General features: G+C 39.7%; 89 protein-coding genes (1 of these 89 only partly in view). 46 read left to right on the forward strand and 43 right to left on the reverse strand.

Going from position 1 to position 113,120, the window contains the following annotated elements; translation table 11 throughout:
• The 3 genes from D7Z94_RS24500 to D7Z94_RS24510 all read right to left on the reverse strand — a co-directional run.
• Positions 1-797, reverse strand: partial view of a GNAT family N-acetyltransferase gene (locus tag D7Z94_RS24500; RefSeq protein ID WP_120714285.1) — the 5' portion only. 235 nt of this gene lie to the left of the window's left edge; the window shows 797 of its 1,032 coding nt (coding positions 1-797); the start codon lies at positions 795-797; its stop codon lies off the left edge, out of view.
• 49 nt (positions 798-846) lie between these two features.
• On the reverse strand, positions 847-1,455 hold the full coding sequence (locus tag D7Z94_RS24505) for a sugar transferase (RefSeq protein WP_120714286.1): 609 nt from the start codon (positions 1,453-1,455) through the stop codon (positions 847-849).
• A 344-nt stretch (positions 1,456-1,799) separates the two neighbouring features.
• Positions 1,800-3,797 (reverse strand): HAD hydrolase-like protein, encoded by a 1,998-nt coding sequence (locus tag D7Z94_RS24510; protein WP_394347467.1) that lies wholly within the window; start codon positions 3,795-3,797, stop codon positions 1,800-1,802.
• Between the two features lie 506 nt (positions 3,798-4,303).
• Here D7Z94_RS24510 and D7Z94_RS24520 point away from each other — a divergent pair.
• On the forward strand, positions 4,304-5,323 hold the full coding sequence (locus tag D7Z94_RS24520) for a GNAT family N-acetyltransferase (RefSeq protein WP_120714289.1): 1,020 nt from the start codon (positions 4,304-4,306) through the stop codon (positions 5,321-5,323).
• Positions 5,324-5,444: 121 nt separating this feature from the next.
• On the opposite strand, the gene D7Z94_RS24525 is transcribed toward D7Z94_RS24520, so the two are convergent.
• The 12 genes from D7Z94_RS24525 to D7Z94_RS24580 form a co-directional block, all read right to left on the reverse strand.
• A complete protein-coding gene (locus D7Z94_RS24525) occupies positions 5,445-6,656 on the reverse strand; it encodes a glycosyltransferase family 4 protein (protein WP_120714290.1) in 1,212 nt (403 codons plus the stop codon).
• A gap of 4 nt (positions 6,657-6,660) precedes the next feature.
• Positions 6,661-7,776: a glycosyltransferase family 4 protein gene (locus D7Z94_RS24530; RefSeq protein WP_120714291.1), complete on the reverse strand. Its 1,116-nt coding sequence runs from the start codon at positions 7,774-7,776 to the stop codon at positions 6,661-6,663.
• Positions 7,777-7,851: 75 nt separating this feature from the next.
• The gene (locus D7Z94_RS24535) at positions 7,852-9,051 is read right to left on the reverse strand and encodes an O-antigen ligase family protein (RefSeq protein ID WP_120714292.1); all 1,200 of its coding nucleotides are present in this window, start codon (positions 9,049-9,051) and stop codon (positions 7,852-7,854) included.
• A 93-nt stretch (positions 9,052-9,144) separates the two neighbouring features.
• Positions 9,145-10,311 (reverse strand): glycosyltransferase, encoded by a 1,167-nt coding sequence (locus D7Z94_RS24540; protein WP_120714293.1) that lies wholly within the window; start codon positions 10,309-10,311, stop codon positions 9,145-9,147.
• Positions 10,312-10,790: 479 nt separating this feature from the next.
• Positions 10,791-12,347, reverse strand: coding sequence for an MATE family efflux transporter (locus tag D7Z94_RS24545; protein ID WP_120714294.1), 1,557 nt, complete (start codon positions 12,345-12,347; stop codon positions 10,791-10,793).
• A gap of 54 nt (positions 12,348-12,401) precedes the next feature.
• Positions 12,402-13,499, reverse strand: coding sequence for a GDP-L-fucose synthase family protein (locus D7Z94_RS24550; protein WP_120714295.1), 1,098 nt, complete (start codon positions 13,497-13,499; stop codon positions 12,402-12,404).
• A gap of 7 nt (positions 13,500-13,506) precedes the next feature.
• Positions 13,507-14,619, reverse strand: coding sequence for a GDP-mannose 4,6-dehydratase (gmd, locus tag D7Z94_RS24555; protein ID WP_120714296.1), 1,113 nt, complete (start codon positions 14,617-14,619; stop codon positions 13,507-13,509).
• Positions 14,620-15,309: 690 nt separating this feature from the next.
• Positions 15,310-17,121 (reverse strand): right-handed parallel beta-helix repeat-containing protein, encoded by a 1,812-nt coding sequence (locus D7Z94_RS24560; protein ID WP_120714297.1) that lies wholly within the window; start codon positions 17,119-17,121, stop codon positions 15,310-15,312.
• 547 nt (positions 17,122-17,668) lie between these two features.
• A complete protein-coding gene (locus tag D7Z94_RS24565; RefSeq protein WP_120714298.1) occupies positions 17,669-18,946 on the reverse strand; it encodes a nucleotide sugar dehydrogenase in 1,278 nt (425 codons plus the stop codon).
• Position 18,947: 1 nt separating this feature from the next.
• On the reverse strand, positions 18,948-19,967 hold the full coding sequence (locus tag D7Z94_RS24570; RefSeq protein ID WP_120714299.1) for an SDR family oxidoreductase: 1,020 nt from the start codon (positions 19,965-19,967) through the stop codon (positions 18,948-18,950).
• 237 nt (positions 19,968-20,204) lie between these two features.
• Positions 20,205-21,230, reverse strand: a complete 1,026-nt coding sequence (locus D7Z94_RS24575) for an NAD-dependent epimerase (protein WP_120714300.1) — start codon at positions 21,228-21,230, stop codon at positions 20,205-20,207.
• A complete protein-coding gene (locus tag D7Z94_RS24580; RefSeq protein WP_120714301.1) occupies positions 21,227-22,624 on the reverse strand; it encodes a nucleotide sugar dehydrogenase in 1,398 nt (465 codons plus the stop codon). The genes D7Z94_RS24575 and D7Z94_RS24580 overlap by 4 nt, the downstream gene beginning before the upstream one ends.
• A 264-nt stretch (positions 22,625-22,888) precedes the next feature.
• Here D7Z94_RS24580 and D7Z94_RS24585 point away from each other — a divergent pair, with 264 nt between their 5' ends.
• Genes D7Z94_RS24585 through D7Z94_RS24600 form a run of 4 tightly spaced genes read left to right on the forward strand, consistent with a single transcriptional unit; the run spans position 22,889 to position 29,191 of the window.
• Positions 22,889-24,016 (forward strand): DegT/DnrJ/EryC1/StrS family aminotransferase, encoded by a 1,128-nt coding sequence (locus D7Z94_RS24585; RefSeq protein ID WP_120714302.1) that lies wholly within the window; start codon positions 22,889-22,891, stop codon positions 24,014-24,016.
• The gene (locus tag D7Z94_RS24590) at positions 24,013-25,956 is read left to right on the forward strand and encodes a polysaccharide biosynthesis protein (protein WP_120714303.1); all 1,944 of its coding nucleotides are present in this window, start codon (positions 24,013-24,015) and stop codon (positions 25,954-25,956) included. Before D7Z94_RS24585 ends, D7Z94_RS24590 begins: the two co-directional genes overlap by 4 nt.
• Positions 25,957-26,003: 47 nt before the next feature.
• The gene (locus tag D7Z94_RS24595; RefSeq protein ID WP_120714304.1) at positions 26,004-26,780 is read left to right on the forward strand and encodes a polysaccharide biosynthesis/export family protein; all 777 of its coding nucleotides are present in this window, start codon (positions 26,004-26,006) and stop codon (positions 26,778-26,780) included.
• A 26-nt stretch (positions 26,781-26,806) separates the two neighbouring features.
• On the forward strand, positions 26,807-29,191 hold the full coding sequence (locus D7Z94_RS24600) for a GumC family protein (protein ID WP_120714305.1): 2,385 nt from the start codon (positions 26,807-26,809) through the stop codon (positions 29,189-29,191).
• Here the strand turns inward: D7Z94_RS24600 and D7Z94_RS24605 are convergent.
• The gene (locus tag D7Z94_RS24605) at positions 29,188-29,928 is read right to left on the reverse strand and encodes a tyrosine-protein phosphatase (protein ID WP_120714306.1); all 741 of its coding nucleotides are present in this window, start codon (positions 29,926-29,928) and stop codon (positions 29,188-29,190) included. The genes D7Z94_RS24600 and D7Z94_RS24605 overlap by 4 nt on opposite strands.
• Before the next feature lie 504 nt (positions 29,929-30,432).
• Here D7Z94_RS24605 and D7Z94_RS24610 point away from each other — a divergent pair.
• Positions 30,433-31,086: an NAD(P)H-hydrate epimerase gene (locus tag D7Z94_RS24610; protein ID WP_120714307.1), complete on the forward strand. Its 654-nt coding sequence runs from the start codon at positions 30,433-30,435 to the stop codon at positions 31,084-31,086.
• Positions 31,087-31,170: 84 nt separating this feature from the next.
• Positions 31,171-32,049, forward strand: coding sequence for a DUF6268 family outer membrane beta-barrel protein (locus tag D7Z94_RS24615; protein ID WP_120714308.1), 879 nt, complete (start codon positions 31,171-31,173; stop codon positions 32,047-32,049).
• A gap of 26 nt (positions 32,050-32,075) precedes the next feature.
• Here the strand turns inward: D7Z94_RS24615 and D7Z94_RS24620 are convergent, their stop codons facing one another.
• Positions 32,076-32,684 carry an RNA polymerase sigma factor gene (locus tag D7Z94_RS24620; protein WP_120714309.1) on the reverse strand — a complete coding sequence of 203 codons (609 nt, stop codon included), beginning with the start codon at positions 32,682-32,684 and terminating at the stop codon, positions 32,076-32,078.
• Positions 32,685-32,802: 118 nt separating this feature from the next.
• Here D7Z94_RS24620 and D7Z94_RS24625 point away from each other — a divergent pair, with 118 nt between their 5' ends.
• From D7Z94_RS24625 to D7Z94_RS24655, 7 genes are all read left to right on the forward strand, one after another.
• Entirely contained in the window at positions 32,803-33,960 is a 1,158-nt protein-coding gene (locus tag D7Z94_RS24625) for a FecR family protein (RefSeq protein ID WP_120714310.1), read from the forward strand.
• A gap of 201 nt (positions 33,961-34,161) precedes the next feature.
• Entirely contained in the window at positions 34,162-37,467 is a 3,306-nt protein-coding gene (locus D7Z94_RS24630) for a TonB-dependent receptor (RefSeq protein WP_158594722.1), read from the forward strand.
• 26 nt (positions 37,468-37,493) lie between these two features.
• The gene (locus D7Z94_RS24635; RefSeq protein WP_120714312.1) at positions 37,494-38,945 is read left to right on the forward strand and encodes a RagB/SusD family nutrient uptake outer membrane protein; all 1,452 of its coding nucleotides are present in this window, start codon (positions 37,494-37,496) and stop codon (positions 38,943-38,945) included.
• A 153-nt stretch (positions 38,946-39,098) separates the two neighbouring features.
• Entirely contained in the window at positions 39,099-40,811 is a 1,713-nt protein-coding gene (locus tag D7Z94_RS24640) for an FAD-dependent oxidoreductase (RefSeq protein ID WP_120714389.1), read from the forward strand.
• Between the two features lie 67 nt (positions 40,812-40,878).
• Positions 40,879-42,426 carry a sulfatase family protein gene (locus tag D7Z94_RS24645; RefSeq protein WP_120714313.1) on the forward strand — a complete coding sequence of 516 codons (1,548 nt, stop codon included), beginning with the start codon at positions 40,879-40,881 and terminating at the stop codon, positions 42,424-42,426.
• Positions 42,427-42,481: 55 nt separating this feature from the next.
• On the forward strand, positions 42,482-44,152 hold the full coding sequence (locus tag D7Z94_RS24650; RefSeq protein WP_120714390.1) for an FAD-dependent oxidoreductase: 1,671 nt from the start codon (positions 42,482-42,484) through the stop codon (positions 44,150-44,152).
• Positions 44,153-44,241: 89 nt separating this feature from the next.
• Complete coding sequence (locus D7Z94_RS24655; RefSeq protein ID WP_120714314.1) at positions 44,242-45,696, forward strand: carbon starvation CstA family protein; 1,455 nt, start codon at positions 44,242-44,244, stop codon at positions 45,694-45,696.
• A gap of 269 nt (positions 45,697-45,965) precedes the next feature.
• Here the strand turns inward: D7Z94_RS24655 and D7Z94_RS24660 are convergent, their stop codons facing one another.
• Both D7Z94_RS24660 and D7Z94_RS24665 read right to left on the reverse strand, forming a co-directional pair.
• A complete protein-coding gene (locus D7Z94_RS24660; protein ID WP_120714315.1) occupies positions 45,966-47,057 on the reverse strand; it encodes a trypsin-like peptidase domain-containing protein in 1,092 nt (363 codons plus the stop codon).
• Between the two features lie 9 nt (positions 47,058-47,066).
• Positions 47,067-48,230, reverse strand: coding sequence for a type III secretion system chaperone family protein (locus D7Z94_RS24665; protein ID WP_147415997.1), 1,164 nt, complete (start codon positions 48,228-48,230; stop codon positions 47,067-47,069).
• Positions 48,231-48,625: 395 nt separating this feature from the next.
• Here D7Z94_RS24665 and D7Z94_RS24670 point away from each other — a divergent pair, with 395 nt between their 5' ends.
• The 3 genes from D7Z94_RS24670 (at position 48,626) to D7Z94_RS24680 (ending at position 52,809) form a co-directional block, all read left to right on the forward strand.
• Positions 48,626-50,383, forward strand: coding sequence for a serine hydrolase domain-containing protein (locus D7Z94_RS24670; RefSeq protein WP_120714317.1), 1,758 nt, complete (start codon positions 48,626-48,628; stop codon positions 50,381-50,383).
• A 5-nt stretch (positions 50,384-50,388) separates the two neighbouring features.
• On the forward strand, positions 50,389-51,228 hold the full coding sequence (locus tag D7Z94_RS24675; RefSeq protein ID WP_120714318.1) for a LytTR family DNA-binding domain-containing protein: 840 nt from the start codon (positions 50,389-50,391) through the stop codon (positions 51,226-51,228).
• A gap of 423 nt (positions 51,229-51,651) precedes the next feature.
• Entirely contained in the window at positions 51,652-52,809 is a 1,158-nt protein-coding gene (locus tag D7Z94_RS24680; RefSeq protein ID WP_120714319.1) for a serine hydrolase domain-containing protein, read from the forward strand.
• Positions 52,810-52,863: 54 nt separating this feature from the next.
• Here D7Z94_RS24680 and D7Z94_RS24685 read toward each other — a convergent pair whose 3' ends face one another.
• Positions 52,864-53,115 carry a hypothetical protein gene (locus D7Z94_RS24685; RefSeq protein WP_120714320.1) on the reverse strand — a complete coding sequence of 84 codons (252 nt, stop codon included), beginning with the start codon at positions 53,113-53,115 and terminating at the stop codon, positions 52,864-52,866.
• Between the two features lie 442 nt (positions 53,116-53,557).
• On the opposite strand from D7Z94_RS24685, the gene D7Z94_RS24690 reads away from it, so the two are divergent.
• The gene (locus D7Z94_RS24690; protein WP_120714321.1) at positions 53,558-54,595 is read left to right on the forward strand and encodes a glycosyltransferase family 2 protein; all 1,038 of its coding nucleotides are present in this window, start codon (positions 53,558-53,560) and stop codon (positions 54,593-54,595) included.
• Between the two features lie 473 nt (positions 54,596-55,068).
• Here the strand turns inward: D7Z94_RS24690 and D7Z94_RS24695 are convergent, their stop codons facing one another.
• Entirely contained in the window at positions 55,069-56,661 is a 1,593-nt protein-coding gene (locus tag D7Z94_RS24695; protein WP_120714322.1) for a vitamin K epoxide reductase family protein, read from the reverse strand.
• Between the two features lie 273 nt (positions 56,662-56,934).
• On the opposite strand from D7Z94_RS24695, the gene D7Z94_RS24700 reads away from it, so the two are divergent.
• From D7Z94_RS24700 to D7Z94_RS24760, 13 genes are all read left to right on the forward strand, one after another.
• Positions 56,935-57,237, forward strand: a complete 303-nt coding sequence (locus D7Z94_RS24700; RefSeq protein WP_147415999.1) for a hypothetical protein — start codon at positions 56,935-56,937, stop codon at positions 57,235-57,237.
• Between the two features lie 198 nt (positions 57,238-57,435).
• A complete protein-coding gene (locus D7Z94_RS24705; RefSeq protein ID WP_120714324.1) occupies positions 57,436-58,029 on the forward strand; it encodes a type 1 periplasmic binding fold superfamily protein in 594 nt (197 codons plus the stop codon).
• Positions 58,030-58,545: 516 nt separating this feature from the next.
• Positions 58,546-59,763, forward strand: coding sequence for a GTP-binding protein (locus tag D7Z94_RS24710; protein WP_120714325.1), 1,218 nt, complete (start codon positions 58,546-58,548; stop codon positions 59,761-59,763).
• Between the two features lie 10 nt (positions 59,764-59,773).
• The gene (locus D7Z94_RS24715; RefSeq protein ID WP_120714326.1) at positions 59,774-60,490 is read left to right on the forward strand and encodes an ABC transporter ATP-binding protein; all 717 of its coding nucleotides are present in this window, start codon (positions 59,774-59,776) and stop codon (positions 60,488-60,490) included.
• On the forward strand, positions 60,487-61,893 hold the full coding sequence (locus D7Z94_RS24720; RefSeq protein WP_120714327.1) for an ABC transporter permease: 1,407 nt from the start codon (positions 60,487-60,489) through the stop codon (positions 61,891-61,893). The genes D7Z94_RS24715 and D7Z94_RS24720 overlap by 4 nt, the downstream gene beginning before the upstream one ends.
• Position 61,894: 1 nt before the next feature.
• Positions 61,895-63,325: a DUF3526 domain-containing protein gene (locus D7Z94_RS24725; RefSeq protein ID WP_120714328.1), complete on the forward strand. Its 1,431-nt coding sequence runs from the start codon at positions 61,895-61,897 to the stop codon at positions 63,323-63,325.
• A 10-nt stretch (positions 63,326-63,335) separates the two neighbouring features.
• Positions 63,336-65,657, forward strand: coding sequence for a TonB-dependent receptor (locus D7Z94_RS24730; protein ID WP_211341857.1), 2,322 nt, complete (start codon positions 63,336-63,338; stop codon positions 65,655-65,657).
• A gap of 25 nt (positions 65,658-65,682) precedes the next feature.
• Positions 65,683-66,939, forward strand: a complete 1,257-nt coding sequence (locus tag D7Z94_RS24735; protein WP_211341858.1) for a DUF4374 domain-containing protein — start codon at positions 65,683-65,685, stop codon at positions 66,937-66,939.
• 94 nt (positions 66,940-67,033) lie between these two features.
• Complete coding sequence (locus D7Z94_RS24740; RefSeq protein ID WP_120714329.1) at positions 67,034-68,467, forward strand: ABC transporter permease; 1,434 nt, start codon at positions 67,034-67,036, stop codon at positions 68,465-68,467.
• Entirely contained in the window at positions 68,464-69,903 is a 1,440-nt protein-coding gene (locus D7Z94_RS24745) for an ABC transporter permease subunit (RefSeq protein ID WP_120714330.1), read from the forward strand. Before D7Z94_RS24740 ends, D7Z94_RS24745 begins: the two co-directional genes overlap by 4 nt.
• Positions 69,900-71,114 carry an alanine racemase gene (gene alr, locus D7Z94_RS24750; RefSeq protein WP_158594723.1) on the forward strand — a complete coding sequence of 405 codons (1,215 nt, stop codon included), beginning with the start codon at positions 69,900-69,902 and terminating at the stop codon, positions 71,112-71,114. Before D7Z94_RS24745 ends, alr begins: the two co-directional genes overlap by 4 nt.
• On the forward strand, positions 71,101-71,943 hold the full coding sequence (locus D7Z94_RS24755; protein ID WP_120714332.1) for an alpha/beta fold hydrolase: 843 nt from the start codon (positions 71,101-71,103) through the stop codon (positions 71,941-71,943). Before alr ends, D7Z94_RS24755 begins: the two co-directional genes overlap by 14 nt.
• A gap of 6 nt (positions 71,944-71,949) precedes the next feature.
• Positions 71,950-74,154 carry a DUF5916 domain-containing protein gene (locus tag D7Z94_RS24760; protein WP_120714333.1) on the forward strand — a complete coding sequence of 735 codons (2,205 nt, stop codon included), beginning with the start codon at positions 71,950-71,952 and terminating at the stop codon, positions 74,152-74,154.
• Between the two features lie 102 nt (positions 74,155-74,256).
• On the opposite strand, the gene D7Z94_RS24765 is transcribed toward D7Z94_RS24760, so the two are convergent.
• From D7Z94_RS24765 to D7Z94_RS24790, 6 genes are all read right to left on the reverse strand, one after another.
• Complete coding sequence (locus tag D7Z94_RS24765) at positions 74,257-75,315, reverse strand: succinylglutamate desuccinylase/aspartoacylase family protein (RefSeq protein ID WP_120714334.1); 1,059 nt, start codon at positions 75,313-75,315, stop codon at positions 74,257-74,259.
• A 191-nt stretch (positions 75,316-75,506) separates the two neighbouring features.
• Positions 75,507-75,911, reverse strand: coding sequence for a Fur family transcriptional regulator (locus D7Z94_RS24770; RefSeq protein ID WP_120714335.1), 405 nt, complete (start codon positions 75,909-75,911; stop codon positions 75,507-75,509).
• A 12-nt stretch (positions 75,912-75,923) separates the two neighbouring features.
• Complete coding sequence (locus D7Z94_RS24775) at positions 75,924-76,361, reverse strand: DUF3299 domain-containing protein (protein WP_120714336.1); 438 nt, start codon at positions 76,359-76,361, stop codon at positions 75,924-75,926.
• A 4-nt stretch (positions 76,362-76,365) separates the two neighbouring features.
• Positions 76,366-76,806, reverse strand: coding sequence for a hypothetical protein (locus tag D7Z94_RS24780; protein ID WP_120714337.1), 441 nt, complete (start codon positions 76,804-76,806; stop codon positions 76,366-76,368).
• Positions 76,799-78,034, reverse strand: a complete 1,236-nt coding sequence (locus tag D7Z94_RS24785) for an ABC transporter permease (RefSeq protein ID WP_120714338.1) — start codon at positions 78,032-78,034, stop codon at positions 76,799-76,801. Before D7Z94_RS24785 ends, D7Z94_RS24780 begins: the two co-directional genes overlap by 8 nt.
• The gene (locus tag D7Z94_RS24790; RefSeq protein WP_245967302.1) at positions 78,031-78,657 is read right to left on the reverse strand and encodes an ATP-binding cassette domain-containing protein; all 627 of its coding nucleotides are present in this window, start codon (positions 78,655-78,657) and stop codon (positions 78,031-78,033) included. Before D7Z94_RS24790 ends, D7Z94_RS24785 begins: the two co-directional genes overlap by 4 nt.
• A gap of 103 nt (positions 78,658-78,760) precedes the next feature.
• Here D7Z94_RS24790 and D7Z94_RS24795 point away from each other — a divergent pair, with 103 nt between their 5' ends.
• Positions 78,761-79,168 carry a MerC domain-containing protein gene (locus D7Z94_RS24795; RefSeq protein WP_120714340.1) on the forward strand — a complete coding sequence of 136 codons (408 nt, stop codon included), beginning with the start codon at positions 78,761-78,763 and terminating at the stop codon, positions 79,166-79,168.
• A 110-nt stretch (positions 79,169-79,278) separates the two neighbouring features.
• Here D7Z94_RS24795 and D7Z94_RS24800 read toward each other — a convergent pair whose 3' ends face one another.
• The 16 genes from D7Z94_RS24800 to D7Z94_RS24870 form a co-directional block, all read right to left on the reverse strand.
• Complete coding sequence (locus D7Z94_RS24800) at positions 79,279-79,806, reverse strand: VOC family protein (protein WP_120714341.1); 528 nt, start codon at positions 79,804-79,806, stop codon at positions 79,279-79,281.
• A 40-nt stretch (positions 79,807-79,846) separates the two neighbouring features.
• Positions 79,847-80,746, reverse strand: coding sequence for a 3-keto-disaccharide hydrolase (locus D7Z94_RS24805; protein ID WP_158594724.1), 900 nt, complete (start codon positions 80,744-80,746; stop codon positions 79,847-79,849).
• A 425-nt stretch (positions 80,747-81,171) separates the two neighbouring features.
• The gene (locus tag D7Z94_RS25725; protein ID WP_158594725.1) at positions 81,172-81,321 is read right to left on the reverse strand and encodes a hypothetical protein; all 150 of its coding nucleotides are present in this window, start codon (positions 81,319-81,321) and stop codon (positions 81,172-81,174) included.
• Between the two features lie 11 nt (positions 81,322-81,332).
• Positions 81,333-81,695 (reverse strand): helix-turn-helix domain-containing protein, encoded by a 363-nt coding sequence (locus D7Z94_RS24810; RefSeq protein ID WP_120714343.1) that lies wholly within the window; start codon positions 81,693-81,695, stop codon positions 81,333-81,335.
• 4 nt (positions 81,696-81,699) lie between these two features.
• Positions 81,700-81,996 carry a type II toxin-antitoxin system HigB family toxin gene (locus tag D7Z94_RS24815; protein WP_120714344.1) on the reverse strand — a complete coding sequence of 99 codons (297 nt, stop codon included), beginning with the start codon at positions 81,994-81,996 and terminating at the stop codon, positions 81,700-81,702.
• Positions 81,997-82,339: 343 nt separating this feature from the next.
• Positions 82,340-82,564, reverse strand: coding sequence for a hypothetical protein (locus tag D7Z94_RS25570; protein ID WP_147416001.1), 225 nt, complete (start codon positions 82,562-82,564; stop codon positions 82,340-82,342).
• An 11-nt stretch (positions 82,565-82,575) separates the two neighbouring features.
• The gene (locus tag D7Z94_RS24820; protein ID WP_120714345.1) at positions 82,576-82,887 is read right to left on the reverse strand and encodes a mannonate dehydratase; all 312 of its coding nucleotides are present in this window, start codon (positions 82,885-82,887) and stop codon (positions 82,576-82,578) included.
• A gap of 323 nt (positions 82,888-83,210) precedes the next feature.
• On the reverse strand, positions 83,211-85,439 hold the full coding sequence (locus D7Z94_RS24830; RefSeq protein WP_158594726.1) for a polysaccharide lyase family 8 super-sandwich domain-containing protein: 2,229 nt from the start codon (positions 85,437-85,439) through the stop codon (positions 83,211-83,213).
• A 462-nt stretch (positions 85,440-85,901) separates the two neighbouring features.
• Positions 85,902-86,867 carry a mannonate dehydratase gene (locus D7Z94_RS24835; protein ID WP_120714348.1) on the reverse strand — a complete coding sequence of 322 codons (966 nt, stop codon included), beginning with the start codon at positions 86,865-86,867 and terminating at the stop codon, positions 85,902-85,904.
• Between the two features lie 39 nt (positions 86,868-86,906).
• On the reverse strand, positions 86,907-87,650 hold the full coding sequence (locus D7Z94_RS24840) for an RraA family protein (protein ID WP_120714349.1): 744 nt from the start codon (positions 87,648-87,650) through the stop codon (positions 86,907-86,909).
• A 33-nt stretch (positions 87,651-87,683) separates the two neighbouring features.
• The gene (locus D7Z94_RS24845) at positions 87,684-88,490 is read right to left on the reverse strand and encodes an SMP-30/gluconolactonase/LRE family protein (protein ID WP_211341859.1); all 807 of its coding nucleotides are present in this window, start codon (positions 88,488-88,490) and stop codon (positions 87,684-87,686) included.
• A gap of 16 nt (positions 88,491-88,506) precedes the next feature.
• Positions 88,507-89,271 (reverse strand): SDR family NAD(P)-dependent oxidoreductase, encoded by a 765-nt coding sequence (locus D7Z94_RS24850; protein WP_120714351.1) that lies wholly within the window; start codon positions 89,269-89,271, stop codon positions 88,507-88,509.
• 178 nt (positions 89,272-89,449) lie between these two features.
• Complete coding sequence (locus D7Z94_RS24855; protein ID WP_158594727.1) at positions 89,450-90,910, reverse strand: RagB/SusD family nutrient uptake outer membrane protein; 1,461 nt, start codon at positions 90,908-90,910, stop codon at positions 89,450-89,452.
• Between the two features lie 44 nt (positions 90,911-90,954).
• Positions 90,955-93,969: a SusC/RagA family TonB-linked outer membrane protein gene (locus D7Z94_RS24860; RefSeq protein WP_120714353.1), complete on the reverse strand. Its 3,015-nt coding sequence runs from the start codon at positions 93,967-93,969 to the stop codon at positions 90,955-90,957.
• A gap of 338 nt (positions 93,970-94,307) precedes the next feature.
• Entirely contained in the window at positions 94,308-95,063 is a 756-nt protein-coding gene (locus D7Z94_RS24865; RefSeq protein ID WP_120714354.1) for an IclR family transcriptional regulator, read from the reverse strand.
• Positions 95,064-95,099: 36 nt separating this feature from the next.
• The gene (locus tag D7Z94_RS24870; protein ID WP_120714355.1) at positions 95,100-96,344 is read right to left on the reverse strand and encodes an MFS transporter; all 1,245 of its coding nucleotides are present in this window, start codon (positions 96,342-96,344) and stop codon (positions 95,100-95,102) included.
• Positions 96,345-96,600: 256 nt separating this feature from the next.
• Here D7Z94_RS24870 and D7Z94_RS24875 point away from each other — a divergent pair, with 256 nt between their 5' ends.
• From D7Z94_RS24875 to D7Z94_RS26255, 14 genes are all read left to right on the forward strand, one after another.
• Entirely contained in the window at positions 96,601-99,381 is a 2,781-nt protein-coding gene (locus D7Z94_RS24875) for an arylsulfatase (protein WP_158594728.1), read from the forward strand.
• A gap of 8 nt (positions 99,382-99,389) precedes the next feature.
• Entirely contained in the window at positions 99,390-102,182 is a 2,793-nt protein-coding gene (locus tag D7Z94_RS24880; RefSeq protein WP_120714357.1) for a glycoside hydrolase family 2 protein, read from the forward strand.
• On the forward strand, positions 102,154-103,140 hold the full coding sequence (locus D7Z94_RS24885; RefSeq protein WP_120714358.1) for an aldose 1-epimerase family protein: 987 nt from the start codon (positions 102,154-102,156) through the stop codon (positions 103,138-103,140). Before D7Z94_RS24880 ends, D7Z94_RS24885 begins: the two co-directional genes overlap by 29 nt.
• On the forward strand, positions 103,137-103,463 hold the full coding sequence (locus tag D7Z94_RS24890) for a hypothetical protein (protein WP_120714359.1): 327 nt from the start codon (positions 103,137-103,139) through the stop codon (positions 103,461-103,463). Before D7Z94_RS24885 ends, D7Z94_RS24890 begins: the two co-directional genes overlap by 4 nt.
• Before the next feature lie 10 nt (positions 103,464-103,473).
• On the forward strand, positions 103,474-104,934 hold the full coding sequence (locus D7Z94_RS24895; RefSeq protein WP_120714360.1) for a sulfatase: 1,461 nt from the start codon (positions 103,474-103,476) through the stop codon (positions 104,932-104,934).
• A gap of 345 nt (positions 104,935-105,279) precedes the next feature.
• Positions 105,280-105,900 (forward strand): hypothetical protein, encoded by a 621-nt coding sequence (locus D7Z94_RS24900; RefSeq protein ID WP_120714361.1) that lies wholly within the window; start codon positions 105,280-105,282, stop codon positions 105,898-105,900.
• 218 nt (positions 105,901-106,118) lie between these two features.
• On the forward strand, positions 106,119-106,532 hold the full coding sequence (locus D7Z94_RS24905; protein ID WP_120714362.1) for a transposase: 414 nt from the start codon (positions 106,119-106,121) through the stop codon (positions 106,530-106,532).
• Between the two features lie 236 nt (positions 106,533-106,768).
• Complete coding sequence (locus D7Z94_RS24910; protein ID WP_147416003.1) at positions 106,769-107,683, forward strand: helix-turn-helix domain-containing protein; 915 nt, start codon at positions 106,769-106,771, stop codon at positions 107,681-107,683.
• Between the two features lie 102 nt (positions 107,684-107,785).
• A complete protein-coding gene (locus D7Z94_RS24915; protein ID WP_120714364.1) occupies positions 107,786-108,700 on the forward strand; it encodes an aldo/keto reductase family protein in 915 nt (304 codons plus the stop codon).
• A gap of 56 nt (positions 108,701-108,756) precedes the next feature.
• Positions 108,757-108,990, forward strand: a complete 234-nt coding sequence (locus tag D7Z94_RS24920) for a hypothetical protein (protein WP_120714365.1) — start codon at positions 108,757-108,759, stop codon at positions 108,988-108,990.
• Positions 108,991-109,013: 23 nt separating this feature from the next.
• Positions 109,014-109,985 carry an SDR family NAD(P)-dependent oxidoreductase gene (locus D7Z94_RS24925; RefSeq protein ID WP_158594729.1) on the forward strand — a complete coding sequence of 324 codons (972 nt, stop codon included), beginning with the start codon at positions 109,014-109,016 and terminating at the stop codon, positions 109,983-109,985.
• A gap of 410 nt (positions 109,986-110,395) precedes the next feature.
• The gene (locus tag D7Z94_RS24930) at positions 110,396-111,220 is read left to right on the forward strand and encodes a helix-turn-helix domain-containing protein (RefSeq protein WP_120714367.1); all 825 of its coding nucleotides are present in this window, start codon (positions 110,396-110,398) and stop codon (positions 111,218-111,220) included.
• A gap of 151 nt (positions 111,221-111,371) precedes the next feature.
• On the forward strand, positions 111,372-111,788 hold the full coding sequence (locus tag D7Z94_RS24935; RefSeq protein ID WP_120714368.1) for a hypothetical protein: 417 nt from the start codon (positions 111,372-111,374) through the stop codon (positions 111,786-111,788).
• Between the two features lie 422 nt (positions 111,789-112,210).
• Complete coding sequence (locus tag D7Z94_RS26255) at positions 112,211-112,786, forward strand: amidohydrolase family protein (RefSeq protein ID WP_394347468.1); 576 nt, start codon at positions 112,211-112,213, stop codon at positions 112,784-112,786.
• The last annotated feature ends 334 nt before the right edge of the window (positions 112,787-113,120 follow it).

The raw sequence follows: 113,120 nt of genomic DNA on the forward strand, positions 1-113,120 counted from the left end.
CTTATCTCATCTATTAATAATTTAACAGGATTTAACCCCATATACTTTTCACTGGTTCCCGAAAGGTGGTACTGAACAATAGCATCTTTTTTTGTAAATATGGTCCCTCCAGCAATATCGCCTGTTTTGTTATCGATAGCCAATAGCAACTCAGTTTCGAAATCCGAGCAATTCATTAGGTCCATAAAATACTGTTTATCAAAGAAATACTCCTTCTTGGCATTTACACGCCTCATATTTTGATGGTATAATTTAACGAATGTCTTAAGATGGGAAGGTGTACTTGCTGTTTTAACGGTGTAAATAGCCCGGGATTTGTTGATATAGGTCCTTAGTCTTTTATGGTAAAGCATCCATTGTTCATCCAATGTTTTGGTTAAGTCTATATATACGACCCTTCCCGGTGAGGTCATCTGACCTAAACTTGATAGACAATTTTTTTGACCGGGAATGTAAGGGTTTAACCTTGAGAATACCGAAATTATTTTTTGAGAATGAAAGAATTGATGTAGCTCTTTTTGAAAGGGGCTATAGTCATAACCACTTCGAATATTTTTAGTTATCGGCCCAGGATACCCATATACCGATGTTGCATCTTTATAAGTAGAAAAATCAATATTTCTTAACAACATCGGAAATGCTATAATTTTATCTGTATCCTTATAACAAACGAGAATAGGTTCTTCATCATGTCTTTTTGCCAATTGATGATAGGAATATGTGTGATAAAAATCAACGAAGTCGCATTTTTCAATTATACTACTCCATTTTTCTTCTTTCCGAATAAGCTCAAGCATGGACTGAATTTTGTTTCTAGGGATACACTTGTATGTTCATCTTTTAACCTTAAGGCGTTCCTGTGAACATGGTCATTGTATCCTTTTCATTTGACGCAATACCTTCACGCATGAGGACTTTTTTAACCGTTTTAAATATGATATCCATATCAGTCATAAAACTGATATTTTCAACATACCAAACATCAAATTCAAATTTTTCTTCCCATGTTATGGAATTTCTTCCATTTATTTGAGCCCAACCCGTTATACCTGGCTTCACCTTATGTCTTTGCTTTTGAAAGGGGTTGTAAAGATCCAAATAATGCTCCCATAATGGCCTTGGGCCAACAATGGACATATCTCCAAAAAGTACATTGAACAACTGAGGTAATTCATCTAAAGAAGTGCTTCTTACAAACCCACCTACTTTTGTTATCCTTTGAACATCAGGCACAAAATTTCCATCTTTATCCTTAGGGCTTCCCTTCATGGTTCTAAACTTATAAAGGGTAAATATTTTTTCATTTTTCCCTGGTCTTCTATGTAAAAAGAAAGGTTTGCCACGATTGGCAAAGAACAGTAGAATGGTTATAATCAATATAACTGGTGACAATAACACTAGAAACGTAAGAGAAACCAATATATCAAATATCCTCTTAAAAACTTTTTTATACATTTTTGGGAATTTTATATGAATTAGATTTAGATGTCAAGTTTGTCGTAGAGACTTTTAAAATTCTAAACGAGGCGTAAGCGATGATAAAAAGTACATTTTGATAATGAAAATAGTCATTTTTTAAACCATTTATCTTCCACAAAAAAATAAAGCACAATAAAATCAGGGCAAAATTAATTTACTTTGAAAAAATTGCAAAATAAAATGGTTCTACTGTCCTTTTCCTTGGTCAAGCTTCTTTTTGGAACGTAAAACTTAAATATTAGAACTAAATTATATTTTTTAATAGGTCTCATTGCTCTAGTGGTGCCACAAAAATGAATTTATTTAAAGATTGAATTTTGTTAAATTAATTGCTTTTTAAAAAACCTGCTTTTAACATAACGGTTTAAACGTATATAATAATATACAAGGCCAAAGGGTATACCTAACCAATATTTCCCCTTGGCATATAACAAAGGTTTAACCTTGACTAAATATCTAAAAATTTTTTCGGGTGACCATAGAAATAACTTCAATAGCTTTTTTTTGGAAATGCCTATGGCATTGGGGTCATAGGCCAGCCCTACCTTGTTGTTCCCCACATTTTGATAAAAACCTTGGGATATGAGATGAATAAATTTGAGCTTTCTCCTTGTCGTTAATATACCGAGACGCAAAGCCATATCTGTAATATATGATTGAATCATATCCTGTGAGTAAACACTCGGCTCGAGATTTTCATTAAATGATTTGAACTCTGCGAACATGAAGTCCTGAATAGGGGCAATGAAATTCTCAAAAACTGTTTTTTCTTTTTCTTCATGATATTCATGAACAAAGCCTTCATTTCGTGAAACATAAAACACTGCACTGCCGTGGTGTGCTGCTAAAAGCTGTTCGTAAAGCTGACCATTTGCAGCAAGAATGTAGTCAGAAAAACCTCGACTTGGATAAACGGAAAAATTCATTCCAAATCGTTTGGTTTTTTCTTCGATGTTATAAATTTCCTTTAGACCAAGATAGTAACCTTGCACACTGACTTCACACTGCAAAAAATTATAGATTCCCTCTTGCATAGTGCCCCCCCAACCTACATCGACTAAATTTATACCCTCATTTGGATAATCCACATCAAAAGAGTCTAGATATTCCTTGAACAATTGTTTTTGCCGTAGTCTTTTAAGATCGTAATGCTCAATGAAGTGCTTACTTGATCTTAGATTGGCCATAACTTCAGAGGAAACGAATTCCGTAATAACTTCCTCCGCATCATACGGAACTTCGTCAAGAATTTTTTTGGTTACTTCTTCGGAAAACCGAAAAGGCTCCAAAAATTGTATCAAAGACATTTCATCATACTTGTTTTTGATGTACTCAAAAGGCTCTTCATATAGAGGTTTTAAAGACACAAGTAGAGCTGATTGTCTAGAAGCTTTAAAGTAATGGGTGGAGACAAAATTAGTTTTATCAAAACCGTTGACTTCTTGGTAGTAGTCAAAAAGTTTTTTTAGATATAAGCCTTCTCGTGCCAAAAAAAATAAGTTCTTAATGCCCTTCTTTTTGACCTCTGTATAGAGTCTTTCTACAAAAAAGTAGAAATAAATGATGTACTCGCTGAAAAGGTGCTCGCTTTTGCGACATTTTAGTTCTTTGTTTTTACATATAGTGTTAAAGGCTTTTTTTTCGTTACCAAAAAGGTTTAGTTTGTTCCTGATCTTATGTTTTAGTTGCCTTTGGTAGATAGTATGTAAACCGCTTTTTTGGGCCTTAAACAAATCACTATGTTTATTATCGCCTATCATTACAGTTTCCCCAGGATCGGAATCTGTTCCCTTCAGAGCTAATTCGTAAATATCACCTCTTTGCTTACTTTTACCTAAGGCAGATGAAACATAGATTCCATCAAATAATTTATTTAGTCCATGGAAACTTAAAATTCTTTGTATTAAGGATTCTGAGTGATGAATATCCGTTATAAGGTATTGATTATAACCCATCTTTCGCAGCTTGGTAAGTTCATCTACTATTTTTTTATTTAGGAATTGGGTCGAAATCTCAGATTTGTAGTCCGCCTCTATATAAGTACTTTTAAACAGGTCATAAGAAATTTTTAGAATTAATTCACTGTTATTCAATCTTTTATATACCTCATTAATAACTAATTCATTTGAAATTTCCGTGTTCAAAAGATTTTCTTTAGAACATAGATACTGGGAAGAGCTTGCCCGTATCTGATATAGTTCATCAACATTTATGGATAGGCCAAGTTCTCTGATCATTAATTTGGCCCATATTCTAAAAACGTAATTTGGGTGTACTTTTCTGTGGATTATAGTGTCAAAAAGGTCGCAGAATATCACTTTGATATCTGTGCTATTTTCAATTTTTTTTATGATGCTTTCCAATGTTTATAATATTAAATGCAAAGTAACTCTGAAGTTCGATTTAAAATCAATATCAAAATTTGTTGCGTTCATACACCCCTTTTTTTTCATAGTGTATGGAGAATAGACAACATTCAAACGAAGAAGGTGACAAAAAATTTTCAATTTAATCAAAACATTTTGTCTTTTTCATATAGTGTGGAAAACTATACTTCTGATAAGCCCTACCAAGTTTTGAAAACTGTTTTGAAATCTGGCAGTTTATTCCAAACCAAAAGTTTCCTTAAATATCAGTTTTTTTTTCTTGGACTGCCTAAATTAATAATGATTTTGTTTATTTTCGGGACCTAGAGAAGGTATTTATATTTAATGGTAACCTAAGGATTCAAATTTTCTTTGGAGATTGAAAAGTTGAATTTTAAATGTTCTCAAGTGAAATTTTGGTTTAAATTATACTAGAGATTACTAAAACCCCAGTCTTAATGTTAAAAATTGTTACTGAAAAAGAAGAATGGCAAAAAGTAGTTTATGAATGTTCCAACTATGACTTTTATCACACCTATGACTACCACCAAATAAGTAAAAAAAAAAGCGAGGTACCTATCCTGATCGTTTACAAAAACGGAGCTTCTGTTGTGGCAATTCCATTTTTAAAGAAGCCTATTGATAAATCGCAATATTTTGATTTGTCTTCTGTGTATGGATATGCTGGTCCAATATCCAACAATGTTGATGGAACATTTGATAATTCTGATTTTATTCAGCAGTTTAAAACTGCAATGCAAGAGCTAAAGGTTGTTACCATTTTTTCCAGATTACATCCCTTTATCGAGAATCAAAGGACTATAATTCAAGGCCTTGGTGACTTTCCTACGGTTGGAAAAGTAGTTAATATAGACTTGACAAAAACTGTCGAAGAGCAACGTGCCCAATATAGAAAGAGCACAAAGAACAGAACGAATAAATGTAGAAAGCTGTGCACAGTGATCAAGGCTTCATCCCAAAAGTTGATGGACGCCTTTATCGATATTTATTATGAGAGTATGGATCGCTTGTCTGCAGACAAGGACTATTATTTCCCGCGTGATTATTTTTATCGACTCATGGCTTCCGATGATTTTGAATCAGACCTATTGTTAGTTGTCGACAACGAAACTAATACCCCCATAGCGGGCTCCATATTTGTTAAGACTAATAATTTAGTACAGTTTCATTTATCTGGATCTAAAACTTCACATCTGAATATTGCCCCCGCAAACTTGTTTATAGATGAAATGCGTTTGATGGCAACAGAGGAGGGCTATAAAATTTTTAATCTTGGAGGAGGTCTAGGAGGAAAAAAGGATTCATTGTTCGAGTTTAAAGCATCATTTTCTAAAGATTTCAGAGATTTTGAAGTGTGGAAGTACGTCGTAAATAATGAAATATATCATTCTCTCTCCGAAAATAAGCAGGAAGAAATAAAGATAAAGAAAGATTTCTTCCCGGCCTATCGGGTGTAGGGACTCTTAATCTGGTAAAGCTACTTTTACTATGTAAGTTGGCAATTTATTTGTCTTTTTGGGCATGCCATCAAGATGGATTTTAACGGTTTTCGTTTTTGAAAGTAGATTATTTTAGCAATTAGCTGTTAGTGGAGATCTTTTGCTCTATGGAATTGACCACATCTGCGAACTCACTGCACAAAATAGATTTATCATATTTATTTTCGGCCAGTCTTCTGGCATTTTGGCCCATTTTCTCACAACTTTCCGGATTTTCTTTAAGGAACAAAACTTTAGAGCTTAAGTCTTGTGGATTTTTAGGATCTACATATAGACCACATTCATATTGTTCGACTAAGTCTTTGGTCCATCCTGGAGAATTAACAATTATTGGCTTGCCGGCTGATAGGGAATCGAACAATTTATTGGGTGAATTTGTCGCTAAAATCGGAAGGTCGGCAAAGGTAATCAATGATACATCGCATAGATTGACTATTTCGGAAAGCTCTACAAGCCCAAAACCCCCGAGAAAATGTACATTTTCAATGTTATGATTTTTACATTTTTCCTTTAGAACAGGCTCTGTGGCACCACCTCCCATAAAAACAAACTCAATATCCGCATTATTATTTAGATGTTTTATGCCATCAATTATATAATCCATACCATTGGCCAATCCCATGGCTCCAAAATAAACTACCTTAAAGGAATTTTGCTTAAGTCCTAATTTTTGCAAAAGAGTCAAATCTTTATCACGGGACCAAAAAATATCAATTTTGGACATATTTGGTATCATAGAAACTTTTTCTGAAGAAATGTCTCTTTTTATAACCCCTTCCTCCATTCCTGGAGATAATGCAACCACATGAATGGCATTCTTGTAAATGGTCTTTTCGAACCATAGCGCCAATTTAATTGCAAGTTTATTATTTAGACCTCCCATTTGAATAGGCACTTCGGGCCAAAGATCTCTTACTTCAAATAAAAATGGTGTTTTTTTGAACTTTTTTACTACTAGAGCTGGAAAACCAATGGTGAGCGGAGTGGAAGTGGCAATTACCAAGTCCACATCTTTTTCTTTCAGTGCCATTCTTGTAGATCTGATCATAAAATTTATAAAGGATGATAGACGTTTGAAAATGCTCATATATTGACTATAAGGAACTTTTAAATAGATGACATCTATTCCATCAATATTTACCTTTTTTATTTTTTGATCTATTTTACTGCTAGCGCTCAACATGGTCACCTCATGTCCATTTTTGATAAGTTCTTGACTTATCCAATATGATCTAGTTCCAGCGGGCTCACTAGGCGTGTGAAAGTATTGGTGTATATAAAGTATTTTCATTTTTCTATAAAATGGTTTTAAATAGTTTTAAATAAACCTTGGCAATATTTTCCCATGAAAATTCTGAAAAATCTATTTCATCAATTTTGTACCTTGAATAATTTTTAATCAACTTTTCTAAATTTGTAGAAATAGCTGAAATATCACTAGAACTGCACCTTTCTCCCACATTAAAATCAAAAAGACCGTCAATCCCTTCATTTTCTAGATAAAGAATAGGCAATCCTTGTGAAAGGGCTTCAAGATATACCAAACCAAATGTTTCGCCCTTTGAAGGTAACGCAAAAATATGATGACTATTATATATTTTTTTTAGGGTTGCTTTATCATGAATTGCTCCAATGTAGTTAATTGTTGGATGATTTGAACCTGCAAGTTGTTCAACTTTTTTTTGTAAGGCCCCGCTCTCACCAACAATAGTTAAATTACATTGGACACCAGAATGCTGTAAATCAAGAACGGAACGAATTAACTTAACAGCATTTTTTCTTTTTATTAATGTGCCTACATAAAGTATTTTGTTTGGATTTACATCTTTTATTACCGACCTGTTTTCAATCCAAAAGGAATCGATTCCATTGTTTATTACAAGACACTTTGGTTCCAATCTGGATTTGTTTTTTAATATGAGGGGATGATTCAGAAATTTTTCTTTTAGAGCATAACTTATGAAAATAACCTTGGAAGACTCCCTTAAAATTCGTTCAGCAAGAGTTATTAAATCTGGTCTATACTTTAAAAAAGTATCGATATCCGTTGATCTCACCGCTACGATGTAAGGCGTATTGTATTCCTTTTTTAATCTAAGTGCCAATGCCCCATCGCTGAATAAAGTTGTAGCATGGACAATGTCAAAATTGGCCCCATCCAATTTGGTTTTAAGGTTTTTGTAAAGAAATTTGATTTTCTGCCGAAAAAGAATTCTGTGATATTTTTTTAAGAGCTCCGAGGCTACTATCGTACAGTCAAAGCTTTTTTGGTAGTTTTTTAGTTTACCAATCTTGTTACTTCTGAGAGGATAAAAAATGGTCTGTTCAATATCCAGCTTATTTAAGTTTTTGTATAAATTTTCATGGACCTTACTTCCCATGAAGTCGTTACATATATGCAGACATCTCATGAATTTTGTTTTTGAGGGTATAATGTAAAGATGTTATCATTAGTGAACTTGGTAAAATCACCTAAAACAATTGTACTAATTAACAGTATTATTAAAACGTGAAAGCTCTGTTTGAAATAAAATCCCTAAAGGGAAAAAGAATAGAGTCGACATATACAGGGAAGCGGAAAATAAGTACTGGCAAACTCCCTGCAAAAGTAGAATTGATACCCAAATATAGTTTTTATCAACTTTGGGTAATGAAATAGTTTTTTTCAGCCCACTAAAAAGTAAGGGCAAGAAAATTAAAAGGCCCACCACACCCATGGCCATCATTACCTCAAGAATGAAGTTGTGAGGATAATACCCTATTTCAATTCTTCCTCCAACAAAGGGAAAGTTAGAAAACTCATTCCATGCATCCATCCAAAGCTTTTCCCTACCTGTACTTCCGGACTTTAGAGAACCCGCGGACCTTGAAAAAACTTCACTTCCTGTTTTGGCTACGCCCCATAGCAAAAAAGGCACCGAAAATGCTATCAATGCATAAGACTTCATTTTAATCTTACGAGGGGAGGAGTAGACTAAAAAAGCAATACTTATCAACAACGCCAAAACAGAACCTCGAGATGCTCCTAATAGAAACATTACAAAGGATAAGGAAATTGTTACATACATATAAACAGTATACAGTTTATTCTTACTTTGATTATAGAGCAATTCATAGACACATAACATTATTGTAAGCACACTGGCATAAGACAGAGACAAGGGATTTAGTGTTTCCAAACCGGGATTTGAATATCTGGCAAGACTAATCCTTCCTATACCAGACCCCAGAATATCTTTATATAAATATACCGTTGCAATTCCCATCAAAAATCCAGAAAAAATCATTGAACGAATTATGGTTTTTTTATATTTATCAAAAGGGATATATGAAAAAGCAAGGAACGGAAGAATGCAAAAGTTTAGAGCATAGAATATGTATTCCGCCCAACTTAGCCTTAAAGGATGGCCATTACTAAAATGCCAAAGTACTTTTATAAAGTAAAACATCCAAAAACATATAAAAAGGAGGTAAAATATATTACCCTTAAAAACTCTTTTCTTATGAAACCACCAGTAAGCAATGATTATTATCATACCTGCTGTAGTCAACAATCGAATAGGAATGGAAACAAGTCTGGATGCATCTGCGCCTAAAAAAGCTATAGTTAAGGCGATAATTGCGTGAAATCCACTATACATAAAAAAGGATACCAGCGCTAAGCAGTAACTAATAAATTTGTCCATAGTAGTATTGACTGATAAATTGGTATCTCCAATGGAAGTGGTTACAAAAAAAATTAAGAATAAGATTTCCCATATGAATTATCTTCTAGGGTATTACTGCTTTTCAAGTAATTTTTGAGAGAATTTAAAAGGTGTATGTTTTTCAAGGAATTCAGTGAAATTTGGTTGCTTCAATTTAGAATTTTTCGCTTTCAAAACCAGCTCCATTAAATCCTTTGCTGTCACTTTTGGGAGGAGCCATCCAAAATTATGCTTTAAGACTATTTCTTTCAATAAACCCTCTCCAGTTACTATTACGGGTTTACGTGCAGCTATTGCATGACCCAGTATTCCACTGGATGCCTCTGGATTTTTATAGGGTAGCAATACCACGTTGCACTGTTCAAAAAGACTTTTCATAGTTGATGTGGAAACAAACCTATTGTCCCATACTACCGTTACATTTTTATTTGATTTCTTAATCATTTGGATATTGTTATGAATCTCTAGTTCTGTTTTCTTGTCAGTTGCTTTCCCAACTAATAAAAAGACTATATTTTCTTCTGATTTGGGAATAAGCATAGCAGAATTAATAACTTCGAATGTGCCCTTTCGATTACCGAGAGAACCTATATGTAGATACACCTCACTATTTTTTTTAATGCCGTAGTGCTCAAAAATATTGAAGTCTTCATTGGGAACTAATTCAGGAACAGGATCCTGAAGATATTTAAAAATATCCGTTTTAAACTTTGTATTTAAGGACTCCACCGTTTTTTCATCATTAAGTATGAAAATTGAGTCTATCGTGGGATTTTTGACAAATAATTTTGTCGTATAAAATTTTCTAAGGTAAAGTATTTTTTCCCTAAGGGTCTTTTTGCGCATCCGGCTGAATTGTTTGAAAAGAATCCCATTAACCTTATAATTAGGTCTTTTGAAAATCATTGCAAACTGAAAAAAATTAAAGAATAATAGATATACTTGACTGGCCCCAAACCTTGATGAATAACGGTCCATTAGGGCAAACCGTTTTATCGAACCTCTCAAAATTCCGAGGTTGCCTACGTCGTTTAATTCTTTTTCCGAGACAGGACACCATTCAATATGCTTATAATCTTTGGCTTTCAGAAAAATATCATTAAACCTGTCCGCAAATTGGGGATGTACTACAAAAACATTATGAATGTCCGACTTTTCGTTTATAATATAATCTATTAAATGACTTATATATTCAGAATGATGGCCGGTTATTGATATGTCAAAAAAAAGTCTTGTCACTTTATATGTTTTTTGCCGTTAGATTTTGGTGGATCTTACCTTAAAATTTATCAAGATTTAATTATGATTTACTCTTAATCCTTTTACAGGAAATAGGTCCATATCCTAACACGGTCTACTTCCAATAAGTGATAAAATTAAAACTATTGCCATTTTACTACAACCGTTTTTAAAAACCCAGGAAAGATTCCACCTCTACCTAGATTTGGATCATGTTGTTATGAAGTAAACGAATTATATTGTTTAATGGTATGTAAACTTTAGTATTATCGAAGTTTGCAAATAGCCAAATTTTAGCTGGTTTGATGGCGATATACTGTTTTCTTACCGGATTTGAAAATGATTAGTTGGCAAGGCGCACTTTACAAAAGAGCTATTTCCTATTTATCTATGGGAAAAAGGCAAAATATTTCCTCTTTTGAAGATCTATTCGAAATCCTTATTCATAGATTCTACCTTTGTTACGTTTACAATTAACACTAATTAAATTTCATTTTTATTTTTTCGAATATTACAGATTTTAATTTTTTTAAACCATTTCTATCCTTTTCTTCCATTGAAAAATGATATACCATTACCAGAAAAATAATGATATTAACCAAACTAGCTACTAGTTTTGTAATAAACCCACTAATTAAAAAGGACATAACAAAAAAAGAAAGTATATACATCCCAACAGGAAATAAAGTTTTTAGTATAACTATTGACATGTAATCCTTAAAACTAATTACATTTTTGTTTTTAACATAGACAATTCTAAATAGGAAAGTTAGTACTTCAATTAAAATTAAAATAATCAAAACAAAATATATGGGTGACCCCATATTTAATTTGAAAACAATAATTGACAGGGGAATCGCTAAGATTTTTATTAAACTCAAAAAAATAGTATAGTTTTTAATTTTTCCGATAGCATAGACCATTGTTTCCAGTCCTCTGGTAAACTCATTCAAAACAACACAGACCAATAACGTTGAGGCCATGATATTTGTATACTGTGGTATTTCCTTTAACCAAATGGACAGTAAATCATCCATTAAAAAAATAGCCGGTATTGAACACAAGCAGATAACTAACGCCCCATATTTTGTGCCCAGCAAACCTAAACGGATCATAGACTCCCGGTTACTTTTCCCTTCACTCCCAATAATTTGTGGAGAAAGAGCCTGAAAAAGAGAATTTGTGAAGAACTGTGCTTGATTGGAAATCTGATTTCCTATCGAATACGAAGCATTAATTTTGGTTCCCATAAAAGAATTCAATACCAAAGCTATTCCATTGTTCCTAACAAATGAACCTAAAACCGATAACAAATTCCACCCAGCAAACAGGGCTTGTTCCAAAAGTCTTCTTCTATCGAAACCCTTAAGCACTCCAACACCCTTGTATTCGGGGTATTTTTTTCTAACATAGATTTGTAGAATGATTCTATTAAAGAGAAAGGCAAGCATTACGAAAAAACCGTAAGCAACTAATATATCCATGTTGATTTGATCCCCAAAATAGAGCAACCCAAGCACTATTAATAATCTAAGAATGGCTATAAGCAAATCCATTTGGGCAATAAAGAACATATTCTCTTTTGCGTACAATAATGCCATGTACGGAACTGACACAATATTAAACATGGATGCCAGTATGGCCAATTGCAAAAGAATATTGGCGGCTCTCATTCTGTCGTCTTCTACATTTAAAATATTGTTTACGTAGTAAACTCCAGCAGTCTCCAAAAGGATAAGTAAGAATAGGGCCAGACCTAAATGAATAATTATGCTGTTTGCGAATACTTTTCTAATTTCATTTAAATCACCAGAACCAATACAATAAGATAAAAATCGTTGTGTGGCCTGAGCCAAAGCAGTATTAAAAAAAGCGATCATCGCCACAATTCCACCAATAACACTATATAATCCGAAATCTTCAACACCAAGAACTTCGAGGGTTATCCTTGTCGTATAAAACGAAAGGAAAATCGTAATGAAAAAACGTAAATAAGTAATACTTGCATTAAAAATTATTCTATGGGATTTTTGCATTAGAATGTTTTTCAGAAGTAACTTGAACGTTCATTTTCGATTATTCCTGATAACTTAGGACGGCCCGGATTGGGAATTGTACCAGTCGTTTAATCTTTTTACACCCTCTTTCAAATGGATTTTATACTCCCAACCTAAACCACGAAGTTTACTTATATCGGTTAGTTTCTTTTTGGTGCCATCTGGCTTATTGGTATTGAAAAAGAAATCACCTTTAAAACCTACTTCTTCTTTGATCAAATTGGCTAAATCTCGAATAGAAATGTCTTCTCCAGTACCGATATTAATGTGAGTATTGCGTATTTCTTTCTCCCCATCTGGATAAAAATCCGCAAAGTTTCTATTCTCCATTAAGAATACACAAGCATCTGCCATGTCCTCTGACCATAAGAATTCTCGCCGTGGTGTTCCTGTACCCCAAACGCCAATAGATACCCCATTCGAATCCTTTTTTATTCCTAGGTCTTCAAAAATAGCCAGGATACTATCTTTGTCTTGGTTTCCGTTTACTCCTTTTATAGGCAAATTGTTTAAATCTTCTCTAATTATCTGCCAATTGTCATCTTCTAGTGCTTTTCCTAAATTAACCTTTCGCAATAAAGCAGGTAATACATGGGACTTTTCTAAATCAAAATTATCATTGGGACCATAAAGGTTAGTAGGCATCGCGGAAATAAAGTTGGTTCCATATTGCAAATTATAGCTCTCACACATCTTTATCCCGGTTATTTTCGCTAATGCATAGGGCTCATTAGTATACTCCAGAGTATTCGAAAGCAAGTGCTCTTCTTTCATAGGTTGGGGGCAATCTTTGGGATATATGCATGTGCTACCTAAGAACAACAATTTTTTCACACCATTTAAATAGCTTTGATGAATAACATTATTTTGAATCATTACGTTATCATAAATGAATTCTGCCCTATAAGTATTATTCGCCAAAATACCTCCAACCTTTGCAGCCGCCAAGAATACATAATCTGGTTTTTCTTGCATGAAAAAATCGGAAACAGCAATAGTGTCAACCAAGTCCAATTCCTTGTGGGTTCGGGTTAACAGATTATCGTATCCCTTTTCTTTAAGGTTTTTTAAAATAGCACTTCCTACCAGTCCTCTGTGACCTGCCACATAAATTTTTGAATGTTTATACATGGTCAAGTCATTCAAAATAGTTCATAATACGATACCCTCCATCCTTAACATGTTGTTCCTTCTGCATAAGCTTAATATCGCTTAACATCATGTCCTTGACTAGACTTTGCAAATCGTATTCTGGTCTCCATCCTAATTTGGAATTGGCCTTGCTGGGGTCACCAATTAACAGATCTACCTCTGTTGGTCTAAAATATCGTGGGTCCACAGAAACAATTTCCTTTCCTACCGGCACTTGATATTCAGCATTGGAACAGAATTTCACATAACCTTTCTCATCCGCCCCAGTACCCTTGAACTCCAATTCAATACCCACCTCGTTAAAGCTCATTCTAACAAAATCACGCACTGTGGTCGTTTTGCCTGTGGCAATAACCCAGTCTTCAGGTTCATCAGCTTGGAGTATCATCCACATCATTCGTACATAATCTTTTGCATGTCCCCAATCTCTTTGGGCATCTAAATTCCCCAAGTATACCTTGTCTTGTAGGCCTAAGGCAATTCTTGATGCAGCTCTTGTAATTTTGCGTGTAACAAAAGTTTCCCCACGTATAGGTGATTCATGATTGAATAAAATGCCATTACATGCAAACATATCATATGCTTCACGATAGTTAACGGTTATCCAATAGGCGTACATTTTTGCCACTGCGTAGGGGCTACGTGGATAAAAGGGCGTAGTTTCCGATTGGGGTACCTCCTGAACCTTTCCATAGAGTTCAGAAGTAGAGGCCTGATAGATTCGGGTCTTTTTTTCTAAACCTAAAAGTCTAACGGCGTCCAATACCCTAAGAGTACCTATACCATCTGCATTGGCAGTATATTCTGGTGTTTCGAAAGATACATGTACATGGCTCATAGCTGCCAAGTTATAAATTTCATCCGGCTGTATATCCTTAATTAATCTAATAAGGTTCGTACTGTCCGTCATATCTCCATAATGTAGGTGCAAATGCCTATTCTCTACATGAGGGTCCTCATATAGATGATCAATACGATCGGTGTTAAAAAGTGAGGACCTTCGTTTTAAGCCGTGTACTTGGTAACCTTTTTTTAATAGAAATTCAGTTAGGTAGGCTCCATCTTGTCCCGTTATTCCAGTTATTAGAGCTTTTTTCATGTTTTAGAGTTTACGCTTATCCGGCAAATATCATATTTTAAAGTTTAGAACCAACAAATTTGACTTCAAATAGTAATTTATTTCGATGATGGGAGTATTTTTTACCCAAATCAAATAATACCCAATTCAATTGGAAGAAAATTTTTGAAAGAAATCGTTTGATTTGAAAATGGAAATTTACCCAAGTATTAATGAACTCCCAGTAAAAAAAATATGACCTTTTTGATGTAAATAACAATAGAAATTTCTACCATCCCTGCCAATTATGAGGTGTGTATAATTAAGACAGATTTAGTAACAAAAAGATGGATATCCTAAATACTTATTTCTTACCTGCTTGGAAAGAGGAATAATGAACCCTTATGTGAGTCTTTTGATATCAATTAATCCTATCTGTATGACCTAGAGGTTTTTTCGCATGGGTAAAGGATTAAAAAACTAACAACATATGGTCGTCAAGCTTTAAAGATACTGTAGTACCTTAAACTTTTAATTTGCCAGCAGGTTTTCATTTTTACCAAGGAAGACTAAACTTACACAAATTGTTATTAACAAGAACATACTCTGTAGAATTTGAAAATCATAAATCTTCAAAATAGATTTTGCCTACTAATTAATTTTGTGTTTTTGACTATACATTGAAAGATGGTAATTCATTATTTCTGAGTAAGCTATTTAATCAAGTTTGCTTTAAAAAGAAAAGCCCGTATTATTTAGTTGTGACCCCTCTTCACTAAAATCCAAAGAAACACCGTTGTTTCCAGACGCATTGGTCCTCAATTCAGAAATATTTGTAAAGCCGCAATTAACTAGTTCTGTTCCTCTGTTAGGTCTATCAACCACAAATAAGCTTGGAATATTATTAAATGAGCACTCATCAAAGGTATTATCATATGCCCCGTAGGTATTTATAGAACTTTTGAACCAACCGAGGAAATGAATTCCCCCCCTCCCGTTTTTATCGGTTCCGCTGACCGTACATCTTTTAAAAAAATTGTCACGTCCAGCGTTCAAATCCGCCGTTTGTATATCACTTGGGGTGGGTAGACTGTAAAAAATAATTCCGGAAGAATCCACCACATCGCAGTCGTAAAAATTGTTGTGATGTGCGCCATCACGAACAAGGATGCCGCCATCTAAGTTCTTTCCATTTATGTCACAGTTATAGAAATTGTTATCTGTTGTGCCATTACGAGAGACCTCTAAAGTAGTATTTACGATGGTACAATCGTAGAAATTGTTGTTGTTTGCTTCATATTTAGCAATCAATCCGTGCCCTGGATGCGCTAGGTCACCCACTCGCTCTACATGTATATTACGTACTTCGTTATTATTAGAGCCTTTGAGCAATAGATAATAATAGTCACAAGGATTTATGTCGTTATCAATATAAATCCTGTTATAGGAATGAATGCCGTTACTGGCACCTTGAAACGTATAGCCCTGTGCTCCGACGTTTGCTACGTAACAGTTTTTAATTGTACAAAAATCCCCATTTGATCTTATACCATATCCTTCGTATGGGCTTTTGGTCACATCATGTCGTGCTGGATTTTGGTTTGGGTCAAAGTTTCCCATATCTACGGAAATAATGTTGTCAATAACACAATTATTTCCAGAAAAACTGAGTCCATATTCGTAATACCTGATTTGGATGTTGGATATTTCGATATAAGCTTTATTACTATTGATACCAGTTCCTAAATATTCACCACTCCCTCGATTTCCTTGAATTAGTGGCATAGCAGAGGAATCTATGGCATCCCCATATTCAAAAGTAGAGCCTTGGTTAGCCAGAATGTCACCTGGAGTGTTGGAATATCCAATAAACTTTATTGGACTTGAAGAAGTTCCAGAATTTCCAACGGACAGGTTTACACTTCCATAATTACCGGACTTGATATGAATAACATCTCCTGCTTTAGCCGATTTAAAGGCATGTACAATATTCCAAGATGAGGCCTCTGACTTCCCATTATTTCCACTGTTACCGTTTACGGTTACATAATATACATTTGCTCCACTGATAGGGGCACGATTTCCACTGCCAAGAGTAACATTTCCAGTTTCGGTGGTCACCGTACCGTCCTCTTCAACTACTTCCGTGGTATATGTAAATGTGTCGGAGATATTATTATCGGCTTCAGGGACATTCGTATCTTCGGTAGAGTCCGTTGTTTCATTGGTCTCATCAGGTGTATAGGTAATAGTGTTATCCTCATTCACGGCAACCTCACCATTTTCTGGATCAGAAGTCTCAATAATCTCTACAGAATCGTCTTCATCAAATTGATCGTTTTCCAGAACATCCAAAGTTATGCTATTACTGGATGAATAGGAATAAAAATCATCTACAACAAATCGTCGCAATTCTAATCCTTCACTGGCATCTGCCAAAACATAATCAGAAAGTAAATCGGAATCCTTGGAACAGGAAACTCCTAAAATTAAACAAATAATAAGTGCAAACACCTTAAGTGGGGAGTAAGTGTTTAAATTCATGATAAATGTAGGTTAAGTATTATTATGATTACCTATTTTGGATTTTAAAACTATTTAAAAATTTTATTGTATGGATGAAAACCACAATATTTTCGATGAACTGCAAAATTTTACATCTTTATCTTTACGCATCAAGATTGTGTTTGGATGTTTATCGACCATTTAATCGATGAACGGCGCATTTCTTTAACATACGCACAAATCCATTATCTTTTTCTTAACAATTATCTTGAACTACAAGGATGTTACGCTAATGGTTAAAGAATAGCTTATGTACTTACTTAACTGTTTCTGCATTTGTGAACTCTTTCTAATTTTTTAGAATTTTGGAAGGAGTATAGAGAGTAATTAGAAGCATTTTCAAACTCCAACAACTAACTTGATTTACAAGAAGAGTGCTGTATTTAGTAAGATGAAATGGATGAGTTAAGTTAATAGAATTTGGGTTCAGGTTTTCGTTTTCAATGGAGTGTTTTTAGTATTGGTTCAAGTGAAATATTGGGTTGATCTTGCAGGGGTAATTATTTTGATACTTTGAACTTAAAAACTATAACCTTGCATCCACGGGTTCTTCCAAAATCCCTTTTACATCATATATTACTCCATTTTCGTTTAATAAGCTCCTTAAGCCCATACCCAAAAATTCTTTATGGGCTACGGTTAAAACAATGGAATCAAATTTTTCGTTCGCCAGCTCTTTATACATTTCCAGTCCATATTCTTGTCTTACCTCCGCCGGTGAAGCCCAGGGATCACAAATTAATACATGCGCTCCGTAGCTTTCCAGGTTTCGAACAACGTCAACAGCCTTGCTATTTCGTACATCTGGACAGTTTTCTTTGAAGGTAATGCCCAAAACCAATATTTTTGAGCCCTTTACTTTAATATCATTTTGGACCATAAGCTTTACCACTTCCGTTGCTATATATTTGCCCATAGTATCATTCATTCTACGTCCGGCTAGGATTATTTCGGGGTGATAGCCGTACTCTTGCGCTTTTTGCGCCAAATAATAAGGGTCTACTCCAATGCAGTGCCCGCCAACCAAACCTGGTTTAAAAGGTAGGAAATTCCATTTTGTGCTAGCGGCTTCGAGGACGTCATGGGTGTCAATTTGCATAAGGTTAAAAATCTTGGCCAGTTCATTTACAAAGGCAATATTAATATCCCGTTGTGCATTCTCAATAACCTTGGCCGCTTCAGCTACCTTAATACTTGGTGCCCTATGAGTACCGGCCGTAATTATGGAGGCATAGAGTTCATCAATTTCTTGGGCCACTTTTGGGGTGGATCCAGAGGTAACTTTTACTATCTTCTCTACAGTATGCTTTTTGTCTCCAGGATTAATACGCTCTGGGGAATATCCAACAAAAAAATCCATATTAAATTTAAGCCCGCTGGCTTTTTGGATTACAGGTACACATTCCTCTTCGGTAACACCTGGGTATACCGTAGATTCATAAACGATAATATCACCTTTTTTTAGTATTTCTCCTATGGTTTTACTAGCCTTAAGTAACGCAGTCAGTACCGGTCTATTTGTTTCGTCAATTGGAGTTGGAACAGTAACTATATAGATTTTACAATTTGACAAGTCATTGATGCTATTGGTGCAATAAAGTCCTTTTTGATTGTCCAGTGTACTTTTCAGAACCGACTGAAGCCCATCATCGTTTACTTCAAATGTACTATCATGGCCAGACCTTAGTTCCAAAATCCTTTCTCTATCAATATCAAAGCCAACTACAGCGTACTTAGTGGCAAATAGTTGGGCTAATGGAAGTCCAACATATCCTAATCCTACTATTGCGATTTCTTTTTTCATTTTAATTGGTGTCGTCTTTGCTTGGTTTCAAGTTTTCCCAATACCAGGCTACGGCTTCTCTTAGCCCATCTTTAATGTCATATTTGGGGTTATACCCCAAAAGCCTTTTTGCTTTCTCTATAGAAGCTAAGGAATGGGGAACATCGCCTTGTCTGCCCGGACCATATTGAGCGTTTATGGTGCAAATCCTTGAATCAAATTCACTTAAATAATCTTTCAAAAGCCTTAGCAATTCATTTAAGTCCGTGCGCTTACCATAGGCCACGTTATAAACTGTACCGATAGCCGCAGGATTATTGATGACCATACTTCTCAGATTAGCTTCTATCACGTTATCAATATAGGTAAAATCCCTAGAATAACTTCCATCACCATTGATGACAGGAGATTCATATCGCATCAGTTGTATTACAAATTTCGGTATGACCGCAGCGTAGGCTCCATTGGGATTTTGTTTGCGCCCAAAGACATTGAAATAGCGAAGACCAATAGTCTCCAGTCCGTAGGTTTTCCCAAAAACATCCGCATAGAGTTCATTTACATATTTGGTAATAGCGTATGGAGATAGCGGCTTGCCAATCAGCTCTTCCCTTTTCGGTAGGGATTCCGAATCACCGTAAGTGGACGAACTTGCCGCATAGATAAAACGTTTGATTTTATTGTCCCTTGCTGCCACTAGCATATTTAAAAACCCGGATACATTCACTTCGTTGGTCGTTATTGGATCATGAATTGATCGTGGGACCGATCCAAGTGCGGCCTGGTGCAGAACATAGTCCATTCCTTTACATGCTTCATGACATTTTTTCAAATCGCGGATATCGCCTTCTAAAAATTGAAAATTGGGATGGGGTAGTAAATATTCAATATTTTTTCGCAGACCAGTGGCAAAATTGTCTAGACATCTTACCCGATTACCATTTTTGATGAGGACTTCACAAAGATTGGATCCTATAAAGCCGGCACCCCCGGTCACTAGTATACTAAGTTTAGATTCAAGATTTGAAGTGTCCACTTTCATTCGGGTAAATATTTGAGTTCATTTTGGAAAGCTAATTTTAAATTACCGTAAAGTAAAGCAAAAGGTCATTACAAAGAACAATATTGACCGTACGATCGACATAAAAGCAAAGCGTATTATGTGCACATCTCACATGTGCCGGCGAATTTCTTGATTAAAGAAAATATGAATTTTTAAAACGAAATGGATGCGAAATGAAATAGGGTTAAGATGGCAAAAATCAAAAAATGCCCCTTTTCAAATCTTGTAATACTGTCTGTACCAGTTCACAAAGTGTGCTATCCCTTTTTGTATAGAGGTATTGGGTCTATAGCCATAATCCTTGACCAGATCATCTACATTGGCCCATGTTTTAGGTACGTCCCCAGGTTGCATGGGCAACATTTCCTTTAGGGCCGTTTTTCCCAAACTTTGCTCAAGAGCTTGGATGAAATCCATCAATTTAACAGACTGGCTATTTCCTATGTTATAAACTTTATAAAGCTCGTTGGTTTGATTTCGACTTCCGATGGGCGATTCTATGATTCGTACTACCCCTTCCACTATATCATCTATATAAGTGAAATCCCGCTCCATTTTTCCTTGGTTGAAAACTTTTATGGGCTTGCCCTTCATTATGGCATCAGTAAAAAGAAATAACGCCATATCTGGTCTGCCCCAAGGCCCATAAACTGTGAAAAAACGAAGTCCTGTAGTTGAAAATCCAAATAAATGACTGTAAGTGTGGGCCATCAATTCATTACTTTTCTTTGTGGCTGCATAAAGACTTATCGGATTGTCAACAAAGTCTGTAGTTTTGAAGGGGACACGGTCACTAGTACCATAAACACTTGAACTACTGGCGTAAACCAGATGTTCTACGTGATGGTTCCTGCAATTTTCTAGAATATTAAGGAACCCTACAATATTACTATCCACATAAGCCTCGGGGTTTTCAAGACTATACCTCACTCCCGCCTGGGCAGCCAAGTTGCAAACCACATCAAATTTTTCAGATTCAAAAAGACGTGGCAGTAGTTTTCGATTTTCCAGTTCCAAGCGAATAAATGAAAATAAGGGATAGTTCTCACTTTCTAATAGTTGGACCCTTTGGTCTACCTTATTCGCGTCAATTCCCAATTGAAGCAATCTATCATACTTCAGGTGAACATCGTAGTAATCATTAATGTTATCCAGCCCTATAACCTCGTGGCCCATTTCCAAGAGCTTTTTGGATACGGAATAACCGATGAAGCCCGCGGCACCGGTTACCAAGACTTTCATGATTGCCCTATTTTATAGTATTTGAAGCCTATCTCCTTCATTTTTTTGGAATCTAACAATCTTCTTCCATCAAAAACAAAGGCGGGTTTTAACATAGCATCGAAAATCTTTTCCCAATCATAGTCCTTAAACTCATCCCACTCCGTCAGGATAGCAATGGCATGTGCATCTTTACTAGCTTCAATAGGATCTTTAATTACTTTTAACAAACGTCTATTTTCTGAAGGTTCACGCGTGTTCAGATAGTCGAGGTCACTGTAGATCTGCTTCTCGGAAACCTTGGGGTCGTACACAAAAATCTCGGCCTTTTCTTCCAATAAGGCATCTGCTACATATATGGCTGCGGACTCCCGGGTATCGTTGGTGTCCTTTTTAAAGGCCCAGCCATAAAATAAGATTTTTTTTCCAGAAACAGTATTATATAAGGTCGTTACAATATTATCGGCAAAGCGCCTTTTTTGATAATCATTTATCAAAATGACTTGATTCCAATAATCCGCCACCTCGTTTAGTCCATAGCTCCGGGCTATATAAACAAGGTTAAGGATATCTTTTTGAAAACATGAGCCGCCAAATCCTACTGAAGACTGCAAAAACTTAGGCCCAATCCTGCTATCAAAACCTATGGCTCTGGCCACCTCTTGAACGTTCGCATCAGTAGTTTCGCATAAGGCGGATACCGAATTAATAGAAGACACACGTTGCGCAAGGAACGCATTGGCCACGAGCTTGGATAACTCAGAGGACCAGACATTGGTCTGCAGAATTCTATCTTTTGGCAACCAATGCTCGTAAATGGCGCTTAAAGCGTCTTTGGCTATTTGACCGGAAGAGGTTTCATCTCCTCCTATAAGGACCCGGTCTGCATTCAGCAAATCATTGATCGCAGTACCTTCTGCTAGAAATTCTGGATTGGAAAGAATTTCAAAGTTTACTTCATTGCCGGTATTTTGAAGTATATTTTTAATTGCTTGGGCTGTTCGAACGGGTAAGGTTGATTTTTCAACAACGATTTTGTCATCTTTGGCTACCCGAGCAATATTTCTGGCGCAGAGCTCTATATATTTCAAATCGGCAGCTTGTCCTTTCCCTTTGCCATAGGTTTTTGTAGGAGTATTTACTGAAATAAATATCATTTGGGCCTTGTCTATAGCTTTGTCAATCTCTGTAGAAAAGAAGAGATTTTTACCCCTACTTTGAGCAACTATTTCCTTTAGGCCAGGTTCGTATATAGGTAGGTCGTCCAAATTAGCTTGGTTCCATTGATCAATTCGTTCTTGATTAATGTCCACCACGGTTACGTTAATCTCAGGGCATTTATGAGCAATGACGGACATTGTCGGCCCCCCAACGTATCCCGCTCCTATACAGCAAATTTCAGTAATTTTTTTCATGGATGTTTATAACTTTTGAGTGCAAAGATTAGTAAATAACTCTATATTCAATAATATATTATCGATGAATAGTATTTTTTATGGGTGCGATGAAAAAGTCTACGGATTAAGTTCTAAACTACTTGGCCTTTGATCATAAAAAAGTCGTTTAGCCGATGTTTTTCAATTTTTAAACGAATTAAACCCCATTTTTAATTGAATAAATGAAACTATAGTTACTTTTGATCTTGCAATTATTAGTGAACTTTAACCTATATCTATTCTGTGGAAACATTAACTAAAATTTGGCTTTCTTCTCCGCATATCGGAAGTGGAGAGCAATACTATGTCGATGAGGCCTTCAGAACCAATTGGATAGCCCCTCTAGGTCCAAACGTTTCTGGTTTTGAGAAAGACTTGGAATCTTACCTCCAGGAGGGAGTGCATGCTGCCGCCTTGAGTTCCGGAACCGCAGCAATTCATCTTGGTCTTAAACTATTAGGTGTTGGAAAGGGTGACGAAGTTTTATGTCAGAGCTTTACATTTTCGGCATCTGCCAATCCAATTACTTATTTGGGTGCCAAACCGATATTTGTTGACAGCGAGAAGGATACATGGAATATAAGCCCGGAACTTTTGGAAGAGGCAATTGTGGAAAGAATACAAAAAGGTACAAAACCTAAGGCCATAGTGGCGGTGCATTTATACGGAATGCCGTATAAAGTTGATGAAATAGAATCCTTGGCTAAAAAGTACCAGATTCCAGTTTTGGAAGATAGTGCAGAGGCTTTGGGAAGTAAGTACGGCAATAGCCGTTGCGGAACATTTGGTGATATATCCATTTTGTCTTTTAATGGTAATAAGATAATAACGACTTCAGGAGGAGGTGCCCTTATATCTAAAAATAAGAAGTTTAGGGATAAAGCGATTTTCTTGGCTACTCAAGCCAGAGATAATGCAGTACATTATCAACATTCCGAGATAGGGCATAACTATCGTATGAGTAATGTGTTGGCAGGAATCGGTCGAGGACAAATGCAGGTTTTGGAAGAAAGGGTACACGCACGCAGGCGAAATTTTGATTATTATTTCGAGGCACTAGAGGATTTGGACGAGATATCCTTTCTCAAAGAACCCAGTGGAATGTTCTCCAACAGATGGTTGAGTTGTGTACTTACCCCCTCATATAATGTCCGTGAAAAAATTCGTTTGGCCTTGGAAAATGAGAATATAGAATCCAGACCACTCTGGAAACCGATGCATTTGCAACCGGTTTTCAAAGCAGAACCTAGCTTTACCGATGGTACTTCCGAGAATCTTTTTCAAAAAGGCCTTTGCCTTCCTAGTGGTTCCAATCTGTCTTTTGAAGATTTGGAGCGAACGGTAGAAATAATAAAACTAGCCCTAAAATGATACAAAATTACCTTAGTAGTACGGTTGAAAGATATGCTTCCAAATGGTTGGTGCTGGGGATTGACATAGCCATTGTCGCTATTTCCTTTGTACTATCTTATTTGATTCGATTTAATCTCACCTTTGATTTTGATGTTGACCAATTGTTTTTACAGTTACCTTGGGTATCCCTAATTGCGTTATTTTCGTTTTTGACCGTCGGCTCCTATAAAGGAGTAGTTAGGCATACCGGAGTACGCGATGTTTACAACATTTTCAATGCAATTTGCTTGGCTAGTATTTTGTCTATTTTTTTGGTCCTGGCAAATAGGCAATTACAATTTGCGGAAAACTTTACTATTCCGTTATCCATCATTATCATAAATAGCTTGATTAGTTTTATAGCATTGGTTTCTTCTAGATACATCTTTAAAACTATGTATCAGAACTTAATTAGTCAAAGCAGCTTCAACTCTACAAAGAACATTTTAATATATGGTGCAGGTGAATCGGGAATTCTCACCCATGGTGCCATTACCAATCACTCTAAAAGCAATGTAAAGGTCATTGGTTACGTAGATAGGGATAAGAAAAAGATTGGTAAGTTAATTAATGGAGTCCATGTATATAGTCCTCAATCGCTTACGGAAGATTTTATTCGAAAGAAAGGAGTCTCTGAAGTTATTTTTTGTATTCAAAATATTGACCATAAGAGATTAAAAAAATTAGTAGAAGGATTGGTGGATTTTTCCGTGCTGGTCAAGATAGTTCCCCCGGTAGAAGATTGGATCAATGGAGAATTGAAAGCTTCTCAAATAAAAAAGGTCCAGATTGAAGATTTATTGAATAGGGCACCAATTGATATCACAAACTCCAAGATAAGGGAAGAAGTTGAGGGTAAAGTGATATTTGTTACTGGTGGAGCGGGGTCCATAGGTAGCGAAATAGTGAGACAAATATGTAACTACAATTGTAGGTCTCTGGTAATAATTGATCAGGCGGAATCCGCACTTTATGATTTACAACAGGAATTGATACAAAAAGGGTATCATAATTTTATTCCCTTAGTAGGAGATGTAAGGGATAAAAATAGGATGAATAGTATTTTTCAAGAACACCAGCCTGACATGGTTTTTCATGCTGCGGCCTATAAACATGTGCCTTTGATGGAATATAATTCCTATGAAGCTATAAAAATAAACATAGCGGGCACAAAAACCATTGCTGACCTTGCCATAAATCACAAAGTAGAAAAATTTGTTTTAATATCTACTGACAAAGCGGTAAACCCAACCAATGTTATGGGAGCAAGTAAGCGAATTGCTGAGATTTATTCCAGTTGTATGCAACAAGAAGGTAAGACCAAATTTATTACCACACGCTTTGGAAATGTTTTGGGTTCTAATGGTTCAGTAATCCCTTTGTTCAGAAAGCAAATTGAAAATGGAGGTCCGATAACCCTTACTCATAAAGAGATTACGCGATACTTTATGACTATTCCCGAAGCCTCACAGCTCGTTTTGGAAGCGGGGGCTATGGGTAAAGGTGGTGAAATCTTTATTTTTGATATGGGCGAATCCGTGAAAATTTACGATTTAGCGAAGAATATGATCAAATTATCAGGATTGAGTTATCCTGAGGATATTGATATAAAAGTAACGGGATTGAGGCCTGGTGAAAAGCTATATGAGGAATTATTGGCCAATGGTGAGAATACACTACCTACCTATCACAAGAAAATCAAAATAAGCAAAGTTCGGGAATTGGATTATGTAGATTTAAGGTCAAAAATCGATGAGCTTTGCATTACCAATATGTTCTTCAGTAAAAATACGGTTAAACTTATGAAAAGTATTGTTCCTGAATATATCTCTAAGAACTCTAAGCTTTGCGAATTGGATGATAATGAGATTTCGAAAACTGGGGATAAAACGGTTTTAAAGGTTGTACAATCGAGGTAATGTTCAGGAAAATCTTAAATTTGAATCTTCAAAACCAATAATTCAACATGTTAAAGACAGTAATTAGTTTTCCAAAGTCCTTATTTTTTATTTCACTTGTATTCTTAGTGTGTTCGTGTGCTTCCAGGAAGGATGTTGTGTATTTTCAAGATACAGGCGATTTTGAAACTTTGGTTAATAATACCAGCTTTGTTACAAAATTCAAGGTAGATGATTTGGTTTCCATACATGTATCTTCCCTAAACCCCGAAGCAAGTGCCCCCTTTAACCTTTTTAGGGGTGAAGCTGAAGGCGGTTTTCGTGCTGAACAAGTGGATTATTTGGTTGATCAGGCAGGTGAAATAGATTTTCCCGTAATCGGGAAACTTAAAATAGAAGGTCTCTCTCCAGATGAATTGAGAGTACTTTTACGTGATCGACTATCTGAATACTTAAAGGACCCAATTATAAATATTAGGCTACGTAACTTTACCGTTACTGTTTTAGGGGCGGTTAATGTGCCCGGAACATATCCCGTGAATGGTGAGCAAGTCACTATTTTGGAAGCTCTTGGTTTTGCAGGTGATCTAACCATTCGAGGGAGAAGAGACAATGTTTTGGTCATAAGAGACTTTAACGGCACCAAGGTTTATACACGGGTGGATCTTACTTCCAAGGACATGATAAAGTCCCCGGTATATTATTTAACGCAAAACGATGTGGTTTATGTAGAACTAAATAGTTCTGGTATAAAGGAGACCTCTCTAGATGCTCGCGCCAACTTGTATGTTTCCATTATATCTGTTTTGATAACCGCAACTGCAATTTTCCTTACTAGAAATTAGAATAAAACCAAGACATCTCTGAAAATATGGGTTCAACGGAATTCTCAAAAGGGGGTATAGACTTTAAATTGCTTTTTAGTCCCTATTTAAGAAATTGGAAATGGTTTGTAATTTGTGCAATTGCGGCAATTTTTTTGGCGTTTCTATACTTAAGGTATGCTACTCCCAAGTATGCGATAAGAGCCAAAATCCAAATTTTGGATGACGAGTCTACATCTTCCGAAATAGATGTCTTTCAAGACTTGCAAATGTTTACCGGAAAAGGTGGACAAATACTGGATGAAATCGAAGTTTTGGGCTCACGTTCCAATATGATTCGAATGGTCAAAGAATTGGGGTTGAATAAAAAAATCATTGCCCTTGGAAATGTACGTGACTCTGATGTTTACGTTGACCCTCCCTTTAAAATTAATTTTCTGGCCGCGGATTCCGTAGTACATGGCTCCAAAGAAGAATTTCAAATTACGTTGGCTTCAGATACTACTTTTGAATATGCCCTAGAAGCTGACAGTCCGGTAAAAGTGTTTTCTTTTGGTAAAAGATTTTCATCGCCTGTGGGCGATATTATTATTACCCCAAATGTTCTGAATTTGAAATCTTACAAAGGGAAAAAATATAAAGTGGCAATGGCCCCTTTAGCCGAGGTCGCAGAAATTTATCAAAAGGATATAATGATTTCTGTGGCAGATGAGAATTCAAACATTATTTCTATATCCCTGAATGAGGCCATTAAGGCTAGGGGTAGGGATATTATCAATACCCTAGTAGAAAATTATAATCAAAATGCAGTTGATGATAAAAAGGCAATTGCAGATAGGACTTCCAGTTTCATTAATGATCGGATTGCTGATATTTATGGAGATTTATCCACAGTTGACCAAAGCGCCGAGGATTTTAAGTCTGGCAGGGGAATTGCTGATATTACTACTCAAACAAATGTGAACGTAAACATTGGTGCCGCTAATCATCAGGAATTGCAAAATGCTTCCGTGCAATTGGATATTGCCTCTTCAATGAAGGATATTGTTGAGAACGAGCAGGGATATGAACTACTTCCGGCCAATGTCGGTCTGGCAGATGCCTCTATTGCTGCGACTACTGCAAGATATAATGAATTGGCCCTTGAGCGAAAACGACTTTTGGAAAGCTCTAACGAAAAAAATCCCATTATTGTAAATTTGGATCAGCAGCTTGATGGCCTCAAGCGTAGTATGCGATCCAGTCTCAATAGTATGACCAATAATCTTGGTCTCCAGGTCAATAGCTTGAGTGGTCAATTATCAAGAATAAATTCAAGAATATATTCGGCGCCAAAAAATGAACGCGCCTTAAGAGACATTACGCGACAGCAAGAAACAACAGAATCCCTTTATCTTTATTTATTACAAAAACGAGAAGAGTCTCAAATTACATTTGCATCAGCGTCTCCTAAATCCAAAATTATTGACAATGCCTATGCAGTAAGTGAAGAGCCGGTTTCCCCGAAGACGCCGGTAGTGTTAATGGCCTCACTTATTCTTGGGTTTCTGGTTCCATTTTCTGTTATTTATAGCAAGGATTTACTGGATAACAAGGTTCACAACAAAGTAAGTTTGGAAAAGTTGACAGGTAAGATTCCCGTTTTGGCGGAATTGCCTAAAATTTTAAAAAAGGAAAACACTCTGGTCAAAACCAACGAACGAACGGTGTTGGCAGAATCTCTACGAATTTTGAGGACCAATTTGGACTATGTATTAAAATCAAAAAAAAGTAGCGGTTTAGATACCAAAGGCAATACCATATTTGTAACTTCTAGTGTGCCCGGAGAGGGAAAAACATTGGTAGCGTCCAATTTGGCAATGATTTATGCCAATTCAAATAAGAGAGTATTGCTTATTGGCGCGGATATTCGTAACCCTAAGATTTATCAGTTTTATTCCGGCAAAAATGTTGACAAACTAGGTCGGTCTGTTCGGAATACTAAAAATCTTGGATTAACCGATTTTCTGGTTAACGAGAAATTGGAGCCCAAAGATATTATTTCTCCCATGTTGGCTCATGAACAGTCTGTAGATGTTGTCTATTCAGGTAGGATTCCACCCAATCCTGCGGAATTATTGATGAGTGAAAGAATAAAGGATTTATTTGCGTATGCCAAAGGCAACTACGATTATATAATCGTAGATACAGCACCGGTTATGGTTGTTTCGGATACCCTTTTAATTAGTACAAACGCCGATCAAACATTATACGTAACCAGAGCTGGAATGACCGAGCTCAGGGTGATTGAATTCCCATTAAAAATGGAGGAAGAGGGAAAGTTAAAAGGACTGTCCTTTATTGTAAACGGGGTTAAAGATTCCAATTTGGGCTATGGGGGGAAATATGGTTACGGCTATGGAAAAAGCGTTAAAAAATGGTGGAAATTCTAAAAAAAATATTGAATCGTTCTTTCCATTACGGGTAAAACCATTTCCAAGGTTTTTTTGGTAATCTTAATTTCTTTCAAAGCCTTGATATGATTCATATGATGCACATCCGAACCTAAGAAATCTACCTGTCCATTACCTAAAATTTTCAGGGCAGTTTTTTTTACTTCCAGGCCGTAAAAATCACCTAACGAAAGCAAATTTAACTGAAAGAGTACTCCTTCTTTTTTATAATCCGCGTATCGCTTGTTCTGGGAAAAAAGAAAAACATAACGTTCGGGATGTGCCAGAATTGGAAAAAAACCGCTAGACTTAACGCGATCAATGGCAGTTTCAAAATTAATGGAAGGCTGTAAATACGACATTTCTATCAATAAATACTCGCGTTTTAGGGGTATTACCTCTTTTTTCTCAAGCAACGCCTCAAAATTCGAATCGATCATGTGCTCGGCCGCGGCTTCTATTAAAATGTCATCAATACCTTGTTCTAGTAATTCCTCCTCTAACTTGGTTAGTGATTTAGAAATGGTCTCTGAATTATTAGGATAGTAATCCTGCATGATATGTGGAGTCGCGATGAAATGTTTCATTCCTAAATTGGAGAATTCCTTTATCAGTTCAATCGATTCTTCAGTAGTTTTCGCACCATCGTCAATTCCAGGTAAAATATGGTTGTGAATATCAACAAAACCTTCTAGATGGTCGACAAGAAAATTCTTTTTTGCAAAAAAAGTGAACATGGCATTGGGTTTGGGAAAATTGTACTTCTACTAGTTGGACACACTTTTAATAATTTCTTAACGAAACTTTATATAATATCAAAAATTAGGGTACGGGAATTCTGGATATTAAAATGAAATCCTTTGTTTTGGAAAACCCGAGCGAATGATTTTCATTTCGTGACCTAGTTGATACAATAAGTATTCACCAAAGTTACGCTAAAAACTCTATTAACCTCACTTCTTTTAAAAAGTTAAGATGTAGCTTTTAGACTACTTATTTCGATAAAAGTACCATCACCCAACGAAACTAATTTGGTCAGTGTTAAATGTTATGATTACATTTCGAAATAGTAAATGGCATATTCATACTTTATACAATTGGATGTATGCTTAAATTAATTACAAATTAAGTTATCGTAATGAATTCAAAATCATAGCTTTCGGAGGATATGAATTCTAAGATTGATTTTATTTCGGTAAACTTGACCCTTATGGTACCAAATAAACTGTATAAAAAGCTTTATGAAAACTGAAGCCTTGTCCCTAAAATCATTTAAGGAGATGGATTACTTAGCGGTGAATAAGTACAATCTACCCATTGAACTTATGATGGAAAATGCAGGATTGCAATTGGCGCGCCTTACTACAAAAAAGGCTTTAAAAAATGATAAGATTATAATTGGAATTGGGAACGGAAACAATGGAGGTGGAGGCCTGGTTGCTGCCAGAAGATTGGCTGCCTGGGGATATAACGTTTATCTTGATGTAGCCGTATCCATTACCAAGGAACTACCCAAGGCACAATTGAAACGGGCATTGTCATTTGGGGTAAAAGAAGGTTTGCCTACTCAAAAAGATATTTGGATAGATGCTTATCTTGGTTTTTCCCAGCGATCGCCTTTATCTCAGATATTCGTAGAAAAAATTAATATGGCAAATGCATCCGGTGCCCATAGGATTTCCTTGGATATTCCTTTAGGAATTTTAAGCGATGGCCCCCATCCAATGTTCATGGCCGACGAAGTATTGACCTTGGCCGCTCCTAAAAAAATTTTAAAGGTACTTTCACCTGAAACCGATATTTTTGTTGCGGATATTGGAATTCCGGAAGACATCTATAAAAAATTCAAAATAACAATGCCAGAGTTTTCTAAACAACCGATTCTAAAAATTTAAATTTAAACACCTTTTGAGTGAAAAAAGATAGTATAGCAAAAACAACCAACCACTATTTCGTTGACGGGAAGCTAAACCGATTTCATGAAGGATAAATTCCCGTTATTTCTTTTGCTTTTATACGGCGTGTTTTCTTATGGTCAGCTTTCCGATTTGGCTAGAATAGAGTATACTCTCCTTCCTAAAGGAACCACTAATGTAGACTATAGTAGAATTCGGGCATTATTTAGTTACCCAATAAAAATAAAAGAGGGGAATTACCTGTTGTTTGGTTTGGACTATAGCAATATTGATTTGTCTTTTGACCCAAGTATCGATGCTTTTGATACAGAGGTCATACAAAATTTCCAGTTACTAGATATTAATTTAGGTTATACTTTTAAGTTGAATCAGGATTGGAGGGTGGGAGCTAGGTTTACACCAGGATTCAGCTCAAATCTGGTAAAGAATATTTCTTTGGAAGATGTTGTTTATTCTGCTGATTTGGTTTTCATAAAGGACCGGACAAAGAACACGGGAACCAAAAAACCATCTCGACTCATTTTAGGTATTTCATATTCGGAAAACCGAGGATTTCCCTATCCTATTCCCTTTGTTAGTTATTATCGAAAATTTCATCCGAAATGGTCCTATAACCTTGGCATACCAAGAACTAACCTTCAATTTCACATTTCAAGGAAATCAAGGTTGAAACTGACGGCCGAGTTGGATGGCTTTACGGCAAACATACAAGAAGCTCTTTTGGTCAATGGGACTGAAAGTGCCGAAAAAGTCAACCTATCCCTGGTGGTAGCCGGCATGCGATACGAGTTTAAATTCGGTCGGAATTTAGAGCTCTTTTGTACTCTGGCCAATGTGTTTTTTAGCAATGCGGAACTGCTGGATGCTAAAAACAGAAGGGTAATCGGCATAGACAAAAATAGTACTGCTTATCTAAGGACAGGACTACGCTTTAAGATTTAATGACCAATCGATTTCTTTTTCCAAGGCTATTTTTGGAATAGTGTCGTAGTATTATCATAGTGCCCGAATCCCAATAAAAGAAGGAGAACAGTTTTTATTTTACCACCGACATTTTTACGGATTATTTTGAACGATTTGGTAATCTGTGCTTCTACGGTCTTGATGGAAATATTGAGATATTCGGCTATTTCCAAATTGGTGAGTCCCTCCTGTCTACTTAATAGGAACACTTCCCTACATTTTGGAGGGAGATTTTGGATTTCGACCTTTATCAATTGTAACGCTTTTTCCAAAGAAACTTCATCATATCCCTGAGTTACTTTTTCCAGCCCTTCAAAATATTTACTTTCCAGTACCATTGTAGACCTGTGCTTTTTGTATTGGGTTACAAACTCATTGTAGACAGACTTCAATAGATAGTTCTGTAATGAAGATTGGATAAACAAGCTTTTTCTCTTCTTCCAAGTAGCAAAGAATACATTCTGTATAATATCCTCGGCCATACCATAATCATTGGTTAGGGTCAAAGCATATCCGAACAATCTTTGATTAAAGCGATCCACCAAAAAAATAAAGGCCCTTTCCTCGCCATTTTTTAAATCCTCCAAAAGTATTTTTTCGTTATCGTACGTCATCTTCAAATTGTCTTAATCTTAAAAAAGGGGACTTTTTTGGACAAATATTAAAAAAAAACCACTAAAAAGTTAGGGTATTGTAAATTTCCTTTGTCATATAATAAAGTATAGAAGATCAATGTCATTCACCGAAATAGAAAGCTGTATCATAAAATATCTTTGTAATGAGGCCACCACTAAGGAATTGGATCATTTATCGAAATGGATTTCTATTGAAGGTAACGAAGGCGTTTTTGATGATTACATAAAGACCCATTACGAAATTACAACGGCGATGAGCAAACCCGACATTGAGAAAATCAAGAAGACGCTACTTCGAGATATTGAAAGGGATAAGAAACGGATGAAAACGCGTAACATCCAAAATTTTTTAAAATATGCAGCAATAGTTGTGTTTTTTATGGGTTCGGGCTATTTCTATTGGCAAAACAATTTAGAACCTAATACCGTACCTATTTTGATTCCCAAGGACGATCCCATAACCATAACCCTGGACGACGGTACTACAAAGGTTATCAAACCAGAAGAAAATGTACTTTTAAAGGATGCCAAAGGAAATATAATTGGACGGCAGGATACTACCCAACTTACCTACTCCCAAACTACCAAATTGGACAAATTAGTATACAACACCCTAAAAGTGCCTTTTGGGAAGCGATTTGATATAGCCCTCTCCGATGGCACTCATGTATATTTGAATGCAGGTACTACCTTGCGTTATCCCATAAACTTTGTGGAAGGTAAGGATAGAAACGTTTTTCTCAAGGGAGAGGCCTACTTTGAGGTAACAAAGGACAAGATCCGTCCTTTTGTTGTCTCTGTAGGAAATATGAACGTAGAAGTGTTGGGCACCACGTTCAATATATCGAGTTATCCTCAAGATTTAAGTACCAACACTGTTTTGGTCGAGGGGTCTGTTGCGGTATATAAAAAGATGGATGGGGAGGAGAAAGGTAATTCTACACTTTTGGAGCCAGGGTTTAAGGCGGAATGGAACAATAGCAACGGGAATATATCAATAGAAAATGTGGATACCAGGATTTATACAGCTTGGGTACAAGGAAAATTGGTTTTCCGTAATACTTCCTTTCTAAAAATAAGGCAATCTTTAGAGCGTAAATACAATGTAAAGATTCAAAATACGAATACCGATTTGGACAAACAATTGTTCGATGCAACCTTTGATATTGAAACCATTGATGAAGTTTTGGAGTCGTTCAATAGAAGTTATGCTATTGAATACTATATAGAGAACAACGAAGTAATTATTAAATAACCTAAAATTGATTGCCAATGATCAAATCTTTATGACCATCATAATAATTCACCGAACATAAAAAAATCGGAAAATGCGGACACATTTCCCGATTAGGTAAAGTGATTTAAACTAGTTAAACCAATTAAGAACACCAAAATTATGAAAAAACCCTTTAAAATGGGGAAGTTAGGACACTTCTTTCCCATAATTAGCTTGAAAATGAAACTTACATTTCTTCTAACCGTAGTTTCTTTGATTCAAATACAGGCCAATTCCTATGCACAGACTAAAAAAATTTCCTTAAATCTCGAAAATGTTGCCGTTCAACAGGTAATAAATGAGATAGAATCATTATCGGAATACAAGTTTTTGCTGAATCGAAGGGATGTAGATCTGGACAGAAGAATTTCCATTAAAGTCAAAAAAAAGCCCATAGCCACAATTTTGTTACAGCTTTTCAAGGGGACGGATGTCGGTTATGAGGTTTTGAACAAACAGATTATACTAAAAAAGATTTCAAAAGTAAACGCCCCGCCCGATAAAGCGGAAAGTACGGAACCACCAGCCAGTACTCCACAATTTCAGGTATCTGGAACTGTTACGGATACCAATGGGTCACCTTTGCCGGCCGCAAATATTGTTGAGAAAGGAACTACCAATGGGGTTACCGCTGATTTTGATGGAAATTTCTCCATACAGCTTGAAGATCCAAATGCCGTCTTGGTAGTATCCTATATCGGTTTTGCCACCAGGGAAGTAGTTGTAGGTGGCCAAACGACTTTGAATGTTTCATTACAAGAAAGTACGGCTGGGCTGGAAGAAGTAGTGGTGGTAGGATATGGAAGCGTAAGAAAAGCCGATTTAACAGGTTCTGTTTCTCAGGTAAAGACGGAAACTTTAGAAGCAGCCCCGGTATATAATATGGAGCAGGCTTTAAAAGTTGGGGCCGCTGGGGTACGGGTTTCTCAAAATTCTGGGACTCCCGGTGGAAGGATAGAGGTACGTATTCGTGGAGGTAATTCCCTGATAGGGGACAATCAACCCCTTTACGTAGTAGATGGATTTCCCGTTACTGGGGGTATCGATTTCTTGAACCCTTCCGATATTGAATCCGTGGATATCTTAAAAGATGCGTCGGCAACAGCAATTTACGGTTCACGTGGAGCAAATGGTGTGGTCATCATAACCTCCAAAAGAGGTGCAAAAGGACAGGACTCCAAAATTGAAGTAAACACATTTTTTGGCATGCAACAGGCCATAAACCGTTATGAATTGCTTAATGCAAAAGAATATGCGGTTATTGCCAATGAGTGGTTGAGAAATGAAGGCTTAGATCCATTTTTTAACGTTGATGAGGTTCAAAACCCTGGTACGGACTGGTGGGATGCCATATTTAGGGTTGCTCCGATACACAATCATACCGTTACATTTTCTGGAGGATCGGAAAAAGGTAGGTATTCCATTTCTGGAAACTACTATGATCAGGAAGGGATTATAGAGAACTCAGGGGTTACCAGAGGCTCTATTAGGGTAAACTTGGATCAGGAACTGAAAAGCTGGCTCAAAATGGGGGTCAATTTGCAACTCACAAGAAGTGAGCAAAATGCCGTACCAGTAGACAATGGAAACCGTGGAAATTCCATGCTTTCTGCAGCCGCTTCTGCTCCGCCCACCTTGCCACTTTATGATGAGGATGGCCTACCTACTCAAATTGAACAAGCCTATAATTTTGGTTCGGCAGATATGCGGAACCCTTTAATATATACGGCTAGAAAAGACCGTTTACTCGCCAATAGCATTTTGGCGAACACCACCTTTGATGTTTCCTTCTCCCAGAGTTTGACCTTTCGGACGCTGTTGGGTTTACAATATCGGCATTCGCTGGATGAAGAATTTATACCTATCATTTATGACAATGACAGAGGTCAGGCAACGGAGGAAAACATATATAGTAATACCTTTTTGACTGAGAATGTGCTTACCTATTCAAAACTGTTCAACGAGAAACATAATTTAAATGTTATCGGGGGTGTCACTTATCAAACCAATCTAAGTCGTGATTCAAGAGCACAGGTAGAGGGCTTTTCCAACAATATAACCGAGAATTTTGACTTAGCCGCGGCCGAAACAATCTTAAACCCTCGTTCTAACTATACGGATTGGACGCTCATTTCTTTCCTTTCAAGAGCAAACTATTCCTTTAAAGGCAAGTATTTTATAACGGCCAGTATACGGGCAGATGGTTCATCAAGATTCGGTGCGGATAACAAGTGGGGGTACTTTCCTTCCGGGGCATTGGCTTGGCGTGTTTCTGACGAACCCTTTCTTGAGAACAATAAGGTTATCAGTAATTTAAAACTAAGAGCCAGTTATGGTATTACTGGAAATACCGCTTTGAATCCTTACCAATCACTAGACCGCCTGGACTCTGAAAAATATATTTATGAAGGCCAGACCGATGTTATCGGTTTTGTACCATCGGGTATCTCCAATAGTGAATTAAAATGGGAAACCACGGGACAGCTGGATGTGGGTGTTGATCTGAACTTGTTTAAAGATCGGTTACGGTTTGTGTTTGACTATTATAAAAAGAACACCAAAGATTTATTGGCTTCTGTACCCTTACCACCGACCGTTGGTTTTGGATCTATTCTTAGAAATCTTGGCGAAATACAAAACGAAGGCGTAGAATTGGGTATCGATGCCGATATTCTTAGAGGTGATTTTAAATGGGACATCTCGGCACAAATATCCGCGAACAGAAATAAGGTCATTGAACTTGCAGGAGATAGCGACATTTTTGGATCAGGTCAAGGTGCCGTATGGCCAAGTGCCAATATCGCTAGGGTTGGCGAGCCAATTGGAGCATTTTATGGTTTGCTGGAAGATGGCCTTGATGATGAAGGTTTTATTAAATATCAAGATATTAGTGGCCCGGATGGCGTACCTGATGGTACTATAAATGCGCTGGATAGGGTTATTCTAGGTAGTTACCACCCTGATTTTATTTACGGTCTTGCTACTAACCTTAGCTATAAAGGCGTAGAGTTGAATGTTCAGATTGAGGGTGTTCAGGGAAATGAATTGTTCAATGCCACATTAGGTACGCATTTGAATTCCTTCCAAAGGGGCAACAACCAGTTCAAAGATATTATCGGAAATTATTGGACGGAAGAAAACCCCAATCCTGATGCCAAATATCCCAAAATAAGCAGTGCAACTCAAGTGACCGTATCCGAACGATTTATCGAGGATGCCAGTTACCTCAGAATTCGATCGTTACGATTGGCCTATAACTTTCCGGTAAAGCAGATGGGACTTAAGGGTTTTGATATGGCGCAATTGTATATCTCCGGTACAAATCTATTCACATTTACCAGTTACTCGGGTCTTGATCCCGAGGCCAATACTAGGGGAACGGATGACAGCGATAGCCCCGTTGGTGATCGTTTGAGATTTGGCCACGACCAAAGTAGTTATCCCAATGCCAAGATTTATGCCATGGGATTAAAATTTAGATTCTAATGATAAAGTATAAATAACAAAGTATCATGAAAAATATAATTTTAGTAATATTCACGTTTTTTTTATTTTCCGCTTGTGATGAGGCCTTGGAGGAGGTACCTAAGGACTTTGTTTCCAAGGCAAACTTTTACAACAACCAGTCAGATGCAGAAGCTGCTATAGCTGGTGCTTATTCGGGCATGCAATCTGATTTTTTTGGAATTACCAATTATCTCATGACCGAGTTGCATGGAGACTATTTGTTTGGTAGAGGTTCACAAGCCCCGATAACCATTTGGGATCAGATTTTAGACCAAAGAAATATTGGTAGGTGCGCCACTAACTGGCTATCTTTTTATGAAACTATCAATCGGGCCAATGCGGTATTGGATAATGTCCCCAATATTGAAAATATAGATCCGGAAGTACAGAATAGTATTTTGGCAGAAGCACATTTTCTAAGGGCATTATGTTATTTTGAATTGGTACGGGGTTGGGGCGCCGTGCCCATAAAAACAAGCGAAAGTGTGGATTTAAGTGCGGTTGAAGCACCAAGGGAACCTGAAAGTAAGGTATATGAGCTGATTATTCAGGATTGTTTGGCCGCTGAAAGTGGGCTGGGAGAAGTAGGGGAGGCAACAGGGCGCGCTTCTAAATGGGCAGCTAAAATGTTATTGGCGCATGTATATTTAACTACAGAAAATTGGCAAGGTGCTGCAGCAAAGGCAGAAGACGTTATAAGTAATGGACCCTTTGCCTTGGTTCCCGTGGAACAGCCCGATGATTTTTATAATATTTTTGCGGTAACTGCCAATTCAGAAGATATATTTTCAATTCACCACTCCGAAACTGCACAATCGTCCCTACCTGTTTACCTGCATAGAGCGAACAATATTCCATATAATTATGGTTCCGGTGGGGTATTCGCATGGCTACCGGATACCAATTCGTTTATTGGCGATAGCTGGGATGATAATGACCTACGCAAAAGCTTTAATCTCTATACCCAAATTCAGAATGCCAATGGAGAGTGGGTCGATTTACCTTCTACTACCCCAATCTTATTCAAAAAGTTCATAACCAATACTTCTGGAGTACGTTTGTACAGTGCACCTGTGTATCGTTTTACGGAGGCCTATTTGTTTTATGCCGAAGCAGCCGCCATGGCGGAGGGAGGTCCTTCAGGATTGGCATTGGAACGCTTGAATATAATCAAGAGAAGGGCCTATGGTTTTGATCCGAATTCAGTCTCCCCGGTGGACTATGCTGTAGGTTTAAGCCAAAATGATTTTAGGGATGCGGTTATTCAGGAAAGGGCTTATGAGTTTATAACCGAAAGAAGGCGATGGTTTGATCTTAAACGGACAGGTAAGGTAAAGGAAGCTTTCGCGGCCGCAGGTAAGCCCATTCTTGATGAACGTCTTTTATGGCCTATTCCAGAAGATGAAATAAACAATAACCCGGCAGTTAATCAAGAAGACCAAAACCCTGGTTATTAATTAATAATGTTAGTTTTAGTTAGTTGAATCTGAAAAGGCAGGTGACGCTTTATCTTTATACCTGCCTTTTTAAACTTTTTTCTTATTATTTATAACAATCCGATGGTTTCCAATGGAAGCAGAACTGTACTTTAAAACCTAATGAGAATGAAAATGAAACACAAAATAATACCGACCGTAGTGATCATTGCCACATTTTTGGTTTTTGGATGTATCCAATCATTGGATGCACAGAAAAATCAGAATAGTGCAGATGTCATAGTTTATGGTGGCACTTCAGCGGGAATAGCTGCTGCCATTCAAAGTAGCAGAATGGGAAAATCAGTAGTCTTGATCGAGCCAACAAATCGGATTGGGGGATTGACAACGGGTGGATTGGGTCAAACGGATATTGGTAATAAAATTGCGATTGGGGGCATTTCCCGTGAGTTCTACGAGAACATAAAAACGTATTATGATAATCCCAAGAATTGGAAATGGCAGAAAAAATCCGAATATCTAGATGGTGGGCAGACCCGGACCGAAAGAGGGGAAAACTCTATGTGGACCTTTGAACCTTCGGCGGCCCTCTCCGTGTACAAGAATATGATTGCCAAAGAGAATATTACATTGATCTATAACGAACGCTTAAACAGGAAGAATGGTGTAAAAAAGGCCGATGGAAAGATTCAATCCATAAAAATGGAAAGCGGGAAGGTTTTTTCCGGGGATGTATTCATAGATGCCACATACGAAGGAGATTTAATGGCCACCAGTGGTGTATCCTATACCTATGGCAGGGAAAGCAACGACCAGTATGGAGAAACCCTGAACGGAGTGCAGGCTAATATTAAGAATACATCCTTACGGGGCATAGTCTCTAGAAATGGTTATAACCATAACTTTATTCCCGGGGTGGATCCCTATGTAAAAAAAGGGGACCCTAAAAGTGGTCTATTGCCCAACGTAGTTGAAAAACCCGGACTTGAAGGTAGCGGTGACAAAAAAATACAGGCATATTGTTTTCGGATGTGTTTAACGGATCATCCGGAAAACCGTATCCCGTTTAAAAAACCAGAGGGTTATGACGAAATTAATTACGAATTGTTATTTCGAAATTACGAAGCTCGTACGGGGTCTATTAGGGATATGTATAGCTATGGAAATTCATTGCTCCCTTGGATCAATTCTGCCATGCCCAATAGGAAAACGGATACCAATAATAAATTCGGCTTTTCCACAGATTATATCGGTAAAAACTATGAGTATCCCGAAGCATCCTATGTAGAACGGGAAAGGATAGTGGAAGACCATAGAAAGTACCAAATGGGTCTCATGTGGACCTTGGCCAATCATCCTCGAATTCCTAAGGAAGTTCGTGATGAGGCTTCAAGGTGGGGAACTACAAAGGATGAATTTGAAAGACCGGATGGTTGGCAGCAGCAGCTTTATATTCGGGAGGCACGGCGTATGGTAAGTGATTATGTGATGACACAATACAACTGTGAAGGATTGCATATCCCCAATGACCCCATCGGTTTAGGGGCCTATGGCATGGATAGCCATAATATACAACGATATGTTGATGCCAATGGCTTTGTCCAAAACGAGGGCAATGTAGAAGCCCATGGCTTTAAACCTTATCCTATAAGCTATAAATCCATAGTGCCCAAAAAGGAAGAATGTGAAAATTTAATCGTTCCTGTTTGTCTGAGCGCAACGCACATTGCTTTTGGATCTATCCGAATGGAACCCGTATTTATGGTACTGGGGCAATCTGCCGCTACGGCCGCTTCCTTGGCCATTGATACAGGTTCAGCGGTTCAGGATGTTCACTATCTCACCTTGCGAAAATCATTATTGAAATATGGACAACGCATAAAATGAAAGGTACGCGGGATTTGATGGATAATGGGAATAAAAAGTTCACCCTACAATTAAACAAGCCTAAACAATGAACGAAAACTCAAAATATCGATTGACTTTATCAAGGTTGTTCTTTTTAATGGGGTTCTTTTTTATTTGCTCGTGCCAAGAAAAAGGAAAACAACAGGAAAAAAGGAAACAAACGGTCACACTTCCCAATGTAGTAATCATTTTAGCCGATGATCTTGGGTATGGGGACTTGGGCTCATATAACAAAAATTCCCTGGTTCCAACACCTAATCTGGACAAGCTGGCATCACAAGGTATACGGTTGACCGATGCCTATTGTCCGGTAGCAGCGTGTTCGCCATCCCGATATGCTTTGATGACCGGAAGTTATCCCTTCCGAAGCTGGAAAAAAACAGGGGTATTGGCCAACTATGAACCCTCTATGATGGCAAAAGGTCAACTTACCCTGCCCCAAATGTTGCAAAATGCAGGGTATACCACGGCCGGTTTCGGCAAATGGCATTTGGGGGCCTCGTTTCCAACCTTGGATGGGGAAAAACCGGCAAGCTATGGAAAACATAGGGCACCGAACAACGGTGCAAATCTGGATTTAAGCAAACCTATTACAGACGGCCCGGTACACCATGGGTTTGAGCACTGGTACGGATTCAGTTGTGCCAGTGAATGTTGGATTATGGACGAAAAGGAGATTGTTGCGGCCTTGCAGCATGACTTTTACAATATAGCTTCGGCTCAGAACAAAGATCATATTGAAATCGTTCCATCAGACGAATATCTCGATAGGATTACCACAAAAAGCACACAGTTTTTACAAAGACATACTCAAGCTGATAAAGACCAACCTTTTTTCCTGTACTTTGCGCCTTATGTGCCCCATGTTCCCTTAGCGGCAAGTAAAGAGTTTCAAGGTACTACCAAGGCGGGATTATATGGCGATTATGTATATGAGCTGGACACATATATCGGCAAACTATTGGATACCTTGGATAGTTTGCAACTGGCGGAGAATACTGTTGTTTTATTTGCCAGTGACAACGGGTCACATTTTGAAATTACACGATCAGATATTGACTTGACAACAACTACCAATAGCGCGGAAAGTATTCCAAAAAAAGACCAATATGATAGTGGACATTATCCAAACGGAGTGTTGCGAGGAACAAAAAGGACCGCTTGGGAAGGGGGGGTGAGGACTCCGTTCATTGCACGTTGGCCTGGCCATTTTCCAAAGAACACTAAATCTACCCAACTCTTTGCCCTAAACGATGTCATAGCGACCCTTGCCTCAATTATAGGTTATGACCTTCCTGTTGATATGGCAGTGGACAGTTATGATCAGCTTTCTGTTTTGGAGGGAAAAGATGAAAGCATACGAAAGTCGGTCGTTGTACAATCTTCAGGAAATCGGTATGGCGTGAGAAGAGGCGATTGGAAGTATATTGAACCTACGGGTGAAGATGACAATGGTGAACTGTATAACCTCAAAGATGATGTTTCGGAATCTAAAAATCGCTATAAGGAACATCCAGTGTTTGCCCAAGAGCTTAAGGAACACTTGAATGCTATCCAAAAAAGCGAGGCGTCAAATATGGACGCAAACCCTTAATTCTTGTGCTATGGCCATTACAGGAGTAAAAGTAAATTTGACAAAAATAGATATAATGAAAAAAAACGTAGTTAACCTCATTTCGCTTCCCATAATCTTAGTTTTAGCATTAGCCTTTCTATGGAACTGTAAACAAGAAACCGAAATAAAAGCTGATTCAAATACGGCCGATATCATTATTTATGGCGGCACTTCCGCAGCCGTAATTGCCGCTGTGGAAGCCAAAAAATCAGGGAAGTCAGTAATTGTGGTTTCCCCGGACAAGCATTTGGGCGGATTGTCATCGGGAGGGCTGGGCTTTACCGATACTGGGGATAAAAGTGTTATCGGTGGTCTTGCCAGGGAATTTTATCATCGGGTATGGCAACATTACAATACGGATGTGGCCTGGAAATGGCAGCCCAAGGAGGAATATGGCAACAAAGGGCAGGGGACACCTGCCATGGATGGAGAGAATCGCACTATGTGGATTTTTGAGCCACATGTGGCGGAGAAAGTATTTGAGAATTTGATTGAGGAATATGAAATCCGGGTAGATCGGGATGAGTGGTTGAATAGGGAGAATGGTGTAGAAATGGCCGATGGTAAAATCGTATCGATTACTACTTTGAGCGGCAAAACATATACAGGGAAAATGTTCCTGGACACAACGTATGAAGGAGATTTAATGGCAACGGCCGGGGTAAGTTATCACGTGGGTCGTGAAGGTCGTGATGTCTACGGGGAAGAATGGAACGGGGTACAGACGGGAGTATTGCATCATGGTCACTGGTTTGAATCCGATATCTCACCCTATATTACTCCTAACGACCCCTCTAGCGGACTTTTACCAAGGGTATCAGATGAACATCCGGGAGAAAAGTATAGTGGTGACGATAAAATACAGGCGTATTGCTTTCGAACATGTATGACCAATCACGACCCCAATAGAGTACCCTTCCCTAAACCTGAGGGTTATGACCCCATGCAATATGAACTTTTGGGCAGGGTTTTCGATACAGGTTGGGACGGTTGGTTCAACAAATTCGATATCATACCAAACCATAAAACCGATACCAACAATCACGGTCCCTTTAGTAGTGATAACATTGGGATGAACTATGAGTATCCGGAAGGTTCCTATAAACGTAGAAAGGAAATTATTAAAGAACACGAGCAGTACCAAAAAGGCCTTTTATGGTTTGTGGCCAACGACCCAAGGGTACCTGAAAATATACGGTTGGAAATGTCCAAATGGGGACTTTCAAAAGACGAGTTTATAGATAACGACAACTGGCCACACCAGATTTATGTTCGTGAGGCTAGGCGTATGATCGGGGAGTTTGTAATGACGGAAAATGAACTGTTAAAAAAACGGCCCACACCAAATTCTGTCGGCATGGGTTCCTATACAATGGATTCTCATAACATACAACGTTATATCAAAGAAGATGGTTTTGTACAAAACGAGGGGGACATTGGAGTAAGCACTAATGGACCCTACGCCATATCCTATGGTTCCTTGGTTCCGAAAAAGGACGAATGTACCAATTTGCTTGTTCCTGTATGCGTATCCTCCAGTCATATCGCCTTTGGGTCCATTCGCATGGAGCCGGTTTTTATGATTCTGGGGCAATCCGCAGCGGCTGCTGCAACAATGGCCATTGATGAGGGTATAGCCGTACAGGACGTGAAGTATGAAATGCTAAGCAAATCATTGTTGGAAAAAGGTCAAATCTTGAAATGAGGTACTTTGGATTTGATGGTAGCCCAATATTTTTTGGGAATTTTTCATTTCAACAAAAGTAAGGTAGTAGTAAAAAAATCATTTTATCAATGGTTTCATTTATCGTATCCATCATTGTATTAATTGCCGGTTACTTCATTTATGGGAAGATTATTGAAAGGATTTTCGGTATCGATACCGAGCGTAAAACTCCAGCGGTACTATTGCGGGATGATATTGATTTTGTTCCGCTGCCCCAGTGGAGGGTTTTTCTTATTCAATTTTTGAACATAGCAGGTTTGGGCCCTATTTTTGGAGCGATAGCAGGTGCAATGTTTGGGCCAGCTGCATTCCTATGGATTGTTCTAGGAAGTATTTTTGCCGGCGCCGTACACGATTACTTTTCTGGAATGCTTTCCCTCCGGCACAATGGATTAAGTATTAGTGAGGTTGTAGGCATCTATCTTGGCCCAAATGTAAAACAGATTATGCGGCTATTTACGGTAGCCTTGTTGATTTTTGTCGGGACGGTTTTTTTAGTAGGTCCTGCAAAGATAATTAACGGAATGACAGGTGATATGTGGAACCTTTGGATCTGGGTAGGCGTTATTTTAGCTTATTACATCTTATCCACTCTACTTCCCATAGACAAGCTGATTAGCAAATTGTATCCTATTTTTGGTATGGCCATGCTTTTAATGGCAATAGGTCTGCTTGTGGCCCTACTTTTTGGCGACTATAAAATTCCCGAACTGAATCCTGGAAACCTTAGGAACATGACCACCAATCCAGATGAGACTCCCTTGTTTCCTATTCTTTTTGTAACCATAGCTTGTGGGGCGATTTCCGGTTTTCATTCTACACAATCGCCCTTAATGGCACGTTGCATAAAAAATGAAAGGTGTGGAAGAGGAATCTTTTTTGGAACTATGATAACCGAAGGGATCGTAGCGCTTATTTGGGCCGCAGCGGCCATGACCTTTTTCGGAAATGTAAGTGAACTTAACAACGCCATGTTGGCCAATGATAATAATGCAGCTTGGGCCGCCAATGAAATATCATTGCACATGTTGGGAGGGATTGGAGGAATCTTAGCTTTATTGGGTATAGTCGCCGCTCCCATTACCTCTGGTGATACAGCCTTTCGTTCTGCACGATTGATATTGTCGGATGTTTTTAAATCCAATCAGAAAAAGATAAAGAACAGATTATACATAAGTATTCCTCTTTTTGTCCTTGCCTTTTCTCTGACCCAAATTGATTTTGGTATCATATGGCGCTATTTTGCATGGAGCAATCAGACCTTGGCCACGGTAGTGCTTTGGACAATTACCGCTTATTTGATATTTGAGAGCAAAGCCTATTGGGTTACGTTATTTCCGGCAATCTTCATGACGATGGTATGCAGCACATATATTTTGATCGCACCTGAAGGATTTGAATTGGCCAATGATATTGCTTACTGGGGCGGAGCCTTAATAACCCTTTGTACCATTATTTTGTTTTGGACTTATGTGATGAGAAAAAAAGCGGTTTCCCGAAGTATGAAAGAGACCTTTTCATGATAAGGAAAATCAATCTGAAGTTTATAATCCGAGTTGGTTTAGTTATTCGAGAAAAAGGGGTATGGAATTTCTCGTATCCCTTTTTAACAAAAATCCATTTGAAAGTTCACGATTTAAACAGAACTATCCTATAATTTTCGAACGGCCCTTTTAATCATATTACGTATTGATTCTCCATGTTTACCTCCGGCCGCTCTTTGTAGTTATAAAAATTGATAAGCCCTTTCGCAATGGTCTTAAGAAACCAACACGTTTATATTTATCCGCTTCTATACTACTTTTTTTGCATGGGTACTCATAGTGCATTGATATTGTTCTACAAAGAAATCATCCAATTCATCTGCTTTTATTGCTAGCTCTTTTATCTTTATTTTGACATTATTTTTAGTCGTTTCATCCTTAAACAAATCGGATATATGTAATCTATATGAAATAAATATTTGATTTTTGTAGACCCCCAAGGAGAACGCCCCTTGATCACTTGCTACAAGATATTCATATAATTCACCAAGGTTCTGTTTGGGTAAATTGTTAAGTGGTGAGGTCAAATACACATAATTTTTGTTCATCACAAAAATCCGTATTAACGAACTGCCTTGATGAAACTCCCAAAATTCAAATCCCGCACGAGTAATTACAGGATTAATGTCCAATTGCGTAAGGGCATCTTCAATAAACAAAGAAAATTCCCCTAGTTTTGTTTCCTCAAAAGCATTCTTATCCAAAGTTGCCCCACAATTGGAACAATACTCTTGTGCTTCATAAGATAACCCGGAACAAGAGGAGCACTGCAGCGAAAAATCAAAAGTCGTGTTTTCCTTAACACGCTCCACAACATCTTTAATTACGGAAATAGGAATGGCAAACCCTACATTATCCGCATCATTAAATTTTGAAGAATTGATACCGGCCAATTTTCCATCATGTGTCACCAAGGGACCTCCACTATTTCCAGGGTTGATAGCCGCATCGGTCTGTACAAAATACTTCCCGTTCATATGTTGTTCCGGATTGGACACAATACCGGAAGTGATAGTGAATGGCATTCCGAATGGATATCCTAGGGCATATACTTGCTGTTGTCTAGATAATACCAGATTGGGATCCAAAGTGATTGTATCCTTGATGTTTAATTTTGTTTCCGTTTTTAAAACCGCGATGTCCATGTCCGGGTTGGTTAAGATTACCTTGGCATGCATTCGGTTTTTTTTATCATCTTCTATAGCTACCTCTTTAAATCCTTCTATTACGTGATGATTCGTGACTATAACATCCTGATCATGAATGTAAAAACAACTTCCTGTCCCGCGGGAGGTCAGTACTTTAAAAGTCACATTTTTTAAATGTTCTAAGTTTTGCATTTTAAGTCTTTATTTAAACAATTTAGATAAAAAACCTTTTGTGGTTGAAGTAAGGTCTTGGGCTATGGTTTTATTTTTCATTATACCGTCCATACCCTTATATAAGACAGTTGCAGCCTCTTCCCATACTTTTTTATCCGCATTTCTCAGAACCTTAACTACTTGGTTATTGATGTCATCCTCTATAGTATTGTAATAGAATAGATCATAAAACGCTACCAATAAGGTTAAGGTAGCCGCAGTATATTGTTTATTCTGCATTTCCTTGGTAGCGGTTTCAAAAGGTTTCCCCCAGTTTCTTTTAAGACTTTCTATTTCGCTTCTGGATTTTATTGGGATAAATGTTTCCGCAACATACATATCCGCTACAAAATCTTCTTTACTTATTGATTTAAGTGTGTTAAGAAAATTTTTCCCTCTCTGAATCCTAATTTGCATATCTTCCTTATTGTAAAGGCAATTAACCTGATGTTCAATATCGGTACGTAGCTTACCACTTGGAGCGATAAGATATTCAATACGCTTCAGCGTAATATTAATGATATCCCAATTGAAGTACTCAATTCTTTTTTCATCAAAATAATTTATAAATTCTTCTGCTTCCGATAAGAGTGAGGTGAATTTTTGCCATGCACTATCAAGTAGATCTCGGTTATAAAAGTTTATTTTAGGCTCGTGCAATAGTTTAGCATCGAACAAGTTTATAAGTTCATCATCCAAGTTGTCTGCATTGTGACAAATTTCCTCCAGCACATAATAGATCTTATAGGGTTCACATAAATGCAAAGGAGTTGAATAATGGAAATTAAGGTGGTTATCCTTTAATTTTATCTGCGAAAGATTCAAGGGGTAGAAATTGACTTCTGCAATTTTTCTAAGTAAAGGAATTTTATTTTTTTCCCCTATTTCCAAGAATGGAACTTTGATATGCAATTCTGTATCCGTAATCTCAATTTCTACAACAATGGATCCGTGTGGAATTTTAAAATAGCTGTTGGTATCATTGCCGTATTTTTTTCTGAGGTCACTCCCTACATAATCGATAATAGAAAGAATGGTGTCCTTATAATAGTTTTCTTCATAGGCTTCTTTTGCATCGTCCCATTTTTCTATGGAAATCCGAGTGCGTAATGATGTCATTAGTGTTTCTTCAAAACTTAGCGCGTGTTTCATATTTTTTGGTTAAGCAACTTGGATTAATTCGTATTCTTGGTCATAGTATTGCCCCATAGGGTATTAGACCTCTTTTTTTCTTTAGGTAACTAAAAAATTCAAATATGATCTCTTTTGAGGTTATCGTGTGCTTAATTCAGTTCATAAGGAGTTTCACGAACATTCATATACGCTTTGAAAAGACTTTCAAAGATGGCGATGAAGTATACAAACAGAAAGTTGGAACATGAAACCGAAGAATAATAAGGTCTTTGCGAATTCATAGGTTTGTGCCTAAGGGTTCGATTCATGTTCCAATTTATATCGGTTCACTTTGTTTTGAATGGTTTTATGTAAATCCAGTCTTTTACAGGAACTACTTTTAGCGAGAATTAATCAAAAAACAAATTGGAATCATGAAACTACATCACAACATCTTTCTTATACTAGGATTACTGCTAACATGTGAAATTAATGCACAAAAACAATTTTCGCCTGCTGAATTGGAGCACTTCAAGCAAGACTTCAAGGAACTTGTAATCAAGAAAATGAAAAAACATAATGTTACAGGATTGAGCATTGCCATGGAAATTGAGGACCAACTGGTTCTCGAAGAAGGGTTTGGTCATGCAGATAAATCAAATGGTATTAAAACGACAAAAAACACTGAGTATCCCATTGGGTCCGTATCAAAGATCATTACATCTACCGCCATTTTAAAACTATGTACGGATGGACTTATTGATATAGATAAACCATATACCCACTATGTTCAGGATTTTTCCATGAAATCACACTTTAAGGACGAAAATGAGTTTACAATACGGCATATGCTTTCACATTATGCCGGCCTCCCCAGGTTGCGTGCAAAAGGGTTTATGAAGAAAGCGCCAGAACCCTTGGAAAATCTTTTATTGAACTCCAAAGATGAATACCTTATTTCACCTCCTGGAAGGGTGTATCAATATTCGGATTGGGGGGTTGATTTATTGTCCCTATTGGTAGAGCGCGTATCTGGAGTTTCTTATGAGGAATATGTTGAAAACAATATATTCAAACCACTAAAAATGGACCATTCGTATTTTGGTCCGGCCGAACGAACAAAAGGATATGACAATGGAACTGAAATCGACACGTATAGCTATAGCTTTTCCGGTTCGGATGGTGTCACATCCAGCGTTACGGACATGCTCAAAATAGTCCGATTGTATACCAAGAATGGTAGAAGGGCAAACAAGAAATTTCTGAGCGATGCGGTTGTTGAGGATGCCATCAAAAATCAGTTTGTTGACGCGCCATTGGCCTTTGATACGGGGATTGGACTCATGTGGGAGGTACTTAAATTGAAGAGCGGACATACCAGGGTTAAAAAGGCAGGTGTGCATGAACCTTTTTATTCTTACATCTTTTTTATTCCCGAGCTTGACACGTCAATTATTATTTGTAGTAACTCCAATTCCAGTAGCGCAATTCATTGGGACAGTTGGGGTAAGTTATATTCTTTTGTGGGTAAAAAGTATAAAGCTTCCAAAAATCATAACGCTAAAAAGGAGAAGGTCAATTATAAAAAAATCATATTGACCGATGATCAATTCAAAAAAATCGAGGGCACATATAGTACGTCTATCGGAATATTAAACCTTAAGAGAAATGGCAATAAATTTGATGTGGATCTTAAGGCAGAGGATAAAAAAGGGATAGGTGTTCCATATTCCAATGGTCTAATAAAATTATATGTCAAGGCTTTAGGAGTAAAAGTACATGCTATGGACGTTTTTTGGAAAGAATCAAACGATGAGGTTATAATTGGAGAACAATTTGAAAGTGGTACCAGACACGTTATCGGCTCTAAAATCAACGCTAAAAAGATACCAAATTCATGGAAGAATGCAGTTGGCACCTATAAAGTTGACAACTATAGTGAAAATGATTACCAAACTATTGATAATTTGCAGCTGTTGATCAATTCGGATAATGTTCTGGAAATAAGGGGAAGTGCGAAGTTTCCTAGAGAAATGGAGATACAGTTAGGTTTATCACCAATATCTGATGAATTGGCTATTATTCCGGGATATAATTTTGATTTTTTCGGGGGAGAAACTGTTAAACTGGAGAAAACGAACGGCATGGACTATTTGACCTTATCAGGATACAAGTTTAAAAGGTTAAAATAAGGCACATGGGGAGTAAAGAATCTATGGAAGGTTTAAAAAAAAGCCAAGACTTGTTATTCAAAAGGCCTTACTTATGGATTATAACGATTTCCATTACTTCCCTTAATTTTTTAATTACGTATGATTTTCAAAAAATTGATTCCCAATACTTTTATTACTACTTGGTAGATATCCTTACTACTTATTTGATCATCGAATTTTATGCCCTGGGAATTCGAGTTTTAAACAAGAAAATTCCATTGAATCAGGATTTTATAAAAAGGGTAGCCTACCAACTCACGCTGCATACTTTAAGTGTAATCCTTTTTAGTGTTATTTTAAACGAACTGTTCGATTACATCTTTTTTGAAGGGGAAAGACTTTCACTGTCCTTTGTTTTCTATACAAAGGACACCATTGTAGCATTAGTATTTGTTTTGTTTTTTCATGTCATATATTTTGCATTGTTCTTTATGTCCAATCAAGAGAATCTAGAATCTTTGAAGATTGTCCCCGAGGTTAAACTAAAGGTAACGGATGCATATGCCACTAAATTCTTGCACCCTAAAGAGGTAGTTGTTGTTTATTCGTTATTTGGAATCACTTACGTTGTTGGCAGCGATCAAAACAAATACACTTCTGAATTAACATTAAAGGAATTTGAAGAAAGGTTGGACGATAGTTTTTTTAGGGCAAACCGAAAATACATTATCTCCCAGGCTAGTATTGATTCATACAAAAGCTCAACAAACGGTAAGATAGAGGTAAAGTTAAAAATAATGGGTACTGTAGATTTATCGGAAATTATAATCGTTAGCAGGGATAAGGCTTCTTTTTTTAGGTCCTGGGTGAACAGTTCTTCCTGATTTAACTATAACCAGACGTACCAAATAGAGATTAAAACTCGTTTTCAAATCTCACAAAACTTGTGTTGGAACCCCGTTTTAAGTCGTGAATATCTTAGCTGGAATTACGTATTCGGTCACTTAACGTCTATACTACGATTCATCATTGAATATCTATCGCTTCAGCAAATGATGAACTGTATCTCATCATTCAAAACGGTTGTCTTATTTAGTTTTACACCCAGTATCAATTAATCAAAAAACAAAATAATGAAGAAAACATTGTTAATTATTCTTAGGTGCTTTACATCCATTTGTAGGGCACAATCGGATGGATGGTTTTCAAACCATCCAATATCAATAATGATTGGAAAACACTATACCGTGGCCGCACCCTAATGTAAAAAATCAATTCAATCTTATGCATCTTAAATTAAAAAACAAATGAAATCAATAAAATACATTCTGTTAATCGGTTTGGCACTTAACTTAAGTTGTGACAACGACAATGACAATGACAATGAATATTCTGAACCAATACATCCTAAGGCATCAAATTTTCAAGACGTATTGGATGAATTCACTTCCAGTGGAATACCAGGGCTTTCAGCTGTAGTGGTGACTCCTGATGGCATATGGAAAGGTGCTTCAGGTTATGCCAGAATAGAGGACAACACCCCTATGTCCATTGATAATGAAGTTTATTCCGCTAGCATCGGAAAGACCTTTTGTGCAGTAGCCACACTTTTACTAGTTCAAGATGGATTGATAGCATTGGACGATCCCATTTCCAATCATATTCCTAGTACTACACTTCTCGGATTTGAACATACAGATTCAATAACCGTAAGACAATTATTAAATCATACCGGAGGGTTAACTAATTTTGATTGGAACGAAGCGTTTGTATCCGATGTTTTAAATGACCCATTAAGCACAAAATCATCGGACTTATTGGATTACGAAAGAGGAAATGCTTTTTACGCTCCCCCAGGGACTGATTTTCACTACTCCTCAACGGGATATGAACTGTTGGCTGCATTAATAGAGGAGGTAACCGGCAATCATGCAAGGTTTTACAGCGAAAGAATTTTTAAACCCTTAAACCTTCAACACACTTTTTACAAAAACGAATTGGAATATCCCCTAACCGATAATTTGGTTAATTCCTATTTTGATCAATTTGATACGAAACAGGTTGAAAATGTGTCTGAAACCCAAAACCACCTTACCCATATTTTTACGGGATCTGATGGAATAATTTCAACACCTTTGGATTATTATCAATTTTTAAAAGAAATAATGACAGGTTCCATTTTATCCGACGAAATAAGGTCCGAAATGCTAGATTTTATATCGTTGGGGGGTGATGACTATATTGGATATGGTTTGGGAGTGTGGCAAAGAGATATCGGTTACGGCATTGCAATTGGACATGATGGGGATGCCATAGGAGCAGGTGCGGATATGTGGTATTTTCCAGATCATGATATCTATATTATTACCGCTACCAATGTTGGCACTGTTTTACAGGACACTGAACTAGGAAGGATGTACAATGAATCTTTTTTAATTGCATTGGTCACGGCAGTTTTTGAATGAGGTGTGCTTTTATACTTTGGATAAATCACCATGAATTAACAGAAAAGCAAAAAACTAAACTCTTTTGCTTTTCTGTTGTCGCTCCTTTGAAATCAGTGAGTCAGCTAAATTTTCTTTCAAGAGAATATTGATTTGGCAATTTGTTTCGGTAATACAAATGACAAAAACTAGAACGGTCAAAAATTGTTTTAAAAGAAAGCCAGGACCACTTGGATCGAGAGCATAGTTAACTACTAGGTCAACAATTAGGACCGGTACTATGGGTTCGATTATCCCCCATTTATCAATATTTTTTAAAAATTCCATACAAATTTTGGTAACCTAATCATTAAATATCCATCTCGGCAGTATAAATAACCAAGTCATAATTAAATGAAATGTCAAGAGCAATCAACCGATTACAAGTCTTTATTTTATTTAGGACTTCTTCCTTTGTGATTGGAGCAATCTCTTGGGCCGCCCCAAAATAAAAGACGAATATCAACAGCCATCCTCAATATGTACTTCATCCTAATAACTATTTTGAACGAAATTAGAGCAACAAAATGGCCTATACCATAACCAATGTTACTATAAGGGAATCGGTGATTCAAGAAGATGGCCTATAAACGGTTCTAATGATCCGGTTTTCAAACTTTAAACATTTGAATATCCATAACCATTAATTAATATATTTTTATAATCTAATACTTATAGTTTTGTAATATAATTCTTATATTTCCTTTTATTAATTTAAAGGACTTTTGTGATGCTTTTGAGTATTGTCATTCCTGTTCACAATGCATCTTCCTATTTAAAAAGGTGTTTAGATTCTATAATTCATCAAAGCTATCGGCAAATAGAGATAATCCTAGTGGATGATTTTTCTACAGATGATTCTTTAGCTATGATTCGCGAATATGAGGAAAAGGATAATCGTGTCAAGGTGTTTTGTAACCCAAGAAATTGTCGTGCTGGATATACCCGTAACAAGGGTTTGAGAGAAGCTACAGGGGCATATGTTTGGTTCGTTGATGCCGATGACTGGATACCCCAAGGAGCCATATCCGGATTGGTCCGGCATTTGAACAATTCCCCGAAGGATGTGGATCTATTGGTCATGGGGTATACGGACAACTTTGGAGATGCTTATGTGAAATTTGAGAAAAAAACACGACTCCCTCGAAATTTAGGGAGAAACGAGCAGGCCATGCTCAATTTTCTAAACCTTACCAAAGGTTTTTTTAGTTACCCCTTCCTGTACCTATATTCACAGCAGTTGCTCCTACGGCACCAAATACTATTTCCGGAGAATGTGTATTATGAGGACATTTCTTTTGTCGCAATGGCCGTTCATCATGCAAAAAACATCGAGATTTACTCACAGTCTTCCTATAATTATAATTGTGAGCCGCACAACTCCATAACAAGGACCTATTCCAAGGAAAAAATTAGGGATATTATTTCAGCCTACGATAGGTTGTATGAATTTTTGGCTTCCGAGGGACTTATTGAAAAATATAATGATCAATACCTAATGCGTTTTCTTTTACATGGTCTGGGGGCTTGTTTTCAAATGTATTATCAGCTCGATAAAGAGGATCAAAAGGACAATGCACTTAAGGAATTGTTACAATCTTATTTGGTTTCGGATATACTTTCTGACGAAAGCATAATTTATGTTTCTCGGTTAATTGAGGCAATCGATGTTAATGAGGCACTTACAAAGGCCTATCATAGATTAAAACTTGACTTTCTGTGTGATACAAAGAAAAATTGGGTCTATAGTCAGGTAAGTCTCAAGTAAATTCTTCAATTTGATTTTGGATTTGCTGCGGCGTGAAGAAAGGTCATAAAAGATTAGGCCTTTTACTGCGGTTGTGCGTATGAAAACTTATCGAAAATAAAAGCTGCATGAAAAATGTCATACTAACAGTATTTCATGCAGCCGTCGATTAAATATTAATAAGGACCTTGGCAACAAGTACTACAAAAAGTATTTGGAGAACCAAGAAAAACCTGTTGTCTACATCCTGTGGAACAAGTAGGGTCAACAGAGCAGCTACCTACCGGTGTACCGCCTACAACAGTTTTCAATTCTTCGGATTGAAGTAGATTGTCAACTTTTAGATCCAACCCCCTAAAACTTAAATTTTTCATTCGGTAAAACTTTAAAATTTATATTTGTCTTGAACAGTTAAGGACACTCAAGGTTTATGTCCATTCTTCGCGAAAGAATATTGTTCTTGGCCCAAAGTTCTTCTTTGGGCCTTTTTCTTTTTATCCCAGGATTTCCTTTAAATCTTTTGCATTATAGTATTCCATAGGCAATTCATAACCATTTATGAAAAGGGTAGGTGTATGGGCGATTTTCTCTTTTTTGCACCAACCGTACATAGCCTCTATTTTCGCGTCCTGTTGGGCAAGCTCTCCGTTCAATGGATATTTAAGGGCGAAGGCATTATAGTCCTTTTTTGGAGCACTGTACCAATTATCCAAGGCCTGTTGAGTTCTAAGTTCGTTGCCTTGATCATTTATGGCCAATAAATGCCTTACGGGTTTTGCCCTATTGTCCACATGGTTTGTGGATGCCGTAAACAATATCTGTAAATTAATTTTACCCCTGTTTACCAATTCCTCCAGATGGGGATGGGCGGTGGCACAAGGTCCACAATAGGGATTACATACTTTAATGATGTCATATTCGGCCGTATTTCTTTTTAATGAAATTCCCAATCCATTGGGAGCTGTTTCTATTTTCCGAGAAGCAGCAAGTAAACTTGATAGAACCTTGGGATTATTCTTGATTTTTTTGAACCCCCTTTTGTACAAATTCGTTTCCCTTTCCTTATCCAATAGGGGCTTAACAAATTTCCAGAGCAATATAGGTACAATGAGTAGGATGCCAAGTACAGGCAAAGTTTGTAGGACTATAGGATTTTCATAGAAACCGGCAGCATGTCCCAAAATGATCTCTGTGATAAGAATAACCTGTATACCTATACAAAATTTACACCACTGCCCTATAATCATTCCTTGGTAATATGCCGATATCAATAGTATGGGAAACGTTGAAAAACTAAAAAAAGTCAAAATGGCCAAGGACGACATCGAAAATTCCTGTATTGGAAGATACAGGAAAGTGGCGAAAAAATAGGAGAGGCCCAATACACCTAGGCTCAGGGATCCATTAAAAAGTCGGGCATGTTTTGAGTTCAATACCGCATGGCAATCCACCTTTTTACCTCCCGAACAAAGAGCTTGCAGTTTTGGGTTGTACTGGTCAACCTCAAACCATAATAACGCCGCCCCAACAAGCAATCCACCAACTTTAAGCAAGGTATAGACCAATGTGTAAACAATGTTTTCCGGTTTCGCTGTTATATCGGAATTGAAAAGGGTATTCGAGACCCAAATTATGAGAAGTAGAAGGAGCAATGCGCTAAGGGATTGTGCTAGTCTAATCGATGATAGTTTTTTATCTATTCCAGGCTCGCTTATAGTTTCGGTCTTATCTACCAACAAGCATATCCCGGTCCATTTTTTCAAAAAGCTTTCCTTTGATTCGTGCTTTAGCGTATTTGAATCATCATAAAAAGAAACGGAATCCTCCATACAGCGGTTCAATACCCAGAAAACCGGGCTCTCCTCCTTTTTAACCTGTACAATACAGGGTAGGGGAAGTTCCGGTAACCGGGTCTTATCTATCTTAGCGGACAAATTCTTCAGACTATACGTGTTTAATGCATCGGATACGGCCAATAGACTGGTATGATCAGGATGGGAAAGTATGGTATCCTCTATATGGGACTTGGTATTTCTAACCTGTAGTAAGTCCAGAATTTTGCGGGTAACGAATACTGTGTTGTTCATAAAAAATTATAGTCTAAATAGTATGATAAAAGAAAGTAATTTCTTGTTAAATATAGTGAATTGCAAAAACAACTTTTGTTAAATCCGAAAAAGATTTATCACATCAGAATATGCGTGAACTATTGGATACAATTGGGCCCTAGGTGATAGTGGATTTGGAATTGATGTAACGATTTTTAAGGGCGTTATTTGAAGGACAATTAACATGTCCACGCATACATTATGATTTTTTTAACACCGTAACTTAAATCGATTGTTTTAGATTTGTAAATTGTGAAAGGTTCGTTAAAGCATATAAGTGTATTCTTCCTTGTTGGCATGTTGTTTGCCAAGATAACCGCTTTTCACGTCTATGAGCATCATGATGTTGAAAATGATACGGTGGACCAATGCGAACTTTGTATTTTGGCCATCGACAATCAGCAGTCAGAAACCACCTCGTTTTCTTTTGTTGCACTTGATCAACCTTCTTTCTTATGGGATTATGAACCGAGGGTATTCTTCTCTAGTATTCAGATTCCCAAGACACAACTGGAATCCCATCATTGCTCCAGGCCCCCGCCTTCAGTCATTTAGTCAACTCTTTCCTTGTCTTTTTATCTTGATAAGATAAGACGTTGATTTCTTGGTGTTTCACTAAGATTTTATAGCAATACTACTTTCCAAATTCAAATCAAATTTTGATAGTTGGCATCCAAAGGTTAAAGTAGTTGTATTCTTAAATCCAAGATTTTACTAAAAACGATTAACTCTAATATCCTTATAATTATTACTATGAAAACAATTAAATTCTTATCGGCTTTGGCCTTAACGGGCTTTGTTTTAACCTCTTGTTCGGATGACGACGATGCTCCGGATCCTGTAAATGAAGAAGAGACCATTACAACTATGACGGTTACTATGGTTCCGCAAGGCGGCGGTACTACCGTAACTTTGATTTCTCGGGATTTGGATGGTGACGGCCCTGATGCACCGGATATTGACATTTCGGGAAGTCTTGCGGAAAACACCATTTATGACGGTGGGATAGTTTTATTGAACGAGACAGAAACACCGGCGGAAAACGTCAATGAAGAAATTGAGGGAGAGGCTGCCGAACATCAGTTCTTTTTCGTGGTGGGGGGAGCATTGAATGCCACAACCGCTTACGGCGATGACGAATCGGATTACGTATCCGAGGAGACGGGAGAAAATTTCACGACCACAAATCCAGTAGGAATTGTGTTTACCCTTACTACCACCGATGCAAGCTCGGGAACCTTGGCGGTAACATTGCGCCACGAGCCCAAAAAACCCAATGATGGTTCTTTGGCCGATGCCGGGGGAGAGACCGACATCACCCAGACGTTCAGTTTGACCATCGAATAAGGACGGGTTTTCCGTCTATATCTAATTAAAACTAGGGAGTGGATAAGCTCCACTCCCTTTTTCAATGGGAAGTACCAAGACAAAAAAATGGTTTGGGATACTATTGACAACCGTACTTTTACTTCAGTTGTCATACCATACCCTGCATGTCTTAACTTCTCATGTTTTTAGTTCATGTGATCATCACAGTGTACATGACACCCAAATTGAAGAACAATCCTTTTCCTGCGAACTGTGCGCAAAATTATTGGGTCAAACCGTTTACCTATGGTTTTGCACACTAATCCTTTTAGGGTTCGTAGCGGCCTTTGCAATTATAAGCGTACAAGACCCCTATTTTAGGCCCAGAACCCTGGCCATTCGCTCTTTGAGAGGCCCTCCCTCGCCCACATTCTAAAGATACTCCTGCTGTTCAAGACATCTCTCTTGAATACTGAAATTCAACGCTTTGCAATCTAAATATTTGTTGTAGAGTGGTTATGATATGATATCATTTTATTTTAAAAACCATTAATAATGGCAAAATTGCCCGTAACCGTATTGAGTGGTTTTTTGGGCGCGGGTAAGACCACGCTGCTCAACCACATCCTGCATAACAAAGAGGGCCTTAAAGTGGCCGTCATCGTCAATGATATGAGCGAGGTAAATATCGATGCCCAACTCGTACAGAACGAAAATACCCTTTCCCGTACCGAGGAAAGGCTTGTCGAAATGTCGAATGGCTGTATCTGCTGCACACTTCGGGAAGACCTGATGGTGGAGGTAGAAAAATTGGCAAAGGAGAACAGGTTTGACTATTTATTGATAGAAAGTACCGGTATCTCCGAACCCATTCCCGTGGCGCAGACCTTTAGTTTTGCCAGCGAGGACGGCAGTATTGACCTGAGCCGATTCAGTTATATCGACACCATGGTCACGGTAGTGGACACTTTTAATTTCCTAAAGGATTTTTCAAGCCCGGATTACCTCGCTTCCCGTAACTTGACTGATATGGAGGGCGACGATCGCACCATTGTGAACCTTTTGACGGATCAAGTAGAGTTCGCCAATGTAATCTTATTGAACAAGGTTGATTTAGTTACGGAGGAAGAACTACGGAACCTCTACGATATGTTACACAAGTTAAACCCTAGTGCACGAATTCTTCCTACTAAAAATTCAGAAGTACCCCTACGGGAAGTATTGAAGACGGGCCTGTTCGATTTCGAAGAGGCCGAAACCTCGGCCGGTTGGATACAAGAGCTTCAGAACGATCATGTTCCGGAGACCGAGGAATATGGAATCGGCTCGTTCGTGTTTCGCAATAAGCGGCCTTTCCACCCTAAACGTTTCCTGGACTATGTAAACAACCATTTCCCCCCGAACGTCATCCGCAGCAAGGGCTTGTTTTGGTTATCCTCACGGCCGGACCAAGCGTTGGTATGGAGTACGGCGGGTGGTTCTACAAAAGTAGATCCTGCCGGGGTCTGGTGGGCTTCCATGCCCTTTTCGGAACGCATTAACTATGCTTCTTTTGTTAACAACCAAAAACTGATCGAGTCGGAATGGGCCACTCCCTTCGGAGACCGGAAGATAGAACTTGTCTTGATTGGGCAACATCTTGATGTTCCCTCAATAACCAAACAACTTGAAGAATGTTTGCTTAGTGATAGGGAAGTCATCGATTGGAAAAGGGGAAATTTCCCTACTACGGATGATTGGCCCATAGAAAACTATCAACATACAAACGCATAAATTAAAAGATATGATTATCACGAACAATCTCACAAAGGAATATGGCGACCAAACTGCCCTTGACCATCTAAACCTTAACGTAAAGGAAGGCGAAATCTATTGCCTTCTCGGGGCCAATGGCGCTGGAAAAACTACCACTATCAACTTGTTGTTAGGCTTTATCGAGCCTACGTCGGGCAGTGCTTTCATCAACCAATTGAACGTTCAGGAAAACCTAAGGACCACTAAACGATTTTTGGCGTACATACCGGAAAATCTGATGCTTTATCCTAGTCTCACTGCGGTGGAAAACTTGGATTACTTTTCGGGAATCGCAGGAAAAAAATTGTCCGATTCTGATTTAAGGGGATTCTTAAAGGAAGCCGGGTTGCAGCTGGAAGCCTTTGATAAGCGTATTTCAACCTTTTCAAAAGGGATGCGCCAAAAAGTGGGTATTTCAATTGCCCTGGCCAAAGAGGCCAAAGTACTCCTATTGGATGAACCCACCTCGGGCTTGGACCCCAAGGCCAGTAACGAATTTGGTTTGTTACTCCAAAAGTTACGAGCTAGGGGCGTGGCCACCTTGATGGCCACACACGACCTATTTAGGGCCAAAGAGGTGGCCACACATATCGGTATCATGAAGGATGGCCAGTTAAAGGAGCAGTTTATGGCCGATGATATATCCCTATCGGAATTGGAGGATTCCTATCTACACGCCATGGCGTATAAAGAACTTGCCATATGATTTTAATGACATTTTTAAAGGAAACCAGGGAATTGCTTCGTGATGGACGTGTTCGTCTTGCCTTTTTCATTGTAATCTTACTGTTAGGCGTAGCTGTATGGATAAGTGCCCGGCAGTATGAAAATGTGAACGAACAATACGAGGCGGCCAAGACGGCCGAGCGCACCATATGGGACAGCCAAGGTGAAAAGAACCCACATTCTGCAGCTCACTATGGTACCTACGCCTTTAAACCCAAATATCCCTTGTCCTTAGTGGACCAGGGAGTGGATAAGTATGCGGGAACTTCTATTTTTTTGGAAGCCCATAAACGCAACGAGGCCCAATTCAGTGCTGCGGCAGACCAAACAGGTCTAGCCCGTTTTGGAGACTTGACCCCTGATTTTATTTTACTGTTCATCATTCCTTTGCTTATAATTCTTTTAGGGTACAATAGTTTTACCAAAGAGCGGGAAATGGGCACCTTGACCTTGTTAAAGAGTCAGGGAATTTCCACTTGGAAATGGATACTGGGAAAGTGGATGGCTCTATTCATTCCCATTCTTGTCATCACGGCCATCTTGTTTCTTGTGGCTGGCCTACTATTGAGCGGACTAAAGGATTTTGGCATATTCAATTGGAATGCTTTGTTTGTAATGTTTGCGGTATATGTAGGGTACTACGTTGTTTTCATCAATATAGTTCTATTAATATCCGCAAATACAAAAAAATCCGGTGTTTCCCTGGTAGTTTCACTTTGTGTATGGATTATTGCCTGTCTGGCGGCACCTAAGGCTGCAAGTAATGTAGCCGAGGCCAAGCATCCGTATCCCACCCGTCAGGAATTTGCGGCCAACGTTTTGAAGGATAAAAAAGAGGGGCTGGATGGTCATAATCCTTGGAGCAAGGAAGCCAAACGATTACAAGAGACAGTACTGGCAGAGTACGGCGTGGACAGCCTCCATCAACTTCCCTTTAACTTTGATGGGTATCGAATGCAGAAAGGTGAGGAGCATGAGGCAGAGGTATATTTTAAGCACTACAATTACCTTAAGGAGCAGTTTGTACAACAATCTGCCGTTTATAGAGGGTTGGCGGCCATTTCACCCTATCTGCCCGCGCGTTTTTTGAGTATGGCCATCGCCCAAACGGATTATGCGACGCACTGGGAATTTGCCGATGCCGCCGAAGAATACAGAATTGCTACCCAAAAATTTCTGAACGATAATTTTGCCGAGAATTCCGAGTATGGCAATTGGGGCTATCGGGCCGATGCCGATTTCTGGAAGAACCTGCCAGCCTTTGACTATGACCCGCCAGAACTTGGTTCCATTCTCTCCCGCAATACTTCCAATTTAGGAATTTTAGGTCTATGGCTACTGGGTTCCTTTAGTCTGCTATTGTTCACTACCAAAACCATTTGATATGTTAACGTATAATTTTAAGTATGAATTAAAGCTACTCTTACGCAGCCGTTGGATACAACTACTAAGTGTAATACTGTTAGTACTCTTCGGATTTTCGGCCTTTAATGGAAGGCAAAAGGTAGAGAAACGCCAAAGCGATATTACCGCTGCCCATTCCGAAATGCGGGAGAATGATGCCATGATGCTCATACTTCTAGACTCGGTTGAGCACGGTCTTGAAGTAAGCGTGCCCTATTGGACCGTTCCCTCTAGCCCCATGGCCTTAGGTAACTATTACCCCAGGGTAGCGGCCATGGAGCCTCAGCCCCTGGCATTTGTGTCTACCGGGCAGGCCGACCTTTTTACCCATTATATAAAACCAACGGCCACCGGGGATGACAATGCCCTTAACTTTACTGAAATGACCAGTCCCGTTCAATTGTTGTTCGGTAGTTTTGACCTGGCCTTTGTCATCATATACTTGCTGCCATTGCTCATTATTGCCTTTTCCTATAATGTGCTTTCGGCCGAAAAGGAGAGCGGCTCTATTCGGCTTTTGGCCGCTCAGCCCATAACCATTCAAAAATGGGTGATGCAAAAACTGGGGCTGCGTTTTTTTTGGATGGCGATATTGGTCATGGTTACATTGACTTTGGCATTCCTGCTCATTGGTATTAATATCATAGCACAGGCAACTTCTTTTCTAGGATTTTTGGCCCTGGTATTGGTTTATATGCTCTTCTGGTTTACCCTCGCATTTTTGGTTAATCTACAAGCCGGTAGCTCGGCAAAGAATGCAGTCGCCTTACTTGGGCTATGGGTGGTATTTGTACTTTTTGTTCCCTCGGTCCTAAACCAATTGGGAAACACAATTTATCCTATGCCATCGCGTACCTTAATGATCAATGAAATGCGCAACTTAAAAGCGGAAGTCGCCAAAAAACAAGATGAGATACTGGACAACTTTTTGCGGGATCATCCGGAATATGCCTTAAACGATACAAGCCAATCACGTGGATTTTACCATCGTTATATGGCTTCTCAAAAGCTGATAAAGGAAGAATTGTCCCCAGTCGTCCAAAAGTATGAAGAACAACTGCAGAAACAACAGGACTGGGTAGGGCGTTTTAAATGGATTTCCCCGGCTATCATTGCCCAGGAATCCTTGAACCAAATAGCGGGCACTTCTACTAAGGACTATGCGGACTTTAGAAAACAGGTCATTGCCTTTGCGGAGACCTGGCGAGAACATTTGACACCTTTTTTATACAACAATAGAGACTTTTCCCAAAAGGATTATCCCAATCTTCCAAAGTTTGAATACGCACCTATGGATTCCAATAAATGGGCGGCATTACCGTGGCTTGTATTCATTTCCATGGGTCTCCTAGGACTTGGATTTTTTGGTTCGACCATTTGGCAAAAAAGTTCAGTTTTATCCGATTACTAAAATGGTGCGAATGGTCATTGTTGTCTTTATGATTACGTCCAAAGGCTTATTGTCTCAAGAACTACTTGTTTCAGGACGGGTGGTAGACCAAAACGGTATTCCACTCCTTGGCGTTACGGTACAGTTACTCCCGGATGAAGACTATACCAGCACCGATACCTCTGGGTATTTCAGTGTTTCCGTGGATGCCGAAGGAGAGCATACGTTGCGATTTTCGTCTATCGGTTTTCAGACCATAAATAAGAGCATCGATATAAAAAGGAATCGCCCTGTTCATATAGAGGTGGTTCTTTCGGAAGAGACCGAAACACTGGATGGTGTTACGGTAACGGGCAAAACAAAAACTCAGGAACTTCGTGAAAGTACGGTCAATGTCTCGGTGATGCAGACAGAACAGTTTTTTACCCGAAATACAAACACCAGCGACATCATAAAACAGATTCCCGGCGTAGTGGTTCGACAGACTGGAGGTTTTGGAAGCAATGCCGAAGTATATCTCAATGGGATGACTGGCAAATCCGTGCCCTTTTTTCTTGATGGCATTCCTTTGTCCTACTATGGTTCCGGTCTCGGACTGAACGTACTTCCGGCCAGTCTCATGGATCAAATTGAAGTATATAAAGGAGTGGTGCCCGTGCATCTTGGAGCGGATGCATTGGGCGGAGGTATTAATGTCATTACCCGAAAATCCTATAAGAACTATTTGGACGCTTCTTACTCCGGAGGATCCTTCAACAGTCATAAAATCAATGTAAACGGGCAATGGGTACATCCGGAAAAGCAGTGGGTCATCGGAATCAATTCATTCTATAACCATTCCGATAATGATTACAAGGTGGATATTGAGATTCCAGATGAGTTCGGTAACCCCAACCCCGCTACCGTTAGACGTTTTCATGATGGGTTTTCCAATTATTTAGTGGGTCTGTATGGGGGTGTTTTTGATAAAACATATGCCGACCGTCTGATTTTAAGCGTCCGTTACTCGGGATTGGAAGATGATATTCAGCACAATGCCATTATGGCCCAACCCTATGGAGAGGTAACCTATGATGAAGCTACCATAGGAACTTCGCTTGAATATGAGAAAAAGGAAATCCTCAAGAAAACCGATGTAAAATGGTACGGGGCCTATAATAAGACCCGCGGACATTTTGTGGATACTACCCTGAACGTATACACCTGGGACGGAAGAGTCTTTGATCGCCGTACCGATGGCGGCGAAATCTCTACCTCTAGAAATCTATTGGAACTTAATAGCAAGAATGTACTCGGGAGGCTCAATATAATCCATTCCCCATGGAAGAAGGGAAGATTCACGTTTAACGTCTTTTCGGCTTGGTTCAGAAGAGTAGGCGAAGACCCGGTGGCCGCCGAATTTTATGGAGAGGATTTTTTTGCAAACCCCACCGTTCTCTTTAAAAATGCTACAGGTTTTGCTTACGAACACGACTTTTCCGAAAAGTTGACAAGTTATTCTGCGGTAAAACATTTTTGGCTGGATGCCGAGGGATATGCCATTCAAAACCTTGAATTTGTACCTAATGCACAGGAAGTTTCCAATTTTGGTTTTCTTCAGTCCCTTCGTTACTACATTACGAAGGATTTTTTGGTCAAGGCTTCTTATGAATATGCTACAAGACTTCCGGATGAATTTGAACTTTTTGGGGATTTTACAATCATCCGCCCCAATCCCTTCCTTGAACCGGAGCAAAGCCATAATCTAAATCTTGGACTACAATGGAACCATTCAAAAATAAACTGGGATGCTAACTTTTTTTATCGTGATACCGATAATATCATTTGGCTAAGGACTTCACAGTTTTTTGCCCAGTATCAGAATCTATTGAAGGCACGAACCTTCGGAGCAGATATGGAAGTTCGTCTGCGTCCTTTCGAATTTCTCCAGATTACGGCCAATGCTACCTATCAGGATTTGAGAAACCGTTCCCCGAGAAGTGTAACCGGGGCAGTGGATGATCGCTATTTCAATGCACGTTTGCCCAACATTCCATATCTGTTCGGAAATGGCGAAGTGCGCTTTAACAAGAAAGACCTGCTGGGCCCGGGTAATGTATTCTCTACCTGGTGGTCTGGTAGCTACGTGAACGAGTTTTTCCTTTTTTGGGAGGTCGATGGCAACAGGGATTTCAAAAATACCATCCCTTCACAGTTCGTACAGAATGTAGGGGTATCCTATACCGCATGGGCCAATAAAGCTACAGTATCCTTGGAATGTACCAACCTACTGGATGAAAAAGTATTTGACAACTTTAGCGTACAACGGCCTGGCAGGGCTTTTTACGTAACACTAAGAACATTTTTAAATTAAACCTATACACTTAAATCCAAGCAAAATGAAAAAAGTATTTTTTAAGAATTGGCAACTTCTTTTAATTCTGGCACTAATGGGAATCGTCTCGTCTAGTTGCAGTAGTGACGATAATGATCCCCCTGTAGTTGACAGTACGCCAACGCCAGATCCTACACCTGATCCAACCCCGGATCCTGTAGTGGTCAATTTTGGACTATCCACCGTCGGGGGGGCTTTCCCCAACCAAACTACTTATATCCAAGGACTTACCGATTTGGATTTCACTACTATAGGCAACGACATGGCCACAGAATTGGCGGCCAATGGCGGAGCGGGGACGGTATCGTATAACAAGGCACTTTATACCTCACCTTTTGGTGCACCCGCTACGCTGGTCAAGTATGTGTTTGATGATGAAGGGAACGCTGTGGAGGAAGAGCGCATAGTGGTTCCCGGTGCAAACGTTTTCTCTACCCTGTATTTTGAAAGTGAGACCGTTGCCTATGGCTCAGTGGCCGGAGGTATTTCAAAATTGATCGTATTTGATCCAAGTACTATGCGTATAACCGATGAGGTGTCCCTAAGTTCGGTGACCAGCAGATTTCCCGAAGCTACTCGCACGTATTATCTGGACATGATGGAGAGGGACGGTAAATTGTTTATGGGAGTGCACTATGAGAACAACTTTGTTCCTGTGAATGATTCCGCCTATGTGGCGGTTATTGATCTGGACTCAAGAGCGGTAGAAAAGGTAATTTCAGATGAAAGAACAGGAATGGTTTTTGGCGGACCATCTTCCAATTCGGGAATGGTTAAGGCAGACAACGGGGATATTTATGTACACGGCCTAGGAACTACAATGAGTGGAGGAAGTAGCCCCAGCGGTCTGTTAAGAATTGCAAACGCACAGACTTCTTTCGATCCTGATTACTTTCTTGACTTGAATACGGCCACAGGCAATGTATGTTATGGAATTAACTTGATGCCCAATGGCCGTGCCTTTACATCCAGGGTAGAGGATGAAAGCGACTTTTTTGAATTTCTTACCGGTGAACCCCAATTCAAATACGTGGAGCTTGATCTAGAGAACCGTACAAGTATTGGCGAGGTAGCGGACCTTCCTATCACATATGCATCAAGGAGTATGATCATACGTCCAAATTCAGGAGATGAACTGCTTTTCTCTACGGCCACCAATGATGAAAATGCGGTGTATAGTTTCGATGCGGCAACGGGCTCGGTAAGCAAAAAATTTGTATCGACCGGAGGATTCATCAACGGTCTGGAGCTATTGAATTAAGCAAGTGTTGCTAGAAAGCGATAAACTATCGAATAAGAAAACGCTTTGAATACCTAAGACTGGTTGATTGCTCTGTTAAAAAACCATTTGGAAAATGCGTAAACTGATACTTATTGCGCGGAAAGAAATCAAGATAGCCCTACGGGAAAAGCTTATCGTTTCCCTTGGGCTGCTGATTTCATTACTGTTGATGGTAGCATTATATGCGGGGTACCTTGCCTATAAGCAGCAAAAGGAAGCCATTATTCAAACACGTGCCGAGAAAAGACAGCAATGGCTTGAACAGGGCGATAAGCACCCACACATCGCCGCGCATTACGGAACCTTTGCCTTTAAGCCAAAGACCATTTTCAGTCTTTTCGATTTTGGATTGGACACATTCACGGGTACATCCGTATATCTAGAGGCACACCACCAACATGAGTTTATGTTCCGGCCCGCCCAAGACCATAGTAGCATGATTCGGTTTGGGGAATTGAGCGCGGCCATGGTATTGCAAGTACTGCTTCCTTTGCTTATTATCTTTCTTGCTTTCGCTTCTTTTACCCGGGAGCGCGAAAGTGGCACATTACGATTGTTGATTAGCCAAGGCGTTTCCTACCGAACGCTTATTTGGGGAAAGGTATTGGCTTATACCATCATGATTACGGCCCTTTTGTTGCCCTTTTTACTTGGAACAAGCCTACTCGCCACTTCCGGAGTCCGGTCAGAAACCATTTCGGACGTAACTGTTAGAGCGCTGTTGTTGTTTTTGCTTTATGGCATTTACCTATTCCTGTTTATTTCCTTTTCCGTATGGGTCTCTTTCCGTTCATCCACCGGAAAGAACGCTCTTTTAACATTACTTACGGTTTGGATTTTTTTCACCATGCTGATGCCCAAAACAGTGGCCAATATGAGTGAAAATTTTTACAAGTCGCCTTCCATGAGGGTTTTCAAGGCCCAAATACAGGATGACATTGCCAACGGAATGGATGGAAACACCCCGCGCTCGGCGCGAATGGCCAAATTGGAAAAGGAATACTTAGATAAATACGATATCGATTCCGTACAGCAATTACCGTTCAATTTTGAAGGGGTAAGTATGCAAGCCGGAGAAGAATTTAGTAACAGCGTCTATGACCATCATCTGGGGAATCTAAGGAATATTTTTTCCAAGCAGGACCGTCTAGCCAGTCTATCCAGTCTCTTGAATCCCTATTTGATCGTTCAGCACCTTTCCATGGGACTTGCCGGAACCGATATTCACACGAGTCTACATTTTGAGGATGAAGTAGAGCAGTATCGTAGAGGTTTGGTCAAGGAAATGAATAATGATATGGCCCAAAATTCCCGATATGGGGAGTTTTACGAGTATAAGGCAGGGTCCGATTTATGGCGGCGTATCAAAGATTTTTCCTATCGATCTCCCAAGGCCCTTGACATACTGAAGAATTATAAAACGGAGCTGACCTCTTTGTTGATTTGGCTGACCTTGGTATTGATACTATTAAGTTTCCCGGATAGAAAAACTACAAGGCTGTTATGAGTGTAACGTTCAAGACCATAGTCCAATATGAGTGGAGAACTTTTCTCCGCAATCGCCATCTGGTTCTTATGTTGATGGTTTTATTCCTATTTGGGGTTTATGCGATCTATTACGGCCAATCGGAAATTAATACCCAGCGGGAAACCATTGAAGCTATTGTTGACCTAGAGCAGGAAGAATTTGCCAACTACAAGGCCAGCTTTGCCAAAGAAAGGGAAACCCTTGAGCAGGAACGGACGCATGACATTGCCTCTAGGCCCTCTTTTGCATGGTACCGGCATGGTTATCACGCCATTTTGTCCCCACATGACTATGCTGCACTGTCCATTGGTCAACGCGACCTTTTTCGCTATTACTATCGCCTTACGGGAATGAGTCTTCATTACCAGCTCTTTGAAAATGAAATTGCCAACCCGGCCAATCTGATGGCGGGAAACTTTGACCTGTCTTTTGTACTCATTTATCTGTTTCCACTTTTAATTATCGTTTTCTGTTACGGATTGTTTTCGGCGGAACGAGAGAATGGCACGCTACCATTATTGCTGGTACAATCGGTTAGCATTCGAAATATTATTTTGATTCGATTGGCATTCTATTTTGTACTGATCGTTAGTCTTGCCCTTTGTATTTCGTGTATCGGTTTGGTGACATCGGGCAATCCGTTGGACAAGAAAAACCTAGGGCCCGCAATTATCTGGTTGTCCGGAGTATTCCTGTATTGCGCATTTTGGTTTGCCTTGATGTTCCTTATCATCAGTTGGCGTAGAAGTTCAGCTTTTAATGCCATGGTGGCCGCTGGCCTTTGGTTATTGTTCCTGATTGTTGCTCCAGGAATATTGAACATAGTCGTTACCTCAAAATATCCACTTAGCAGCGCAACTCTGGCCGGTCTGACTCGAAGGACAGGTCTTGAAAATGAAAATGATGAAAATGAGTCACGGGAAGTAATTATGGAATTCCTTGCACATCAGCCCAAACTTAAGGGCAGCGATAGCTTAATCCGTAATAATACCCTTGCCAAGGCGTACGCCGCTTTTACATCCTTAAAGGATATCAATAGTAAGGCTGAGGTCGATCGATACTCTCAACAGGTAATGAACAGAAATAAATGGTCGGGCGGTTATTATTGGCTCAGCCCGGCCGTGAATCTACAAAATATAATGGCACAGGTGGCCGAAACCGATTTGAGGACATTCCTGCGATTTCAGGAAGCCCTAACGCACTTTCATGAGAGTATCACGGATTTTTACTTTCAAAGACTCTTTTGGGACAAACCCATACACCTCAAAGACTATTCACACCTCCCTTCCTTCAAAATGCAGAGTGACCCTTTAAATAAGAATAATGATTGGACGGGACTGGTTACAATGGCTTTGTCCGCTGCAGTAGTATTTTTTATGGGATGGGTAATCATGAACAAAAAGATGCCTTTATGAAAAAGAATAGGAGACAGTTCATTTACGAATCCTTTACGGGATTGGTTACCATGACCATGGGTCCGTATGTATTAGGTCAAAATCACGTTTTCGCCAGTAGATCGTATGATAGTAAACCTTGGATAGAACTATCCAAGGCCGCTTATCTGCACAATGCTTTGCAAATAGGTAAAATGGTAGGGGGGAAGCCCATCATAGCAGTACTGAAAAATAACGCCTACGGTCTAGGTGATGTTGAAGTAGCGAAAATTTTGGAAGGCTCATCGTCCATCATAGCGGTTGCTTTGGTAAAGGATGAGCGGGCCATCGCTTTAAGAGCAGCTGGATTTTCAAAACCCATCTTGCTCATGGGAGATTTTGATAGCGTAAGCGCCAACACTCTTCTAGAACGGGAAATCACTTTAAGTATTTTTTCAAAAACTTCCTTCAAAAAAATAAATGAGCTTGCCCTAGGTACAAATAAGGCCATAAAGGTTGCACTCTATATAGATACCGGTTTGGGTAGAATGGGCATTCCCTTTAAGGAAGCGGTACATATAGGAGAAGAAGTTGCCAAAAATAATAGGTTATCGATTACCCATACCTTCTCCACATTGACTACGCCAAAAGACTTTGCGGAACAGCAAATTAAGCGTTTTGAGGAAATTATAAGGAAATTGAACGGAAAAGGAATAACAACCGGGATAAAGCATTTGGCTCCGTCGCTTTCGCTTTTAGACCTGCCAAAATCGCATCAAGAAGCAGTGCGACCCGGTATTTTGCTACATGGTTCCTTTCCCTTGGTCAATAGGCCCGAAGCCAAAAACTATCCACTTCAAGTACCGTATCGGCTCAAAGCCCCGATAATCCGTCTCGAAAAATTGAAGACAGGTGACACCATTGGTTTTTCCCGATTCTACAAAGTAGAACAAGACGAATGGATTGCCACACTCCCTTTGGGTTGGGCAGATGGTTATGATAGTGGAGCGGAAAATGGGGCCATGGTTTTATTGGCAGGTGAGCTCTATCCCGTCGTAAATGTAAATGCCAGCCATACCAATGTTTCGCTCGGATCTAAAACGAAAATTAGGGTAGGGGACGTAGCTACCTTGATTGGTCCAGAGCGACCGGAAATTACCCCGGAAGGCTTTGGCAAGCTGATAAAGGGGCACAACTATTTACAAATCAATTACAAGGAATCCATCCCTAAAAAGACATATGAAAGTTTTTAGCCTCCTAATTCTACTCTGTTTCACGCACCCAGCTCTTGGTCAAGGAAATTATTTTGGGCTTAAAGATGGCACCAACCTCTATGTTGAGGAAACAGGTAAAGGGGAAACACTTCTGTTCATTCCCGGTTGGACCATGACCCATCGATTTTTTGAAAAGCAAAAGGAGCACTTCTCTGAGCGATATCACGTGGTCCTATATGACCCCAGAGGGCAGGGGAGGTCGGATAAAACCACCTATAAGAATACGTATGCCCATCACGCGATGGACCTTAGGGAATTGATTTTACAGAAGGACTTGAATGAAATTGTCTTGATTGGCTGGTCCAGTGGCTGCCTTACCCTATACGAATATCTGCGGACATTTGGAGTAGATCGTGTCCGTAAGATGGTGTTTATCGATGAACCTCCCAAATGGATAGGAAATAGAGAGAAAGAATGGGTATATGGAACTTTTGATGATTACCGAAGTAGCCTAAAAGGAATAATTTCAGGGCCTTCGGAACCCAATGACATTATTGATTGGATGCTCAATGATTCCATTGATGACCCCACTAGAAATTGGATGCGAAAGGAAATACGGATGACACCCCCTCATATTGCCCTAAGCCTTTACATAGACGGACTGGTATCGGACTATACAAAAGAAGTGGACCAACTAGAAATACCTTCGGTTTTTATGGTAAGGGATTCCTGGTATGACCAAGCTAACACTTGGCTTAAAATCCATGTCCCCGAGGCAAAAATTAAGGCAATTACCAGTCATGCCATGTTTTGGGAAAGAGCTGAAGAATTCAACACATTATTAGAAGATTTTATCGATTCAAAATAGAAAAATATGAGATTTTTTTACCTCGTTCCATTAGTTTTTTGTTCTGTGGTGGCTTTATCACAAGAGAACCAGAACTTCCCACCGCCAGAAACACCTTTGACCATAAAGGCGGTTAAAGCAACGGGAGATATTAAATTGGATGGCAGACTCTCCGAGACCGATTGGGAAAAAGTAGAAGTTACTTCCGATTTCTTTAGAACGGAACCCAGACAGGGCGGAAAAGTCAAGTACAAAACGGAAGTTCGCTTTCTCTACGACGATAAAAACCTGTACATCGGCGCTTTTTGCAAGGATTCCGTGGGAGTACAAGGAGTGAGGATTCAGGACTTGCGTAGGGATTTCAGCTGGGGGGAAAATGATATTTTTGGCATAGCCCTTGATCCCCAAAATTTGAAACAGTACGCTCAAGGCTTTCAAACTACACCCTATGGAAACCAAAGGGATTTTCAGAATTTTAATGGTAATAATTTTGATACGGGATGGAATACCCTCTGGCGAGTAAGAACACAACGAACCGATACCGGGTATACCGTAGAAATGGCCATCCCCTTCAAAAGTCTACGATACAACCTTCCGGAATCGGGCAATACCGTTGAATTGGGGTTTACTTTGGTACGCTACGCCCGAAGGGATATTGAGGTTTCTACTTTTCCGGCCATTCCCCAGTCGTTTACGCCCTATCGGATGACCTATGCGGCCAAACTTACGGGTATTGAAGCCCCACCACCTTCTACCAATATAAGAGTGGAACCATATGCTTTGTATCAATATGATGAAAACAAAGAAGGGACTGAGCTGCTCGATAAATTGAACGAGCCAAAAATAGGTGCGGATGTTAAGTGGGCCATTGATCCAAAAACGGTACTGGACCTTACGGTAAATACCGATTTTGCCCAAGCTGATGTTGATTTGGCCGTGAATAACTTGGAGCGTTTCAATATATTTTTTCCTGAACGTAGACAGTTCTTTTTGGAAAATTCCGGTATTTGGGCCGGTGGTCTACAACAATCCATTCGCCCCTTTTTTAGTCGGCGAATTGGTCTTCAAGGGGAATTCAATGCCATACCGGCACCCATAGATGTAGGTGCCCGTTTTACCCAGCGAACCGAAAAAAGTGCGTTTGCGGGACTTTTTGTACGTCAACGGGAAACCGAGAACTCGGCCGGGGGCAACTTTGGGGTATTTAGATATCTAAAAAACTATGGCAGAGAAAACAATGTGGGTCTTATGGTTACGCACAGACTTGATGATAGCTATGCCGAACTGGACCTGGAGAGCAATAACAATACTACCATTACACTGGACGGACAAATACGCCCCAAGAGCCAATGGGATGTTCAGTACTTGTTATCCACCTCTATAGATGAGTTTACGGGTAATACCGGCTTTGCCGGACGTATCTTTGTCGGCAACGACTCCAACAAATATTACTATGGGTGGGTCACGGAATATACGGACGCCAACTATAACCCCAGAATGGGTTTTGTACGGCAAAATGATGTTATACGTCACAATCCCGGAGGGTATTATATTTGGAGGCCCAAAAAAATTGATTGGATCAGAAGATGGGATCCGGGGCTGTTTGCCAATTATAATCATGATGCCACCGATCCTAGTAGCTTTCAACAGGCCAATCTTTATATTTTCCCTGTATTCACTTGGTTTAAGGACAATAGTTTTTTGGAAATTTCCACCACCCCGACATGGCAGAATATCAATTTTGATTTTGCGCCCTTAGGTTTGGAGATTGCACAAGACAGATACTTCTATACCCGGTATTTAATCCAGTACAATACAGACCAGTCCAAAAAATGGTCCGGTGATGTTGGCGTAGACTTTGGGGATTTTTACAACGGTACCCGGACCACCATTAACGCTGCAGCCCGATTTGCGCCCATTCCCCATGCCACACTTACGCTCAATTATGAACACAATGATATTAATGGTGTTGGTATAGAACAAGCAGATTTGGATACGGACCTGTATACGGCAAGCCTTAGGCTGGCCTTAAATCCCAGGGTACAACTATCCACTTTTTATCAGTACAATAGTTTTAACGAACAAGGAAGATGGAACGTACGTTTTAGCTGGGAGTATATGCCCTTATCCTTTATTTACTTAGTATTTAACGATACCCAGACCGATATTTTCGATCCCGTTCAGCAGAGCACACAATTCATTAGCAAGATTACTTTTTTAAAACAGTTTTAGGGTTGGCCAGTGAATTTACAGATGTAAATTGTTAATAAACACCAATATTCAACCATTACCTAACCTTAAGGGATTGATGGTTTATAAGGGGAGTGATGAATGTTATTTCTTGTTCATCGCACTGGGGAAGGCTCCAATATTCATAATGGTTTCACCGGTGTTGATAGGTGGGGTGCCAATCATATATAATATCATTCCGTCCTGGGAGGCTGTGATGTCCTCTAATTTTTTGCCAAAAAAGTCCGTGATATAACCAATATGCTCACCAGTTGTGATAGTATCACCTGCTTTTTTATCCGTATAAAAAAATCCAGTAGACTTACTTTTGGTAGTAGAACGTTTGGCTATGATAACAGGCTTTTTTGCAGTTGTCCGTGTTATGGGCAGCATATCTAAGTGCCCCAAAAGAGAAAAAATCCCCTGGACGATTATATCTGCTTCCTCTTCACCTGGTATACCCAATCGGCCACACTCAATATCCACCGCCGGAATATTACGATGAAAAGCTTCTTGCGAACAATACAAACTTGGTTTTTCAAGTCTTTCTTTTGAAATATTGAAAACAATAGAATAGTCAAATCCCATGGCCAAGGCCATTTCCTGGCCTTTTATGGAAGCTTCTGGAAGTGCATCGGATTGGTACCAAGCGTTGTATGGCCTTAAATCCTCAGGAGCATCTCCTGCATGCATATCAACAAAAAAGTTGGATTTGGCAATAATCTCCCTGGTAAGAATGTGGGCCATTTTCTCCGTAATGGAACCCTCCTTTTTTCCTGGAAACGAGCGATTTAAATTCTTATTATCAATTGGATTAACAAAGGGACTTCTGTCCAAAAATGCCGGTACATTTGCTATTTGCACCAAAATAATTGTACCGCTTAAACTTTGCGGATCAACTTTTTGATTTAGGTGTTGCGCAGCAAGGATAGGTGGGTATTCATAACCATGTATCCCCGCAGTAATACCCAAAACCGGTCCTGGTTTTGAACCGTGGAACACCGTAATTGGAATAAATGTACTGTCTTTGCCATCAGTAACGGGAATCTTGAAATGTTTTTTAGTACTTGGTTCTACCTCGGTTTTATGGAAGGAAAAAGACTGCTGTCCAGTGGACTGCCAACAAATGGATAAAAAAATTAAAAGTATCGCAAGAAAACGCATGTTTTTATTTTTTGCGAAGATACCTCATTAAGTTTTTGAAATGCACTTGCCTAGGCCAAGCTTGTTATTTAAAAGTTTTGGTAAATCCTTTCTTTTCAATCCCATTTCAAATATGAGTGGCACTATCGCTTCTTGTAAAGAAGTAATTCCCATAAAGGAACAAATCTTCTTGTAACCGTTCATGTATACATTTAGCAATTGGCACAGATCCCCTTGACAATGGTCTGCACTTGGTTTGTCTGGAACCCCTTGGGAACAATAGGTTGTATGGGGATCGATTCCTCCATACAGTATACTGTTTCACAACATTCACATACGAAATGGGCGTGTCCATTGCCTTTCATAGGGGATTCTCCAAACGCATATTTGGCCATTCCGGAATGGTCGTCAATACGGTGGATAATACCCGCTTGCTCAAAGCTTGCCAAGTTTCGGTACAAGGTAGACTTATCTAGTTCTTCCACAAATGCCGCTTGTAAATCGTTATAGGATTGTGCGTGTTCCATATTTATGAAATGTTGGATCAATGCAATACGCACCTTGGTCTTTTTTAATCCTTTCTGTTTCAAGAGTCGTTCGTAGCCTTCTTTTTTCATCCCTAGGTAGCTTTATTTGAAACTTATGGCATCGGCATCTTCGATCCGATAGTAACAGGCGTTCGGATTATTCTCGTTCAAATACAATATCCCTTCTACCGAGAGCAATTCGTCCATCACAAAGGATGGTTTTTCGACAAACTTTAAATCCAATACCGTTTCTGGGCCTCCATTACCACAGAAAAAACAGGAAGCCATTGGATTTTTAGAGAGGAGATATATGGATTGTTGACTATCCAAGACCAACAGATACCCCGTGATTACAACTTTTTTTCCTTCCAAAGCCTTCATTTTAGGTGAGAAGTTTGCCTCTTGGAAAGCTGGAAAGATATTTTCCGGTGAGGGCACTTCCCAAGAAATTCCCTCAGAGAGGTCGGACCAACCTAAAACAGTCTGTGCATTGGTATCCAACCCTATCCAGCACCCTACTATGAAAAGAAATATTCGCATTTTTTTAGTTCACCAATTGGCCCTTGGCCTCTTTTAAGATGTAATTACAATGGTTCACATTATTGACATTCAATTCAAGTATCCCCATAACTTTAACTATTTGGTCAGTCTTAAATGACGGTTTTTCTTTAAAAGCGACTTCAACAATGGTCTCCGGTCCGGCTGCTCCACAGAAAAAACAAGAAGCCATAGGGTTTTGGGATACCAAAAACACTTCGCCGCTTCCGGAAATATCCAAAAAATAGCCTTTTATACCAACTTGTTTGCCCTGATAGGATTGTATCTTCTCGCCAAACTTGGGCATCAAAAAATTTACATCGTACTTCTTGTTATACACGGGTTCAAAACTGACATCGGCAAAATCCTCCCAAGTCAATTGCTCCTGTGCCTTGACTAAAAAGCATGAAAAAGTTACTAGTAAAATTACGAAAATCGAATTACGCATCTGACAGTGTTTTGGCAACGTTTAACTTGAATATAGAACAAGATGCAAATAAAGTGGCCATAAGAGCTATAGCAAGAGTAAGAGCCAACAACAATAATTCCACCATGTCCGGCCCAGGGACTTGTAAAGCATAACCATAAGAGTTTTGTGTATAGTGCGAAAGGCCCCAAATACCCAAACGCCCTACCAACCATCCCGATAAAAAGCCGATGATGGCCAAAAAACCTCCTTCCAAAAGGGCTAACCATAGTAGTTGCCCTGTTCGTAACCCATAAATCCTGAGTAATGCAAGCTCTTGCCTTCTTTCACGAATGGTCTTTAAAAGGCTTATAAATATGCTTAGTCCTGAAACCAATAAGATAACCAAAGCTATGCCATTTATGGTCTGCACTCCGGAACCTAAAAGACCTATTAGGCGTTGCACCTCAAAACCGGGTAAGGCAGCCTGCATAGAAGTATTTTCATTAATAAATCTGGGTAGTTGTACCATGCCCAAAGGACTTTTGAACTTGATCAGTAATGACGTTATCTCTTTTTCGACATCATGTTCCTTAAGAACTTCAGCTTCTTCTGTACGATCGTCATCCTCTTCATGATGTTCATCTTCTCCGTGATCATGGGCTTCCCAGATGCTTTCAAGAGGCGTAATCAGTAATTGATCCACCACCGTTCCCGTAGATTTCAATATCCCTTTTATGAGAAACGGGTGTTCTTCATGCGCTTCGTTACTTGAGGAGGCCAATCCATGGGAACTTATGAAATTGTCTCCCACTTTAAGACCCAGCTTCTGGGCAACAGTACTCCCTGCAACCACTTCAAAGGGTTTTTTATAGAGCTTTCCATCTACTAATTGAGCATTATATTGGTCAAGATACCCAACCTCCGTACCCAAAATCCGATAGCCTTTGTAATTATCTCCATATGAAACAGGAATTGCAGTTTGGATGAAAGGATGTTTTTGGAGTGTAGCGACTTCCTTCAACTTAATATTTCCCGTAGGCGCATCTACATGAAGTACGGATGATAAAACAAGTTGCAGGGGACTTCCCTTTGCGCCTACGACCATATCAAAAGGAGCTATGTTCTTGTTCAATTGTCCGCCCAGCTGTTTGCTTAATTGTAGGACAAAAGTGACCAATGATACGCTCAACAACAGCAACAGTAGGCTCAAAAGGAGGTTGAGTGGTTTAGAAACCATATTCCTATAGGCAAGATAGCTGAGTTTCATAACATCACTTGGTTTTGAAAATGTGACATGACCCGGAGGTCATGTGTAATGATCAAAAGGCTGCTTTTGCAAATTTCGGCCTCTTCCTTAAGCAAGTCAATGACCTTTACACAATTCACGTCGTCCAAATTGGAAGTAGGCTCATCGGCCAGGATAATCTTAGGTCTGTGAATCAAACCCAGTGCAATGGAAAGTCGCTGCTGTTGTCCCTGGCTCAATGTCGCGACCTTTTCATCAAGATAGTCCTTGAGCCCCAATCTTTCTGTAAGTTCATGTCTTCTTTGCGTATCATTTGTGTTTTTGGGGAAGCTCTGCCTTAGGCGAAGATTGTCAGAAACATTTAATGATTTAATAAAGTAATACTGTTGAAAAACTAAACCGATGTAATTACCTCTAAATTTGTCCATCTCCTTGCGGGTCAAGGAATTCAACTCCGTTCCGGCAACGGATATTATACCGCGCAATGGCGGCAAAAGCCCCGCTAAAAGATATAAAAGGGTCGTCTTTCCCACACCAGATGGTCCAATCACCAGCAAGTGTTTCCCTGGGGAGACCTCAATATTTGGAAATTTGAGTTCCTCCCCATTTTCGTAGGCGTACGCCAAATTGAGGGTTTTGACCATTTGAATGTTTTCACAAAAATACAAATAAAAATAAATGCAACTTAGTTGCATTTAAAAATTTAACCTACTTTTGCATTCCATTAAAGAAAAAATTAAAAAAGACATGGATACCCTGTGGTTACGTTCAAAATCTGATTTAATCGGCGCTTTTGCAAGTGGACTATGCCTAGTACACTGTTTGGCCACTCCAGTTTTTTTTATAGCACATGCTAACATGGGGCTTCATGCGAAGGTCCATCCGTCTTGGTGGGGTTTTATGGACATTGCCTTTCTACTACTCTCATTTCTTGCGGTTTACTGGTCGGCGAAGAAGACCTCAAAAAAGTGGATTGCCTATACCTTTTGGATTCTCTGGGGCTTGTTGACTATATTCATTGCAAATGAAAAACTGGTTCTTTGGCATCTGGCCGAGGAGATCGTTTATCTTCCTACTGTGGGCTTGATTTTACTTCACTTTTATAACCGACGCTATTGTCACTGTGAAGATTCAAATTGTTGTACAGAGCACTGACAATAATGGCAATTGCTTGATGGCGAGATTTCTTCAGGATGTACTTTTGACCATGATGAGTAGTTCTGCAACAGATGTTGATCCACATCTGAGAATGAAAAGCGGATACACTACTCGTATGACGAAAGACCAATGATCTCACCATTTGGCCCTACAAAAAAAGTGTATTTGTCACGAGCATAGTTCTCGTTTTCCAACTCATATCCTTCTGCTTTCAACTTGTCGCCGATTGTAACGATATCATTGACCTTAAGCATAAAGTGGTTGTGGTTGGTATTTCCAACAGGACCTATAGTATGTATAAATTCCGGTGCTGTGACGGACAGACCAATTGTTAGGTCGTTGGCCTTTAGTTTCATGACCAACATTCCTTCAAGACCTGGACCGTGTAGGACCTCGGCGTTGTCCAATTTAAAACCGAGAATCTCGCGGTATAACTTCAGGGTTTTCTCCAGTTCCAGTACATGCACGCTGATGTATCTTAAGCCTGTGACCCTTGCTTGAGTATTACTTTCTTCATCTGAGCTGGGCAAATCCGTATCTTGGGTATAACTGTAGTTTGTACATGAAAGGATAAATACTGCCAGGATGCAGTATCTCCAAATTGGGCTAGACTTCGTGTGGTTTTCAATATCCATGGTGTGATAGATTTAATTCATAATTTAAATTTTGGAAAAACTAGAATAAAGCCTTTTGTGCTGGATTAAGGGAATCTATTTTCCGTATTCGGATGTCCTTAAAAAATAGCTCTGCAGCCTCACTTTGCAATTGAATCTTACCCTTTGTCATAGGAACGTTTTTACCATTTTCTCCAACGTACCTGGAGTTCTTTAGTATCATTACGACTTTACCATTTACCATATGGAGGCTGTTCCCTTCGAAGCAAAACAGATCAAGTGTAGTCCATTCATCGTTAGGACTTTCATAATTACCGCTCCGCAAACAATAGTTTCTATAGGGACTACCCATGCCTATGGGAATATAATCTTGAGATTCATGGGCCATCGGATCTAAAACAGATTCAGGTTTATAGGCCCTAACATCCATTACCGAATTGGCTTGACTCCAAAAGTCCCCGGTATGTCCTTCCATTATCTGAAATTCTTGCGAAAGCATCCATGATCGCCAATATTCAACGGCCATAGGTCCAATGGAGTGATAAAGAATACCAGAATCCCTGAGTAAATTTTTTCTGTACGCCCACTTCTTATTTCCCCATTTATATTTTAGTTGGAAATGGTAATTTTCGTATTCCTCTTTGGTAATCAAACATCCGTAATATTCACCACTATTTCTAATTACCGTATCCTCACCATCTTGAAAGGTTGTGAAAACGTCATATGAAGGATTGTTCAATCCAATCGGCTGAATTAATTCACCGTCCATAGTTTTAGGTGGAGTTCCATCGTAACCTTCAGGGTGTTGGAAACTTAAATAAGTATCCCATTTTGATAAGTTATCGTCAATTAAATCTTCCCATTTATAGTTTTCATGCTTACCTAAACGTTGTCCATTTTTAACTTGGGAACAGGAAACAGTAAACAAAAGAATAGTGAAAACTATTTTATTGAAGTACATATGATTAGCATTCTTTTGGTCAAATTCTAATTTTCCTTTACTGTTTGGCGACATCAAATAATGGTATGGCGGCAATGCTGAATTGAAAAGGAGATAAAATTTCAATAACGCCTTTGAAAAACAGACGTTTATGAATCATAAAGCAATTGTACAAAATCTATCTACATTTAAAGATGTAGATGTAAAATTTAAGCGTATTGTTCAGTTTTTGTACAGTTCAATGGCACAATTTGGCCGGTAAGTAATTGGATTGGGATGCAAAATTTAAGGAAATTGTCAGGGCGGGAGTTAGAATGGTTTTTAACAACTTATTTATTTCCCGATACAGTATCTTCTTTTCCCCGTAAACATTGGGGTAGGGGCGTTGGAGGTGGAAAATAGGTGAACACTTTTGTTTTCTTTTGGTAGGATAATGGTTTCCATCATTATTTGATATTGTTTTGTGAACGATGTTTCGATGCTATTATATCTTTTACAGAACGTTTGCTAGTCCCACTAGTTAAGCCTTTTTGAATTTCTTCTCTTAGCTTTCGAAGTACCTCTTTTTCAGTATTTGTAGCATTTCTATCTTCCATTGCTTGATAATTTACTGTAATATAATATCACTATCAATATTCAATTTTTGATGTAAGGCCTTGGCAACATTTAAAGTAATCTCTCTTTTTCCGTTTAGATAATCGCTGATTCTTGAAGCACTTGTATCCAATAGTGCAGCTAAATCTTTTCGTTTTAGACCCATCTCGAACATCCGTAGCTCAATCATTTCCTGCAAGGTTGGTAAACCGATAGGGAAATGTATTTCTTCATACTGCTCAATAATATCGGTAATCTCAAGAAATTCTTTTGCTAAAGGGTCATCAGTTGGGGTATTATCATCCACGACATCTATCAACTCTTCTAAGCGAAGATTCGCTTTTACATATGCTGTATGTGTTATTAATTTTCCCATAATCTTATAACGTATCTATATTCTTTATTTTGTCGTAATCTCGATGATTGCCGACCCATCGTATTAATACCATTTTGAACTTAAATCGTACTATAGCAACAACCCTGTAATGGTTTCCCTTGACATTAAAAACGAACCTGCCATTTCCAACGCTGTCAGCTGAATTGAAAGTATTCTTTAAATCGGCAAAACTATCCCATTCAGCTTTATTTGCTTTTTTATACCAATCCTGTAAGGCCACTTTAGCATTGGTTTCTTTCGAAAAATACTCCTTTAGCTTTTTAAATGAAATGACATGCACTGAACTAACTATATTAAATTAGAATGTAAAGATACGAAAAAATTACATATTTGGTAATTTAATTACATTTTAGAAAACAGTTGTCGTAATTAGAAAGCAAAAAGTATCCCATAAAAGGTGAATATACAGGACAATTAAAAGAGACCACGATTAAGACACTCGGGGAATAAGTCTTTTGAATTAATAAAGTAGTCCTATAAATGGGCCTTTTTATGGGGCTCGAAAAGCTTATCATCAGTTTGTTTTATCTTATTCCATATTCGAATAATCCCAATCCACTATCTTGTTTTCATACATGGCATCCAGTCCCAATTGAACGCAAACAGCGGTCTGGGACCTACTTTCAATTCCTGAAATTGAATATTGTCTTTAAGGCATTGGTCTGTCCTTGAATGGTGTAGGTATTATAGATTAAATCTACCTGTCCATTCTGGGATACCAACTGGGCCTTCAATGAGGTACAAAATGTTAATGAGACCAATAGGATGAGAAGACCGTATAAGTAAAAGACCTTTCTGTCCTTATGGTTGCATTGATATTCAGAGTGTGTTGGGTAAACTGTCTGCATGACTTGGTTTTTTATTTTTGATAAATACTAAGGGAATCAAAGATTCCTTTGATATAGCCAATTCCAAATAGGTTACCATATATCCCATATCCAGGTCTACTATTGGATTCCCAGGCCATGGTGGGTACATGGTCGCTTCTTAACGGACCATCATAATGAATGCTTTGGTAGATTTTGAACACTTTTGGCATATCCGTAGGTCCATTGTCATGAAAGGTCTCTACAAACCTGTTTCGATTGCCTTTAACATCCCGAATATGGATGAAATGGATTTTATTTTGCCCTCCCCACTCCTTTATAAGTTCCTCAATATCTTCGCCCATGGTTGTTTAGGTGCCCTTGCAGAAGATGAGGCTCTTGGATTGGGATTTATCACGATAACGCGGAAGATAAATTGCGATTGCTGTATTCCTTTTCTAGTTTGCAAGCCAGCATGTTTCCTCCTTCAGTGACTTGGATCGGGTTTAATCGAGGAATGATATTTTCAAGCCATCGATTAATCCAGAAAGCTGTAAACCGCAATGTCGGCTATTCTTGGAAAGGTATCTTCTATCTAAATCCAGGCTGGATACTTTTTATCACTAAACTCATCGCAGATACGACTGAACGGCTTCAATATGCTAGACATATTTAAATTTATACTCGTTTATTTTCTATATTCCAAAACTTTGATCACCGTTTTTCCAGAATAAGGTTTTTCCGGCGTTTGTAGGCTGAAATACGTGCGCTTATTGGCCGGTGACCATTTACAATTGTCACAAGATACTTTTGCACTCAATGCAACATTGATCTTTTGAGCTTCATTTTCAGGGTTTGCCGTGGCTACTTTGAGAATGCCCTGATCATATTCCCGATAATCAAGCAACATCATCGACTTCCGGTCTACTTCAATACTTAGTGAATCATTCAGTGCCATTTTTCCAGGTTGGTAAAATATCAAATGGTATTGCTTTTGCGGTTTATGATGAACAGCCTGAATAGACTTCTTATTGGACAGCACGGCTATGTTATCAATTGATTTAGCATAGTGCTGCATTTTCGAAGATGAAATAGCTGGAACAATTATATAGCTTAGTGAACCGTTGTTTTTTTGATTATTGCCTAATTCAACTCCAATGGTAAACACGTTTTTTACTACCGATTTATCTGTCGATTTATTAATTGTATTCCAGTTGCCCATTTTATTTTCCCCGGACACTGTTATTTTGTGGCTACCACTAAAAAAATACCCGATGGAATCATGATGTACCCAATTCAATTTTCCACTAATGGGCCTTTTAAGAACGTTTATCTGGCTATTCGCAGACGTTAATATTTCGCCTTTTGACAAACACTGGTTAACGGTTTGTAATAATGGAAAAGTACCGGAATAATCAATCCCTGAAACCAAATGTACGATTTCGCGATCAAAGAAAAACCAGGCCCTTTTAGCCTTTAAATCGCCTTTGGTGTAGTCATAGGCTGCAAAACCCTGCGCTCCATTTGATACCCCTCCAACAAAGGAGGTAGTATTGATCGCTTCATACCACCAATTTAGTACAGGAAGGCCAGTTGTATCTTGCACACTTAAGAGCCCGGGAAGCTTTTTCCAATTCCAAATCGGGAAAATGCTATCATACTCGTCACCCCTCCTAAAAATGAAGTTCACCCCGTTTCCTAAGTAATAACCTTTAAGGTTTTCGCCGTTTCCTGCTTCGCTCCAGTTTATTCTTTCAGAGGCCATTTTCACTGAAGCATAATACCCTGGTTTTTTGTGCGTCATAAAATCGGAATGCCAGAAGTGCCTGTTTCCTGTACTTTTTACCAGCCGGGACCCGGAATTATAATCTTGAATAAACGTCAAAAACTCTTGCTTTCGCTCGGAAAGGTGTGCCATTAGCTCAGCTGCCAGCACAATTGCTTTACTACTATAGTAAGGTCTTGCTAATTCACGACCCATGGCGCTGTAATCCGGACGGTTCTTGTACATCATCCATTGCTGGCCATCCAAAATAAAGTTTGAAATAATTTGAATCTTCTCCTTTTCAAACTCGAATTGAGTGTCCTTTGCCAAAAACGCAAGTTGGGCAATAAATAGGGTAAAAACCCTACCGTATCCGTAACTGTAAAGCTGTTCACCATGCTGATGGAAACTATTGTCGTATTGAATTCCTTCTTTCTTGTTATAGGTTATTTCACTTTTTATTTCCTCAAAAGCACGTTCCAGGCCTTGCATATCATTAAGAAGGACAGAGAGGTGTATGTGTACATTGGCGAGCCAAAGTAAATTTTGCCCTGTCGCCGGTCCATGATAATCATAAAACTGGTCTTTTATGCCAACTCGCATCATATCCACAACAGCTCTCACCATATTTTCGGGTAATTCGCCCTGTCTAAACAGTACCAATACCCTTCCCATATAGGTAGGTATACCTATCGCATTCCACCAATAATTAGTGCTTTTTGGCTTGTTATCAATCCAGTATTCAATACCCGCCTTTATATAATGCAGGTATGTTTCTGCCGTTGATTTGTTCTCTATATTATTCGCATAGCATACCGAAAGCTTGTACAATCTTCGCCAATGCTCTGCTGGCGCCCACCACGATGCGGAGTTATTCTGATAATCAATGTCTTTCCATGTTCCGTTTTGTGGTGCAAAACGACCCATTATACTATCCAACGAAAGCGTTGTTTTCAGTTCCTGGCGGATAATCTCTTCTGCCGAAAACTTGTAAAGCCTTTCGCGTATTGTGTCTAAATCTACCGTATGTATCTTTTGAATTTGTTTAAGCTGGTCACCATGTCCTTGACCAATACAATTACAAAATACCAATGACAAGAGTAAAGACAAATGCCCAAGTATTCTCAGCTTATTATAACCATTCGTTTTCATATTTAAGGTTATCATCATCGTTTATGAAATATAAAACAGTAACTGAATGTGGATTAGTCGCTATTTTTATATTGTCTTTACCCCAATAAATTTGTGAAATATTCACGTTATGCTCTGCGTGAGTCGGATCGTTCTTTGCAAACACCTTCGCCATTGAGCTCCACTTTCGTAACAATATTTTCTAAATCGACCTTTCCAAAATCAGCGATGAATTCAATCTGATCGCTTAGGCTCCTGTTTATAGCGTGGATAAAAATCTTTTCCTCCCTTGCTCAGAATGACCATTATCGTATTGAGTAAAACCGGTGCCAACTGTAATCAAAAATATCAAGGAGAAAGTGAATGACTTTTTAGCTTTTTACGGAGTATATTCATTTCGATAGCAATTAATTTTAGAAGCCTGATGTATTTCATAAGTTGGTATACCCTAAAGTGAAACTTAAACAAGTTTTAAAAACAACTTCATGCTTTTAATGAATGTACAATTCCCTTTATATAGCCAATCCCGAATAGATTACCATAAATCCCATATCCTGGCCTTTCATTGGTTTCTCCTTCCATCGTAGGAACATGGTCGCTTCTCAAATAGCCATTAAATCCACTAGTACGATAAGCTTTCAATACTTTGGGCATATCAGTTGGGCCATTGTCGTGAAACGTTTCCACGAATCTGTTTCTATTTCCATTAACGTCACGTATATGAACAAAATGGATTTTATCTTCCGAACCCCATTCTTGAATAAGGTTTAGTATATCCTCACCCATTGTGACATAGGTTCCTTGGCAAAAAGTAAGACCATGTGATGGACTGGTTGATAAAGACAAGGCTTTTCTTATGGCATCACTATCTATAAAGATTCTCGCTACCCCTTGGATGGAACTTACCGGTGGATCGTCTGGGTGCAGCGCCATTTTGATACCTTCGGATTCCGCAACAGGTATAACCTTACTTATAAAGTATTCATAATTATCCCATAACTTGTCGGCAGAAATTTGGTTTTCCCTATCCAATGGTAGTCTATCAATATATTCTTTATCAAAGGCGGTTACAAGAGCATTACCTCTTCCCTTTTGGTCGGTATGGGTCCTGTACCATCCGGCGACCATAAAATTATAGCAAAGTAAGTTGATATTCAATTTGCCCATATTCACTAACATCTGACAATAATTGTCTATATCTTCGTTCCTACCATTTAACCCTAATTTGATTCTGCTCATATCAAATTGATCACCTTCCAAACCTATCAATTCCAGACCTTCATCCTTAAATATTTGAACAGATTTCTCTAGGGATGCATAATGATAAGGTGCCATTCTTCCAGTAAGATCCGGTGCCAATTTTGCAATAGCATGGTTAATGCCCATCTGTTTGACCAGATTCCACTTGTAGTCTGGGGTGCTTCCAAAAAATAAAAAGCCTAATTTCATTTACCTAAGCATTTTGGTGTGTGGTCATGCAACAATTAGTTAAAAATAACCTCCCTTGTCCGTAATATCCTTTACACTTTGGCCTTCCCTGACCCAGCCGAAGATCTTCTTCTCGTTCTCCTTGATTTCTTCGGCCCGGATCAAAACGTCATAGGCAACATCCCTGGGCACGACCAGAACACCATCCACATCTCCTAGCACGATATCCCCTGGTTTCACAATGGCGTTTCCAATTTCAATGGCTATTTGGTAGTGGGTAATCAGACACCTACCAAGACTGCCATTGGACGAACGATATTTGTAGAAAACCGGAAAATCGGCCTCCAGAATCTGATGGGTGTCCCTTATGCCTCCATCCAAACAGGCCGCTCTTATTCCCTTTCCCCTGGCCGTGGCCGTCATCACACCACCCCATGATGTGGAGTTCTCATCATTGCTGGTGTCCCAAACTACAAAGGCATTTTCGTGCATTTCATCAAGCATTTGGGTGCGGTATTCCATCTCACCGCTAACCTTGGTATTGGGCGCACTCTTTACCGTAAAGGCAAGACCGGCCACGGTCCTATATTCACGTAGGGGCACTATATGGTTGGGCAAAGCCTGATTCATCAAACAGAATTCACGGAGCACATCGTTAATGGCCCCAGTGTAGAGCTGTTCATAGCGCGACAAGAGCTCATCATCAGGAATCGGGAACTTCTTTTTTGATATGCCCTCCCGCATCTCAATCAGCTTGTCCAGCTTCATCATGCTCACTTCCTTTTTATATTGATCTGCACTCATTTTGTTTTGGTGTTATATTAAGTGTTTCTATTTTTATTTGGAAAACAATGGCAGTCCAAGGTAGGGTGTGGCCAATCGCATGATCTGGCCCACCTCTGCTTCGGTAACGAACAAACTTGTGCCTTGAAACGCACAATTGGTCGGGTTCTTCCCGGATAATGGTATTTCCTTGACTATCTCTCCCAAGGGGCTAATCTTTTTGATACATTGCTTGCCAAAGATGGCAACATAGAGGTTGCCCTCCACATCAAAGGCCATGCCGTCCGGGCCTGTGGGACCTCCCACCACCATCCAAGGTTCGAAGTTTCCCAATCGAAACCCTTGAACATCCCATGTTCCTTTCCACAGCCGGTGCATATAGGTCTCCGCAATGATCAGCGTTTTCCCTTCGGGGGCAAAGGCGAGGCCATTCGGAAAATAGAGGCTTTCGGCAATTTTGCGAACAGTTCCATCCATTTTCAGTGCGCAAACATATCCCGTGGGTTCCGTACGTGAATCACCGGGACACGTGAAGAGAAGATTGCCATTGACATCAAATGTCAGGTCATTGGGACGAAAGAGCGGTCTGTTTTCAATCTGATTTTCCACGGTTTCAAAAGAATCTGAATCGGGGCAATATGTTCGAATTGCATTTTGACCGGCATCGCAAAACCAAATATGGTCATTGCCATCAATTGCCACTCCATTCGGTTCGCCATCTGTTGGAAAACGTTTCAGCACACCATCTGCCCATTGACATAGATTCCCCCCTTTCAGTTCCACAAACCACAGGTTTCCTTTGGAATCAAAAGCGGGGCCTTCCGGAAAATCCAGCCCTTTAATCAATATATCAACACTCATTTCCATTGGACAGCGATCAGTATCCCCGCATCAAGGATAGGCCTCCATCAATGACAATATTGGACCCCGTAATGTAAAGGGCATTGTCAGAAGCCAAAAAAGCCACCATAGCGGCTATTTCATTGACTTTCCCAAACCGGCCCAAGGGAATGCCTTTCAGTGTTCGTTCATAGGAGCCGTTATCGGCCTTCATTTGTGAGGTCATGTCCGTATCTATCGCCCCTGGCGAAACGGCATTGACCAGAATTTTTCTATTGGAAAGCTCCAAGGCCAAATTTTTCATCAACATAATTTCAGCAGCCTTAGAGCTGCCATAATCGGTCCGCTTTGCTCCTGGCCGATTGGCATCCACGGAAGCAATAAATATGACCCGGGCATTCTCCGACATCAAACGGATCGCTTCCCTTGTACATCGAAAGCCTCCCATAAAGTTGACCTGCATAGTCCTTTCCAGTTCATAATCATTGATGTCATCAAAGGGTTTTGGTATTCTGTAACCCGCATTGTTGACCAAGATATCCAGTTTGCCATACGCTTGCCCAATAAAATCAAACATGGCATGGATATCCTTCGGTTTGCCCAAATCGGCCTGCACCATACCGTGATCCAGGTTGTTGTTTTTTGGTAAGACTTTTAGGAGAGCCTCGGTAGCATCGATGTTATTATGGTAATGCACAATCACAGTAGCTCCCAGACCTGCTAGATATTCGGCAATACTCTTACCTATGCCCCTTGAGGAACCGGTCACCAAGGCTATCTTATTCTTTAGATCTATTTCCACGAACTATATATTTGAATTCTGTTATTTCCCGTGGCCGGGTTTCTCTATACGCATTAATGGACGACAAAAAGTACATATTTACATATTCAATTTAAAAGGGAAACTAAACTTTCAAAAAGGCTTGACCGACCTGCCAAGCCTTTTCATCAAAATAACTAAACAAACTAACTCGACTTATTCAATATCCTGGATTTTGGTCTTCAACACCAATTTCAGGATTATTTTGTATTTCGGCTTCCGGAATGGGGGCCAATAAATGTATGGAACTAAAGGACTTTCCAGTGGCTTCAATGACATCTTGAACTCGTCCTGTCCGCTTTAGGTCGTACCAGCGTTTGGATTCCATAATAAATTCATGGGCCCGCTCCAAGAGTACCGCATCCTTAAAGGCTACGGCACTTAAACCGGCCAAGTCGACCCCTGCGTCCGGAGCCATGGGGTCTAGACCATAAGCCCTTCGACGTACCTGATTAATCGCCTCATAGGCTTCAGACGTTGGGCCATTATTGGCCTCGCTAGCGGCTTCTGCAAAGATTAAAAGCACATCTGGATAGCGCAATAAAGGGTAATCGTTGCCATGACCATCACTTGTTGGGGCCGCACCGTCACTGAATTTACGGAATAGTAAGGGCTCATTCTCAGGGAGTTCCACGACATTCCCATCACCATCGACATAACTTGTATAGGTATTGAAATCCTTTCTTAGGTCTTGGTTATCCCAGTTTTGGATGAAACTTGAATTGGGGTCTCCCAGGGTAACCCTAAAACCTGCTGCCGAAAACCCCGCCGCAGCATTATGCATAAAGGACACAAAGAATAAACCTTGATCATCTATCCTTGTATACTTTAAGGATAGGATTTCTTCGCTGCTTGAAATAATTTCAGGACCAAAAATAGTATTGAAGTCATCCGGTTGGGATACTTGCACCAATGAAAAAGCACCGCCATCGATAACTTCTTTTGCCTTGGATGCAGCGTTTGTCCAGTTCTCTAAAGTTAAATACACATAGGCCAACAAGGTCTTGGCAGCCCAAGATGTTGCCCTACCGGACTCCGTTGGCTGGGCGGGCAGGTCGTTCTCAGCAATTTGCAGGTCACTGACAATAAAATCATAAATCTCCTGTTCAGAGGCTCTTGGGGCACCAATTGTGGACACATCCGTTACCTCATTAATTCTTAGGGGGACACCTCCCCAGTTCCTAACCAGATTAAAATAATTAAAAGCCCTTATAAAATGGGCCTCGGCTACAAGGGCATCCCTTAATTGGGAATCCATATCAATATCAGGAACCCGGCCAATAACTGTATTGGCCCGATTGATGGCCTGGTACATTAGGGCCCACATATTATCGGTACGACCAATATTGACGGTATTTAAACCTTGATATTCACTAACCGGGGCATAGCTGCCGCGGCCGTTCGCATAATCGGCCAATACTTCAAAATGCCCTGGGTAGCGTGCACCGTAATAATTATTGGCCCTCATAGGTTCATACATCGCATATACCGCAGCCAAGGCATCGGCCTCGTTTGTATAAAAATTCTGTACGGAGAGTAGATCTTCCGGTACTTCTTCCAATGCGTTATCGCAACTCGATAGCACAAGAAACAATGATAGAATGGGTATTACTGTCTTCATCGTGGATTTTTTTATGGTTTTATGTAACATTACATCGCTTAATTTTAGAATCCGAATCTAAATCCTAGGGTATAGGTTTTGGCAACTGGGTAACCGAATTGATCTATTCCCTGTGAAAATGATGGCGTGCCGTTTTGGATACCACCCCTGGTACTGACCTCGGGATCAAACCAGGAATAATCGGTTATGGTAATCAAATTTTGACCACTTACATAGACTTGTGCATTGGTTAAACCGATGTTAAGATTCTGTACGGGAATTTTATAGGCCAGCCGAATGTTCTTCAATCTTAAAAAAGAACCATCCTCAACAAACCGATCCGACTCCCTGAAATTGGTGTTGACGCTTACTTGAGGATATGGGGCGTTGGGATTTGGATTGGCCGAAGTCCATCGATTGAGAATATCATCAATTTGGTTACCTCCGAAATTAAAGGAATTGGCGTGCTGTGAAGCATTGAAATTAAAAATATCCACTCCCTGTACACCTTGTATAAATAGATTCAAATCAAACCCTTTATATGAAAAATTAGAGTTTAGCCCATAAATAAAATCGGGGTTCGGGTCACCGATAATAGTCTTATCGTCCAATGTAATTTCCCCATCAGGTACTCCGTCCGGACCGCTAAGGTCTTGATAGATAATTTGACCATTGTCATCAAGACCATCCTCCAAAAATCCAAAGAAAACACCAACAGGTTCCCCTTCCCTTACAATATTAATACTGGTCTGAAGAGGATTCGAGAGCACGCTTCCAAATACATCGCTTCCATTGGCCAAACTATTGACTTTTGTCCTATTGGCAGCTAAATTGGCCGAAATGTCCCATTTAAAAGACCCGGTCAAAATATCCGCCCCAATGGTAAATTCCAAACCTTTGTTCTCAATTTCTCCAACATTTTGGGTTACAGCGGTAAACCCTAAGGAACTGGGTACCGGAACAATGGAAAGGAGATCTTCCGTTGTTTTGTTATAGTAATCAGCGGTTAAACGTAAACGATTGGTAAAAAGGCCTAAATCAATACCAAAATTGTACTGGGTGGTGGTTTCCCACTTTAAATCGGGATTTGGCAAATTGGAACCAGGAGCAAAGCCTACAAAAAATTCATCATTTAGAACTATGGTGGCCGGTCCCAAAATATTCAAGGTTTGAAAAGGTGAAACAGCCGTACTTCCAGTTTGTCCCCAGCTTAATCTTAATTTCAGATCACTAATGGACGCGGATTCCTTAAGAAAGTCTTCCTGGGATATTCGCCATGCAAATGCCGCTGAAGGAAAATAGCCCCACTTATTATCGGCGCCAAAACGGGAAGATCCATCGGCCCGGAAACTGGCTGTGAATAGATATTTACCCATTAAATCGTAGTTAATACGCCCCAAACCTGATAGAAGGGTCCATTCCGAAACGAATGAGGTAGGAATACCGGGAGTATTTCCCGCTTCTAAGTTGTTGTTCAACAAAATATCGTTAACAAAATCGGCTGCACTGGCACCTAAGCCTACACTACGACTTTTTTGATAGGAGAATCCGCCTGTAACGGTCAACGCATTGTTTTCATTTATTTCGGGGCTGTAGGTCAGGATATTCTCATTAAGCAATACGGTATTCCTGTTGGTATTGATTTGTGCAGAGCCCCCAGGGGTTGCATTTAGCAAGGATGAGGAATAAAAATCCCTTCTTGAATCCCGACTCTCGACACCTGCGGAAACTTTGAAGTCCAAGTCTTTGGTCAAGTGAAAATCAAGGGCGAGGTTCACCAGAACATCGTTGATCTGGGTATCATCCCTGCGCTCTCGTGCCAGGGCAACAGGATGTTCGGCCACTCCAGGGCTAAATGGAAATTGGGTAACATCGGTGTAATTACCGTCAGCATCAAATACGGGCAATACGGGAGGGGCTATAAGCGCAGCGGACAATACCGAATTTCCCCTTTGTCCGTTGTCCGTAAATACTGCTTGCTGGTCGGACCTACTGAGAATGGTACTAAAGGATAAGTCCAACCAGTTATTGAGTCTTGAATTGATATTACCCCTTATCGTGTATCGCTCAAATCCTGAATTGATTACTATACCCTCTTGGTCGAACAAACTTGCAGACACGGAGTACTGGGTGTTTTCGCTTCCACCACTAAAGGTCAACACGTGATTTTGGATAGGTGCCGTTCTGAAGATGGCATCCTGCCAGTCCGTTCCCTCACCAAACGAGGCAACTTCACCGTCAGTAAAAAATGGTGACTGCCCATCGTTAGCGGCCCTTTCATTGGCAATTTCCGCAAATTCGCGGGCATTCAACAAATCGATTCGCTTTCTCGTTTCCTGAAAACCTATATAGGTTTCAAATTCAATTCTACTTACTCCGGCTTTTCCGGTTTTGGTGGTGATCATTACAACGCCATTGGCACCCCTGGAGCCGTAAATGGCAGTAGCCGAGGCATCCTTTAATACTTCGATACTTTCGATATCGTTCGGGTTTATGTACGAAGGATTACCATTGATCGGAAATCCATCGACCACATATAAAGGTTCGTTGTTGCCCAATAGCGAATTTCCACCACGGATACGAACACTGATATTGGCTCCCGGGGCCCCTGAATTTTGAATGATTTGAACCCCTGCGGCACGACCTGTCAATGCTTGATTGACGTTGATAGCGGGAAGAGCGGTTAATTCCTCTGGTTTTACAGAGGATAGGGAGCCGGTAAAATCACTTTTTTTAACAGCTCCATAGCCGATGACCACAACTTCATCCAATTGGGAAGAATCCAAGGTCAACTGCACATTTATGGTTGTCCTGCCATCAACGGCTACCTCTTGTGGCGCATAACCCACATAGGAAAAGGTAAGGGTAGTTTCTTCAGCGGTAATTTGGATGGTATAGTTGCCGTCAAAATCGGTCGTTGTGCCATTATTGGCTGAAGCCAATACCGTGGCACCTGGTAAGGGTTGACCTGTCTCTGCATCCGTAACCGTGCCGCTGATCGTATTTTGGGCCAAAACAGAAAAGCTGGAAAACAGCAGTAGCGTGATAGGGATTAATCCGTTGCATCTTTTGAGTTTCATTAGTTAGGAGTTTTAAGTTAGCATCTAAACAAATATATTTATTTTATAATATAAAATTATATTTTGTAATGACAAATATATAAAACTTTCTTAAACTGCAAAAAGTAGTTGGACAGTTAGGGAAAACCGATTGGTGAGAATTTGTCATTGTCGTTAATTTCCTAGTTGATGATTAGAAGAGAAACCCGAGATTTGGATCGATGCGAAGCGTTACATAATTCTACCGATCAAGCTAAATGATCAATGGTGTTCCTTGCTGGTTTACGTGAAATAGTCCAGAGTGGAAAGTCCTTCTATACGTGTAAAAAGAAACCTCCGGGAAGTCACCCGGGGCAATGTCAATGCTTGGAATTTATCCTTTCCAAATCTTCACTGACCAATTGTGCAGTTTGTTGCATCGCTTCTACGATGGAATCTTTGGTGTCATCATTAAAACGGAACTCTGGAAGGAAAACCCCTAGGCTTGCAATGGCCTCGCCATTTCGGTAAATGGGTGCAGCGATACCCAGCACTTTTGACTTTGTAATGTGCAGGGCATATCCCTTTCTTCGGATCTTTTCCAGCTCAAATTCAAAATCGTCCAATGTGTCGACGTCCTCCCATTTCCCTTTGGCAGGAAGCCCATATTTCTCAATGAACATTTTAGTTTTTTGAGATGGAAGAAACGCCAAAAGAACACGTCCAGAGGCCGTTTCGTAGGCATTCTTCTCTTCTTGGTTCACCACCCGCAGCTCCTGGTTTGCATACACATCAAAAAGACTCACACGAATATTGTTGCGGAGTATCCCTAGCATGCAATTCTCGTTAATGTTGGCTGTAAGCTCGTGCATATGGGATTTGGCCGCATTGATAAGGTCAACACTGTATGAAAAATCACCCGTTATAAAATAGAGCATGGGTCCCAGGCCATACCCTTTACCCCGCTCCGAGGTTTTTTCGAGATAATCACGGGTAACCAAGGTCTTTATGATATTTGCACAAGTGCCGTGATTCAGGCCTAAATTATCGGCTATTTCCTTAAGAGGCACATCCTTGCGCCCGCTGCTTGCAATAAATTCAATAATATCCAGGGCCCGATTGACAACTTGAATCATAAATTGGTATGACTTTAAAGGAATACAGCCCTTATATTAGGTATTTTCTTGGGGATCATCAACAAAATCCTCAAAAAAATATCGTTTTAGTCCAATCATCAATAGGATAGAGGAAATAAAATAGACGGTGCCCAAAGAAGCAAGACCATAACTTATACCAATATTTTCCTTTATCCACCCCAGTGTTATTGGGGCCAATGCGCCGATAAGGAAGGCTGCCGAAAGCATGATGCCAGTTGCCGAAGCCCTGTACCTAGGCTCAATAACATCAAAAAGGGCGGCAAATAGGTTGGAATCATAGATGCCACGAAAAAATCCAAAGAGTGCCAATGCCAGATATACCGTGACCAGATGACTTGAAATACCCATCAAATAGATAAATGGAGCACCTAGCAATAGTCCCACTATCTTGGTCTCCACCCGGATTTGTTTTCTTTTTTGGGCAAACCTATCGGATACCTTACCGCCCACGATTACCCCTACAAAGGCCATGGCGTGATGGTAAAACACAGAGGAAAAACCCGCATTGCCCAAGGAAAGGCCGAAATTCTCGTGCAAAAAAGTGGGAGTCCAGGTAAGGTACCCTATATGGACAAAAACCATTCCACCAAAGGCGAGGCTAAATATATATAGGGATTTCTTCTTGAAAATATGGGCGGCCACTTTCTTTAGGGGAATCCTTTCCACTGTATTGTGTTGCTTTTTAGGGGCATCCCGTAACCTAAAATAAACGATCACCGCCAAGACGATCCCCAAAAGGCCAAAACTATAGAATGCGGCGCGCCATCCATAATGCTCGCCGATATATCCGGCCAAAAAACCACTGGCCACGATACCGATGTAGTTGGCCGTTTGATGTACGGCCATGGCCTGGGCCCTTGTTTTCTTATGGAATTCACCGATCAGCGAATTTGCTGCGGGGTAGTAAAATGCCTCTCCAGCTCCGGTCGCTACGCTTCTAAAAACAATGAGCATGATCAAACCGCCGCTAATCCCCGTAAGCAAGGTGCCCACACTAAAAATGAGCAGGCTTAGAAAGACCACCCGGCTTTTCTTCATCTTATCGCTCACAAACCCGGCGAAAGGAACCAATATACCGTAGATTGCCGTAAAAATAGTGGCTACCAAGCCCAGCTGTACGTCGGAAAGTCCAAGATCCTCCTTGATCAAGGGCATGACCACATTATATATCTGTCGGTCACCCTGATTCAAAAAAAAGGCGAACCATAGTAAGATGATAAGCTCCCAGCGATAGGCGACCGAGCTTTTTTTACCAATCATTATCTTGGATATTTACGAGCAAATAAAACTATTTTGTTTTATATAATAAAATAATATTCAATATTTATAATAAATCTGTTCAAAACTTTGATTTGCTTTTTGAAGTTATCATAATTTTAGTATTATTGTATAATAAAATATTATTTTATAATATAAAATATTGGTTTCATACATACTTATCCCATACTATTGAAATCTTGTTGTAATGTTATTTAATATCCTGGATATAGAACATGCCTTGTTAAAATTACGGAGAATGTCTGTCGCATCCCTTCTGTCCAGATGTAGATTTAACACTCACGGACTGGTACGGACTGCAAAATCCAAAATTCTACTTGTTCTGATTATTTGTAACTACCTATCCTGCATACCAACTCTAAAAGGGCAATCAAACGAAAAACCAAATATCATTTTCATATTGGCCGATGATCTGGGTTATGGCGACACGGAACCCTACGGACAAAAGGTGCTAAAGACCCCCAATATAGCAAGGATGGCGAAAGAAGGGATGAAATTTACAGATCACTATGCAGGTGCCCCGGTATGTGCACCATCGCGTAGTACGCTGATGACGGGAATGCATACAGGCCATACCCCAATACGTGGCAATAGAAGGGATATGTTCCAGGGCGTGGAGGCCATGCCCCATGACGTAAGAACGATTGCCGAAATGTTTAAGGAAAATAGCAATTATACAACAGCCTTGTTTGGTCGATGGCATCTTGGCGGGGTATTTAGTAATTCCTGCCCCCATCAAAGAGGGTTTGACCATTCCTTTGGAGCACTCAGCAAGTTTCACAAACCCCCGAATACCTACTACCGGCCGGACCTGTATAAAAATGGCGAATTGTACATTGTCGATGAAAATGATAAGGGAGCGGAAAGTGTCCATGTGGAAGACCTTATCACCGAAAAAGCCTTGCAATTTATTGACAAACAAAGTAAAGGCGGTACCCCTTTCTTTCTATACATGGCCTATTCCCTGGTGCATGCACCTATTGAGCCTATACCCGGAGAGGTCGATTATTCCGACCGGGACTGGCCACAGGAGGAAAAAGATTTTGCCCATAATGTGGCCGGGCTCGACAAGTATGTCGGAATGTTTATGGAACAGCTCAAAAAATCAGGCATTGACAAAAACACGCTTGTCATCTTTACCAGCGACAATGGACCTCATGGAGAAGGTCACAATCCGCTTTTCTTTGATTCCAATGGCCCTTTAAAAGGTATCAAAAGAGATCTATATGAAGGCGGTATACGAATCCCCTTTATTGCAAGATGGCCCGGAAAGATACGGCCTGGTACAACAAACGATCATCCATCAGCTTTTTGGGACCTCATGCCCACTATGGCAGAAATAATCGATATAGAACCACCAAAGCAGTCAGATGGCATATCGTATCTACCTGCACTTTTGGGAAAAAAACAACAAAAGCATGACTACCTGTATTGGGAATTCAAACCCGGAAATCCAAGGCAAGCCATAAGAAAAGATGACTGGAAAGCTATTTATTTTATTCAGGATGGGCGCTTTGAACTTTACCATTTATCGGATGATATTGGAGAGAAACGCAATTTGGCCTCCGAATATCCCCTCGTAGCCGAAGAATTGTTTGAAATGATACAGGAAGCGCATGATTACAACCCTCGCTTTCCACTTACCAATACAGAAAAACACATTCAGGTGAGTGCAAAGAACCCCAATTATCTCGAATATGAGGATGGGACACCCTATATCCCCATCGGACCCAATATCTGCTGGTCGCGAATTACCACGGAAGCTGACCAGGCACTTGGACAATATGATAAATATTTCAAAAAGTTGGCTGAAAATGGCGGTAATTATACCCGTATTTGGTTAAGTGCCCCCTTGTGGGAGGTGGAGCAAAAAAAAGCAAGCGGTTTTGATCTCGGAAAGACCGATTATCTTTTGGATTCCTTGGTAAACTTAGCTTCCAAGTACAGCATAAAGATTAAATTTTGCCTTGAAAATTTTAGGCAGTTGACCGATCGCCCAGCACCTTTTGAAGGCTCTGTACCTTTTGATAAACCTATTTATTCCAAAGTATATGGCGGACCATTGGAAAATATGGAACAGTTCTTTGCCACAAAGGAAGGTAAGGAACTGTTCTTGAGCCGGATGCATTGGTTTTCCAATCGTTACGCGACGAACCCTACGGTGTTTGGGTGGGAGCTTTGGAACGAAATAAATTCAGTAAAAGCAACCAAGAAAGTAGTCCTTGATTGGACCCGGGAAATGTTGATCGAAGCAAAGCAGGCTTTCCCCCGTCAACTCGTCATGCAAAGTTTGGGTAGTTTTGATTCGAAAGACAAAGCCTCCATATACAAACAATATATGGCCTTAGAGGACAATGAAATCCTTCAAGTGCATCGTTATCTTGATCCTGGGGCCGAACTGGAGGTAGCAAAAGGCGCAATGGATATTCTGGCGGCCGATGCAACAAGGGAATTGCTTTCCTATGACCATGACAGGCCGGTAATCGTCTCGGAAGTCGGGGCGGTCGAAGCGCATCATGCCGGACCTTCGAAATTGTACGAAAAGGATACTAAAGGAGTGTTGCTCCACGATCTTCTATTCGCACCGTTTTTTAGTGGAGCAGCCGGGCCCGGTCAAAGTTGGCATTGGCACCATTATATTGATAGACATAATTTATGGTGGCATTTCGGAAGGTTCAAGGAAGCTATCAAGGGAATCGACCCGATAACCGAAGATTTTACACCCCTCTTTTTGGAGGACCAAAATTTTAGAATTTATATCCTAAAAGGAAAATCAACTACACTCATTTGGTGCAGGGATATAAAATCGGGTTGGCGGCAAGAACTGTTGGAAGGAAAAGAAGCCAAAAAAATTAAAGATATCCATCTCGATCTGAGTTTATTAGGCCTGGAAAAAGGAACAAAAATAGACTTTTACCTGCCCTGGTCGGACAAATGGCAAAAAGGTGGTACTGTGGCTGCAGGCAGTATAAATCTTCCTGATTTTAAACGGTCGATTGTAGTAAAAATTTCAAATTGAAGTAACCTATGAGAACAAAATCGAACAATTTCGTTGTACTATTCCTTATTTTGAATAGCTGCCTATTTTTAGCTGCCCAGGAAAACAGCTTGGTACAGCCTTATTTTATTTCTTCCAGGACGGATGGACAACATTTATCCCTGTCCAATGATTGGCAGTTGACCCACACCGAGGAACCTATCACCAATACCTCCGATCTGGATACCAAGGAATACCTAAAGGTAAAAAGGCCTACCAGTGTCCAAATGGCCTACTTCAAAGCGGGAGAACTGCCCGATCCCTACGAACATTTGAACTCCGAGAAGTACTTGTGGATAGAAAAGCAGGTCTGGTATTATCGTAAGAGTTTTTCACCCAACAAAGACCAAGAAGAAAAGTATGCCTTCCTTACGTTCCAAGGGTTGGATTACTTTTCCAAAATATGGTTGAATGGAAAGCTTTTAGGGGAGCATCGAGGTATGTTCGGGGGTCCCTCCATCGAGGTTTCCGAATACTTGGACTATGGCGAACCCAATGAACTCGTAGTGGAAGTAAAATCTGGAAATTATGGCCAATGGGACACCTTCGATTGGCGCAACCCGGGTAAGATAGTCAAACCCCGAACCGTGGCACGTGGAAGTAGTCATAAACCTTTTTTCGCTGTCGGAATGTGGAAGGGGGCACGGTTGGATTTTGTACCTAAAGAGCACTTGGAAAGGCCTTATCTGGTCACCACCAAGGTAAATGAAAGGGAAGCCTTTCTACATTTAAGCGTTGAGGTTTTTACCGAAAGTCACTCCCTTACCAGAGAATTACATCTTTGGGAAAATGAACAAATAGGTAATTATGGAAAAATAGAGAAGGCACCTAAAACGCAACCCTACGGGAAAGACCTTAAGATAGAACTTGAATTTTGGCAAAATAATGAGGTGGCATATAAAGAGACGTTCGATGTAACCGTTGTTAATGGAAGAACATGGCTTGAAAAGGATTTGAGTCTTCCAAATCCCAAATTATGGTGGCCTAACGGGCTTGGGGAACAGAATCTATATACCGTAAAAACCTCATTGTTTGTAGAAGGTCGGAAGGTAGATGAAATCGATTTTGAATATGGCATTCGAACCGCACACTATAAACCCTCGCCGGCACCCCGCGTTTTTGATCGCTGGAAGGATTGGCAATTCGTTGTCAATAACGAGCCCTTTTTCGTAAAGGGGGTGAATTGGATGCCAGCGGATGTCCTTTTGGACCTGCCCCGCGAAAATTACGATTGGTTGCTTTCCGCTGCCAGGGATGCGGGCATACAGCTTATCCGAATATGGGGTGGAGGGATTTTGGAGATCGATGATTTTTATGAGCTATGCGCCAAATACGGTATCATGGTCTGGCAAGACTTTCCAAAGAACAATAACAATACACCGGATTGGCCCCAGGATGTCTGGGAGGCACAGGTGGTCCATAATATAGTCCGTCTACGAAACCAAACTGCTTTAGCCGTTTGGTGCGGGGGTAATGAATTTAACCCTTACACCAAAGGAAATGCCACTACAATGAATATTTTAGAAAGGTCGTTGGATGATTTTGACCCTTCCCGAAAGTGGTTGAGGACAAGTCCTGATTTTGGCAGCACCCATCTGTATCCTGATTTTGACCCAACTTGGTACAAGAAAAAGCTTTCCATTATCCCATATGTGGCCGAAACGGGCATCCATAGTATTCCAGAGGCGAAAAGTCTGTATGAGGTGGTCGACAAGAACGAGTTCCAAAATTTGGGAGGCATGTACGATGATGGTTTTGCCGATACGCACCCTGAATTTGTGCAGCATTTTATGGAATACAGCCCGAGCAGGGTTCCCCGAATGTTGAGCAGGGCCTCCCATATAGACAATATGGCAAATCCCTCATTAGAGTCTATTTCAGAGGCTACACAAATCGGTGCCGGAGAATTTTACCAGATTTTTTCCGAGGGCATGCAATCCAATTATCCCGTTACAACGGGACTTATGCCCTGGGTTTTCAAAAGGCCCTGGCCAACGGTCGCCGCAATTCATCTTTTGGATGGTTTTGGACAACCCTCGGCACCGTATTATTTTTTAAAACGCACCTATGAACCCATCCATGTGGCATTGCAACCAGAGCGTTTGCTCTGGAAAGCCGGAGAGGGTTTTCCTATGCGACTATCCGTCATTAATGCAACGAAATTAATGGGAACTTATAAAGTGTCAGCAACAATATTGGACTCTAGCTTTCAAAGTCTTTATAATGAAACTATGGATGTTGAAGTTTCTCCGGGCCCTTCCGTATCCCCATATCAGATGGAAAGTTTTAACATTCCGAAAGATTTCACCTCACAATACTTTTTTGTCCTGTTGGAGATGAAAGATGGGGACGACAAATTGGTTTCCCGATCGGTCTACTGGCCCAGGACCATTCCCCAAATGGAAGATTCTGAATATTACGAGAACTATACTTCCGAACCTATGGATTGGCCAACGTTGGACCAGGGTCCCTGGTTAAAACCTATAGTTTCCAAAACCACCACAAATTTAGCACTGACGGTTTTGGAGTCCGGTAAAACCGATGGGGCAATCTCCAGTGTTAAAATAAAGATCGAGAATACGGGAAAACACGCAGCCTTTATGACCCAGGTGAACGTCAAGGGAGGAAAACGCCTGTTCAGGGCATCGGATAATTTCTTTTGGATGGAGCCTGGGGAGGAAAAGGTTTTGGACATCCATATAAAGTGGAGGGAAGAGGCTCCCACTCGGGCTGCCCTAACCGTTGGCGCTTGGAATGCCAAAACAAAAACAAAAAGGTTTTAAATTACCAAGTTTGGCGCTCTTTCAATACATAGTCGTTGTTTTATTCTTAGTCCTTGGTTTAGGGACTTCAAAAAATGGAACATACCTTATAAAGAACAAACACTTGACCGTAACGGTAAATGCGAAGGGAGCTGAATTGACGAGCCTAAAATCCACCGCTACTGGGAAAGAATTCTTATGGCAGGGTGATTCCCGGACATGGAAAGATCAGGCTCCTATCTTATTTCCAATAGTTGGAAAATTAAAACGGGATACCTATAGGATTGCCAATAAGGAGCATACCCTTAAGCCCCATGGTTTTGCCAAGGACGAATTTTTTAAACGCATCTACTGGGATACGGATAGCTTGGTGATGCGATTGACATCCAACACACGAACCCTGAAGGCGTATCCCTTTCAGTTTGAACTGGAAATTGCCTATAAATTGGAGGATTCTAAGCTTAAAACGTACTTCAATGTCAAAAACAAAGGTAAGGTCAAGATGCCTTTTTCCATTGGTTTTCATCCCGGATTCCGATACTTAGGCGAAGAAGGTCATGCGATAAGTGAGCTATACTTTGATTTTGGTTCCGATAAACCTTTGGAGCGCTATTATCTGGAGAACGGATTGCAAGCTTCGAAAAAAACAATGCTTCATTTAAGAAATGGCAGGCTGTATCTGTCAGATTCGTTATTTTCCAATAGGGCCTTGGTTTTTAAGCATGCCGATATACATACTGTGCTGTTTGGTAGCCGAAACCCAAGCGAACAGATTTTGGTCGATGTTTGCGATGCTCCCTATTTCGCCCTGTGGTCCTGGCCTTTTAAGAGATCCAATTTTGTATGTATTGAACCATGGTGGGGACTGCCTGATTCATTGGATTCCTCCCAAAATCTATTCGAAAAAGAGGGCATTGAACTGCTTCGCCCAAAAGAGCAGCGTTCCGGCATGTTTTCCATTAAAATCACTACACAATGATCAATACCTTAAAGATGAAAGATGGGGATGACAAATTAGTTTCCGAAACCAGGACAAATCTATTGGAGTCCGGTAAAAGCGAAGGGGCAATCTCAAACGTTAAAATCAAGGTCGAGGATACGGGAAAACACCCTGCCTTTATGACCCAATTGAACGTCAAGGGAGGAAAACGTTTGTTCAGGGTCTCGTACAATTTTTTTTGGATGGAGCCTAGAGAGCAAAAAACAATCAGTTTGGAAATAAATTGGAGGGAAATGGCTCCGAAGAAAGCATTTGTTACGGAGGGCTTATGGAATTCCAAAACAGTAAAGCACAAATTATAAATCGACCACCATGAAAAAAATAATCTTGTTATCAACTTTTTTTGTAGTTCTATTTTCATGCAAAAGGAACGTCATAGAAAAGGAGGATAAAAAGTTTAATGTTCTATTTATCACCATTGATGATTTACGACCTCAATTGGGCATCTATGGCGATTCTTTAGTGAAAACACCCAATATCGACAAGTTGGCAAACAACGCAATAGTATTTGACCGAGCCTACTGTCAAGCACCACTTTGTGGCCCTTCCCGATCCTCTTTCCTTTCCGGATATTATCCCCAAACCACGGGGGCCTATGTAATCAATGACCACATTCGCGACGCAAAGCCTGATGTTGTGACATTGCCGCAACTCTTTAAGAATAATGGGTACACCTCCGCTGGTCTCTACAAAGTATTTCATCTGGTCGGATTTGACCCTACCTTGTTCGGAAACAGGAATGACCCGGAGTCGTGGAGCATTCCTTTATGGTTGCCAAAAAAAAGTGTTTGGGGCCCACTAGGGGATTCCATATATCAGGTGAACAAGCAACTTTGCCTGCGGAAAGGGCCAATTGGTTATAACAATATTCCAAGATCACTGGCTTATGAGGCTCCCGTTATTGCGGATAGCCTACTTGCCGATGGGGAAACCGCCCAACAGGCACTACACTATCTCGATGATTTCAAGGAGAAACCATTCTTTATGGCAGTAGGTTTTTATAATCCCCATTTGCCCTTTGTTGCCCCAAAAAAATATTGGGACCTGTATAATCGTGAAGAACTCGTTCTGCCCGAAAACCAATATGCCCCAAAAGGAGTTCCCGTAAACTTACTACCAACCTCCGCAGAACTAAGGAGCAATGTAAATATTCCAAATGAAGGTCCGTTTGATGAAGAGCTAAAAAAGGATCTACTACACGGATATCTCGCCTCCATTAGCTATATCGATGCCCAAATAGGGCTTCTTATCGATCGATTGGATAAACTGAACCTTACCGGCAATACGATTGTGGTTATACTCGGTGACCATGGATATCAAATTGGGGAGCATAATCTTTGGTGCAAAAAGCACAGCAATTTCGAAATGGCGACAAGGGTACCGCTGATTATTTCCACTCCCGAACATTTCGGCAACGGACGAAGAACGTCAAAAATTGTAGAATTGGTCGACCTATATCCAACTTTGGCAGATTTATGTAGCCTTGAAGCACCTGATGATTTGGATGGCCATAGCTTGGTTCCAATTCTAAACAATTTCAATGCGAAAGATACTGGATCATCACTTTCTGTTTATGGGAAAAACGGAAACCAACAGAGTATACGAACGGACAATTACAGAATCAACAGGAGGAAGCTAGCCGATAGCACATTTTATGAACTTTACGATCGTCAAATCGACCCTCATGAAAACAATAACGTTGCATATGCGAAGGAATACCTATCGGTAAGGGATTCTTTGACTAAAATATTGGAGGACTATTTTAAAAATTAGGAAGTCACGTTATCATTTTTTGCTTCTTGAATAATCATAGCAGTGAGGCTATTTTTAGAGAGACCCATGGCCTAAAGTTCGGCACATACAAAAACGTATTATGTCAGGGTTCAAGCAGAAAAAAACCAAGGAAAATAGGGATGTGATGGCTTGGATTAGCCCTGTTTGGATTGAGGATTAAGATGTTTTTTCATTTCAAATTGGGAAAATACTTTAAAACGGCGAGTTAATAGGACTGATTGCGCAGAGAGGATAAATTCTCAAGAAACGTTCGTGGCTGTTGCACAACTCTGATATTCATCAATTCTTGCTTTCATAAGCGTTGGGAAATGGGTAACTTATGGTATGCAAGGTAGAAAGAACTATACCGAAAAACTGTTCCTGAGCTTCAGGCTGTCGGACCGTGTTCCCAAGGACAACCTTTACAGAAGGCTCCGCGAAACGCTCGACCTGCGTTTTCTTTACCGGGACACGAAGGAACTATATGGAAGTACCGGTAACCCCTCGATCGACCCCGTGGTCTTCTTCAAGCTGTTGATCACCGGATACCTTGAGAACCTGCCTAAGAGCCGGCAGGCAGGCGCATCCATGGAAAGCGTGGTGCCGAAAATGCCCGCCACCCCCATGGACGACCACTTGAAAAAAGTATCGGAAGAAAACGGGGCAACCGAACAAAGGCGGGCAAAGACCGTTTCCCCTGCACATATTACCGCTCCCGAACACGAGCTGAAGCGCGTGGAAAAGCACCACCGAAACCTGAGGGAGGGTCCGGTACAACTGGTCGGCGCGTCACACAAGAAAGCACGCCTGCCGGGCAACAAGACGCACTACAACCCCCATGACCCGGATGCCCGCATATCGGTAAAACCGGGCAAGGCCGGAAAGCCCGACTACCGCTGCAGTATGGTGGGTGGATACCGCGGAAGGAGTCATCTCCCATATCCAGGCGGACTTTGCCGACGGTAGGGACAGCCAATACTTGAAGAGTATCGGCCTGCAAGTCCAGAACCGTTTAGGGCGGAACGAGCTTATAATGACTGATCTGTTGGCGGACACAGGATATTCCAACGGCCCGACTACGATTTTCTCGAACAAAGGAAGCTTACGGGATGGATACCCGTCTTCGGGAAATATAAACCCGAAATAGAGGGTTTCCCCTACGACAGGGAAAGGGACGGGTACCGTTGCCCGATGGACAGGCCGCTGCCCTTCAAGGGGTCCGGTACCAACAAGGACGGTACCGTACTGAAAAACTACTGGGCGGCACAAGGGACTGCAAGGCCTGCCCCATGAAACCCCAATGTGCGCCAAAAAAGAAATGCAAAAGTATCACCAGAACGATATATGACGAACCGTACCTGAGGGCCTACGCCCGACAGCACAGCGAAAGGGGCAGACAAATGAAAAGACTCAGAAAAAGTACGGTGGAACCCGTTTTCGGCAGCCTGACCCAGTTCTACGGCCTGAGAAAAATAGGCGTACTGGGCAAGGCCGGTGCCCATAAGGTCATGCTCATGGCGGCAATCGCCTTCAACCTGAAAAAGTACCTTAAGAAAGGAGGAAGGAGACCCTCCATTGGCATTTTCAAGGCCACCTGACCACTTTTTACCGGCATATCCGACCGAGACCGGTTCTCCTAATCGCTCGGTAAAAACAACCTAATCGGGTCGATATCTTATGTAAAGAGCACTTCTGCAACGGCCACGGCTGTTTGATAAAACCATTTTTCTGAAGCTTTTCTCAATGATTTTTTATACATTGTTCTTAATGGGCGTAAGTTTACATAAACGTAAAGCGATTCACTTTATAGATTTGATTTAAGCGACTTGTTCATTTGGAAAAAATTCACCGTCATACCATAAACGATTTATATCAAACATTGAGTATGCCTGTGGACGATGAAATCAACTTCACGATTCTGAGCGTTCCTGATATCCACCCGGAAATCCCCTTTAAGTCCCCGGTTCTAAGGGCAGAGTATTTTTCCTTTATCCTGACCAAAGAAGGTTCAGGCGAATATAATCTTGGCGACAACACTTTCCCATTTGGGAACAGATCTATCTATTTCACCAACCCGGGACATATCAAGTCCTACGAACTGTTCTCCTCAAAAGAAGCCCAAATTATTATGTTAACGGAAAAATTCCTTCAGGAGAACGTACATCCACAGATCTATAATGAGTTTCCCTTTCTTTTGGCTGAGATCGTGCCCCCCAACGAACAGACCGAAACCGAGTTCAAGGAATTGGAAATGCTTTTTGATCAGGTTGGTTTTGAGTTCAAGAATAATTCCAAATACAAGGATAAAATCATTGGCAATATGATATTGGTATTACTGATGAAAATCAAAGAATGGTTTTGGGCCAACTACAATCCCCTTGTTGAAGGGGAACACAACTCTAGAATCGTCAAGTCGTTTAAAAGAACACTGGAATCCGAATTCAAAAAAATATTGGGCGACAAGCAGGGCCAGGTAAATCTACAGGCCCAATACTTCGCCGAACGACTCAACCTTCATCCCAACTACCTTAATTCCGTCCTAAAGAATAAAACAGGCAGGACGCTCAGTGATTGGATATCCCAACGCACCCTTTCCGTATCCAAATCCCTTTTGGTGGATTCTTCCCTATCCTTGAAAGAGATATCCTATTTGTTGGGCTATAGTGAGCCTACGCACTTCAGTAGATTCTTCAAAAAGAACACAAAACTATCCCCGAGAGCCTTCAGGGCCGCCCATAAGAGTCCGTAATCTTTGAAATTGGTCAGTTTTCGTTTGGACTGGGTTCGTGAACAGCCCTAGTTCCTCAGCACCTTTGTATCAAATAATTACAAACAATAAAAACGAAAAAAAATGACTGAATTAAGTAGTACATCAAGAAACAGAATCAATATGCCACTTGTTGGATTTGGCACCTACCAACTATCGACCGAAGAAGCGGAATCTAGTATGGCAGAAGCATTGAGGGCCGGGTACAGACATATAGATTCGGCCGAAGGCTACAACAATGAAAAAGGAACCGGTAATGCCATTAAAAAGTCCGGTATTGCAAGGGAAGAGATTTTTTTGACCACCAAGCTTTTCCCTGGAAACACAGAGTGGGGTGTTCAGGAAAAAACGTATGAATCCACCATTGCCACCCTGAAAAACCAATTAAAGGAACTCCAGGTCGACTATGTTGACCTTTATCTTATCCACGCCCCACTTGCGTCATTGCGATTGGAACAATGGAGAGCCTTGATTGAATTGAAAAAACAGGGACTGACCAAGCATATTGGGGTATCCAACTATAACGAAGAGGCCATCAATGAGATTTTGGAAGCAGGTCTGGAAAAACCGGAGATCAATCAAATTGAGTTCCACCCCCTTTGTACGCAGCCAGAACTGACCCAGTTTCTAAATAAACATTCCATTGCGTCCACCGCGTACAGTTCGCTGGCCCCACTTTCCACCTGGAGAACTGCCGAAGGCCAGGGAGGTGAAGTATTGGCCGAAAAAAAACAGGATGCACAGTCTATCATCAAGGAGGTTGCAAATGAATTGAATGTCTCCGAGGCCAAACTCCTGCTAAGATGGGGATTACAAAACGGGTACAGCGTACTTACTAGAAGTACAAAACCGGAGCGTATCAAAGAAAACATTGACCTTTTTGATTTTGCCATTCCACAAAGTCAAATGCAGCAACTGAACGACTTGAACCAAAATCAAGCTTTTGCCTGGGCGGCCAATGGCCTAAATCCTATGGAAGCAGCTCCTACTTTAAAATAGACGGGGTACCCAAACAAAAGTTGAACCAAAAATTAGTAACACTAAAAAATAATAAGATGATAGCAACGGGAATATCATTTACTCCAAATACAAAACAAATACATAGCTCTTCGAATTCAATGGTTGCCAGATATCTCAAGAACAATCCTTTGGGCATTGGTTTCCTGTTGAGCGATAAGAGAAAAAATGAAATAAAAAGTGAGGGCTATCATTTTGGAAACGCGCCTTTTACGAACGAAACAATATACAGAGATTACCTACCATCGGACATAGTTTCCAAATGGGATTAACAAAGACTATAAAAAGTAACAAGATGAAAAGCATGAAGAAAATGAGCCGCAGGGAAATTTTAAAGAAAGGTACTTTGGGTGCAACTGGCGTGGCAGCTTCGACATTGTTTGGGGCGAATACCCTGACAGCGCAGGAAGAAAACAGAAAATTATTCAACTCACAATTGACAGCAAAGACCGCTTTTATTACTGGGGGCGCAAGGGGAATAGGTCTCGCTGCCGCCGTAGAACTTGCCAAGGCGGGAATCAACATTGTCCTTTTCGACATTGCCACAGAAGACATTCCCCATGTGGGCTATAAACTGTCCTCAGAAAGTGATTTGGCAAGTGCCAAGAAAAAAATAGAATCCCTGAACGTGAAATGTTTGGCCATCAAGGGTGATGTTAGAAACATTGATGACCTAAAGAGCGCGATGCAAAGAACGGTCGACACCTTCGGAAGTTTGGATATTCTCGTGGCAAACGCAGGGGTGACCCAGGTTGGAGCTATTGAAGAATTCAGCTCAAAAGAGATAGACGTCGTCTACGATATAAATGTCGCCGGTATAATCAAGACCACTCAGGTTGCCGCCCCCTTCATGAAGCAACAAAAATCAGGAAGAATGGTATTCTTATCCTCAGCACTGGGCCGTATGGGAAATGAACTTTTCCCCGTCTATGCTTCTACCAAATGGGCGGTCATCGGTTTTGCCAAAAGTGCTGCCCTTACCTATGGCAAGGATAATATTACGTGCAATGTGGTGGCCCCGGGATTGGTTCGCACCAAATTGGCCGATAATCCCTATGTATTGGGGAAAATGATGCCTAACAATCCGGATGCAACCTTTGATAGTGTTTCCGAAACTTTGAAATCAGGTAATCCCATACCGGTTGGCCATCTGGAGCCTGAAGATGTTGCCAAGGCCATTACCCTTTTTGTATCGGACGCTACAAACAAGGTCACTGGAGAGGTGTTTGACGTAAGTTACGGGTCATTGGCGAGAAGCATGGCATAGCCAATCAAGAACATAGAACAAAAGCGATTCGTCTATTTAAAGCACGAATCGCTTTTTTTTTGAAAATTAATACTCTACTTATCATTTGGCCTGAACATGGGTTGTGAAACAACCATTTAAGAAATCGTCCCGACTTAAAATGGTATCATCAAAGCAACAATTTTTAAGACCCATAGATTTTCTAAACCGGATTCGTCAAATGGCCGTTTCACGGGATTATCCAATAATAATAAAGTCAACTTTTATTCTTTTCATAGAACCAGACAATTACAAAGTATTTGTAATTTTTCCATAATGCTATTTGAACTTCTGGTCATATTAATGGTCATTTATGAAATGTCGTTAGGATGCAGTTCATTAAACTTCTATTTTTATGAAACTCTAATGAGTATTGTTCAAAATCATTAACTATGATTCAAAAAATATACTTTCCAAAAAATCCACTGGTAAGACAAATTGTAAATTTTTTCAGTTATAGTGAATTTGATACAGATAAGCTAATTGACAATTGGTTAGGTATTTTTCCCAACGCTACAGCTAATATTGCTATTTCTCTTGGTGATGATCTTCTTCATACGAACAACTCAAAAAACAAATCATTTATTTCTGCTGCCTGTACTAAAACATTGGCCCTAAAAAGAACTAAAAATTTCAAAATAATAAGTATTCAGTTAAACCCTTTTGGATTACATCATTTATTAGGCATTCCAATGAGGGAAATAAAAAATGCCAACCTACCAAGTGATGTTTTGTTCAAGGCTAGCCAAATTGAAATGTTGCATGATAAATTACATGAAAACGATGATATAACTCAAAGATTTCAAATTTTAGAGGATTTTGTGTTTCAGCAATTAAGACCTAAATCTATTAATCCTAGATTACCCTTTGCAATACGTATTATGACTGATGAGGGTTTAAATAACATGGATAAGTTAAGTTCTGTTTTATGTCTTTCTTCTAGAGGATTGCGGAAAATGTTTAGCCAACATATTGGGATGAGTCCTAAGTATTATTCCAAAATGGTAAGATTTAATAATGCTGCAAGCCAAATGTTAAAATCTCCTGAAGACAAATTAACAGCAATTGCTACAGATTTTGGCTATTTTGATCAACCTCACTTTATTAAGGACTTTAAGCACTTTTCAGGTGTTTCTCCTAGTCATTTTTTAAATATTAGGTCAAATAGTACCGATTTTTACAATTTTGTTTCAGAAGCTTGCGATATTTTTGATTAGGTAAAAATTACTACATTCTTTAAAATGTATTAGAAAATGCAAATTATTTTAATAAGGAGCCATCTATTTACTTGGTTGTTTATCCTTTTTTAAAATACTTCCCCGAATGCCTTGATTCACTTATAATCATAAAACTATAAAATGTTTTATTATGAAAATAAATCAAATATTACATTCGTATTTAGCCTGTCTAGCCGTATTTTTAATCATTATATCCTGTTCCAAAAGCGACGATACTGTGGAACCGGTAATCGAAGAACAGGTAGACGTCATTGATCCCGCCCTAGTAGGCACTTGGGAGGGTACAGTGAGTGGGAGTTTTGGTGATGCAGATATGACCATGGTGTTAGAAAGCAATGGTGATATGTCTGCGGAAGGATCTACCTCGTTGTATTGCCCTATGGACGCTAAGTGGAAAGTGAAGTCTAATCGGTTCAAAGCCAGTGGCAATGATAGGTGTGATGGTACTTCGGTAACTTTTGATGCCCCTTATTCTAAAACAAAGCTAAGCGGTTCGTGGAGTGCAGGGAGTGGTAACAGTGGTACTTTTAATGCTGAAAAGCAATAGTTATCAAAAATATTATGAAAACACAATTTTGGACTTTTCTGACTATTCTTTTTTTATTAATCTCTTGTAATAATCAAACCAAGAACAAAACGACATCACTTGCAGATAAAAATTCAGAACATTATAACGGGCCAATTATTGACATGCACATTCATGCCTTCACTGATGGAAACCCAATGCTCGGCATGAACCATCCGCCTACACTGCGTGGAAGAACCTATAAAGGTGTGAGTTCAAGTATAGAACAAAAAGAAAAAACGTTAGAATCGTTCCAAAATAACGGCATTGTGAAAGCTATCGTAACCAGTGGTCAAATGTGGTTCGATGATGCACCAGAAACCATTCTCATTGCTGATGCAAATAAAGGAATCGACGAGTTGAGAAATCAATATCGAGAAGGTAAACTCCACGTAATAGCAGAAATGTCACCTTTTTATGAAGGGACTTTGGCGGATGACGAATCGATATTACCCTATTTTAAATTGGCTGAGGAACTAAACATTCCTGTTGGGTTTCACATTCTACCAGGTGGTCCAAATTATGGGTTCCACCTCATGCCAGAATTTCTGGGGGGCATGCGTACCTACAATGCAAACCCGCTACAACTAGAAAATGTTCTAGTAAAATATCCAAATGTGAAAGTTTATATAATGCATGGAGCTTGGCCATATATTGAGGATTTAAAAGCATTGATGTATGCACATCCAAATGTATACATTGATGTTTCCGTCGTTAACTGGATATTACCTCAAGAGGAGTTAAACACCTATCTTAAATCTCTAATAAATGCAGGTTTTGGAGACAGAATAATGTTTGGTAGTGATCAAATGTCATGGCCTCAACTAATCAGAGTTGGTATTGAATCAATCAACAATGTCGAATTTCTTACACTTGAGCAAAAAGAGGATATCCTTTATGACAATGCCGCTAAATTTCTAAATCTATCGGATAAAGAAATTAAAATGCACAAGGAAAATCTAAAAAACACTCCCAAATAAAAATTTTACTTAAGCTGTTGAGCAGTCTAAATTAACTACAGATTCTTTAAATGCGAGAAAATTAAATTGACTAAAAAAGGAAACTGATAGTGCAGGAAGCAATGCTACGAATATAAAAGATGAAGGTCATATGATAATTAAGACTTACCTGTTTTGGTTCAGTCCTAATTCAATAATACCATAGCCGTCTATCAGAAAACTGTACCCCATTATATCAAAGTATTATAAAACGAACGTGGCCGTTGCACAACTCTGATTTGCATCAGTTCTTGCTTTCATAAGCGTTGGGAAATGGGTAACTTATGGTATGCAAGGCAGAAAGAACTACACCGAA

The organism is Ulvibacterium marinum (assembly GCF_003626755.1).
GTDB classification, from domain to species: Bacteria; Bacteroidota; Bacteroidia; order Flavobacteriales; family Flavobacteriaceae; genus Ulvibacterium; species Ulvibacterium marinum.

Coding starts and splice junctions, on each gene's coding strand:
- D7Z94_RS24505 (WP_120714286.1), bottom strand. CDS start 1,455: ATGTATAAAAAAGTTTTTAAGAGGATATTTGATATATTGGTTTCTCTT.
- D7Z94_RS24520 (WP_120714289.1), top strand. CDS start 4,304: ATGTTAAAAATTGTTACTGAAAAAGAAGAATGGCAAAAAGTAGTTTAT.
- D7Z94_RS24525 (WP_120714290.1), bottom strand. CDS start 6,656: ATGAAAATACTTTATATACACCAATACTTTCACACGCCTAGTGAGCCC.
- D7Z94_RS24530 (WP_120714291.1), bottom strand. CDS start 7,776: ATGAGATGTCTGCATATATGTAACGACTTCATGGGAAGTAAGGTCCAT.
- D7Z94_RS24535 (WP_120714292.1), bottom strand. CDS start 9,051: ATGGACAAATTTATTAGTTACTGCTTAGCGCTGGTATCCTTTTTTATG.
- D7Z94_RS24545 (WP_120714294.1), bottom strand. CDS start 12,347: ATGCAAAAATCCCATAGAATAATTTTTAATGCAAGTATTACTTATTTA.
- D7Z94_RS24550 (WP_120714295.1), bottom strand. CDS start 13,499: ATGTATAAACATTCAAAAATTTATGTGGCAGGTCACAGAGGACTGGTA.
- gmd (WP_120714296.1), bottom strand. CDS start 14,619: ATGAAAAAAGCTCTAATAACTGGAATAACGGGACAAGATGGAGCCTAC.
- D7Z94_RS24560 (WP_120714297.1), bottom strand. CDS start 17,121: ATGAATTTAAACACTTACTCCCCACTTAAGGTGTTTGCACTTATTATT.
- D7Z94_RS24565 (WP_120714298.1), bottom strand. CDS start 18,946: ATGAAAAAAGAAATCGCAATAGTAGGATTAGGATATGTTGGACTTCCA.
- D7Z94_RS24570 (WP_120714299.1), bottom strand. CDS start 19,967: ATGAAAGTGGACACTTCAAATCTTGAATCTAAACTTAGTATACTAGTG.
- D7Z94_RS24575 (WP_120714300.1), bottom strand. CDS start 21,230: ATGAAAGTCTTGGTAACCGGTGCCGCGGGCTTCATCGGTTATTCCGTA.
- D7Z94_RS24580 (WP_120714301.1), bottom strand. CDS start 22,624: ATGAAAAAAATTACTGAAATTTGCTGTATAGGAGCGGGATACGTTGGG.
- D7Z94_RS24590 (WP_120714303.1), top strand. CDS start 24,013: ATGATACAAAATTACCTTAGTAGTACGGTTGAAAGATATGCTTCCAAA.
- D7Z94_RS24595 (WP_120714304.1), top strand. CDS start 26,004: ATGTTAAAGACAGTAATTAGTTTTCCAAAGTCCTTATTTTTTATTTCA.
- D7Z94_RS24600 (WP_120714305.1), top strand. CDS start 26,807: ATGGGTTCAACGGAATTCTCAAAAGGGGGTATAGACTTTAAATTGCTT.
- D7Z94_RS24605 (WP_120714306.1), bottom strand. CDS start 29,928: ATGTTCACTTTTTTTGCAAAAAAGAATTTTCTTGTCGACCATCTAGAA.
- D7Z94_RS24610 (WP_120714307.1), top strand. CDS start 30,433: ATGAAAACTGAAGCCTTGTCCCTAAAATCATTTAAGGAGATGGATTAC.
- D7Z94_RS24615 (WP_120714308.1), top strand. CDS start 31,171: ATGAAGGATAAATTCCCGTTATTTCTTTTGCTTTTATACGGCGTGTTT.
- D7Z94_RS24620 (WP_120714309.1), bottom strand. CDS start 32,684: ATGACGTACGATAACGAAAAAATACTTTTGGAGGATTTAAAAAATGGC.
- D7Z94_RS24625 (WP_120714310.1), top strand. CDS start 32,803: ATGTCATTCACCGAAATAGAAAGCTGTATCATAAAATATCTTTGTAAT.
- D7Z94_RS24630 (WP_158594722.1), top strand. CDS start 34,162: ATGAAACTTACATTTCTTCTAACCGTAGTTTCTTTGATTCAAATACAG.
- D7Z94_RS24635 (WP_120714312.1), top strand. CDS start 37,494: ATGAAAAATATAATTTTAGTAATATTCACGTTTTTTTTATTTTCCGCT.
- D7Z94_RS24640 (WP_120714389.1), top strand. CDS start 39,099: ATGAAACACAAAATAATACCGACCGTAGTGATCATTGCCACATTTTTG.
- D7Z94_RS24645 (WP_120714313.1), top strand. CDS start 40,879: ATGAACGAAAACTCAAAATATCGATTGACTTTATCAAGGTTGTTCTTT.
- D7Z94_RS24650 (WP_120714390.1), top strand. CDS start 42,482: ATGAAAAAAAACGTAGTTAACCTCATTTCGCTTCCCATAATCTTAGTT.
- D7Z94_RS24655 (WP_120714314.1), top strand. CDS start 44,242: ATGGTTTCATTTATCGTATCCATCATTGTATTAATTGCCGGTTACTTC.
- D7Z94_RS24660 (WP_120714315.1), bottom strand. CDS start 47,057: ATGCAAAACTTAGAACATTTAAAAAATGTGACTTTTAAAGTACTGACC.
- D7Z94_RS24665 (WP_147415997.1), bottom strand. CDS start 48,230: ATGAAACACGCGCTAAGTTTTGAAGAAACACTAATGACATCATTACGC.
- D7Z94_RS24670 (WP_120714317.1), top strand. CDS start 48,626: ATGAAACTACATCACAACATCTTTCTTATACTAGGATTACTGCTAACA.
- D7Z94_RS24675 (WP_120714318.1), top strand. CDS start 50,389: ATGGGGAGTAAAGAATCTATGGAAGGTTTAAAAAAAAGCCAAGACTTG.
- D7Z94_RS24680 (WP_120714319.1), top strand. CDS start 51,652: ATGAAATCAATAAAATACATTCTGTTAATCGGTTTGGCACTTAACTTA.
- D7Z94_RS24685 (WP_120714320.1), bottom strand. CDS start 53,115: ATGGAATTTTTAAAAAATATTGATAAATGGGGGATAATCGAACCCATA.
- D7Z94_RS24690 (WP_120714321.1), top strand. CDS start 53,558: ATGCTTTTGAGTATTGTCATTCCTGTTCACAATGCATCTTCCTATTTA.
- D7Z94_RS24695 (WP_120714322.1), bottom strand. CDS start 56,661: ATGAACAACACAGTATTCGTTACCCGCAAAATTCTGGACTTACTACAG.
- D7Z94_RS24705 (WP_120714324.1), top strand. CDS start 57,436: ATGAAAACAATTAAATTCTTATCGGCTTTGGCCTTAACGGGCTTTGTT.
- D7Z94_RS24710 (WP_120714325.1), top strand. CDS start 58,546: ATGGCAAAATTGCCCGTAACCGTATTGAGTGGTTTTTTGGGCGCGGGT.
- D7Z94_RS24715 (WP_120714326.1), top strand. CDS start 59,774: ATGATTATCACGAACAATCTCACAAAGGAATATGGCGACCAAACTGCC.
- D7Z94_RS24720 (WP_120714327.1), top strand. CDS start 60,487: ATGATTTTAATGACATTTTTAAAGGAAACCAGGGAATTGCTTCGTGAT.
- D7Z94_RS24725 (WP_120714328.1), top strand. CDS start 61,895: ATGTTAACGTATAATTTTAAGTATGAATTAAAGCTACTCTTACGCAGC.
- D7Z94_RS24730 (WP_211341857.1), top strand. CDS start 63,336: ATGGTCATTGTTGTCTTTATGATTACGTCCAAAGGCTTATTGTCTCAA.
- D7Z94_RS24735 (WP_211341858.1), top strand. CDS start 65,683: ATGAAAAAAGTATTTTTTAAGAATTGGCAACTTCTTTTAATTCTGGCA.
- D7Z94_RS24740 (WP_120714329.1), top strand. CDS start 67,034: ATGCGTAAACTGATACTTATTGCGCGGAAAGAAATCAAGATAGCCCTA.
- D7Z94_RS24745 (WP_120714330.1), top strand. CDS start 68,464: ATGAGTGTAACGTTCAAGACCATAGTCCAATATGAGTGGAGAACTTTT.
- alr (WP_158594723.1), top strand. CDS start 69,900: ATGAAAAAGAATAGGAGACAGTTCATTTACGAATCCTTTACGGGATTG.
- D7Z94_RS24755 (WP_120714332.1), top strand. CDS start 71,101: ATGAAAGTTTTTAGCCTCCTAATTCTACTCTGTTTCACGCACCCAGCT.
- D7Z94_RS24760 (WP_120714333.1), top strand. CDS start 71,950: ATGAGATTTTTTTACCTCGTTCCATTAGTTTTTTGTTCTGTGGTGGCT.
- D7Z94_RS24765 (WP_120714334.1), bottom strand. CDS start 75,315: ATGCGTTTTCTTGCGATACTTTTAATTTTTTTATCCATTTGTTGGCAG.
- D7Z94_RS24770 (WP_120714335.1), bottom strand. CDS start 75,911: ATGAAAAAAGAAGGCTACGAACGACTCTTGAAACAGAAAGGATTAAAA.
- D7Z94_RS24775 (WP_120714336.1), bottom strand. CDS start 76,361: ATGCGAATATTTCTTTTCATAGTAGGGTGCTGGATAGGGTTGGATACC.
- D7Z94_RS24780 (WP_120714337.1), bottom strand. CDS start 76,806: ATGCGTAATTCGATTTTCGTAATTTTACTAGTAACTTTTTCATGCTTT.
- D7Z94_RS24785 (WP_120714338.1), bottom strand. CDS start 78,034: ATGAAACTCAGCTATCTTGCCTATAGGAATATGGTTTCTAAACCACTC.
- D7Z94_RS24790 (WP_245967302.1), bottom strand. CDS start 78,657: ATGGTCAAAACCCTCAATTTGGCGTACGCCTACGAAAATGGGGAGGAA.
- D7Z94_RS24795 (WP_120714340.1), top strand. CDS start 78,761: ATGGATACCCTGTGGTTACGTTCAAAATCTGATTTAATCGGCGCTTTT.
- D7Z94_RS24800 (WP_120714341.1), bottom strand. CDS start 79,806: ATGGATATTGAAAACCACACGAAGTCTAGCCCAATTTGGAGATACTGC.
- D7Z94_RS24805 (WP_158594724.1), bottom strand. CDS start 80,746: ATGTACTTCAATAAAATAGTTTTCACTATTCTTTTGTTTACTGTTTCC.
- D7Z94_RS25725 (WP_158594725.1), bottom strand. CDS start 81,321: ATGGAAGATAGAAATGCTACAAATACTGAAAAAGAGGTACTTCGAAAG.
- D7Z94_RS24810 (WP_120714343.1), bottom strand. CDS start 81,695: ATGGGAAAATTAATAACACATACAGCATATGTAAAAGCGAATCTTCGC.
- D7Z94_RS25570 (WP_147416001.1), bottom strand. CDS start 82,564: ATGCAGACAGTTTACCCAACACACTCTGAATATCAATGCAACCATAAG.
- D7Z94_RS24820 (WP_120714345.1), bottom strand. CDS start 82,887: ATGGGCGAAGATATTGAGGAACTTATAAAGGAGTGGGGAGGGCAAAAT.
- D7Z94_RS24830 (WP_158594726.1), bottom strand. CDS start 85,439: ATGAAAACGAATGGTTATAATAAGCTGAGAATACTTGGGCATTTGTCT.
- D7Z94_RS24835 (WP_120714348.1), bottom strand. CDS start 86,867: ATGAAATTAGGCTTTTTATTTTTTGGAAGCACCCCAGACTACAAGTGG.
- D7Z94_RS24840 (WP_120714349.1), bottom strand. CDS start 87,650: ATGAGTGCAGATCAATATAAAAAGGAAGTGAGCATGATGAAGCTGGAC.
- D7Z94_RS24845 (WP_211341859.1), bottom strand. CDS start 88,490: ATGAGTGTTGATATATTGATTAAAGGGCTGGATTTTCCGGAAGGCCCC.
- D7Z94_RS24855 (WP_158594727.1), bottom strand. CDS start 90,910: ATGAAGACAGTAATACCCATTCTATCATTGTTTCTTGTGCTATCGAGT.
- D7Z94_RS24860 (WP_120714353.1), bottom strand. CDS start 93,969: ATGAAACTCAAAAGATGCAACGGATTAATCCCTATCACGCTACTGCTG.
- D7Z94_RS24865 (WP_120714354.1), bottom strand. CDS start 95,063: ATGATTCAAGTTGTCAATCGGGCCCTGGATATTATTGAATTTATTGCA.
- D7Z94_RS24870 (WP_120714355.1), bottom strand. CDS start 96,344: ATGATTGGTAAAAAAAGCTCGGTCGCCTATCGCTGGGAGCTTATCATC.
- D7Z94_RS24875 (WP_158594728.1), top strand. CDS start 96,601: ATGTCTGTCGCATCCCTTCTGTCCAGATGTAGATTTAACACTCACGGA.
- D7Z94_RS24880 (WP_120714357.1), top strand. CDS start 99,390: ATGAGAACAAAATCGAACAATTTCGTTGTACTATTCCTTATTTTGAAT.
- D7Z94_RS24885 (WP_120714358.1), top strand. CDS start 102,154: ATGCCAAAACAAAAACAAAAAGGTTTTAAATTACCAAGTTTGGCGCTC.
- D7Z94_RS24890 (WP_120714359.1), top strand. CDS start 103,137: ATGATCAATACCTTAAAGATGAAAGATGGGGATGACAAATTAGTTTCC.
- D7Z94_RS24895 (WP_120714360.1), top strand. CDS start 103,474: ATGAAAAAAATAATCTTGTTATCAACTTTTTTTGTAGTTCTATTTTCA.
- D7Z94_RS24900 (WP_120714361.1), top strand. CDS start 105,280: ATGCAAGGTAGAAAGAACTATACCGAAAAACTGTTCCTGAGCTTCAGG.
- D7Z94_RS24915 (WP_120714364.1), top strand. CDS start 107,786: ATGACTGAATTAAGTAGTACATCAAGAAACAGAATCAATATGCCACTT.
- D7Z94_RS24920 (WP_120714365.1), top strand. CDS start 108,757: ATGATAGCAACGGGAATATCATTTACTCCAAATACAAAACAAATACAT.
- D7Z94_RS24925 (WP_158594729.1), top strand. CDS start 109,014: ATGAAAAGCATGAAGAAAATGAGCCGCAGGGAAATTTTAAAGAAAGGT.
- D7Z94_RS24930 (WP_120714367.1), top strand. CDS start 110,396: ATGATTCAAAAAATATACTTTCCAAAAAATCCACTGGTAAGACAAATT.
- D7Z94_RS24935 (WP_120714368.1), top strand. CDS start 111,372: ATGAAAATAAATCAAATATTACATTCGTATTTAGCCTGTCTAGCCGTA.
- D7Z94_RS26255 (WP_394347468.1), top strand. CDS start 112,211: ATGTCACCTTTTTATGAAGGGACTTTGGCGGATGACGAATCGATATTA.